This is a genomic window from Streptomyces aurantiaciflavus (assembly GCF_049808595.1).
Taxonomy (GTDB): Bacteria; Actinomycetota; Actinomycetes; order Streptomycetales; family Streptomycetaceae; genus Streptomyces.
In genome coordinates, this window is sequence record NZ_JBNCAQ010000008.1 from 141,604 (window position 1) to 255,629 (window position 114,026).

Here is a 114,026-nt window from a genome sequence, read left to right on the forward strand (position 1 = left end):
GCGGGCCCGTTCCGGTTCTGTGGGAGTTGTCCACAGGCTGGGGGCGAGTGGTGGCTGAAGCCGGGCAACGCGGTCAGAATTTGGGCATGGGGGATACGGACCGGGCTTCGCCCTGACGGGCGCGGCCGGCGCGACCGACAGCGGGAGGCAGCGGTGAGGACAGCGACACTGGGGCCGGCGCAGCGAGCCGAGTCACTGGCGGCCATGGCCGAGCGCGAGCTGGACGTGCTGGTCGTGGGAGGCGGGGTGGTCGGCGCGGGCACCGCCCTCGACGCCGCCACCCGCGGTCTGTCCACGGGCCTGGTCGAGGCACGCGACTGGGCGTCGGGCACGTCGAGCCGCTCCAGCAAACTGATCCACGGCGGCCTGCGCTACCTGGAGATGCTCGACTTCGCCCTCGTCCGCGAGGCGCTGAAGGAGCGTGGACTGCTGCTGGAGCGGCTGGCCCCGCACCTGGTGAAGCCGGTGCCGTTCCTGTACCCGCTCCAGCACAAGGGCTGGGAGCGGCTGTACGCCGGGTCGGGCGTCGCGCTCTACGACGCGATGTCCATGGCCCGCGGGCACGGCCGGGGCCTGCCGATGCACCGTCACCTGAGCCGTCGTCACGCCCTGCGCGTCGCCCCCGCCTTGAAGAAGGACGCGCTGGTCGGCGCGCTGCAGTACTACGACGCCCAGATGGACGACGCCCGCTTCGTCGCCACGCTGGTGCGCACGGCGGTGTCGTACGGCGCGAAGGCGGCCAACCGCGCGCGCGTGACGGGTTTCCTGCGCGAGGGCGAACGGGTCGTGGGCGCGCGCGTGCAGGACGTGGAGGCGGGCGGGGAGTACGAGGTCCGCGCCCGGCAGATCGTCAACGCCACCGGCGTGTGGACCGACGACACGCAGGCCATGGTGGGGGAGCGGGGGCAGTTCCACGTCCGCGCCTCCAAGGGCATCCACCTCGTCGTGCCCCGGGACCGGATCCACTCCTCGACCGGGCTGATTCTGCGCACCGAGAAGTCCGTGCTGTTCGTCATACCCTGGGGCCGGCACTGGATCGTCGGCACCACCGACACCGACTGGGACCTCGACAAGGCCCACCCGGCCGCCTCCAGCGCGGACATCGACTACCTCCTGGAGCACGTCAACTCCGTCCTCGCGGTGCCGCTCACCCGCGACGACGTCCAGGGCGTCTACGCCGGTCTGCGCCCGCTGCTCGCGGGCGAGTCGGACGCCACCAGCAAGCTGTCGCGTGAGCACACCGTGGCCCATCCCGTGCCCGGGCTGGTCGTCGTGGCGGGCGGCAAGTACACGACGTACCGGGTCATGGCCAAGGACGCCGTCGACGAGGCCGTGCACGGGCTCGACCTGCGGGTCGCCGAGTGCGTCACTGAAGACGTGCCGCTGCTGGGAGCGGAGGGCTACCGGGCGCTGTGGAACGCGCGGGCGCGGATCGCCGCCCGGACCGGTCTGCACGTGGTGCGGGTCGAGCACCTGCTGAATCGGTACGGCTCCATGGCGGAGGAGGTCCTCGACCTCATCGCCGCGGACGCGTCGCTCGGCGAGCCGCTCCAGGCGGCCGACGACTACCTGCGCGCCGAGATCGTCTACGCCGCCTCGCACGAAGGGGCGCGGCACCTCGACGACGCGTTGACCCGGCGCACCCGCATCTCCATCGAGACCTTCGACCGGGGCACGCGCAGTTCCCGCGAGGCGGCCGAACTGATGGCACCGGTCCTCGGCTGGGACAAGGACCAGATCGAGCGCGAGGTCGAGCACTACGACAAGCGGGTGGAGGCCGAACGGGAGTCGCAGCTGCAGCCCGACGATCTGACGGCGGACGCGGCGCGCTTGGGAGCGCCGGACATCGTGCCGCTGTGAGACCTGCCGGGTCCTCCTCGGGGACCGCCCGGTTTCCTTGGGTGAGACTGCCCGATTCCCTCGCGGGACCGCCTGGTGTGGTCTGCTCCCTCGCGGGACCGCCTGGTGTGGTCTGCGAGAACTGCCCGGTCCGGTTTGGTGAGCTCGCCCCGTCCGTTTGTGATGCTTGCTCCGTCCGGGCTGTGAGGATCCCTCGGTCCGGGCTGTGAGGATCGGGTCCGGGCTGTGAGGATCCCTCGGTCCGGGCTGTGGGGTTCGCTCGGTCCGGGCTGTGAGGCCGGCCCGTCCGCTTCACTCGAACGAGTGTCGCGAGCGGGGATCTTCGTTCGGAGGCGGGTCGTTGGGGAGAGTGCGAGGGCAGAACTCGGCGGCGAGCAGGGCCGGTTCGAGGCCGGGGTCCGCCATCGCCGTCGTGTTCACGCGGAAGGTGAGGACACGCCGGCCGTCGACGGTGGTTGCGGTGCGCACGTAGCTGCCGGAGATCCGGCCGTTGTGTCCCCACACGGTCACACCGCAGGCCAACGTCGTGGGAAACAGACCCATGCCGTACGAGCCGTGTGCGGTGCGGGTGTCGAGCATCTCGCGCAGCCAGTGCGGAGGAAGCAACTCACCGCCCAGGAGCGCCGCGTAGAAGCGGTCCAGGTCGGCGAGCGTGGTCACCAGCTCGCCCGCGGCCCCGGCCACCCGCGGGTCGAGCTCGGTGACGTCGGTTCCGTCCGTGCCGTAGGCGCGGCCGTGCGGGAAGGGCAGCGCAGTGCGGGCCCCGGGGAAGGAGGTGCCGGTCAGACCCAGCGGAGCGATGATGCGCCGCTCGGCCTCCGAGGCGTACGAGCGGCCGGTGACCTGCTCGACGACCATGCCGAGCACGACGTAGTTGGTGTTGGAGTAGGCGAAGCGGCCGCGGTCGGCCGGAGGGTGGGTGAGTGCGATACGGACGGCTTGAACAGCGGTGACCGGGACGATGCCCCCGGTGTCCCGGGTGAAGTCGTACAGGCCGCTGGTGTGGGTGAGCAGGGAACGAAGGGTCAGCGCGCGCCCGTCATTGCCGGCTCCGCGCACCAGGCCGGGCAGATACCGCTCCACCGGGTCGGAGAGCGACAGTCGGTGTTCGGCGGCCAGTTGGAGGACGACGGTGGCGAGAAAGGTCTTGGTGATGCTGCCGGCCCGGAAGTGGTCGGAGCGAGCGATGCCCCGGCCTGCCTCGGCATAACGGGTGCCGGTCTCCTCGCGGGCCAGGAGGGCTGCGGCGGGGGCCTTGCCCCGGGTGAGCAGGAGGGGGAGGAGGGTGTCCGTGGGATGAGTCGAGGTCGCTCGGGAGCCGACCGTGGTCAGGGCGAGGAGAACCAGGGCTACGGATACGGCAAGCAGGCCGCGTGACGCCGGCATTCCGGATCCTCCGTCCCTCGTCCCTGCAGTCCTCTTCTGCCCCTCCGCTTGAGTCCTCATCATGCCGGGCTGAGCCCATCATGCGGGGCGCGAGGGCGGGTGCGTCAGAGGGCCACGCCCGGTGGCTCGACCGTCCGGTCCGCCCGGTCCGCCCTCCGTCCGGTCCGCTCGGTCCGTCCGGTCCGCTCGGTCCGCTCGGTCCGCTCGGTCCGTCCGGTCCGCCCTCCGTCCGGTCCGTCCGGTCCGCTCGGTCCGCCCGGTCCGTCGGGTCCGCCCGGTCCGGCCGCAGGCCGAAGCGGGGTGGGCGCCCTGGGCGGGGGGCTGTTCCGGGCGCGGACGGGAGTTCCTCTCCGGGCCGTGGAGAGAGGCTGGTTTCGGGCGCGGACGGGAATATCTTTCCGGGCCTCGGACGGAGGCGGTTCCGTGCTTGGGCTGGAGGCCCTTCCGTGTCCTGGATGGGGGTTGCGGGTGTCGGCGGGGGTTTCTTTTCGTGCCCGGGCGGAGGCGGTTCCGAGAATGGGCTGGAAAGCCCCTCCATGTCCTTGGCGGGGGCTGTCTCGGTGCTGATCTGAGTCCTTTTCACGCCTGGGTGGAAGTCTGTTCCGAGGGACGGTCGGAGTTCTTTCCCGGGGCTGGGCGGCGCCTGTTTCGGGCATCGGGTGGGGCTTGTTGCGGGGGTTGGCCGGACTGTGCTGCACCTTCTGGCCGGAATGCGTCGGTGCTGTGGGGCGGTGAGGGGGCCCCTGGGCGTAGGGCACTTGTCGGGTGAGGGACAATGGAGGCTCTGTCAGGGCGGGTTGCATGAGGGGACGCATGTCGGAGGCGGAGCGGGCGGGGTCATCCCGTCAGGACAAGAGCGCACGTCTCCTCGCCGGGCGGTACCGGCTGGGAGACGTACTCGGCCGCGGCGGCATGGGGACGGTGTGGCGCGCCGAGGACGAGACGCTCGGGCGGACGGTCGCCGTCAAGGAGCTGCGGTTCCCGTCGAACATCGACGAGGAGGAGAAGCGCCGGCTCATCACGCGGACGCTGCGTGAGGCGAAGGCCATCGCGCGGATCCGTAACAACAGCGCGGTGACGGTCTTCGACGTGGTCGACGAGGACGACCGGCCGTGGATCGTGATGGAGCTCGTCGAAGGCAAGTCGCTCGCCGAGGTCATCCGTGAGGACGGCGTGCTGGAGCCCAGGCGGGCGGCGGAGGTCGGGCTGGCGATCCTCGACGTGCTGCGGTCGGCCCACCGCGAGGGGATCCTGCACCGTGACGTGAAGCCGTCGAACGTGCTGATCGCCGAGGACGGCCGGGTCGTGCTCACCGACTTCGGCATCGCCCAGGTAGAGGGCGACCCGTCCATCACCTCGACCGGCATGCTCGTCGGCGCGCCCTCCTACATCTCCCCGGAGCGGGCCCGCGGGCACAAGCCGGGACCGGCGGCCGACCTGTGGTCGCTCGGCGGTCTGCTGTACGCGTCGGTCGAGGGCACGCCCCCGTACGACAAGGGCTCCGCGATCGCGACGCTCACCGCGGTGATGACCGAGCCGTTGGAGGACCCGAAGAACGCGGGTCCGTTGAAGGACGTCATCTACGGCCTGCTCACCAAGGACCCGGAGCGGCGGCTCGACGACGCCGGGGCGCGGCAGATGCTCAACGCGGTGATCCACGCGCCCGAGCCCAAGGAGGCCGAGCCCGCGGACGCCACGAAACTCGTGCCGCTGCCGGTGCAGCCGGACGGCCCCGGTGACAAGGGGAGCTCGGGCGGGGAGGCGGGCGAGAAGCTGCGCGGGGCCCTGCGGTCCGTGCGGAAGGCCGCTGTCGCGGCGGGAGCGGCCACCTCGGCCGCGGCCCGTGCCAAGTCGGCGAGCGGTACGGCCGCTTCGGGGAGCGTGGGGACGGAGGAAACGGCGAGGGGCGGAGTGGGCGCCGGTGCCGCCGCCTCCACCGCGCCCGCTGTCCCGGCCGCCCGGTCTGCCACGTCGAAGACCGCGGCCACGACGGCGTCCGAGTCCGTCTCGGTCAACGGTTCCCGTCCTTCCGGTTCGGCTTCCGCTTCCGGTGCCGGGGTGAGCGGTGGCCGCGGGCAGGTCGCGTCGGGCGCGCAGGGTGCTCGTGGGGAGAACGGCGGGACGGCGGGCCGGAGCTCGGGGTGGCCCGTGATGACGCCGCCGGATCTGCCGCCCCGGCCCGTGCCCAGGGCGCCGATCACCGATGTGGTGCCGAAGCGGACGCTGGTGATCATCGCCGTGGTGGTGGTGCTCGCGGTGCTCGGTACGGTCCTGGCCCTCACGCTCGGCGGTGGTGACGACACGGCCGGCGGCTCGAAGAGCGGCGGTTCGAAGGTCGTCGCCAGTGAGAGCGCGAGCGCGGACACCAAGGAGGACCAGGCCGGCGGGACCCGGGCGGACGGCTCGGCGTCGAACTCCGCGACGGCCGGTTCCGCGTCCGGCAGCGGCAAGCCCGGCTCCGGGGCGTCCACGACCGGCGGTACCGGTTCCGACGTCTCCGCCACCGAGAACAGCACGGCGGCGACGACGCACACGGGTGAGCAGGGGTACTCGATCGGGCTGCCCAGCGGGTGGAAGTACCAGTCTTCCGACAACGCGGGTGACCGGTTCACCGGGCCCGACGGGCAGAAGCTGCTCGTCGCGTGGACGACCACCCCCAAGGACGACCCCGTCGCGGACTGGAAGAACCAGGAGCGCGGCATGGTGCGCTCCCAGTACAAGAAGATCAGCATAGAGAAGGTGAACTATCGCGGCTGGAACACGGCCGACTGGGAGTTCACCTATGTGGACAACGGCACCGCGTACCGCACGATCGACCGCGGATTCGTCGTCGACAGCAGTGCGGGGTACGCGCTGATGTACACGGCCAAGGCCGCCGCCTGGGACAGCGAACTGCGCAAGAGCACCTGGACGACGCTGACGCAGACGTTCATGCCCAAGAAGTAGGCCCTGGCGGGTCGTTCGCGTTCGGTGGGTGCGCGGTACGTGTTCGGGGCGTGAGATCGGGCATCCCCTCTCTGCGGGTTGCCTTCGGCACGTATCGTGAGTGCCTGCGGACCGTACGCATCCAGCTGCGCGGCTGGATACGGCCGGATGAGGCCGGAACGGGCCGCGGGGCGAACGGAACTGACCGACCGGGTGGCCGGGGGAGGCAATCGTGGACGACTATGCGGGGCGGGTGCTCGCCGACCGCTACCGCCTGCCGCTGCCGCCCTCCGACGAGTACGAACTCACCGAGACCCGGGCCTTCGACACCTACAGCGGGCAGGAAGTCCTCGTCCGGCAGGTGCCGTTGCCGGAGGTCGTCGAGGCGGAGGTGCTCGACGCCGAGGGACTGCCCGACGGGTTCACGGCACGGGAACGCGGGGCGCGGCGGCCGGCGGGACGCGCGGGCCTGGGCGCCAGTACGCGGCGGCCCGCCGATCCGGTCGTACGGCGGGCGGTGGAGGCGGCGCAGGCCGCGGCGAGCATTCCCGACCACCCGCGGCTCGACCAGGTCTTCGACGTGTTCGCCGAGGGCGGCTCGCTGTGGGTCGTGAGTGAGCTGGTGGCCGCGCGGCCGCTCGCGGCGCTGCTCGCCGAGAAGCCGCTGACGCCGTACCGGGCGGCCGAGGTCGCCTCCGATGTGCTCATGGCGCTGCGGGTGCTGCACGCGCACGGCTGGGTGCACCGCAACATCACCGCGCGCACGGTGCTCGTCTGCGACGACGGCCGGGTCATGCTGACCGGGCTGGCCGTCGGGGCTGCCGAAGAGGCGTTGTGCGGGTACGACCCGGTGCCGGCGGAGGAGGGCGAGGAGCCGCGGGGCCCCTCCGTCGAGGAGGGCGCGGGGCTTCGGGGCCCTGGAGGGCCGGGCTACGGTGGAGGCGGGTTCGGCGGTGCCGCCCTGCCAGGTGGCGTGGGCCCTGGTGGCATGGGCCCCGGGGCCGGTGGGTCTGCGGGGCGGCCGGGACCCGGTGGGCCCCGGCCGGGTGGGCTGGGAGCCGTCGGCGGAACCGGGGCCGTCGGTGGGGCCGGGACGGATCCCGAGGCCGCTCGTCGGGCGGCGATCGAGGCGCGGGCGGCCGGGGGGCTGCCGGCGGCGGGAGCCGAGTCGGCGCACGGGGCCTCCGGTGCGGTGGCCCGCAGAACCGTGGAGACCGGTGACGACATTCGCGCCGCGCGGGCCGGGGCGATCGCCGCGTACCGCGCGGGGGCCCGGGCGGCGGCCCGGGTGCAGGAGGCCCAGCAGAGCGGGCGAGCGGCGCTGCCGGGTGCCCGTACCTCGCCCGAGGGCGACACCGGAGCCGCGGGCGCGGCGCCGTCGCCGTACGCGATCGGGACCGGGCGCGAGCAGGGGGCCGGGAGTTCGCCTCCGGGGCAGATCGCCGACCCCTACGGGATGCGGGGGGCGCCCGGCGCCAGTGCGACGGGGCCTGTTCCGGTGCCTCCGCAAGGCGTGCAGCCCGGCGGGCTCATGTCTGCGCAGGGTGCTCAGCCGGGCGGTCCCGTGCCCCCGCAAGGCGTGCAGGCGGGTGTGCCCGCGCCGGGTGTCGGGGCGGGCGGTGAGACGCGGGCGGGCGCCCGTTGGGACGAGCCGGCGACCGGGGCCGGGGTGCGGAAGGGGCCGGCCACCGCGCTGGCCGCCGAGCGGGCGCGGCAGGCGCGGATGGCCGTCGTCGGGCCCGTCACCGAGCGGTGGGCGCCCGAACAGGCCGGACCCGTGCACGAGAACTGGCAGCTGGCGGCGCCCATCGGCCCCGCCACCGACCTGTGGGCACTCGGCGCGCTGCTCTTCCGGGCCGTCCAGGGGCATGCCCCGTACCCCGAGGAGTCCACGGCGGAGCTGGTGCAGATGGTGTGCGCCGAGCCGCCGGCCTTCGCCGAGGAGTGCGGCCCGCTCCGGCCGGTCGTGGAGTCGCTGCTGCGCCAGGACCCCACCGAGCGCCTCGACTTCGAGGAGCTGCGCGGCTGGCTGCGCTCGCTGGTGCGCTCGGCGCCCGAACCGGAGGCGGGCACCTACGTCGTCGCGGCACCGCCGACCGACCCGCGCCGGCTGCCGATCGTGCGCCGCAAGGGCGAGCTGGTGCGCCGACGGCGCGCCGGGCTGCCCGCGACCAGCGGACGGCACAAGCGGGCCCGGCAGGAGACGAGACGTTCGCCCCGCAGTCTGGGCCGCACCCTGCTTCTGCTGGTCCTGCTCGCGCTGGCCGCGGCGGTCGCGTACGCCGTGCTGTTCATGCCCAAGGCCGACGAGGACGGGGCGGGCGGCGCGAGCGGTACCGAGCGGACCGGGGCCGCCGGCCAGGCCGACCAGGCACCCGACGCGAGCAGCGAGCCCCGGCCCGACGACCAGAAGTCGCCGACGTCGGACAGCAGCGCCTCGGCGTCCTCCGGGGCTTCCGGATCGTCCGGTTCCGGCGCCACCGAGACGCAGTCGGGGGCCGACGTCCCCGACGGCTTCACCCTGCGCAAGGACGCCGAGGGCTTCCAGATCGCCGTCGCCGACGGCTGGGCCCGCACCCCCAAGAACGGGCGCGGACAGGTCGTCTACTCCCACAGCGGCTTCGATCTCATCGTCGTCCCGGGCCGCGACACCGCCTCCCGGTACGGCAACGACCCGATGGCGTACCAGCGGGAGAAGGAGAGCGAGCTGCAGCCCTACCGCGACTCCAGCTGGGCCACCGCCTCCGGGCTGCGGACGATCCAGGTGGGCGGACGGACCATGGCCGAGGGGCAGTTCACCTGGACCGGCGACGACGGTCGCGAACTGTTCGTGCGCAACCTCGCGCTCCTCCTCGACGGGCGGTACCACGTCGTCCAGTTGCGCGGCCCCGAGGCCGAGCGCGACGAGGTGACACGGCTGTTCGAGCAGGCGTCGGCCAGTTACCGGTACACGGGCTGAGCGCCCGGGCCCGCCGGCCGAGTGACTCGCCAGTAGCTCCTGCCGGGCGCCGTAGGCCTCGTCGGTTCCAGGGCCGCGCCGGAAAGCGACAACCGTCACAGTGGGGTTTCCTTGGCACCCCGCTGGTTCCGTGGATGGGGACCGGTCTTTACGCTGACCCCTGTCAAGAACATTGCGGGGCGACGTGAATCAGATGCAGGGCCTGCTCATCGCGGGCCGCTACCGGCTTGCCGACTCCATCGGCAGCGGCGGCATGGGCCGCGTGTGGCGCGCGCACGACGAGTTGCTGCACCGGGCCGTCGCCATCAAGGAACTGACCGCTGCCCTCTACGTCTCCGAGAGCGACCGGGAGCGACTGCTCGCCCGCACCCGTGCGGAGGCCCGCGCCGCCGCGCGGATCAACCACTCCGCCGTGGTCACCGTGCACGACGTGCTCGAACACGACGGCCGCCCCTGGATCGTGATGGAGCTGGTCGAGGGCCGCTCGCTCGCCGACGCGGTCAAGGAGGACGGGCGCGTCGAGCCCGCCGAGGCCGCCCGGATCGGCCTGTGGGTGCTGCGCGCCCTGCGCGCCGCGCACTCCGCCGGCGTCCTGCACCGTGACGTCAAACCCGGCAACGTGCTCCTCTCCTACGACGGCCGGGTCCTGCTCACCGACTTCGGCATCGCCCAGATCGAGGGCGACACCACCATCACCCGCACCGGGGAGGTCGTCGGATCCGTCGACTACCTCGCCCCCGAGCGCGTCCGCGGCCAGGACCCCGGCCCGTCCAGCGACCTGTGGGCGCTCGGCGCGACGCTGTACACGGCGGTGGAGGGCCGCTCGCCGTTCCGCCGCACCTCGCCGCTGAGCACCATGCAGGCGGTCGTCGAGGAGGAGGCCGCCGAGTCGCGCCACGCCGGTCCGCTCGGGCCCGTGATCACCGCCCTGCTGCGCAAGGAGCCGGCCACTCGGCCGGACACGGCCGAGGCCGAGTACCTGCTCGCCGAGGCGGCGGAGGGCCGCCGGCCGAGCGGGGCACAGGCGTACGTGCCGACGCAGTACGCGGGTCCCGGCCAGGGCACCCAGGGCAGCGGGACGCAGTACACGTCCGGACCCACGCAGGGCAGCGGGACGCAGTACGTGTCCGGCCCGACCCAGGGCGGGGCCCACTTCGCGTCCGGCACCCAGTACGTCCCCGCGCCGGAGGCATCGACGCCGGTCCCCTCCTCCGGAGCCCGGCACGCCATGACCGGCCCGGCCGCCACCGGCGCCGACGCCCCCGGCCCGGCGCAGCCACGGCCCCGGCGCCGCCGGCTCCGCACCCTCGCGCTCGTGGTCGCCGTAGCCGCGCTGGTCGGGGGCGCCACGGCGGTGGGGATCCAGGCGTTGAACGCGAGCCGGCAGCCGAGCGCCGCGCCCGGCGGCTCCGCGAGCCCCAGCCCCACGGTGACCGGCACCGGCGAGGCGGAGGGCACCGACCCCGCCTCCTGGAAGCCGGTGACCGACCCGCTGGGCTTCGGGCTCTCCCTGCCCGAGGGCTGGGAGCGGAAGGTGTACCAGGACGACGGCGACCTCCAGCAGATCGACTACTCACCCGACGGCGGCGAGCACTTCGTCCGTATCGCCATCGACGCCTCCCCGGACTTCGACGACCCCTACGCCCACCAGGTCGACCTCGAACAGCAGCTCAAGCGGCTGGTCGACTACAACAGGGTCACCCTGGAGCGGAACGAGTACCGCGACCGCGAGGGCGCCGAGTGGGAGTACACCTGGACCGCGCTGGCCAAGGACACGGAGTTCCCGGGGCCGCGGCGGGCGATCGAGGAGACGTACATCGCGCGGGACGGCACCGAGTACGCGATCTACATGTCGTCGCCCGCCGAGGACTGGGCGACGACCGTCAAGCAGTTCAGGTCCGTGCTGCAGAGCTGGCGGGAGCCGCAGAGCACCTCCTGAACCTCCCTTCCGTGCCCCTGGCCGCGTCCGCGACTTGGCCGGTCGGCGCCCCGGAGGCGAGGGGTCCGGTGGGGCATGATGGGGCTCATGGGGACCGAGGGGGACGCCGTCCGGGTCATCGCGGGCCGCTACCGGCTGGAGGCGAGACTCGGGCGTGGTGGCATGGGCGTCGTATGGCGGGCCACCGACCGGCTGCTGGAGCGGCAGGTGGCCGTCAAGGAACTGGTCCCCGACGACTCCCTCTCCGCCGAGGAGGCCCGTGGCCGCCGCGACCGGACGCTGCGCGAGGCCCGTGCGGTCGCCCAGTTGAGCCACCCGCACATCATCGTGGTGCACGACGTCGTCGAGGAGGACGAACGCCCGTACATCGTCATGGAGCTGATCGACGGCGGCTCGCTCGCCGACCGGATCGCCGGGCACGGGCCCGTCGAGGCGCGCGAGGCAGCCCGGATCGGCGCCGACCTGCTCGGTGCGCTGCGGGCCGCGCACGCGGCCGGGGTCCTGCACCGGGACATCAAACCCGCGAACGTCCTCGTCGAGTCCGGCACCGGGCGCGCCGTCCTCACCGACTTCGGCATCGCGCAGGTCGCGGGCGCGACCACGCTCACCGAGACCGGTTCGTTCGTCGGCTCGCCCGAGTACACCGCGCCCGAGCGCATGTCCGGCGAGCGGACCGGCCCCGCCTCCGACCTGTGGTCGCTGGGCGCGCTGCTGTGCACGGCCCTGAGCGGCGAATCCCCGTTCCGCCGCGACTCGTTGGGCGGCATCCTGCACGCCGTCGTCTTCGCCGACATCCGTACGCCTCCGCAGGCGGAACCGCTCCTGCCCGTCGTGCGGGGGCTGCTGGAGCGGGATCCGCAGCGGCGGTTGGAGGCGGCGGAGGCGGAGCGGATGCTGCGCGCCTTCCTGGACACCGGGCGTACGCCGCCGGCGCCGGTGCGCGCCGGATACACCCCGACGCAGGCCGACCTGCCCCGTCAGCCGTCCCCGTCCCCCTCGGGCCCGCCCGGCCGGGAGCGGTCCACGCGGGGCGTGCTGGTGGCCGCGCTGCTGGTCGCCGCGATGGCGGGCGCGGGGGTGTCGGCTGCGGCGCTGCTGGTGGAACGGGGCGGGAACGCGGGCGGGACACCGACGAGTTCGGTGCCGGGGCGTCCGACGGGCACCTCACCGACGTCCGGCTCCAGTCCCGGCACCGGTCTCACCGCCGGCCCCGGTGCCGGTCCCACGGCGATCGGCTCCCCGTCCCCGTCCGCCTCGGACCGCCCGGCCGCCCCCTCCGGCTACCGCGTCGCCGACGACCCGGCCGGGTTCGCGCTCGCCGTGCCGGACGGCTTCACGCGAGTACCACAGGGCGAGCGGGTCTTCTACATGTCCCCGGGGCAGACCTTCCGCATCGGCATCAAGGTCACCGACCCGCAACCCGGCGGCCCGCTCGGCGTGTTGCAGCGCTCGGCGGCCGAGGGCCCGGACACCAACCCCGGTTACCGCGACGGCCGGGTCACCGAGACCACCCGCGACGGACGGCCCGCCGCCCTCTGGGAGTTCACCTGGAACGGCTTCAGCGCGGCGGAGGGCCCCCGGCACACCTACGACCTGTGCTGGGAGGAGGGCGGGCGGCTGTACGACGTGTGGGTGTCGGCGCCGGCCGGGAAGACGCGGGAGGCGCGGGAGTACTTCGACGTGGCGGTCGACACCCTCGTACCGACATGAGGCGGTGCGAGGGGAGATGCGGAACGGGCTGGGTCACGGGTCTGTGACCGGTGTGTTCCCGCGGTGGATCCCGGCCTGCGTGGCGCGATATGGATGGAGCCATGAGCAGCAACGGGGGAGCCCCGCACGAGGCCGACGAGACGACGAGTTTCGTTCTGCGACCGCCGAACCAGCCCGCGGCCGCGCCGCATCCAGGCCATCCGTACGCGGTGCCCGCACAGGTGGCGCCCGTTCCGCAGGAGCCCGGCGCCGGACGGCTCATCGCAGGCCGCTACCGGCTCCTCGGCAAGCTCGGGCACGGCGGCATGGGCACGGTGTGGCGCGCCAAGGACGAGACGGTGGACCGCGAGGTCGCGGTCAAGGAACCCCGCGTCCCCGACCATCTTCCCGAACGGGAACGGGCCAACGCCTTCGAGCGGATGCGGCGCGAGGCACGGGCCGCGGCCCGGCTGGACCATCCGGCCGTCGTGAACGTCCACGACGTCGCCGTCGTCGACGGACAGCCGTGGATCGTGATGGAGCTCGTCCACGGGCGCTCCCTCGGCGGCGCACTGCAGGAGGGCACGCTGAGCGTGCGCGAGGCGGCCCGGATCGGCCTGGAGGTGCTCGGCGCGCTGGAGGCCGCGCACGCGGCGGGCATCCTGCACCGGGACGTGAAGCCGGACAACGTGCTGCTCGGCCGGCACGACCGGGTCGTCCTCACCGACTTCGGCATCGCCCAGATCGAGGGCGAGACGAAACTGACCGACACCGGCGGCTTCGTCGGCTCGCCCGAGTACATCGCGCCCGAGCGGGTGCTGGGCCAGCGCCCGGGTCCGGCGTCCGACCTGTGGTCGCTGGGTGTTGTGCTCTACGCGGCCACGGAGGGCGTCTCGCCGTTCCGCCGCAGCAACACCCCGGCCACCCTCCAGTCCGTCCTCAACGCCGTGCCCGCGCCGCCCGCCGCCGCGCAGGGCCCGCTCGCCGAGGCCATCAACGGCCTGCTGGAGAAGGACCCGGCCCGCCGCCCGCGCGCCGCGCAGGTGCGGGCCCTGCTGGAGCGCGCGGCGCAACCGCCGGCGCCCGCCCCCACACAGATGGTGACCGTCGGGCCGGACACGCGCCCGGGCGGCACCGGTCCGGGTGACAGCGACCCGGGCGGCTGGGGGCTGCGGATCACGACCGGGCGCCGGGGCTGGGGCGTCCGGTTCGGTGGCAAGATCCTCGCGACCGTGCTCGGCGTCGCGCTCGCCGTGGGCGCGGCGGCGTCGTACGTGGCGATCGCCGACCCGTTCGCCCCGGCTCTGCCGGACGGCTGGAAGACGGCCCACGAGAAGGACGTCACCGCGACCCTGGCGGTGCCCGACGGCTACGTGAGAGGCGTCCCCGACCGCACCTCCGACGACAGCCATTGGGTCAGCTTCACCGACCCGAGCGGCGCCCTGTCGATCACGCTGTCGGTGCAGCGCAGGGCGGAGGACACGGCCAAGGACATCAAGGAGTCCGCGGCCGCCGAGATGTACGCCGACAACGGGGAGTTCGCGCGCATCGGCAGCTACCCGCTCGACATGCCGAAGGGGCCCCGGACCCGGCCCGACGACAACGCGACCTTCCACGGGAGGAAGGCCGCCGGGAACACCGTCAGGTACACCACCGACGACACCCAGAACCGCCGTCCCCGTGAGGTGAGGATCTTCTACTACAAGTCCTCCGCCGGCGACATGTACCGGCTCACCGTCGCCTACCCGGGCCGGGGCGACCTCACGGAGCGCGGCCGCGAGGTGGCGAGGACGGCGATCGCGAACCTGGACGTCGACAAGCCCTGAGAGCGGGCGTGCGCACGGACGGACGGGCGTACGGACGGGCGTTCGGGCGTGCGGCCGCCGTGGAGGTGGGGCGGGAGGCCGGGCGGTTCACCGTGGAGCGGTGAGGGCGGCGGCCCGCTCGTGGTAGTCATGAGACATGACCATCGGCGGGGACACCGGAGGCGACAAGGGCCGGACAGTCGGCGGCCGTTACCGGCTGCTCGAACGCATCGGCTCGGGCGGCATGGGCACCGTCTGGCGGGCCCGCGACGAACTGGTCGACCGAGAAGTCGCCGTCAAGGTGCCCCGGTTGCCCGGCGACCCCGAGGACGAGGCGCACCGCCGGGCCGCCCACCGCCTCTACCGGGAGGCCCGCGCCGCCGCCCGCGTCGACCACCCCTCCGCCGTCTCCATACACGACGTCGTCGTGGACGAGGGGGACGAGGGCCTCCAGGACGGACTGCCCTGGATCGTCATGGAGCTGATCCGCGGCGAGTCCCTGCACGAGGTGCTGCGCCGGGGGCCCCTGGAGGCCGTCGAGGCCGCCCGCATCGGCCTCGCCGTCCTCGGCGCCCTGCGCGCCGCGCACGCCGTCGGCATCGTCCACCGCGACGTCAAGCCGGCCAACGTCCTGCTCGGCCCGCACGGCCGCGTCGTCCTCACCGATTTCGGCATCGCGCATGTCCAGGGCGAGGAATCCCTCACCGTCAGTGGTGAGTTCGTCGGCTCCCTGGAGTTCGTCGCCCCCGAGCGGATGTCCGGCCGCGGCGCCGGGCCCGCCTCCGACCTGTGGTCGCTGGGCGTCCTGCTCTACGCCGCCGTCGAGGGCTGGTCCCCCTTCCGCCGTACGACCCTGGAGTCCACGCTCGCCGCGATCCTCGCCGCCGAGCCGCCCGAGCCGAAACAGGCCGGCCCCCTCGGGCCGCTCGTCGTGCGGCTCCTGCAGAAGGACCCCGAGCGCCGCCCCGGCGCGGAGAAGGTCGCCGTGGTGCTGGAGGCGGTGGCCGAGGGGTGGCCCGTACCGCCCGTGTCCGGGGACGAGGTGGCGGTCGTTCAGGACGGCTCGCGGCTGCGGCAGTCCGCCGACGCCGACGCCGACCCCGGGACCGTACGGCTGAAACGGCAGGCCCCGGCCTCCGGTCCCGACCCTGATCCAGCCCCCGCACCGGCCCCCACCCCAGCCCACGGCGTCACCCCGGAAACGCCCCCGAGCCCTGACCACGGCCGCACCCCGGAAACGCCCCCGGGCCCCGGCCCCGAACCCGTCACCACCCGGACCCCGACCCCGGCTCCCGGCCGCCCTCTCCGCCGCCGCCCGGTCCTCCTCGGCGCCGGCCTCGCCGCCCTCCTCGCCGGCGGCGCCTGGCTGGCGACCTCCGGCGCCCTCGTCGAGATCGAGGGCGGCGCGGCCACCGAACGCACCCTTCCCGACGACCCGGCCGCCGTCGCCACGGCGACCGCCTCGCCCACGGCGACCGCCTCGCCCTCCAGCGGCGCCTGGATCGCCCACCGCGAGGAGGACCTGGACGCCGTCCTCACCCTCCCCGCCGAATACAAGGAGGCCGCCCGGGAAGGCGGCGCCGACGACCAACCCCGTCTCGTCGTCTACGACACCGGCCTGGTCCAGGTCCGCCTCACCCGGTGGGACAAGGCGCCCGGCACCCCGATGGCCCAGGCGGAGCGGTCGTACGAGACCTGGGACAGCTACAACAACGACGCGCGCAACCAGACGACGCGCACCACCTTCCAGGGCTACGACGCCGCCCTGTCGGACACCACCTACGACATGGACACGTCCCCGACCCGCGTCATGGAGCTGTTCGTCCTCACCGGCGACGGGCGCATGTACGCACTGCGCGTCGACATGCCCAAGGGCACACCCAGCGAGAAGAAGGGCACGGCGGTGTTCAAAGGGGCTCGCGACCGCCTGCGGATCGGAAGTCGGTAGAGCCGTTCGGCAGAGCCGGCCGCGGATCGGAAGTCCGCGAACCCTTTGCGGAGGGCAGGTCCGTGGCAGCGCGCAGATCGCGTTGAACGTGTGGAACACCACCGAACATCCCCGCCCAACGCCCTGATCAGCAGCTTTGTTGCCAGTGACCACTGGCGTCGTGTGTGCGGTCGGTGAATCCCCATTACCGACGGGTACCAAAAGCCTTTCGCACGTCATACCCTGCGCCTCATGACGGACTCGCAGGCCCCGGAAAAGACCGGTACCACGCCCACCGCCGGTACCAACCCCCTCGCCCCCGCACCCACCGGCGTCCGTACCGCCGCCGATGTGGTCACCCCCCAGCTCGTCGCCCACCTGACCAAGGGCGTCGTCGGGTCCGGGCGCACCGCCAACCACACGCCGTTCACCGGCGAGAAGCTCGCCGACCTGCCCGAGTCCACCCCCGAGGACGTGGAGAAGGCGTTCGCGGCGGCCCGTGCCGCGCAGCAGGTGTGGGCGCAGGTGCCCGTGCGGGAGCGTGGCGCGGTCCTGCTCCGCTTCCACGACCTGGTGCTGGAGCGCCAGGCCGAGGTCCTCGACCTGATCCAGCTGGAGACCGGCAAGGCCCGGCTCCACGCCCACGAAGAGGTGCAGGCGGTCGCCGTCGCCGCCCGCCACTACGGCCGCAAGGCCCCCGCCTACCTCAGGCCCAAGCGGCACGCGGGCGCCGTGCCGACCCTGACGAAGGTCACCGAGCTGCGCCACCCGCGCGGTGTCGTCGGCCAGATCGCCCCCTGGAACTACCCCCTGGAGCTCTCGGTCGGCGACGCGCTCCCCGCCTTCGTCGCGGGCAACGCGGTCGTGATGAAGCCCGACACGGAGACCTGCCTCACCGCTCTGTGGGCCCGCGACCTCCTCATCGAGGCCGGGCTGCCCGCCGAGGTCTTCCAGGTCGTCATCGGCGAGGGCCCGGTCGTCGGCCCCGAGGTCGTCAGGCACGCCGACTACGTCTCCTTCACCGGGTCCACCCGCACCGGCCGCGAGGTCGCCCAGGGCGCCGCCGCCCGCCTGGTCGGCGTCTCCCTGGAACTCGGCGGCAAGAACGCCATGCTGGTCCTCGAGGACGCCGACATCGAGAAGGCGGCCGCGGGCGCGATCCGCGCCTGCTTCTCCTCCGCCGGCCAGCTCTGCATCTCCATCGAGCGGCTGTACGTCCACGAGTCCATCGCGGACGCCTTCCTGGAGCGCTTCGCCGCCCGCACCAAGGGCATGCGCCTCGGCACCTCCCTCGCCTACGGCGCCGAGATGGGCTCCCTGGTCGGCGAACGCCAGCTGGAGACGGTGAAGCGGCATGTGGAGGAGGCCGTGGCGAAGGGCGCGAAGGTGGTGGCCGGCGGCGTCGCCCGCCCCGACATCGGCCCGTACTTCTTCGAGCCCACGATCCTCGACGGCGTGACCGAGCCCATGTCCGTCTGCGCGGAGGAGACCTTCGGCCCGGTCGTCTCGATCTACCGCTTCAAGACGGACGACGAGGCGATCGAGCTCGCCAACTCCACCCCGTACGGCCTGAACTCCTCGGTCTGGACGAAGGACGGCCGCCGCGGCCGCGAGGTCGCCGCCCGCCTGCGCACCGGCACGGTCAACGTCAACGAGGGCTACGCCCCCGCCTACGGCAGCGTCCAGTCGCCCATGGGCGGCATGAAGGACTCCGGTCTCGGCCGCCGCCACGGCTCCGAGGGCATCCTCAAGTACACGGAGGCCCAGACGGTGGCCCAGCAGCGACTGCTGCCGATGGCTCCCTCACTGGGGATGGACGACGAGAAGTACGCGGCTTTCATGAGCCGCAGCCTGAAGGTGATGAAGGCACTGAGGTTCAAGTAGCCGACCCGGAAGCGCGGGGCTGCTTCGATGTGCGGCCCCGCCGCTCGGGCGCGAGAAACCACAGACGGCCCGCACGCGCAACCCAACGAGGAGAACCCGTGCCCCAGGACGCTTACGACTACGACGTCATCGTCGTCGGATCGGGCTTCGGCGGCTCGGTGACCGCCCTGCGCCTGACGGAGAAGGGCTACCGCGTCGGCGTCCTGGAAGCCGGTCGCCGCTTCACCCGCGCCACCCTCCCCAAGAACTCCTGGGACCTGAAGAACTACCTCTGGGCCCCCAGACTCGGCCTGTACGGAATCCAGCGCATCCACCTGCTGGGCAACGTCATGGTCCTGGCCGGCGCGGGCGTCGGCGGCGGCTCCCTCAACTACGCCAACACCCTCTACGTCCCGCCGAAGGCCTTCTTCGAGGACCCGCAGTGGCGTGACATCACCGACTGGGAGGAGGAGCTGCGGCCGTACTACGACCAGGCGCGCCGCATGCTGGGCGTACGGCTCAACCCGACGACGACCCCCTCCGACGTGCACCTGAAGGCGGCGGCCGAGCGGATGGGTGTCGGGGACACCTTCCACATGGCGCCGGTCGGCGTGTTCTTCGGGGACGGGCAGGACGCCGACGGGTCGGTGCGGGTGAGGCCGGGGGAAGAGGTGCCGGACCCCTACTTCGGTGGCGCGGGCCCGTCCCGCAAGGCCTGCACCGAGTGCGGCGAGTGCATGACCGGCTGCCGCCACGGCGCGAAGAACACCCTCAACGAGAACTACCTCTATCTCGCCGAGAAGGCGGGCGCGGTCGTGCACCCGCTCACGACGGTCGTGTCGGTCACGGACGACTCACGGGGCGGGTACGCGGTGGCCACCCTCCCCACCGACGACCGCCGCAAGGCGAAGGGCCGCACCTTCACGGCCCGCAAGGTCGTCCTCGCCGCCGGCACCTACGGCACCCAGACCCTGCTGCACCGCATGAAGGCGAACAGCCAACTGCCCTACCTCTCCGACCGTCTGGGCGAGCTGACCCGCACCAACTCCGAGGCACTGGTCGGCGCCCAGACCGACGACCGCCGCTACCGCAAGGTCACGGGGCAGCCGAAAGCCGACTTCACCCGCGGAGTCGCCATCACGTCCTCCATCCACCCGGACGAGAACACCCACATCGAGCCGGTCCGCTACGGCAAGGGCTCCAACTCGATGGGCGGCCTGTCGATCCTCCAGGTCCCCTACGCCGAGGGCTCCTCCAGGGTCGGCGGCTGGCTGGTGAACGCGGCCCGCCACCCCCTCCTCGTCCTGCGCTCCCTCTCCAACCGCCGTTGGTCGGAGCGGACCATCATCGGCCTGGTGATGCAGTCGCTGGACAACTCGCTGACGACGTATCTGAAGCAGACGGGCGTGGGCAAGGGCCTCTTGACGGCACGCCAGGGCCACGGCAGCCCCAACCCCAAGCAGATCAAGGCCGCTTCGGAGGCCGCGTCCGCGATCGCCGCCGACATCAACGGCTTCGCCGGCTCCAACGTCGGCGAGCTGATGGGCACCCCGCTCACCGCCCACTTCCTCGGCGGCTGCCCCATCGGCACCTCCCGAGAGACCGGCGTCATCGACCCGTACCACCGCCTCTACGGCCACCCCGGCATCTCGGTCGTGGACGGCGCCGCGGTCTCGGCGAACCTGGGCGTGAACCCGTCCCTGACGATCACCGCCCAGGCCGAGCGGGCGATGTCGTACTGGCCCAACAAGGGCGAGGAGGACCCGCGCCCGGCCCAGGGCACGGCGTACGAACGCCTGAAGCCGGTGGAGCCGAAGGCACCGACGGTCCCGCCGGAGGCGTTCGCCGCGCTGCGGCTGCCGTTCCTGGGAATGCCGACGGTGCCGCCGAAGAAGTAGCCCCACCGGAGCAAGCGAAAGGGACCTGCGCCCCCCTCCGAGCACAGGTCCCTCTCCGTCGGCGGTCCGCTAGGACCCGTTCAGGCTTACGCCTCCGCCTTGCGACGGCGCACCGCGAACACCGCGCCCGCACCGGCCACGACGGCGACACCGCCGACCAGGCCGATCATCGGCAGGGCGGAGCTGGAGCCGGTCTCGGCGAGGCTGCCGGTGACCTCCGGGGTGTTGCTGCCCGGCTTGCTGTCCGAGACCGGGGCCTTGCCGCCTTCCTGCGGCTTGGTGCCGTCGGTGTCGGTGCCCGCGGCGACGATCTGGAACTTGTACGAGACGTCGCCGAAGCCGGTGCAGTTCGCGTCGTCGTCGCCGTAGATCGTCGCGCCCAGCGAGAAGCCGGCGCCGACCGGGGCGGACGCCTTCACGTTGATGCGCAGCGGGATGTTGACCTGGTAGTCGGGCTTCAGCTCGTCGGTGGAGCCGACGTAACCGACCGCGTAGCCCTCCTCGTCGAGGTTCTCCCAGACCTTGTCCTCGGGGTTCCAGGCCTGGAGCTGGACCTGCTTGCTCTCGAAGAGCTCCTCGCCGTCCTTGTCCGAGGAGGCCCCGGCCAGGAAGTCCAGGTCGTGGAGGGTGGAGTCCGAGTTGTTGGTCACGTCCAGCGAGAACTTGTGCCAGCCGCTGCCGGCCGCGATCTTGCCCGGCAGACCGGTGATGTCGACATCGACCTTGGTGTCCTCGCAGACCGACGGCTCCGGTTCCGGGGTCGTGGACGCGGAGGGGGAGGAGCTCGGCGAGCTGGAGCTCGACTGGGACGCGGAGGAGCTCGGCGAGCTGGAGGTCGACTCGGAGGTCGAGGCGCTCGGCGAGGTGGAGGTACCGGTCGACTCGGACTGGGAAGCCGAGGCGCTCGGAGAGGAGGAGCCGGACGCGGAGGCGCTCGCGGAGGGGGACGCGGATTCGGATGCGAACGCGGCCGGGGCAGCGAACAGCGCCACCGGCGCTATCGCGGCTGTCGCAGCAGCGGCTGCCATGGCACGGCGAAGCTTCATGAAGACCTCAAGGAGTCCAGTGTGGAGGGCTCCGCGTGTGGGGCGCGGGTGTGGCCCTTGGTTCGGGAGGTTTGATCCGTGAAAGCTGTGAATGGTTGCCCTGTCACTCACAGAATTTTTATGTTGCCTGGATCACACGCATGGCCCGGAGTGGGGGCGACGGAGAGGCCGACGCACAGGGACGACGAAGGGCCCCGCGGGACGGATCCGCGGGGCCCTTCTTTATCGTCAGCACCGGCGTCAGGGCAGCGCCGGTGCCGGGAAGCGGCGCCGGGGGGTTGCGCCGCTGGTCTGTCGAGCGTCGAGCGCCCTCGTTCGCGCCGGGTCGCCGCCGGGGCGCACGCGGGGCGCGCGACCGGTCTGGACCTTTGGCGGTCGTTCGGGGCAGAGCGCCTCATTGCAGTTCAAGAGGCTGCAATGGGGTGCAATGCGGTTGTCCACGGCGGGACTTGGGTCTTTCTACGCATCGTGCTGGATGAACGCGGCGCCCGCAACCGTTTGACCCAGCCCTTGTGCATTTTTGCCATTCCCGCCGGCCGGCCCCGGGCGTCCCCGAGGCCGGCCTTCTCTTGGGTGACCGGGCTGCTGTCCCCTGCCGTCCGGTCACTTCCCTGGAGCGAGGTCCCACGACGCACAGCACGATCCGTACGCCTCATCGCCCCAGCGAGCCACGCGTGGTTCTTCCGGGCCCGCCCCTGGCTGGAACGGACACCGGGACCAACGAAGCCGTCCGGGAGCCGGTCACGCGCCGGACGGGTGAGGCGCAGCCCGAACTCAGATACGACCCCGGCACAGCTCGAGCAGCGTCATCGCGAGAGCCGTACCCGGCTTGCCGAGCGCCTCCCTGTAGTGGCCGAGGACCTCCATCTCGCGGGAGAGGTTCACCCGGCGCCCACCGGAGGCGATCCGGGCGTCCTGGATCACGGCGGACACGGCCATGCGTTCCTGCACGAGACCGATGATCCGGTCGTCGAGCGCGTCGATGCGTTCCCGGGCGTCGGTGATCAACCCGGCGGCCTGGTCGGTACGGGCGCCGGTCTTGTCGTTGGCGGTGACGGTCATGTCGGGGCTCCTCGGAATCGAGTCGGATCGAAGGGTGCGGCGCCCCGGAACGGCAGGACCCGGAAAACGACAGGCGCCCCGGGCCTTGTCGGCCCGGGGCGCCTGGGAAGTCGCTTGGCGGTTCGCTCAAGCAGCACGACCATGGCAGCCGGCGGGCCGGGTGCCATAGGTAAAGAAGAAGGTCGTGGGCGTGAGCATGGGCCCAGTATGCCACGGAACCTTCCGGAGGCCGGTCCAGGTCATTCGGCGCGTCCGGTGTCGGAGGGCTGAGGACCGTATGAGCACTGAGGACGCGGTGAGCGCTGAGGACTCGGTGAGTACTGAGCATGTCTGTGAGTACTGAGGGCGCAGGTGAGTGCTCAGGGCGGGTTCATGCGGTGAGGACGAGGGAGCGAGCTTTTCGGCGCCGGTCCGGCCGACTCAGCCTGTCCGCGGCGCCCCCTCCGGGGAGTCCGAGGTCGAGGGCCGTTCAGGGCCGAAGCCGGGGTCTGGGGGCGGCAGTCCCAGCGGCGGGACCGTGCCGCGCCCACCTCGGTAGAATTGGCCAGCACAGAGACCCCGCCCAACCGCCGGAAGGCCCCCGTGTCATCAGCGACTCCCGCTGCCGCCGCCCCCGACACCGTCCTGGTCGTCGACTTCGGCGCGCAGTACGCCCAGCTCATCGCCCGTCGAGTCCGCGAGGCCCGGGTCTACAGCGAGATCGTCCCGAGCACCATGCCGGTCGCGGAGATGCTCGCCAAGAACCCGGCGGCGATCATCCTCTCCGGCGGCCCCTCGTCCGTGTACGAGGAGGGCGCTCCCCGCCTCGACCGCCAGATCTTCGAGGCCGGCGTCCCCGTCTTCGGCATGTGCTACGGCTTCCAGCTGATGGCGCAGTCGCTCGGCGGCACGGTGGACAACACCGGCGCCCGCGAGTACGGCCGCACGGACCTGCACGTCTCCAGGACGTCCTCCACCCTCTTCGAGGGCACCCCGGCCGAGCAGGCCGTGTGGATGTCGCACGGCGACGCCTGCTCCGCCGCCCCCGAGGGCTTCTCCGTCACGGCGTCCACGGACGTCGTCCCGGTCGCCGCCTTCGAGAACGACGAGAAGAAGCTGTACGGCGTCCAGTACCACCCCGAGGTCATGCACTCCACGCACGGCCAGCAGGTCCTGGAGCACTTCCTCTACCGCGGCGCCGGCCTCACCCCCTCCTGGACCACGGGCAACGTGATCGAGGAGCAGGTCGCCGCGATCCGCGAGCTGGTCGGCGACAAGCGCGCGATCTGCGGCCTGTCCGGCGGCGTGGACTCCGCCGTGGCCGCGGCCCTCGTCCAGAAGGCGATCGGCTCCCAGCTGACCTGCGTGTACGTCGACCACGGCCTGATGCGCAAGGGCGAGACCGAGCAGGTCGAGAAGGACTTCGTGGCGGCGACCGGCGTCCAGCTGAAGGTCGTGGACGCGGAGGAGCGTTTCCTCAAGGCGCTCGCCGGGGTCTCCGACCCCGAGGAGAAGCGGAAGATCATCGGCCGCGAGTTCATCCGCGTCTTCGAGCAGGCGCAGGCCGAGATCATCGCGGACGAGGGTCCGGCGGTGGAGTTCCTGGTCCAGGGCACGCTCTACCCGGACGTGGTCGAGTCCGGTGGCGGCACCGGCACCGCCAACATCAAGTCGCACCACAACGTCGGCGGCCTCCCCGAGGACCTCGAGTTCAAGCTCGTCGAGCCGCTGCGCAAGCTGTTCAAGGACGAGGTCCGCATGGTCGGCCAGGAGCTCGGCCTGCCGGAGGAGATCGTCCAGCGCCAGCCGTTCCCCGGCCCGGGCCTGGGCATCCGGATCGTCGGCGAGGTGACGAAGGAACGGCTCGACCTGCTCCGCGAGGCCGACGCCATCGCCCGTGAGGAGCTGACGGCGGCCGGCCTCGACCGCGACATCTGGCAGTGCCCGGTGGTCCTGCTCGCGGACGTCCGCAGCGTCGGCGTCCAGGGCGACGGCCGCACCTACGGCCACCCGATCGTCCTGCGCCCGGTCTCCTCCGAGGACGCCATGACGGCCGACTGGTCGCGTCTGCCGTACGACGTGCTGGCGAAGATCTCGACCCGGATCACGAACGAGGTGCGGGACGTCAACCGCGTCGTCCTCGACGTGACCTCGAAGCCGCCGGGCACGATCGAGTGGGAGTGAGCCTCCCTGGTCGAGGTCATGTCCGCTTGAGAGTCCGCACCGGCTCTCCGGGCTTCCAGACCTGGGCGACGAGATACGTGTCGTCCTCGACGTAGGTCCGTACGACCTCCGTCAGCTCGGTGCGGAAGAGGTGGAACGGCTCCGGCGGTTCCACCTCTTTCACGTATCCGGCCTTTGCCGCCTCCTCGTCCCCGACCTCGACGGCCCGCCCGCTGATCCGGACGTCGCCGCCGCCCATCCCGGTGCCCTCCCCCGGGTTGGCCTGGAGGCTGAAACGGGGGTCGCGGCGCAGGTCGAGGGCCTTGAGCGAGCCGGGCATCATGCCGAGCCACAGCTCGCCGTCGAGGAAACGCACCTCCAGGCCGCTGGTACGGGGAGAGCCGTCCTTGCGGACGGTCGCGAGGACGTGGTGCGTGAAGGCGCCGAAGCGATCCTCGACGGTCTTCGCGAGGTCGGGCTCGGCGTGCGCGAAAGCTGCCCAGTTCACAGTCATACGGGGAGTGTGACGCCAATACCCGACACCCTCTGTCCGGTATTCCTGGCCCTGGCCCTGGACGTGTCGGTCGGCGGGGCCTGTCGCGTGGCTGGGTGTCGGGCGGCCGGGTCTCGGGCGGCGGGGCCTGTCGGGGCGGCGCCGGCGGCGGAGGGGTGGCGCGGGCGGAGGGGCGGCGCGGGCGGAGGGGTGGCGCGGGCGGAGGATCAGGCCACGTGCGGTACCGGCCGCACATACCGCTCCCGGCCGTGCTCGTCCCGTACGAGCGTGCAGCCCCCCGCCGTGAGCCGCGCCGCGAGCTTCGCGCGCCGGGAGGCGTTGATGCGCAGGGCGCCCAACATGCCCAGCGGCATCGCGACGGCGAGCGGGAGCAGGACGGCGTACTTGCCGGTCAGGACGGCCATCAGCAGGAACAGCACCGCGGAGCCCCAGCCGATGGTCATCAGCTGGGCCCGGTTGGCGGCGGCCTCCAGGGCCTCGTAGCGGATGAGGCTGGTGAGGAGGTCGACATCCGCCTGCGCCTCGGGGACCGGGGTGAGCGAGCCCAGGTACATGCCCGGGACGGGGCGGTCGGGGCCGGGGTCGGGGAAGGCGGCCGTGTTGGCCGCGGCCCGCTGCCGGGCCACCGGGCTGGGATCGCGGACCAGCTGGACGTGCACCACTCGCTGCTTGCCGACGAGTCGGACGCTCTCATAGCGGAAGCCGTAGCACTCGGCCACGTACGCCAGCGCGCCGATCGTCTGCGGCTCCGCGAAGGGGTGGATGAGTTCGATGGCGTTGCGCGTCGCTGTCTGGCGCATGAGGGAGTCGAGGTGGCGATCGGCGGTACTCAAGACGTGCTCCATAGGTGACGGAAATCGTCATCTTTGCATAACGGCTCTGCCCTTTTGCCCTGACCGACGGTAACTTCCGCCCCGTAAAGCAACCCAGCGCTGGAGGACCGATGCACGGGCCCACGCCGCCTGCTCCGCTGCCCACCGACCGGCTGCAGTTCGCCATGCCGCCGATGCACGAGTCGGTCGAGGACGAGCGCCGGCACCGCAAGGAACGGCTGGCGGGCGCGGTGCGGATCTTCGGCCGGCTCGGCTTCGAGGACGGCGTCTCCGGACACATCACCGCGCGCGACCCCGAGTACAGCGACTGCTTCTGGGTCAATCCGTTCGGGATGCCGTTCAAGCACGTCACCGTGAGCGACCTCGTGCTCGCCAACCGGGACGGGCAGGTCGTCGAGGGTCGCTACCACGTCAACCAGGCCGCCTTCACCGTGCACGCCCAGGTGCACGCCGCCCGGCCCGACGTCGTCGCCGTCGCCCACTGCCACTCGGTGCACGGCCGCGCCCTCGCCGCCCTCGGCGAGCTGCTCGACCCGATCACCCAGGAGAGCTGCGCGTTCTACGAGGATCACGCCCTCTACGACGCCTATACCGGCGTCGCCGTCGACGCCGAGGAGGGCAGGCGCATCGCGTCCGCGCTCGGCACCCGCAAGGCGCTCGTCCTGCGCAACCACGGGCTGCTGACCGTCGGCGACTCGGTGGACGCCGCGGCCTGGTGGTTCCTGTCCATGGAACGCTCCAGCCAGGTCCAGCTGACCGCCCGCGCCGCCGGCCGCCCGGTCCTGATCGACCACCGCGCGGCGGTGGCGACCCGGGAACAGCTCGGCGGCGACCTGGTGGCGTGGATCAACTACCAGCCCCTGTGGCAGGACATCAGCAGGAGCGAACCGGATCTGCTGTCGTGACACGGTTTCGGGCCGACGGCTCGGCAGGGCTGACTTCGCGACGGCGGTTTCGTGACGCCGGGATTCAGAACCCCCGCAGCACGACTGCCTTCGTCCGGGCGAACTCCTCGTCCGTGAGCACCCCGTCCCGGTGCAGCTCCCCCAACTCCCGCAGCCTGCGCAGCAGGACGTCGTGGTGGTCGGCCTGCGGCGGTACGGCCGACGCGGGCGCGGACCGGTCCGGGTGACGGTCCGGCCAGTGGTCCGCGTACCCGTCGTGCCCGTCGGCGGTACGGGTGGACGGATGCGGCAGCCGGGCGGTGACCGCGGTCGCGACCAGCGCGGTCAGCAGGTCGCGTCGGGCGCTGCCCCACAGGTCCAGGGCGTACGGGTCCTTCTCCGGCGGGAGCTTCGCGAACACCGTCTCGCGGGTCACGAAGCGCAGGAGCCCGTCCTCGTGGCCGGTGTTGGGCAGCCACTCCACCTGCACGAGATCACCCACGTGGACGACGCGCGGGCCCGTCGCCCGCTTGATCCGGTCCGCGGTGTCGGCCCAGTCGATGCGCACCTGGGTGCCGTCGAAGGAGACCGTGCCGTCGGAGGAACGGACGGACACCGGGACCGGCGGGCCGGGCAGCAGATAGGCCTTGGTCGGCTCCTTGGGGATCTGGTCGAGCAGCAGCGCGTGCCGGATCTCCTCCGCGACGTACTCGGCGATCCCGGAGGTGTCCATGTCCACGACGAGCCGGTAGGGATCGGCCGTGTCGGGCAGCCGCCCGCCCGTCGCCTGCAACAGCGGGTCGGCCCCCTCCCGCAGCCGCAACCGCAGCCGGCCACGCTTGCGTTCGGGCTCGTAGACGATGCCGGCGACGGCCTCCAGGGGCACGGCGATCTCCCCGTACGTCTGCCGGAACAGCGGCACACTGCGGTGGAGTCCCGGCGTGATCCGGACCGTCGTGCCGTCGAAGGCCCAGGCCCCGTCACGCTGGATGATCTCGGCCATACGGAAATTCTCGCAGCCAGGTCAACACGGCGGGCCCCGCCTCACCCGCGCTGACCAGACCTGGCGAAGCCGGACGGTGTCCGGTAGGGCACAATTCGCTGTCATCGCAGGGGAGTTGTTCACAGGGCAGGTGGCCGGATTCGTCGGGGCCGCCGGTCGGGGAAGTCGCGGGGAAGGCGGGCGTCGGACGTGGCGGTGCAGGAAGCGAGACAGGGGCCGGACGCGGGCGCGCACGAGGGCGGCTGCACCTGCGGGGACTGCCCGCACGGAGCCCGCGAGGGGCACCGGCGCGCGGTGGCCGAGTTCCTGCTGAAGCGCGACGGGTTCGCCGCCGGGCAGGGCCTGCCGGCCGCCGTCGCCCACTCCGCCTCGGCCTCCCGCCAGTGGGTCTCGGAGGAACTGACCCAGTCCGCGGAACTCGTCGCCGAACGCGGCCGAGCCGAGGGCGGTGCCTGGCTGGCCCGCCTCTGGCTCCGCACCACGTGCACGGTGTGGGCGGCGGTGGTCCTCCTGCTGCTGGTGCAGTCCCTCACCGCGATCGGCGCGGGCTGGACCACGGCCCGCACGGCCGGACTCCTCGCCGCGTTCGTCGTCGCCGGGGCGCTGACCGCCGCCTCCTGGTTCCACCGGGCGCGCGGCGGCGCGCTGGCTCCCGTCATCGGCGAGGACAACCGCCTGTCCACCTCCCGTGCCGTCGCCGCCGCCTGGGTGCTGCTCGTGGCGTACGCGGTCCTGGTCCTGGTGGGCCGGCTGGCCGCCGCCTCCGGTCCCGCCGAACGCGACGCGCTGATCTCCGGCCTCGACCTCACCCGCGGGGCCGGCGTGGTCACCGTCCTCGCCGTGGTCTGCGCCATCGCCGTGCTGGTGCGCCGGGTGGTCGGGCTGCGTGTCCTGGCCCAGCGGCTGCAGAAGGTCCGCGCGCACCGGCCCCGGGCAGCCGACCTGCTGACCGACGATGCGGGCCGCGGCACCTTCGCCGACATCCAGTACGTCGTGATCAGCGCCGTCGCCCTGGCCTTCGCCGCCGTACGCCTCGCCCGCCGCCCCGACCAACTGCCCGATCTGCCCTGGGGGCTCGCCGTCGTGGTGCTGGTCTCGGCCGCGACCTACCTCGCCGGCAAATACGCGGAGGGCGGCCGCCCCGTGATCCTCTCTGTCGTCCGCTCCCGCGAGGCCGGTGACCTCGACGCCCCGATCCGCACCGGCGACGACATCGAGATCCGCGGCGCCGGCTTCGTCCCGCCCGGCGCCCAGGCCGCCGACCGGCTCTCCCGCATGGTCGTCCGTATCGGCACGGTCCACGTCCATGTGCCCCTCGTCCCCGTCGCGGGCGGCTTCAGCAACCCCACCGACGCGGTCCTGACCGTCCCGGTCCCGGCGGAGGTCGAGCCCGGCCGGGTGGAGGTGCAGGTGGTGACGGCCGCCGGAGTGGAGACGAACCGGTACGCGATCGATGTAACGGAGTAAGACGTCACGGACGGGCGACACGAGCACGGGCTTCGGGATCCTCCGTCCGTTCCGGTCAACCATTGAACGCACCTCCCATTTCGTACGTATGGTCTTGCGTATGGTCTGTTGAGGGGTCCCACCACGGCGGGCGAGAGGCGGCTACGAGCGATGACTCACAGCATGCGGACGGACACGCACCCCCCTTACCTCGACGGCGGCCGCGACTGGCGGGACTCCGCCACCCGGTACGCCCTCCTCCCACTCCGCATCTTCCTCGGCGTCACCTTCATCTACGCCGGCCTCGACAAGCTCACCGACGGCGCCTTCCTCAAGGCCGGCGGCGCCGGATCCATCGGCGACACCATGCGCGCCGTCCGTGACTCCTCGGCCATTCCGGCCCTGGTCGACCTGGCTCTGAAGAGCCCCACCGGCTTCGGCTACGCCATGGCCTTCGGCGAACTCGCCGTCGGTATCGGCGCTCTCATCGGCCTCCTCACTCGCCTCGCCGCACTCGGCGGCGCCCTGATCTCCCTCAGCCTGTGGCTGACGGTGAGCTGGGCCTCGGACCCCTACTACTACGGCAACGACCTCCCCTATCTCATGGCCTGGCTCCCTCTCGTCCTCGCAGGCGCCCCCGTCCTCTCGCTCGACGCGGCATGGCGCAATCGGAGGAGGCAGCGGGTGGGAGGCCTTTAGTCGGCTCTTCTGCGGTCTGCGGTCTGCGGCCTGCGGTCTGCGGTCTGCGGTGCTCGGTGTTCGGGTGTGGGTGCGTGGTGGGTGGTCTGCAGGCTGTGATCTGCCGCCTGTGCCTGTCCTGTTAGGGCGGGCGTGCCTGCCTCGGCCGTAGGGACGGGCGACATACCTGCGGGACGGGCGGTGCCCGCCCTGCCGTGGGGAGCCGCGCGCCTGGCCTGTCGTAGGAGCGGCGGCGGCATGGCTGCGGGAGCAGGCGGTGTCTGCCTCGGGCCGTCCGAGGGCGGCGTGCCCGTGAGGGCGGACTGCGGTGCCCTTGGACGGTGTAGGAACTGGGGTGCCTGAGCCGACGGCGGCGGCACCCTGCCTCGTGACCGTCCGTCGGCGCGGGCGGGCCCACTCCGCCGACCCGGTCGGCTGCCTGAGCGTCGGACTCTGCCTCAGCTCGCCGTTTCCCCACCCGCCTCCGCGGGAGTTCCCCGGTGTGCTCCCCGGCGTCTGCGTATGGACCGGGCCAGCACTCCGGTCGCGCCCGCCAGACAGAGGCCTGCCACCACCATCGGGATCACGGCGAACCACGGTGTCTCCCAGAGACCGCCCGCGTCACCCGCGTAGACGATGCCGGCGAGGGTGAAGGCGGCACCGGCCACCAGCCTGCCCGGACGGAACTCATGACGCAGCATGGACCACCTCCGCCTGTCCCGCCCCGACCTGTAGGTCGAGGTCGATCGTCCCGACGTCCTTGCCGCCCGAGATTGGCGACAGGGTGACCTCCTTGTGCTTGCCCGGCTCCACGTCCACGTCCTCCTGGTCCTCACCCGGCAACTGGATGTCGCCCAGGCCCACGTCGATGCTCATCTTCACGGTCACGTCCGGCGGCACGACCACCCGCAGCCGGCCGAGCCCCACCTCCGCGTTCGTCCTCACCGTCTGCCCCTTGGCCAGGTTTAGCCGGGACAGGTCCAGGGTGCCGTTGCCCGTGCCGAGGTCGTAGCCCTCCCGGACGTCGGCCACCGTCGCGGGCCGCCAGGTCCTGTCGGTCCAGTACGTGGTGATGTCCCTGGGCAGGGTGGCCGAGCCGGCGAGCAGGCCTGCCGTGACGATCGCCAAGAACACCGACCCCGCGCCCGTCCGCCCCAGGAACGAACTGACCGCGATGCCCACGCCCAGCACGATGAGCGCGGCGGCCAGACCGGCCTGGAGGCTGACGCCCAGCGGGTGCTCGTCCCAGGTGATCCGGGTGGCGACACCGCCCGCGAGTACCGCGAGCAGGAACAGCCAGCCGCCGATCCAGCGGGGGCCGCGCGGCCTGGAGGACCGGCCGAGCGGGGTGCGTATGTCCTCGCGGGCGCTCGTGTGCCCGGTGAGACGGACGTCGATGATCGAGGTGATGTCCGGGGTGCGGGAGTCCCGAGGGCCCCACAGATACCCCGTGCCGCCGTAGTGCGTGCCGTCCTTGACGATGGGGTCGCGCCACCAGGAGGGGTAGGCGGCCGGCACCGGCGGCGCCTGGGCCTCCGGCGGGGCGTCGGCGACGGCCTGAGCGGCGAGCGGGTCGGCGTCGGAGGCGTCCCGGTGCCGTGACCAGTACCCGGCGCCGGCCAGGAGGAGAGAGAGGACGACGGCGAAGGTCAGGACACTGCCGTTGTTCAGCATCGACAGGAACACTCCGCAGCCGACCAGTGCGAACAGCACCGCCGCGAGCGCCTGTCCGTCGACGCGGCCGGTCAGCAGCTTGCGCACCTCGTTCTGGCCGTCGTCGGCGTACGGGACGAAGAGCCAGGCGAAGCCGTAGAAGATGAGGCCGATGCCGCCGGTCGCGGAGAGCACCGCGAGCGTGATCCGGAAGATCACAGGGTCCATGTCGCACTGCCGCCCGAGGCCCGCGCACACGCCGGCGAGCATCTTGTGTTCACGGTCGCGGCGGAACCTGTGCAAGGGGGCGTCGGTCAGGCGCGAGCCGTCGGCCGGACCGGGGTCGTCGGCCGGACCGGGCTCAGCGGGCGAGGCGGGTGCCTCGGGCGCCCCCGGCGGACCGGGCGGTCCGGTCCCCGACCCGGTTCCGGTGTTGGTGCCCGTGCCCCTGCCCGTGCCGGTGTCGGCCGTCGCTGTCTCCTCGTTCACGTCTGCCTCTCCGGCCCTGCCCGGTTCTTCGGGCGCACCCCGTTCTTCACGTGTGCGCGCCCGCTCGTGCGCGCGCGGTTCCTCACCTGCGGCGCCGGGAGCGCCGGTGGACGGGGCGGCCGCGTCGGGCGCGGTGCCCCCGTCGGGCACGGCGTCCGCGGCGTGCTGGTGATCTGCCATGCGTCCATGGTGGCGGGCGAGCCGCCCCGGCGGCAGTCGGAATGACCCTGGTCGGACCCTGATATCGGCCCTGAGCCGACGCCCGGGAGGCGTTCGACCTGCGAGGGCGGCGAAGATCAGGGGCGTCTCGGGGGCAAACCCTGATGCCCGGGCGCGGCCGCCGTGTGAACATCGATGGCATGCCGGAAGCCGCAGCAGCGCCACTCGTCGAACCGCGGCCGCCGCGCAAGCTCTACCGCAGCAGTGACGGACGCTGGCTGGGTGGCGTGGCGCGGGGGCTCGCCGGGCATCTCGGGCTGCCCGTGATCTGGGTGCGGCTCGTCTTCGTCGGCCTGTTCCTGGCAGACGGCCTCGGCGCCCTGCTCTACGCGGCCTTCTGGTTCTTCGTGCCGCTCGGGGTCGGTGGCGTCGGCGACCAGAAGCCCCCCTCCCTCGTCGCCACCGAGACCGCGCCCGACGGCCGCCGCAGACTCGTCGCCCGCAAACCGGACAGGGGCCAGATCGTCGCCCTGCTCCTCATGGTCGTCGTGGCCATGGTCTTCGTGGGCAACGTGAATCTGGGCAGCGGCGCCAAGGCCTATCTCCTGCCCGCCGTCCTCGTCGGCGCGGGCGTCGCCCTCGTCTGGCGTCAGGCGGACAACGCCCGCCGGGCCCGCTGGGTCGAGGTGGGCCGCAGACGTCGTACGCTCACGCTGCTGCGCGCGGGCGCCGGTGTCCTCCTGGTCACCGCCGGCGTCTCCGGCATCTTCGTCCTGCAGGGCTCCGCCGCCCACCTCGATTCGGTCCTCCAGGCTGCCCTCGCCGTCCTGGTCGGCATCACACTGCTCGCCGGGCCGTATCTCGTGCGCATGACGCAGGACCTCTCCGAGGAGCGCCTGATGCGCATCCGGGCCCAGGAGCGCGCGGAGGTCGCCGCACACGTCCACGACTCGGTGCTGCACACGCTCACCCTGATCCAGCGCAACGCGGAGAACGCGAACGAGGTGCGCCGCCTCGCCCGCGCTCAGGAGCGCGACCTGCGGACCTGGCTGTACAAGCCCGAGGGCACCGGCAAGGACGAGGCCGACGAACCGACCACGCTCGCCGACGCGGTCCGGCGCAACGCCGCGGAGGTGGAGGACAAGCACGGCGTCCCCCTCGAGGTCGTGGTCGTCGGCGACTGCCCGCTCGACGAACGGACAGCGGCGCAGATGCAGGCCGCGCGCGAGGCGATGGTGAACGCCGCCAAGTACGGTGGCGAGGGCGGCGCCGTGCAGGTCTACGCCGAAGTCGAAGGAAGGACGGTCTTCGTGTCGGTCCGGGACCGCGGCCCCGGCTTCGACCTCGACTCGATACCCGCCGACCGCATGGGCGTCAGAGAATCGATCATCGGCCGCATGGAGCGCAACGGCGGCACCGCGCGACTGCGGGCGGTGCCGGGCGGTGGCACGGAGGTCGAGCTGGAGATGGAGAGGGCGGAGAAGACGTCATGAGCGACCCGACCGAGACGAACGGAACGGCGGGAGCGGCCGAGCCGGCCGAGACCTTGGGCGGCGGCACGGGCGGGCGCCATGTGCGCGTGGTCCTGGTCGACGACCACCGAATGTTCCGTACGGGCGTCCAGGCCGAGATCGGCCGGACCGAGGAGACCGGCGTCGAGGTCGTCGGCGAGGCCGCGGACGTCGACCAGGCGGTCACGGTGATCACCGCGACCCGGCCGGAGGTCGTCCTCCTCGATGTGCACCTGCCGGGCGGCGGCGGGGTCGAGGTGCTGCGCCGCTGCGCCGCGCTGATGGCCGACGCCGAGCAGCCCGTGCGTTTCCTCGCCCTGTCCGTGTCGGACGCGGCGGAGGACGTGATCGGGGTGATCCGCGGCGGCGCCCGGGGATACGTCACCAAGACGATCACCGGCACCGATCTGGTCGACTCCATCTTCCGTGTGCAGGAGGGCGACGCCGTCTTCTCGCCGCGGCTCGCCGGCTTCGTCCTCGACGCCTTCGCCTCCACCGACGCCCCGCCGGTCGACGAGGACCTCGACCGTCTCACCCAGCGCGAGCGCGAGGTCCTGCGCCTCATCGCCCGCGGCTACGCCTACAAGGAGATCGCCAAGCAGCTCTACATCTCCGTGAAGACGGTCGAGTCCCATGTGTCGGCGGTTCTGCGCAAGCTCCAGCTGTCCAACCGGCACGAGCTGACGCGGTGGGCGACGGCACGGCGGCTGGTGTGACACCCGGCGCGGGTCGCTGATCGCCGTATCGCAGAGCCGGGGTCGCAAAGCCGCTCGCGGGTGGCGGTCGCTACCGGTGCCCCGCCGCCGGCGCCGGTCCCAACGCCCGTAGCGCCCACCGGTAGTGCCGTACCGCCTTCGCCGCGCCGATCAGGCCCGTCAGCCACAGGATCGTGCCGATGCCCATGCCGAGGGCGACCTCCGCGTACGTCGAACGGCCGGGTCGTGCGCCGGCCGCGGTCGCGAAGGACGCCCACAGGCCGGTCGTGGCGACGGCGAGGGAGGACAGCAGCCAGAAGAGGCTGAGGCCGGGGGAGCGCAGGCGGGCGTCGGACAGGGGGTGGCTGTCCAGGGCGAGCCAGGCGTCCAGGAGCTGCCGTATCTGGTGGTCACGGCGGACGGCGAGGACGACGGCCACGACGGACGGGGCGAGCGCGGCGAGGCCGAGGAGCGCGAAGACCGGGCCGAGGAGGAACGCGGTGGGGTCCTTCTCCTCGAACTGCTGCACCGGCAGGACCAGCAGCGACCATCCGATGATCGCCGCGAGCGCCAGCAGCCACAGCAGCAGCACCCGGTGGACACCGAGGCTGCGCCGGTGCAGTTCCTCCAACGCCCGCTGACGGTCGGCCAGCAGCGTGGAACGGTCCGGCCAGGTGCGGAGGTACGGCGGAGGTGGGGGAGGGGGAAGCGTGGCGCGGGACATCGGGGCTCTTTCGGGCGGACGGGGAGGAAGAGACGACGTACGACGGCGTGCCGTTGCCGCGCGCCGAACCTACCGCGTCGCATGTCCATGCCCGGGTCGCCCCCCGCCACGGGTTCACACCACCCGGGTCGCCCCCGCGTACGGCATCTCGTCGAGTGGTGCCACGCGCACCGGGGCCGACGGGTTCGGGGCGTGGATCATCCTGCCGTCACCGATGTAGATCCCTACATGGGTGATGCCGGAGTAGAAGAACACCAGGTCGCCCGGGCGGAGTTCGGAGCGGGAGACACGGCGGCCGGCGTCGATCTGGGCGTATGTCGTGCGGGGCAGGGAGACGCCCGCGGAGCGGTAGGCGGCCAGGACCAGGCCCGAGCAGTCGAAGGCGTTCGGGCCGGTCGCGCCCCACACATAGGGGCTGCCGAGCTTGGAGTAGGCGTAGGAAAGGGCGGCCGCGGCACGGGAGTTGGTGGTGGTGGCGGAGCCGGGGGCCTGGAGGGTGTCGCGGGCGCCCGTCGAGGCCCGCGAGGCGCGGGTGGCGCCCGTCGCGCCGTCCGCTCCTTGCTCGAGCCGGGCGCGTTCCTGAGCCGTCAGCCGGGACAGCAGCCGGCGAGCCGCGTCCAGCTTTCCGGTGATCGTCTTCTTGTGCCGCTTCAGTTCCGTCTGACGCGTCTGGAGGGAGGTCAGTTCGACGCGGGCGGCACCGCGCAGTTGCTCGATCTCGCGCAGCTGTCTGCGGACGCGGGCGACGGCGGCGGACTGGCGGTCGCCGGCGCGTTCGGCGAAGGCGGCGCCGTCGAGGTACTGGTCGGGGTCGTCGGAGAGCGCCAACTGCATCGCGGGGTCGAGTCCACCACTGCGGTACTGCGCCGCCGCCATCGATCCCAGCGCCTCCCGCGCCGAGTTGAGCCGCGCCTCCTTGCGTGCGGCCTCGTCGCGCAGGGCCTTCAACCGCTCCTCGGCCGCCGTCGCCTTCTCCTGCGCGCCGTTGTACTTCTCGGTGGCGGCCTCCGCCTCCTGGTACAGCTTGTCCACCTTGGCCTTCACCTGCGCCGGTGTGGGGCTCGGCTCGGCGTGTCCGGTGCCGTCGAAGACCGTCGTGCCCGCCGCGCCGGCGAGGGCGATCGTGGCCGCCGTGCGGACGCTATGGCCGCCGAGCGAGCGCTGTCGGGGCTTGCGGTGCGCTGCCACGTGGGACTGCACGTCCTTTCGTACGACCGCCTCGTCGGGTACGGCCATCAGGGGCCCGGGCGGGACCCACTGCCCGCCGGGAGCGGACGGACGTACGGCCGCGGGGAGCGGCTGACGCGCCCGGCGGCGGCCCGCACAGGGGAGCGGGGCGCCGCCGGACTTTCTCGGCGGTGGTGGCCGACTGCCGCCCCTGGCCCGGGCGGCGGTGGGGAGCCGGTCACCTGGGGGAGGACGCTAGGCCCGTCCGTGTCGAGTCGGTAACGGGATGTGCGGAAGTGACGCGAGCGCAGTGACAGGTGACCGGGTGTGGTCGTCGATCCGGTCCAGGAGCGTCGACTTCGGGCGGCGCGCTGACCGATACGGCGGAAACCGGACACGTCGGAGCGGCGGAGTGCTATGGGGCGCATATGCAGGTGCCGTCACAGGAGGTGGGCCGGTGTCGGGTGGCCTCCGCGCGGCTGATTAGCATCCGGCTTCATGGACGTACTCATCCATCTCTTCGTCGGCCTGCACATCATCGGCATCGCCGCGCTCCTCGGCGGCTTCCTCACGCAGATGAAGGCGATGGGCCAGGGCACGGCCCGCTTCGTCCCCGCGATGCTGCACGGCGCGGCGACGATGCTGGTCACCGGCGTGATCCTGGTCGGCCTCAACCAGGCGGACGACCAGGAGGTCAACAACATCAAGATCGGCGTGAAGCTGGTACTGCTGATCGTGATCCTCGGCCTGGTCTACGTGAAGCGCGACGACGAGAAGGTGGACAAGCCCCTGTTCGGTCTGGTCGGGCTGCTGACCGTGGCCAACGTCTTCATCGCGGTCCTCTGGACCTGACGGCCGCGCGGGCCGCCGCGACCGATCCCGCGGCGACGGCCGTCCACGCCGCCACCGCGATCCACAGCAGCACCCGCCCGGGCCACTCCAGCCACGGGACGCCGACGGCGGCGGCGACGGACAGCGTCCCCGCCGCCGTCATCCCCATCGCGAACACCGTCGCCCAGCGCCGCGTGTCGTAGCGCGCCCGCGGCCACCGCGCCTCGGCCACGAGCAGTACGGCGTACCAGCTCAGGTCCAGAATCAGCAGCCCCACGGTCATCGTGCGCAGCGCGCTGGTGTCGTCCTCGTTCCACAGGTACAGGCCGCCGTCGTCGGCCGTGAGGAGCCTCGACCCCGCCAGCGCCGAGATGGCGAGCGCGCCGCCCGCCACCCAGTGGTCCCCGGCGCCCCCGGCCACCTGCCGCAGGTCGAAACGGGCCAGCGCGAAGCCGTACAGCACCAGGCCGAGCCAGAACAGCACGAGCGCGGTGTGCGCGAGCCAGGCCGCTTCCTCGGCCCGGGCAAGAGTCGCACCGAGTACGGCCAGCCCCTGTGTGGCCACACAACACAGGAACACCGCCCCGGACATGCGCCGCCTCCAACGCCGCATGACGTTCACCAGCAGCACGGGCCACAGCACCGCCGCGAGCGCCAGCAGCGACTCGGCGAGCTGCTGCCGTCCGAGCGCGGAGAACCGCGTGCCGAGCACGGTGGTCGCCGCGACGGCCGTGAGCGCCTCCGGCGCACCTGCCTCCGCCCGCCACCGCTCGCGCTCGCCCAGAAGCCGTACGACGAAGCCCACTGCCAGCGCCACCCAGACGGCGCCCGCCGTCGCCAGTGCGATCCGGGACAGCACCGCGTACCCCGCCAGATCCAGACCGACCGACAGGATGCCGCTTGCCAGCACAACGGCCCCGGCCGCCGGCGTACGCCGCGCCCACCAGGAGCGAAAGGGGGAAGAGCCGGGCATGCGGCCGATGCTAAGCAGCACGGGACGGCTTGCGAGGGGGCACGCGCGCGGGGACGAGGAATTACGCGCGGGCACAGGACAGCGGAGACGGCGTGGGGTGAGGGGTGTCAGACGGGGTGGGGCGGAGTGCGCCGGCGCGGAGAGGGGGCTCCAGGGGCGCCGGTCGCGCAGTGCGGGCGCCGGGCGGAGGTGAGGGGCGCGCGGACGGGGCGCCGCGCTCCCTGACGCACTGGAGCCACCCGCTCACGCGCGCGTGCCCCCACTCACAGGCACGCGACGACCGCCCGGCGACGCCCCCGGCGACGACCGCCGGGCACCGGCTGCCCTCAGGCCGGGCGCACCACGCTGTGGATCGACGACTCGCCGTCGTAGTACACCGACTCCTCGCGCACGTACGCGCCCGGCTTCGGGGCGTGGATCATCATGCCGTTGCCGATGTAGATGCCGACGTGGGTGACGTCGTCGTAGAAGAAGATCAGGTCACCCGGGAGGGCGTTGGCGAGGGGGACGGTGGTACCGGCGTTCACCTGGTCGTAGGTGGTGCGCGGGAGGGTGACGCCGGCGGCCTTCCAGGCGGCCTGGGTGAGGCCGGAGCAGTCGTAGGACTCGGGACCGGTGGCGCCCCAGACGTACGGCTTGCCGATCTGCGCGCGGGCGAAGGCGAGCGCCTTCTCGGCCTTCGTGGTGTACGAGGCGTCCGCGGCGGGAGCGGACGAGGACGGCGACGACGACGAGGACGTGTCCGAGCTCGAGGAGGTGCTGCTCTCCTGCTGCGCGGCCGCCGCCTCGGCCGCCTGCTGTTCCGCCAGTTCCGCCGCCTTGCGGGCGGCCTCCTCCTGCTTCTGCTTCTCGATCGCGGCGAGCCGCGCCTTCTCCTCCGCCGTCAGCTGCGACAGCAGCGTGCGTGCGGTGCTGAGCTTCTTCTGGACGGTGGCCTTGGCGGTCTTCAGGTCGTTCTGCGAGTCGGTGAGCGTCTCGAGGCTCTTCGTGGCCTCCTGACGCTTCTTCATCGTCTCCGACTGCTCGGTGAAGTAGTCGTCGACCGCGCCCTTCTGGCGTTCGGTCAGGCGCCCCATCAGCTGGGTCTGGTCGAAGTAGTCCTGCGGGGAGTCCGCGAGCAGGAAGGTCGCCGTGTCGGGCGCGGAGGCACCGGTGCGGTACTGGGCGGCGGCGAAGGAACCGAGCCGCTCCCGTGCTTCGTTGAGCTTCTGGGCGCGCTGCGCGACGTTGTCGAGGAGGGAGTCGACGCGCTTGCGCTGCTTGGTCGTCTTCTCCTTGGCGGCGTTGTACTTCTCGGTCGCCGTCTCCGCCTGGCGATAGAGGTCGTCGACCTTCTTCTCGACCTCCTCCAGACTCGGCTTGTCGTCCGCGGAGGGCGCGGCGTTGGCCGTCTGGGAGAGCAGGGCCATCGAGGTGAGGGCGGCGGTGGCGAGAGCGGGCGTGCGTATGCCTGCTACGCGCGTACCCGAGGGGCGTGGCTTGCGGTGCTGCGACGCCAAGGGAGGCGACTCCTTCCATGTTCCGCCTACCGGGTTAGCTGTCGGGTTCGGGCGGGTGGTTCGGAAGGGTTGCCCTACGGCCTTGTCTCCGGAGGGGAGTCGGGCCGATTCACCCCAAGGTCTCGGTGGGTCCCCGGCTCCGGCTGCCGCGAGGGGGCGCGCCGGACTCGGCGGAGGCCGCGCGGCCCGGCGAGGTTCGCCGGTGGGGGTCGTACGGCCTGCCCGGCACGGTAGCCAACTGGTGTGGCCCCTGTGAAGGTTGATGGGTGATATGCCCGATACATTTTCGTGACCTTGGGTCAGGGCTTCACGCGGCGCCGCCAATCCGGAGTGATGTGAGCTCATTCGCTCACTTCATGCCGCAATGGCACTGTCCGACCGGTTTCATGGTTGTCGACCGAATAATCCCGACCGCGCCAAGCGCAAGTACGTGCCGAGCCCTCCGGTCACGGTCCGTGACGCGTTGATTCGGCAGGGCGAGGACTCAGGGCGCCCGGTCCCGCAAGATCGCCGGATTCTTGATCGGCCACTGAATTCGCGGATGTTCTGGGGACGGCGGCGGGTTGTCAGTGAGGGCCCCTAGACTCGGAGAGCGATGAGCAGCCTCTTTGACGACAGCTTCCTGGCGGACCTCCAGGCCCCTCGTGGCCACGAGGAGGAGCCCCCGCCGCCGCCCGAGGACGATCACGCTCCGGAGCCGCTTCCGGACGATCTGTTCGGCGGGAAGTTCGACGTGCCTCCGGATCGGGACGCCTACTACCGCGACGGCGCCCCGCGCCCGGCGATCGACGCGGCGGCGCTCCTGGAAGGGCTCAACGACAACCAGCGCGCCGCCGTCGTCCACTCCGGCACCCCCCTGCTCATCGTCGCCGGCGCCGGATCCGGCAAGACGCGCGTGCTCACCCACCGCATCGCCCACCTCCTCGCCGAGCGCCATGTCCATCCCGGACAGATCCTCGCGATCACCTTCACCAACAAGGCCGCGGGCGAGATGAAGGAACGCGTCGAGCAGCTCGTCGGCCCGCGTGCGAACGCGATGTGGGTGATGACCTTCCACAGCGCGTGCGTGCGCATCCTGCGGCGCGAGAGCAAGAAGCTCGGTTTCACGTCGTCGTTCTCGATCTACGACGCCGCCGACAGCAAGCGCCTCATGGCCCTGGTCTGCCGCGACCTGGACCTCGACCCGAAGCGCTTCCCGCCGAAGTCCTTCAGCGCCAAGATCAGCAACCTCAAGAACGAGCTGATCGACGAGGAGGACTTCGCCGCCCAGGCCACCGACGGCTTCGAGAAGACCCTCGCCCAGGCCTACGCCCTCTACCAGTCGCGGCTGCGCGAGGCGAACGCCCTCGACTTCGACGACCTGATCATGACCACGGTCAACCTGCTGCGCGCGTTCCCCGACGTCGCCGAGCACTACCGCCGCCGCTTCCGGCACGTCCTGGTCGACGAGTACCAGGACACCAACCACGCCCAGTACGCCCTCGTCCGCGAGCTCGTCGGCACCAGCGAGCACCCCGTCGACGTACCGCCCGGCGAGGACGACATCCCGCCGGCCGAGCTGTGCGTCGTGGGTGACGCCGACCAGTCGATCTACGCCTTCCGCGGCGCGACGATCCGCAACATCCTCCAGTTCGAGGAGGACTACCCGGACGCGACGACGATCCTGCTGGAGCAGAACTACCGCTCCACGCAGACGATCCTGTCCGCCGCCAACGCCGTCATCGAGCGCAACGAGTCCCGCCGCCCCAAGAACCTGTGGACCAACGCCGGCGCGGGCGCGCGCATCACCGGATACGTCGCCGACACCGAGCACGACGAGGCGCAGTTCGTCGCCGACGAGATAGACCGCCTCACGGACGCGGGCGAGGGGAAGGCCGGCGATGTCGCCGTCTTCTACCGCACCAACGCCCAGTCCCGTGTCTTCGAAGAGGTCTTCATCCGCGTCGGCCTGCCCTACAAGGTCGTCGGCGGTGTCCGCTTCTACGAGCGCAAGGAGGTCCGGGACGTCCTGGCCTACCTGCGTGTCCTCGCCAACCCGGAGGACTCGGTCCCGCTGCGCCGCATCCTCAACGTGCCCAAGCGGGGCATCGGCGAGCGCGCCGAAGCCATGATCGACGCCCTCTCCCAGCGCGAGAAGATCAGCTTCCCGCAGGCGCTGAAGCGCGTGGACGAGGCCTACGGCATGGCCGCGCGGTCGACGAACGCCGTGAAGCGGTTCAACGTGCTGATGGAGGAGCTCCGTACGATCGTCGAGTCCGGTGCGGGCCCGGCGACGGTCCTGGAGGCGGTGCTCGAACGCACCGGCTACCTCGCCGAGCTGCAGGCCTCCACCGACCCGCAGGACGAGACCCGTATCGAGAACCTCCAGGAACTCGCCGCCGTGGCCCTGGAGTTCGAGCAGGAGTCCGGTGAGGGCGAGACGTCCGGTTCGCTCTCCGACTTCCTGGAGCGGGTCGCGCTCGTCGCCGACTCCGACCAGATCCCCGACGAGGAGGAGGACGGCTCGGGCGTCATCACGCTCATGACCCTCCACACCGCCAAGGGCCTCGAGTTCCCGGTCGTGTTCCTGACCGGCATGGAGGACGGCGTCTTCCCGCACATGCGCTCCCTCGGTCAGACCAAGGAGCTGGAGGAGGAGCGCCGCCTGGCCTACGTCGGCATCACCCGCGCGCGGGAGCGGCTGTATCTGACGCGGTCCGCGATGCGCAGCGCGTGGGGGCAGCCGTCGTACAACCCGCCCTCCCGGTTCCTGGAGGAGATCCCGGCCACCCATGTCGACTGGAAGCGGACGGGGGCGACCTCGCCCGTGTCGTCCGGTCCGGCGTCCGGGGTGGCGGCCTCGCTGTCCTCCTCGCGCTCGCGCTCGTCGGCGTCCGGCGCGTCCGGCTTCGCCACACGGCGGACCTCGGAGAAGCCGGTCGTCTCGCTGGCCGTGGGCGACCGCGTCACCCACGACCAGTTCGGGCTCGGCACGGTCGTCGCGGTGAAGGGCACGGGCGCCAACGCGGAGGCGACGATCGACTTCGGCGACACCAAGCCGAAGCGGCTGCTGCTGCGGTACGCGCCGGTGGAGAAACTGTAGGCCCGGGCCGGGGGCCCATGAAGGGCGCATGACATGAAGCGAGCCCCCGCTCAACTGCGGGGGCTCGTCAAGGGATCGAGGTCTACGTCGGGTCGAGACCGTGGCTGCGCAGCCACGGCAGCGGGTCGATCGACGAGTCTCCGCCCGGCCGGACCTCGAAGTGCAGGTGCGGGCCGGTCGAGTTGCCGGAGTTGCCGGAGTACGCGATCGGGTCGCCGGCCTTCACCGTCGTGCCGGAGGCGACGCGGTAACTGGAGAGGTGGCAGTACCAGGTCTCCGTGCCGTCCTTCGCCGTCACGATCATCATGTTGCCGTAGGCGCTGTTCCACTGCGTGCGCACGGTGCCGTCGGTCGCGGCCATCACCGTGGTGCCGTAGGAGACCGGGAAGTCGATGCCGGTGTGCGTGGACATCCAGTTGATGCCGGCCTGGCCGTAGTAGGCGCTGAGTCCGTGCTGGGCGACCGGGAGGGCGTACTTGGGGCGCAGCCGCTCCTTGCGGGCCGCCTCCGCCGCCGCCTTCTTCCTCTCGGCTTCCTGCTGAGCCTTGAGGTCGATACGTTCCTGCGTACGGCTGGCCCGGTCGGCGAAGGCGTCGGCCTCGGCGGTCAGGGTCTGCAGCTGGGCGTCCAGCTTGTTGTTGGCCGCGGACGGTTTCACCGCCTGCGCGTCCGAGGCGGTGGTCGAGACGTCCTTGTCGTCGCTGGTCAGCGTGGAGACGGAGGCGGCGGCGATCCCGGCGACGCCCATGACACAGGCCGAGGGCACGGCCACCGTCAGCAGCGCGGAGCGCTTGGCGGGCGTGCGGCGCCGGGAGCGGTTCGCGTTGCGGGCGGCCACGCGCGAGGTGGGGGCCGGGGCGGCTTCCTCCTGGTCGTCGAGGAGGGGGAGCGGGGAGGCGGCGGACGGCTCACCGGCGTCGGCCGACTCGCTCTCGTCCGCGGAGTGTTCCTCGTACGCGGCGGGCTCGTCGTAGCCGGCCTGGTCGAACGTGGCCTGGTCGAAGACGACTTGCTCGAAGGTGGCGGTGGCCTGCTGGTCGAAGGGCAGCTCGGTCTGCTGCTGGGCGTACTCGTCCGGGCCGGATGTGCCGGCGTCGCCGCCGTCGGAGTTCCACTGCGTGGCGTCGTAGGCCCCGGTGTCGAAGGCCTGCGTGCCCCATTCCCACTGCTGGGTCTGGTCGGCGGCGCCGCTGGACTGGTCGGGCTGCAGCCAGGCACTCGCGTCCCACTGCCCACTGGTGTCCGTCACCGTGTTCTGCTGCGGGATGGCCGACAGCTGCTGGTGCTCCGCGGTCCAGGCGGTCGTGTCGTACGCGCCCGTGTCGTAGGCGGCGTGGTGCTGGGCCGCGTACGGGTCGTAGTTCAGGGTCTGATGGCTGTCCGTGGACCACTGCCCGGTGCCGTACGCACCCGTCGGCGTGCCGTCGCCCGGGAGGTCGCCGAAGAGGGGGTCGGCCGCGAAGTGGCCGGTGGTGTGGCTGACGGAGTCGTAGGGCGGGTACGTGGTGGAGTCGCCGTACGGGGCTTCCTGGGAGCCGTACGACGCGTAGTGCGCCGGTTCGGCGTCGGAAGCCGAGGTCGGGGTGGTCAGGGTCCCCGACGGGTGACGGTCGTTCACCAACTTCTCTCTCGCCTCGACAACAGGGGCTGCCAGAGCAGTGCGGCGACTGTACCCGGCGGTACGCGGGCACGACAATCTTCCGCAGGTTTCGTGCCCGCGGGAAAGGGGCATTCGGCCCTGTTTCGGGGGAGGGCGGGCGCGGGTTTTGGCCCTATGTTCGAAGGTTGTTCGATGGTGGAGGGCTGTCAGGGCCCTGTCGGGCCGCTGTGGAGGCGATACGAGTGCCCCTGCGGGGCGGTATGTCGGGTCCGGTCGGGGCTCAGGCCACCGTCAGGTCGTCGGTGTGCTGGGCGGTGCCCGTCCACTCGGCGTCGAGGGCCTGCCGTATGCCGGTTGCGACGGCCGGGTGCACGGGCAGGGCCAGGTGGCCGATCCCGCTCACCTGCACGCTCTGTGACAACAGGTCGGGGTGGTCCAAACGGGCGGTCTCCAGGGGGTCCATCAGGTGGTCGAGGTCGCTCCAGAAGCTGACGAAGTGCGTGCGGCAGCCGGGCGCGGGCCGGGACAGTTCTTTGATGACCTCCGAGTCGGGGCGCATCTGGCGCACGATGGGGTGCGCGTTCGCCAGGGGGGCCACCCGGGTGCCCGCGTGCGGGGTGCCGAGCGTGACCAGTGTCCGTACGCGGGCGTCACCGCCGAGCCGCTGGACGTAGTACCGGGCGATGAGGCCGCCCAGGCTGTGTCCGACGACGTCGACCCGGGTGCTGCCGGTGCGCTCGCAGATCTCCTCGATGTGCCGGCCCAGCAGTTCGGCCGCCACGCGAATGTCGCAGATCAGAGGGGAGTAGTTGAGTGACTCCACTCGGTGCCGGCCGTGCTGGGAGAGGCTGCGGCGGAGCAGGACGAAGACGGAACGGTTGTCGATGAAGCCGTGCAGCAGGACGACGGGGGGCGGGGACTGAGCGGGGAGCCTGGCCGGATCCCCGGTGCCGTCCGTGGCGGGGAGCACGGGAACAGCCGGGCCGCGGCGCTCCGGGGCGATACCGGAGGGGTACAGGAGCAGGTGCCACGCGAGGATCGCGATGTCCAGGGCCGTCGCTTTGAGGAGGTTCACGGAGAGGCCGGTCAGCTTGGTCGGCAGCAGACGCTGACAGAACGGGTAGAAAGGCTGCAACATCCGCGTGACCTGCATGGCCGACCTCCTGTCGGCACGCCGGGGACGCCTCTGTCCCCCGTGTGCCCTCGTGGAAGTCGCGGCTGAGGAGGCCGGCTGCCTGTGCCGATGCGCCGCACCACCACGGCGCGCGGCCTGCGACGCGGTGGTGCGGCGACCTCGTTGCGGCTCCCGTTTGCGCGAGCTCCCCCCGAGTACCCCCTGTGGGGAGAAGGAACCGCGCGTGGTGAATGTGTCCCACTGTGTGATTTCCCCCTCGGTCCGCACCGTAAAACTGCCGGTTGCGGGATGCTGGCGATAACGTTCGTTCACTTCCCCCGGCCGGTGTGGTGGTACCTCTCGGTACGCAGGGAATCGGTACGGATGGATGTAGTCGCTTCATGGAGGCAGTGATGGGTGTGGCAGCCGGTCCGATCCGCGTGGTGGTGGCCAAGCCGGGGCTCGACGGCCACGATCGTGGGGCCAAGGTGATCGCGCGGGCGCTGCGCGACGCCGGTATGGAGGTCATCTACACCGGGCTTCACCAGACCCCCGAGCAGATCGTCGACACCGCGATCCAGGAGGACGCCGACGCCATCGGTCTGTCCATCCTCTCCGGCGCGCACAACACGCTCTTCGCCGCCGTGATCGAGCTCCTCAAGGAGCGCGACGCGGCGGACATCCTCGTCTTCGGCGGCGGGATCATCCCCGAGGCGGACATTCCGCCGCTGAAGGAGAAGGGGGTCGCGGAGATCTTCACCCCGGGGGCGACGACCGCTTCGATCGTGGACTGGGTTCGGGCGAACGTGCGGCAGCCCGCGGAAGCCTGAGCTGCGGGATGTTGTACGGGCGGTCTGGGCGGCCGGCCCCCTGAGGGCCGCCGCCCCCAGGCCCCCGCTTCGGCCCTGAACGGGCCTCGTCCTCAAGCGCCGGACGGGCCGGGCGGGAAGCCTGGTCTACGGAGCCCCCAGCTCCTCGCTCATCACCGCCCGCAACCGCAGCGTCGTGCCCAATCGCTGGAACGCCTCCGCCCAGTAGCCGCCGGCTCCGGGGGACGCGTCCTCCGGTTCGTCCGGTATCGCCAGCAGGGCGTCGAGGCGGCCCGCCTCGGCGGGGTCGAGGCAGCGTTCGGCCAGGCCCATCACTCCGCTGAAGCTCCACGGATAACTTCCCGCGTCCCGCGCGATGTTGAGCGCGTCGACCACGGACCGGCCGAGCGGCGGGGCCCACGGCACCGCGCACACCCCGAGCAGTTGGAACGCCTCCGACAGGCCGTGGGCGGCGATGAACCCGGCCACCCACTCGGCCCGTTCGCCCGCCGGAAGCGTGCCGAGCAGCTTCGCCCGCTCGGCGAGGGAGACCGCGCCCGGGCCGCCCGCCTCGGGCGCCGACGGCACCCCCAGCAGCGCCCGCGACCAGTCGGCGTCCCGCTGTCGTACGGCGGCCCGGCACCAGGCCGCGTGCAGTTCGCTCAGCCAGTCGTCGGCCACCGGCAACGCGACGATCTCCCGTGGTGTACGGCCGCCCAGGCGCGCCGGCCAGGTGGCGAGCGGGGCCGCCTCCACCAACTGGCCGAACCACCACGACCGTTCGCCTCGACCGGACGGCGCCTTGGGCACCACGCCGTCGCGCTCCATGGCCGCGTCGCACTCGTGCGGCGCCTCCACGACGAGCGTCGGCGTGTCCCGTGTGTGGTCGACGGCCACGCACGCGGCGGCCCGCACCGCCATCCGCGCGGCGAGCGCCGAGTCCGGCAGCGCCGACAGCAACTCCGCGGCCGTGGCCCGGACGTTGCGGCTGCGGTCGGCCAGGGCCTGTTCCAGGAACGGCTCGTCACGGGGGCCGAGGCCGGTGCGCAGCGAGTCGAGGAACATCAGCCGGTCCTCGGCGCGCTCCGTCGGCCAGGTCGCCGCGAGCAACGCGCGGGCGGCGTCGGGATCGCGGGCCCTCACCGCCGCGAGCAGGGCGACCCGCTCGGCGAACAGACCCTCCTGCCAGAGCCGGTCGATCCGGTCGGTCTCCTCCGGGCCCGGCAGGGACGCGCCTCCGCCCGGGGTGGCGCGCAGGGCGAAACGCCAGTCCGGGTTGAGCCTGGCCAGCCACAGGGCGCGCGGGCCGGCGAACTCCAGCGCCGCCGGGCGCAGGTCCGTCCGCCCACGGGCCGCGTCGAGCAGCGCGGGCAGGGCCTCGGCGGGCGCGGCGAAACCGCGGGCGTTCGCCGCCGCCAGCCACTGCGGCAGCAACTCCATGAGGTCCGGTGCGGTGCCCCTGCGGCCGCCTCCGCCGGAGCCGGAGCGGTCGGCCAGCAGCAGCCAGAGTCTGCGGGCCGCGGCGGCGGGCAGCGCCGGGCGCGGGTCCTCGGGCGCCGGTTCCGGCCGGGGCGCCGCCCGCCCGGGGCGCAGTCCGGCCCGACGCCGTACGGTCTCGGCGGCCGCCGCGTCCAGGAGGGCCGCCGGTGCGTTCCGGCCGGGGATCGCTCCCGGGGGAGTACGCCGGTCCGTGCCGAGGAGGGCCGCGGTGACCAGGTCCTCCCAGGTGGACGCCGGGGCCGTGGGGGTCGGAGTGCCGGTCATGGGGTTCCCTTCCGTCCCGTCGGGGTGTCTTCCGTCGGGTGTGCCGGGGTGGGCGAGATGTCGGTCGGGGCGGGTGCGGGGGTGGGCGGGCAGGGCGCCGTGCTGTCGAGGCGGTCGGCCGAGGGGTCGGCCGGGCCGGCGCAGTCGTGTCGGGGCGTGTTCTGCGGGGTGGGTGAGCCGTCGCCGGCCGGCACGGCCGACGGGGAGAAAGCGCGTCCGGTCAGCACAGTCGTACCGCCTCTCCCGGGCCTGTGGGCCAGGCCGTGAGAGGGGTGAAGCCTCGGTGGCCGTGCTCGCCGAAGACCTTGACCGGGGTGCCGCCGGAGAGGGCGATCAGGCGCCACAGACCGGGGCGGGAGGTGGCGGCCGGGGTGAGGGGGAGCGCGGTGTCCTCGCCGGCGTCCGCCAACTGCCAGGTTCTGCCGTCCGGGGTCGGTATGACGGCGTCCAGGGTGATCGGGACGGAGTCCAGCCAGGGGTCGCTGCGGAGGGCGGCGCCGTAACGGGCGGCCGCCTCGGTCGTCGTGACGCCCGGGGGACGGATGCCCGTGGGGGTGGGCGGGGCGAACTGCTCGCCGAGGGAAACCCGCTGCTGCCCGGAGCCCGGGTAGGCGGTCACCTCCGCGTCCAGGGTCAGGCCGACCGGCAGGGCGAGCTCGGGGGCGCGGCCGGCGGCGCCGTAGGAGAGGAGGAGGGCCGTGCGGCCGGAAGCCGTGCCGTGGAGCCAGATCCGGCGGGTCGTCAGTTTCGGGTCCGCCGTGTCGTACTGGGCGAGGACGAGCCAGTCGTCGCGCAGGGGCGGACCGGCCGGTGACGCGGGCAGGCCGATGCGGGCGCGGACCGTCTCCGCCAGGGCGGCCGGCAGGTGCTCGCGGTGCAGCCAGCCCTGGTCGAGGAGGTGAAGCAGCGCGCACTCCTCCAGCAGACGCACCGGCCAGCCGGGCCCGGAGGACGGGATCGCCCCCAGCTCCCGGACGCGGGCCGCCAGTCCGGGCGCCTGGGCGTCGACCATGCGGGCCGCCGTCTCCTCCCACAGCCCGTACCCCGCCTGTTCGGCCGTGGCCAGGCCGGAGCGCAGCAGGTCGGCGAGGCGCTGCTCCAGCTCCGTCGCTCCGGCGGTGACCCGCTCGGCACGGCGCTCCGCTCTTCTGCGCGCCGCCTCCGGGTCGGCGGACCCGGCACCCTGAGAGCCGGTCTCCCGTTTCTCCTGCGTCCGCCCGCGCCGGGCCGCGATCCACTGCTCGGCCCAGTCCGGTGCCTGCCCGGTCGGCACCGCCACCTCCCCGCCCGACCAGAGAAGCAGCAGCCCGAGCGCGTGCTTGCACGGGAACTTGCGGCTCGGACAACTGCACCTGTACGCCGGGCCCGAAGCGTCCGCGACGTCGACGACCGTCTGGTACGGCTTGCTGCCGCTGCCCTTGCACAGCCCCCACACCGTCCCCTCGTCGGAACTCCCCGTCTCGGACCACGGACCGGCCGTGCCGAGTTTGCTTCCCGCTTTGCGTGACACGGCGTCCGGCGCCAGTGCCAGCACCTGGTCCGTGGTCCAGCGCACCCCCTGCTGAGTCATGCCCTCGAAGGTAGATCCCCCCACTGACAATCGACCCCACGACCGCCGCCGCGAGCATGTTTCCGCAGGTCAGAGCGGATTGTCAGTGGGGTGGTGCAAGGTGGACACCAGATCCGAACCGGCCGAGCTGGAGGGGGCCTCAGCCATGTCCGTCACCGCTGAACCGACGTCCGCCGAACCGAGCCAGAACAAGTCCGCGCCCGCGAACGCGACGCCTGTGACCGAGGCGTCCGCGCAGCAGGCGCTGCGGCCCCACGCCGAGGACGCCTTCGCCGACGAACTTGCCGCGCTGGCCGCCCAGGACGACCGCCCGCGCCCCGCCCGCTGGAAGCTGTCGCCGTGGGCGGTCGCCACTTACCTCCTCGGCGGCACCCTCCCGGACGGCGCCGTGATCACGCCGAAGTACGTCGGCCCGCGCCGCATCGTGGAGGTCGCCGTCACCACGCTCGCCACCGACCGCGCCCTGCTTCTGCTCGGTGTGCCCGGCACCGCCAAGACCTGGGTCTCCGAGCACCTGGCCGCGGCCGTCAGCGGTGACTCCACCCTGCTGGTGCAGGGCACGGCGGGCACCCCGGAGGAGGCGATCCGCTACGGCTGGAACTACGCGCAGCTGCTCGCGCACGGGCCGAGCCGCGACGCGCTGGTGCCCAGCCCCGTCATGCGGGCCATGGCGGAGGGGATGACGGCGCGCGTCGAGGAGCTGACCCGTATCCCGGCCGATGTGCAGGACACCCTCATCACCATCCTGTCGGAGAAGACGCTGCCGATACCGGAGTTGGGGCAGGAGGTGCAGGCCGTCCGCGGCTTCAACCTGATCGCCACGGCCAACGACCGCGACCGCGGGGTCAACGAGCTGTCCAGCGCGCTGCGCCGCCGCTTCAACACGGTGGTGCTGCCACTGCCGGAGAGCGTCGAGGCCGAGGTCGACATCGTCGCGCGGCGCGTCGACCAGATCGGCCGCTCCCTCGACCTGCCGGCCGGAACCGACGGCATCGACGAGATCCGCCGCGTCGTGACCGTCTTCCGCGAGCTGCGGGACGGGATCACCTCCGACGGCCGGACGAAGGTGAAGTCGCCGAGCGGCACCCTGTCGACGGCGGAGGCGATCTCCGTCGTCACCAACGGGCTCGCGCTGGCGGCGCACTTCGGCGACGGCGTGCTGCGGCCGGGCGACGTCGCGGCCGGGATCCTCGGTGCCGTCGTCCGGGACCCCGCCGCCGACCGGGTCGTGTGGCAGGAGTACCTGGAGGCGGTGGTCCGCGAGCGGGACGGCTGGACGGACTTCTACCGGGCCTGCCGGGAGGTGAGCGCGTGACCGACGTCGACGGCGACCGCGGGCAGTACGTGACGGTGGGCTGTGGGGCGCGGTACGCGCCGGGGGACGACGACACGACGTGGACCCGCAGGCGAGGGGGGACGGGATGACCGACGGGGAGGTGAGGGGGGAGGTGATTGACGGCATGGGCCCCGCCGTGGAGCGGCCGCTGCTGCTCGGCGTACGGCATCACGGGCCGGGGTCGGCGCGGGCGGTCCGGGCGGCGTTGGAGGCGGCGCGGCCCCGGATCGTGCTGATCGAGGGGCCGCCGGAGGCCGACGCGCTCGTTCCGCTGGCCGCCGACGAGGACATGCGGCCGCCGGTCGCGCTCCTCGCCCACGCCGTGGACGAGCCGGGGCGGTCGGCGTTCTGGCCGATGGCCGAGTTCTCGCCGGAGTGGGTCGCCATCCGGTGGGCCCTGGAGCACGGGGTTCCGGCCCGCTTCGTCGATCTGCCGGCCGCCCACACGCTGGCCTGGGAAAAGGGCGAGAGCCCGGGCACTGGGCAAGGGCCGGAGGATGAGCCGATGGCCGACGATCTCCGTGTCGATCCCCTCGCCGCGCTCGCCGAAGCCGCCGGTCACGACGATCCCGAACGCTGGTGGGAGGACGTCGTCGAGCACCGGGGTGCGGGGCGGCGGGACCCGTTCGCGCCCTTCGCCGCGCTGGAGGAGGCGATGGGCGTCCTGCGGGAGACGAACGGCGACGCGGGCAGCGACCGGGACCCGGTGCGGGAGGCGTACATGCGGCTCCGGATGCGGGAGGCGCAGCGGGAGTTCGGGGACGCCGGCGTGGCCGTGGTGTGCGGCGCCTGGCATGTGCCCGCGCTGCGGCGAAGGACCGCTGTCGCCGCCGACCGGGCGCTGCTGAAGGGGCTGCCGAAGGTCAAGGCCGACCTGACGTGGGTGCCGTGGACGTACCGCAGGCTGGCCCGAGCCGGGGGGTACGGCGCCGGGATCGAGTCGCCGGGCTGGTACGGGCACCTGTTCGCCGCGCCGGACCGGCCGGTCGAGCGGTGGCTGACCAGGGTGGCGGGCCTGCTGCGCGAGGAGGACCGCATCGTGTCCTCGGCCCACGTCATCGAGGCGGTACGGCTGGCCGAGTCGCTCGCCGCGTTGCGCGGGCGGCCACTGCCCGGCCTGAGGGAGACGACGGACGCCGTGCGGGCGGTGCTGTGCGAGGGCTCGGACGTGCCGCTGGCGCTGGTGCACGACCGGCTGGTCGTCGGAGAGGTGCTGGGAGAGGTGCCGGCCACCGCGCCCGCGGTGCCGTTGCAGCGCGACCTCGACCGGCTGCAGCGCCGGCTGCGGCTCAAACCGGAGGCGGCGGAGCGGGAGGCCGAGCTCGACCTGCGCAAGGAGAACGACTCCGAGCGCAGCAGGCTGTTGCACCGGTTGCGGCTGCTGCACGTCGAGTGGGGCGAGCCGGTCGCCTCGCGCGGCAGCACGGGAACCTTCCGGGAGACCTGGCGGCTGCGCTGGGAACCGGAGCTGTCGGTGCGGGTGGCGGAGGCCGGTGTGTGGGGGACGACCGTGCTCGCCGCAGCGACCGCCAAGGCGCAGGCCGACGCCGTCGCCGCGAGCGGTCTCGCCGAGGTGACCGCGCTCGCCGAACGCTGCCTCCTGGCCGGCCTGCCGGACGCGCTGCCGACGGTCATGCGGGTCCTGGCCGACCGGGCGGCCCTCGACACGGACGTCGGCCACCTCGCCCAAGCCCTGCCCGCCCTGGTCCGCTCCCTGCGCTACGGCGATGTGCGGGGCACCGACACCGGCGCCCTCGCCGACGTCGCCGCGGGCCTCGCCGAGCGGGTCTTCGTCGGCCTGCCCCCGGCCTGCGCCGCGCTGGACGCCGACGCGGCCCAGGAGATGCACGGCCATGTGGACGCGGTGCACGGGGCGGTGGGGCTGCTGGAGGAGGCGGTCGGGCTGGCGGAGGAGCCGCGGGGCGCGGGGGACGCCTTCGGAGAGGGGAGTGGGGGCCCGGAAAGGGAGCGCGGGGACTCGGGGGAAAGAGGCGGAGGTTCGGCTGACGGCACCCCGGTCGCGCATCAGGCGCAGGAGAGGGTCGGCGAGCCGGGCGACGGCACCCCCCTCGCGCATCACGCGGGGCGCGGGGGTCCGGGCGAGGGTGCCTCCGTCGCGCGGCACGGTGATCTGAGGGGGCGTTGGCGGGGCGTGCTGCGGGTGCTGTCCGTGCGGGACGCCGTGTCGGGGGTCATCCGGGGGCGGGCTGTGCGGTTGCTGCTGGACGAGGGGGAGTTGGACGGGGACGAGGCGGCGCGGCTCATGGGCCTCGCCTTGTCGCCGGGGACGCCGCCGGGGGACGCGGCCGCCTGGATCGAGGGCTTCGTCGGCGGCGGCGCCGGGGGCGGCCTGCTCCTCGTACACGACGAACGGCTGCTCGGCTTGGTCGACGGGTGGCTGACGGGGGTGCCGGCGGAGGCGTTCACGGACGTACTGCCGCTGCTGCGGCGGACGTTCTCGGCGTATGAGACGGGAGTGCGCAGAACGCTCGGGGAACTGGTGCGACGGGGACCCGGGGAGCGGGGGGGTGCGGCGGGAGCCGATGCCGCGAGGGCCGGGTTCGCGGACGAGCTGGACGCGGGGCGCGCGGACGCGGTTCTGCCCGTGGTGCGGCTGCTGCTGGGGCTGGATCCGGGAGGGGGGCAGCGGACCGACGAACAGCGGCCCGACGACGACCGGCAGGACGACAGCGAGCGGCGGCTCGACGTGGACCGGCGGCCCGACGACGACCGGCAGGACGACAGCGAGCGGCGGCCCGACGCGGACCGGCGGCGCGACGCGGACCGGTGGGACAACAACGATTGTGCGGGGGTGGGGAGATGACGGCCGGTCCGGCTGTGGGTACCGATCCGGCTGGGGGTACCGGTCCGGCGGTGGCGACGGACCCGGTGCAGGAGCGGTTGCGGCGATGGCGGCTCGTGCTCGGGGGCGACGAGGCGGACGGCACCGGGTGTGCGCTGTCCGGGCGGGACGCCGCCATGGACGGGACGCTCGCCGCGCTCTACGGGAAGGGGGACAGAGCGCGGACGGGACGGGACCGTTCGGCGGGGCTCGGGGCGTCGGCGCCGTCGGTGGCGCGATGGCTCGGGGACATCCGGACGTACTTCCCCTCCTCCGTCGTGCAGGTCATGCAGCGGGACGCCATCGACCGGCTCGGGCTGTCCACACTGCTGCTGGAGCCGGAGATGCTGGAGGCGGTCGAGGCCGATGTGCACCTCGTCGGCACGTTGCTCTCGCTCAACAAGGCGATGCCGGAGACGACGAAGGAGACGGCACGAGCGGTGGTGCGCAAGGTCGTCGAGGGCCTGGAGAAACGGCTGGCGACCCGCACCCGGGCCACTCTCACCGGCGCCCTCGACCGCAGTGCGCGCGTCTCCCGCCCCCGCCACCACGACATCGACTGGAACCGCACCATCGCCGCCAACCTCAAGCACTACCTGCCCGAGTATGGGACGGTCGTGCCGGAGCGGCTCGTCGGGTACGGGCGGGCGTCGCAGTCGGTGAAGAAGGAGGTGATCCTCTGCATCGACCAGTCGGGGTCGATGGCGGCGTCGGTGGTGTATGCCTCCGTGTTCGGGGCGGTGCTGGCGTCGATGCGGTCGATCAGCACCCGCCTCGTCGTCTTCGACACGGCGGTCGTCGACCTCACCGACCAGCTCGACGACCCGGTGGACGTCCTGTTCGGCACCCAACTCGGCGGCGGCACCGACATCAACCGGGCGCTGGCGTACTGCCAGTCGCAGATCACCCGGCCCGCCGAGACGGTGGTCGTGCTGATCAGCGACCTGTACGAGGGCGGCATACGGAACGAGATGCTGAAGCGGGTCGCGGCGATGAAGGCGTCGGGAGTGCAGTTCGTCACGCTGCTCGCGCTCTCGGACGAAGGAGCGCCCGCCTACGACCGGGAGCACGCGGCCGCGCTCGCGGCGCTGGGCGCACCGGCGTTCGCCTGCACTCCCGATCTCTTTCCGGAGGTGATGGCGGCGGCGATCGAGAAACGCCCGCTTCCCCAACCGGCACCAGTGCGGTAACGGGACATGACGGGCCATCGGTAGGGGGCTTGCGCAACCTCGGGACTCGCGTGCAAGGATCGACGCGCCTCGACTCGTCTTGTTCGCCGCACGGAGGTTTCTCCCTCTTGGCCCGGCCCGCCGCTCTTTCCAGTGCCGCTCTGCGCGTCCTGCGCACGGCGGCCGGGCGGCGTACGCTCCAAGGCGCGCTGCTCATGGGCGGATTGTTCGCACTCGGAGTCCTCTTCGGGGGACAGGCGCAGGCGGCGGACGGTGTGTCGGCGTCTACGGCGACTCTTCTGTCCGCACCGGCGACGGCGCCGACGTCGGCGACGGCGTCGACGGCCGCACCGGCAACGGAAGCGACCTCCGCGCCCGCACCGACCTCGCAGTCGCTCGCCGTCCCGGCAAAGTCGGCTCCCTCCCTTCCGCCGGCCTCGAAGGCCCCCACGACGCCCGTGGGTGACAAGGTGGTGCGGTCGGCCGGTGAACTCGTGGAGGCGGTGACCGAGGAGCTGGCGGAGGCGCAGGTGGCTGTGCCGCCCGCGTCGTCGTTGCCGAGCCTCCCGAAGCCGCCGTCGTCGCTCTCGCTGCCGGCCCTCCCGGGGCTGCCCGACGTTCCGTCCCTGCCGTCGCCGCCGGTGCTCCCCGGGGACCAGCCGGCCAGGACGCTGCCGGCGCTCGTGGCGTCGGTGCCCCAGGCGGGCTCCGCCGTCACGCCGTCGTCGGACCGGCACGGGCCCGCCGGGCCGGCGGTGCCCATGTCGTCGTACGGGCCGTGGGGTGCCGGGAGGCAGACCGGGGCGGGCGTGGCGGCGGACGGCGTGGGGCACCGGGCCGTCGCGCAGGTCCGTCAGGCGCCCGCGCACCGGGCGCCCGCCGGTGACCCGGACGGTGTGCTGGGCAACGCGCCGGTGGTGGACAGCGGAACCTCGCGGCACGGTGACGCGCACGCCGTGACGCCGTATCACCGGGTGCCGCTGTCGCTGGTGCCCGGTAGTGGCGTGCGTACCGACGCGGCCGAGACCCAGGACAGGTACCGGGACATCCCCGTCTTCCCCGGCTAGGGCAGGCCTTCCCCCCGCCAAGACCTGCCGCGCGGGGGCGGAGACAGGTCTGCCCGCCCGCCCCGGAGCCCTTCCCCTGCTCCGGCGCCGGGATGTCCCCAAGCCTTCCGAAGTCTCGGAACCTCAGGATCTGAAGGATCTGACGTACGCATGAACAAGAACATCCGTCGTTCCATCGTCATAGCCGCCGGCGTCACGGGCGCGTGGGCGCTCGGTTCGGCCGCGGCCTCCGCCGACGAACTGTCCGCCTCGTCCCTCTCCCTGCCGGACGCGACCGCCGGGGTCGACGACACGCTCGGCACGGTCACGGACACCGTCACCGTCTCCGACACCCTTGGGACCGCCACCCAGGCCGCCAAGGCCACCGCGACCACGGGCACCACCCAGGTCGCCGGCAAGGCGGCGGGCACCGCGGGCCAGGCCCGCGGCGCGGCCGACGCCGAGAGCGCTGTCCCGCAGGCCGCCTCCAAGATCCGCGGCGGGCAGGCCATCCAGGGTGCCCGGGCGGCGCGGGCCGCCACCGCCGAGGTCACGGCGACGGCCCACTCCGAGACCGCGTCCACCGCCGGGGCCGTCGCCGCGAAGGCCGACCGGACCACGGACACGGTGGCCACCGCCGTCTCCGGCGCCACCACCCCGTCGGTCCCGACGGACGGTACCGCCGTCGACTACCTCTTCGGCCCTCTCTCCGCCTTCGCCCCGGAGCTGGAGCAGGCGCTCGCCGCCGCGCAGACGAAGCTCGCGGGCGTCCAGTCGGCGGCGCGTGCGCAGGCGCAGGGCGTCGACGGCGTCGTACGGACGAAGGCCCGGCACGTGGTCGCGGGCGCGGGCCGTACGGCCGAGGGTGTGCGGGGCGCGGTGTCCGGCGTGGAGGGCCGGGTGGCCGGCGCGGGTGCCACCGCCGTGGGCGTGGCCGGTGCAGGCGTGAGCGCGGCCGGCGCCGGCGTCTCCGCCGTGCCCAGCCATGTCCTCGGCACCGTCGCCGCCGTCCCCGGGACGGTCGCGCCGGTCGTGGACGAGACGGCCGCCGCGGTCGTCCCGCCGGTGGCCGGCTCCGCCGTGGACGGGGCGCTCCCGGTAGCCACCGGCGCGGTGCACGGGGTCACCCCGGTCGCCGGGCAGGCGGTGGCCGGTGTCACCCCCGCCGCCGAGCACGCCGTGGGCGCGGCGACCGCGCTGGCCCAGGGGGCCGTCGCCGACGTCCGGACGGTCGCGGACGGGGCCGTGCAGGGCCTGCGGCCGGTCGTCGGGGGCGTCGTGGCGGACGTACCGCCGTACGCCACCGGACTGGCCGGCGAGGCCGCCCACGACACGGCGGCGGCCGTCCTGCCGCCCGCCGCCCACACGGCCGTGCGGGGAGTCGTGCCGGTCGCCGGGCAGGCGGTGGCGGACGCCGGGGCACTGGCGTACGGCGTCGGCGGCGACGCCGGTTCCTTCGCGCAGGAGGCGACCGCTCCCGTCGGTCCCTTCGCGCACGGGGTGACCGGCCCGGTCGGCGGCCTCGCCCAGGACCTGACCGGCACGGTCGACGGTCTCGGCCACGACGCGAGCGGCACCGCCGGCCACCTCGCCCAGGACCTCACCGGCACCGCCGGCGGCTTCGCCCAGGACCTGACCGCCCCGGTCGCCCCCTTCGCGCAGGCGGTCGGGGCTCCCGTCGCCCCCTTCGCACAGGAGGTCGTTGCCCCGGTCGCCCCCTTCGTCCAGGAGGTGGCGGCCCCCGTCGTCTCCCTCGCCCAGGACGTGACGGCTCCCGTGGGGCCCTTCGCCGCGCACGTGACCGGCACCGTGGCGCCCTTCGCCCAGGACGTGACCGGCACCGTGGCGCCCTTCGCCCACGGTGTGACCGGCACGGTTGACGGTCTCGGCCACGACGTGAGCGGCGTCGCCGGCGGCCTCACCCACGACGTGGCGGGCACCGCCGGTGGCTTCGCCCAGGGACTGACCGCCCCCGTCACGCCGTTCGCCCAGGACCTGACCGGCTCGGCGGCGGGCTTCGCCCACGACCTCACCGGCACCGTCGGAGCCACCGCGCAGCCGCTGGCCGGGCACGCCGTCACCGGAGTGGCGGGCGTCGCCGAGGGGGTCACCCCCGCCTACGCCCAGGACGCGGCGGGCGCGGCCGCGGCCACGACGACCGCGACGGCCACCGCGTACCGCATCTGAAGCCGTCCCTGCCCCCGGCCCGGCCGGAAACCCGTCCCTGTCCGAAACCCGTCTCTGTCCGAAACCCGTCTCTTCTCAGCAACCTGTCCCTGTCCGAAACCCGTCCCTTCCCTTCGCCCGCGTACGTACTGACTGCGCGGGACCATGCCTCCGCGGGGCCCGAACGACCCGGACGGCCGAAAGCCGTCGGCAGCGTCCGGTCGTACGCCCCGCGGATGGGGCCGGGTCGTCCTCATTGGGGTGAGGACGACCCGGCCCGAGCCCCTGTGGGGCTGTTCACGGGGTCTCACCGGGTCAACCCCAGCCCGGTGAGGCCCCTCACCCGCGGCACGCCGTGCCAGTGATCCCGGCATCATGTGACAGGTATCACCGCTCAGGTGTGACCCGCGATTTAGAGGGCCCCCGGAAGCAGCGATAACCTGCGAGACGGACATGCCGCGCGCTCGGACACCGTGTGCGCTTCCCTTGTGACACATGCGGTCGTCACGTTGCCCTTCGCGGCACGCCCACGCATCCAACGAACCGCGAGATCACTGATAGGGACGGAAGCGCGTGGACCTGTTCGAGTACCAGGCGAGGGACCTCTTCGCCAAGCACGATGTACCGGTGCTGGCCGGTGAAGTCATCGACACGCCTGAGGCGGCGCGCGAGATCACCGAGCGGCTCGGCGGCAAGTCCGTCGTCAAGGCGCAGGTGAAGGTCGGTGGTCGCGGCAAGGCCGGTGGCGTCAAGCTGGCCGCCACCCCGGACGAGGCCGTCGCCCGCGCGACGGACATCCTCGGCATGGACATCAAGGGCCACACGGTCCACAAGGTCATGATCGCCGAGACCGCTCCGGAGATCGTCGAGGAGTACTACGTCTCCTTCCTCCTCGACCGTGCGAACCGCACCTTCCTCTCCATCGCGTCCGTCGAGGGCGGCATGGAGATCGAGGAGGTGGCGGCCACCCGTCCGGAGGCCGTCGCCAAGACGCCGATCGACGCCAACGAGGGTGTCACCGAGGAGAAGGCCCGCGAGATCGTCGCGGCCGCCAAGTTCCCGGCCGAGGTCGCCGACCAGATCGTGAACGTCCTCGTCAAGCTGTGGGACACCTTCGTCAAGGAGGACGCCCTCCTCGTCGAGGTCAACCCGCTGGCGAAGGTCGCCTCCGGTGACGTCATCGCCCTCGACGGCAAGGTGACCCTGGACGACAACGCCGAGTTCCGTCACCCCGACTTCGAGGAGCTCCACGACAAGGCCGCGGCCAACCCGCTGGAGGCCGCCGCCAAGGAGAAGAACCTCAACTACGTCAAGCTCGACGGCGAGGTCGGCATCATCGGCAACGGCGCGGGTCTCGTCATGAGCACCCTGGACGTCGTCGCCTACGCCGGTGAGAACCACGGCGGCGTCAAGCCCGCCAACTTCCTCGACATCGGTGGCGGCGCCTCCGCCGCCGTCATGGCGAACGGCCTGGAGATCATCCTCGGCGACCCGGACGTCAAGTCCGTCTTCGTCAACGTCTTCGGCGGCATCACCGCGTGCGACGAGGTCGCCAACGGCATCGTGCAGGCGCTGAAGCTCCTCGAGGACCGCGGTGAGGACGTCACCAAGCCGCTGGTCGTGCGTCTGGACGGCAACAACGCCGAGCTGGGTCGTCAGATCCTCTCCGACGCCAACCACCCGCTGGTGCAGCGCGTGGACACCATGGACGGCGCGGCCGACAAGGCCGCCGAGCTCGCGGCTGCGAAGTAAGGAAGAGGGACTCAGACAGCCATGGCTATCTTCCTCAACAAGGACTCCAAGGTCATCGTCCAGGGCATGACCGGCGCCACGGGCATGAAGCACACCAAGCTCATGCTGGCCGACGGCACGAACATCGTCGGTGGCGTGAACCCCCGCAAGGCCGGCACGTCCGTCGACATCGACGGCACCGAGATCCCGGTCTTCGGCACGGTCGCCGAGGCGATCGAGAAGACGGGCGCCAACGTGTCCGTCCTCTTCGTGCCGCCGGCCTTCGCGAAGGCCGCCGTCGTCGAGGCGATCGACGCGGAGATTCCGCTCGCGGTCGTCATCACCGAGGGCATCGCCGTCCACGACTCCGCCGCGTTCTACGCGTACGCGGTCGAGAAGGGCAACAAGACCCGGATCATCGGCCCGAACTGCCCCGGTCTCATCACCCCGGGTCAGTCGAACGCCGGCATCATCCCGGGCGACATCACCAAGCCGGGCCGTATCGGCCTGGTGTCGAAGTCCGGCACGCTGACGTACCAGATGATGTACGAGCTGCGTGACATCGGCTTCTCCTCCGCCGTCGGCATCGGTGGCGACCCGGTCATCGGTACGACCCACATCGACGCGCTCGCCGCGTTCGAGGCCGACCCCGACACCGACCTGATCGTGATGATCGGTGAGATCGGTGGCGACGCCGAGGAGCGGGCCGCGGCCTTCATCAAGGAGAACGTGAAGAAGCCGGTCGTCGGCTACGTCGCGGGCTTCACCGCGCCCGAGGGCAAGACGATGGGCCACGCCGGTGCCATCGTCTCCGGTTCGTCCGGCACCGCCCAGGCGAAGAAGGAGGCCCTCGAGGCCGCGGGCGTCAAGGTCGGCAAGACGCCGACCGAGACGGCGAAGCTGGCCCGCGAGATCCTGGCCGGCTGACCTGCTGGTCAGCGGCTCGGCTGAGCAGCCGGGTTGAGCAGCTCGCTGAGCTGCCGTGTTGAGCGTTGGTGGGCCCGTTCCCTTGCCGGGGGCGGGCCCACCGGCGTTTCCGGGGGGCCTGTGCCCACGTCCCGTGGTTACCGCGGCTCCGGGAGCAGTCGCTCCGGGCCGTGGGCCGTTGCCGAGCGGAGTTTGGCCCGTAGGGAGAGTTCCGCGGCCGACAGCGGGCCGGGGGCGGGTCGCGGGGGTACCCCCCGTACCGTTTCGCCGGGCGGGACAGGGGGCTCGTACCGGGTGGGGGCCGTGCACAGGGTCAGGGAGGTCGCGCTGATGAGGGCGACCGTGAAGGCGACGGCCGCGCGGGTCCAGAAGCGGGCGCGACGTTCGCTGTCCATGCGGACGGCGGGGGGCCTGGCGGCGTGGAGGCGTTCCGCGGAGGCCAGTTCCGCCAGACGGCGGTGGAGTTCGGCGGGGTCGGCCAGGTGGGGGAGGCGGGTGGCGACGGCCTCGCGGGCGTACAGCAGACGGTTCGCCGCCGCCGGCGTGCTCGCCTCCGTCTCCGCCGCGGTCTCCGGGAGGCCGAGGCCCACCCCGTCGTGCAGGAGCAGCGTGCGGCGGTGGGGCGGCGGGAGCGTCAGGAGGGCGTCCAGCAGCGCCCGGCCGGCGGCGTCGGCGGGCGGGGGCTCGGGATGCTGGAAACGGGGGCGGAACCGGTGCCAGGGGGAGAGGGCGTACTCGTACGCCACCGCCCGCACCCAGCCCGCCGGCTCGGGGTCGACGGCCACCTCGGGCCAGCGCTGCCAGGCGATCTGAAAGGCCCGTTCGACGGACTCGCGGGCGAGTTCGCGACGGCCGGTGAGGAGGTAGGTCTGGCGTACGAGGGCCGGGGCGCAGAAGGCGTAGAGCGCGTCGAAGGCCTGAGCGGGGGTCAGGAACGGGGAGTGATGGGGGCGGGTGGGGGCTGCGGGGTCGGTTGGGGGCGTGGAGGTGGTCGGGAGCGTGGGTTTCCGTGTGCGCTTTTCCGGACGGGCTGTCAGCTCGGGCTCGTCTGTCTCCGGAGGGGCTGTCGGCTTGGGCTCGCCTGTCTCCAGAAGGGCCGTCAGCTCGGGCTCGCCTGTCTCCGGACGGGCCGTCAGCCTCGGTTCGGCCGTCTCCGGACGGGCCGTCACCTGCCGTTCTCCCGCCGCAGGGCAGGCCAGTGAGGTCAGCAGTTGCGCGTACGCCTCCCGTCGGCGGCCGCGTGGATTCGTGCGGCCGGTCTCCCACGCGCGTACCGTCTCCCGGCTGACTCCCAGCCGTTCGGCGAGCTGAGCCTGCGTCAGCGAGCTCGTCTCGCGCAGGCGGCGGCGCTCCTCGGGCGGGGGGAGCGGGGTGTCAGGGGGGTGAGTCACCGGACGCCCCTCCGTACGAAAATGTACATAAGCGTATATTGAGCGACACGGCGGAAGTTCGCCTGTTACGGCGGAAAGGCGCGTGTCGTTGGGAGCATGACGGGCGTGATCCACATGACCGTTCGACGACCGTCGCTGTCGCCCCTGCTGACTCGGATGCGCGACCGTTCGCCCGGCCTCGGTGGCGGCCTCCTCGGCGGGGTGCTGGCGGCCGGCCTGGGGCTCGGTTCGTTCGCCGCGCTGGTCATGGTGCTGTGGATCAGCTCGCCGTATCCCGACAGCGGGATGGGTGGGGCGCTGCACGTCGCCGCCGGGCTGTGGCTGCTGGCCCATGGGGCGGAACTGGTGCGCACCGACACGTTGTCCGGGGTGCCGGCGCCGGTCGGCGTCACTCCGTTGCTGCTGCTCGTGCTGCCGGTGTGGCTGGTGCATCGGGCCGGACGGGACGCGGTGTACGGGGACGGGGAGGAGGACGCTCCGCTGGTGGCGGCGCGGACGGCGTGGGCGGGGGTGGTCGTCGGCTATCTCGCCGTCGGAGTGGGTGCGGCGGTCTATGCGGCGGGCGGGGTGTTGCGGCCCTCCTGGATGTGGACGGCCGTGTGTCTGCCGGTCGTCGCCGTGGGGGCCGCGGGGACGGGCGTCTGGACGGCGTACGGGCGTCCGCGTGGGCCTGTGGAGCGTGCGTTGCCGACGCTGCCCCGGTGGGTGCGGCGTCTTGTGACCGGAGTGCGGGGGCGGGAGCGGATGGGAGTGGCGGTGCGGGCGGCGGTCGCCGGAGTGGCCGCGCTGGTCGGGGGAGGGGCGATGCTCGTGGCGCTGTCGTCCGTGTGGCATTTCGGGGCCACGCGGGCGGCGTTTCTGCAGCTGACCGAGGGGTGGTCGGGGCGGTTCGCGGTGCTGTTGCTGTGTGTGGCGCTGGTGCCCAACGCGGCGGTGTGGGCGGCGGCGTACGCGGTCGGGCCCGGGTTCGTGCTGGGGGCGGGGCATGCGGTGGGGCCGTGGGCGTCGGATCCGGCGCCGTTGTTGCCGCCGTTTCCGTTGCTTGCGGCGGTGCCGGAGGCGGGGGCCGGCGGGCCGTGGAACTGGGCGGCCGGGGTGGTGCCGGTGATCGCCGGCGTGACGATGGCGGTGTTCGTGGGGCGGGCCGGTGCGGGGTGGTCGCTGGGGGCGGCTGTCGGGGTGGTGGTGTTGGCGGGGGTGGGGTGCGGGGCGTTGGCCGGGGTGCTCGGAGGGATGGCCGGTGGGCCGTTGGGGGTGGCGGCGTTGGCTCGGTTCGGGCCGGTGGGGTGGGAGGTGGCGGTGGCTGTGACGGGGTGGATGGTGGCATTGGGGGTGCCGGTGGTTTTGGGGGTGCGGGGGTGCTTGAGGCTGAAGAGGAAGGGGACCGGCGTCGGCGGGGCGGTGGCGGCATCGGTGCCGGCGGTGGCGTCGGGGTCCGCCTCGGCGTCGGCATCGGTGGCTCTCGAGGTCGGGGGAGGAGGCGTGGACTTCGACCTTGGGGATGAGCCGTATGACTTTGAGCGGGTTGAGGCTGCTGAGGGGGTGCAGGGGGAGTGGTACGGCGAGGAGGCGCGGGAAGTGCGGTGGGCGGCTTTGCGGGAGGCGAGGGAGGGTTCTGAGGGTTCTGAAGGGGGTGACGGTGGGGGGTCGGAGTCGCCGTGACCGGCAAGGGTGTGTTCGCCCCCGCCGCCCCTACCCTTCCCGTCCCCAGGGGCTCCGCCCCTTCGACCCCGCCGGGGGCTGCGCCCCCTGGACCCCTGCGGGGCTGCGCCCCTGCTCCCCACGCGGTCTCCGCCACCCTGCATCCCCTGCGGGCTGCGCCCTGCACCCCCTGCGGGGCTGCCGCCCCGCACCCCGCTTCGGCCCTGAACGGGCCTCGTCCTCAAGCGCCGGACGGGCTGGATTGTCCCGACCGGGGCTTGCCTGGCACCGCCGGGTGGGCTGGATTGTCCCGGCCGGGCCTCGTCCTCAAGCGCCGGGCGGGCTGGATTGTCCCGACCGGGGCTTGCCTGGCACCGTCCGACGGGCTGGATTGTCCCGGCCGGGGCTCGGCAGGCACCGCTGGACGGACCTTTCGGCGGCGCGGCTCACAAGGGGCGCCGGGAAGCCGATACTCGTCGGTCCCGTTCCAAGGCCACGGTAGTCAGCCCCGTCGGTCAGCCCCCGATCCGGCTCAGCCGCCCACCCAGTTCAGCTGACCCCCAGAATCCCCCGCAGTTCCTTCGGCAGAAGGTCGGTGCAGGACTGTTTTGCCTCGTTGGTCAGGGCGTCGTTGGTGCAGGTGTAGTAGTCGCTGTAGACCAGTTGGGCGGTGAAGGTGACCGCCACCAGGGCGAGGGCCAGGGAGGCCGTGACCAGGCCGCTGATGGCGGCGGTGGTCTGGGGGCGGCCGGTTTCGGGGGTGGGCGGGGTGTTCGGGTCGGGGGTGCGGGGCTTGGCGCGGAGGGCGCTGATGCCCCAGTGGAGGGCGAGGGCGCCGAGCAGCAGGGCCACGTACGGCCAGCCGAAGAGGGCGAAGAAGAAGGCCCACATGCCGCACAGCAGTGCGTACCGGGCGCGGCGCTGGGAGGGGTCGGTCGGGTCCCAGCGAGGGGTGGGGGGCGGGCTGCCTTGGCCGCCGCGCTCGGGGCGGTCGCCGAAGCCGCCGGGGGAGCGGCCGGGCTGGCGGTCGCTCCACTGGCTGCCCCACGGCGAGCCGGTGCCCTGGCCTTCGCCCTGGTGTCCGGCGGAACCGCCGTCGCCCGGGGCCGGGTGGCGGGGCTGCCACGGGCGGTCGGGGGTGCCCTCCGGCGGCGGGGCGAAGGGGTTGTCGTCCTGCTGCTTGTCGTTCTTCTGGTCGCCCGTGGTGCCCTCGTCGCCGTTCCCGCGGCCCGAGGGCGCGTCGGGCGGGGACGTTGGGCGCTCCCGCAGCAGCACGGCGCCGCGCTCCCCTCCCTGCGGTGACTGCGGGGGGAGCGTGAGGAGTCGCAGACTGCGGTCCGGCATCAAGAGAGCGTCTTCCCCTAGGTGATACGGCTGTCTGGCGTGTGTCTGGCGTGAGCTGTCACTCCGGGAACGTGCCGCGCGACGGCCGCGTTCCCGTGTCCACTCCTCCCAGACGCTACCTTCCGGCCACGCCCCCGTCCCGCCTGGGCCGTCCGGAGTGCCGGTATCGTTGCTGACGGTCGGCCGCTTCGTAGACTTCCCCGTATCCCGGGGCGCGAAGCATTCGTACGACCGTACAAACGCACCCCCGAGAAAGGGCCCCGCCGTGGCCGCCAAGCCCGTGGCCAAGCGCCTCGTCGTGCTGGTCTCCGGATCCGGTACGAATCTCCAGGCGCTGCTCGACGAGATCACCGCCTCCGGAGCCGAGGCGTACGGCGCCGAGATCGTGGCCGTCGGCGCCGACCGTGAGGGCATCGAAGGGCTCGCGCGGGCCGAGCGGGCCGGGATCCCCACCTTCGTGCGGAAGGTCAAGGACTTCGGGACGCGGGAGGAGTGGGACGCCGCGCTCGCCGAGGCCGTCGCCTCCTACGAGCCCGACCTCGTCGTCTCCGCCGGGTTCATGAAGATCGTGGGGAAGGAGTTCCTGGCGCGGTTCGGCGGGCGGTTCGTCAACACGCACCCCGCCCTGCTGCCCAGCTTCCCGGGAGCCCACGGTGTCCGTGACGCCCTCGCGTACGGCGCCAAGGTCACCGGCTGCACCGTCCACTTCGTCGACGACGGCGTCGACACCGGGCCGATCATCGCGCAGGGCGTGGTCGAGGTCCGGGACGAGGACGACGAGAGCGCGCTGCACGAGCGCATCAAGGAAGTCGAGCGAAGGCTGCTCGTCGAGGTCGTGGGGCGGATCGCCCGCAACGGCTATCGCATTGAGGGACGAAAGGTAGTTATCCAGTGACCGCCCAGAGCACGGACAGCGGTAAGCGGGCCATCCGGCGCGCGCTCGTCAGCGTCTATGACAAGACCGGGCTCGAGGAGCTCGCCCGCGGGCTGCACGAGGCCGGTGTCGCACTCGTCTCCACCGGGTCCACCGCCTCCCGCATCGCCGCCGCCGGCGTCCCCGTCACCAAGGTCGAGGAGCTCACCGGCTTCCCCGAGTGCCTGGACGGCCGCGTCAAGACCCTGCACCCCAAGGTCCACGCCGGCATCCTCGCCGACCTGCGGCTCCCCGAGCACCAGCGCCAGCTGGAGGAGCTGGGCGTCGAGCCGTTCGACCTCGTCGTCGTCAACCTCTACCCGTTCCGCGAGACGGTCGCCTCCGGCGCCTCGCCCGACGAGTGCGTCGAGCAGATCGACATCGGCGGCCCCTCCATGGTCCGCGCCGCCGCGAAGAACCACCCGTCGGTCGCCGTGGTCACCAGCCCGGCGCGGTACGCCGACGTCCTCGCGGCGGTCGGCCACGGCGGCTTCGACCTCGAGACCCGCAAGCGGCTGGCCGCCGAGGCCTTCCGGCACACGGCCGAGTACGACATCGCGGTCTCCTCCTGGTTCGCCTCCGTCTACGCTCCGGCCGACGACTCGCAGTTCCCGAGCTTCCTCGCCACCAGCCTGGAGCGCGCGCACACCCTGCGCTACGGCGAGAACCCCCACCAGCCCGCCGCCCTCTACACCGCGGGCACCGGCGGCCTGGCGGAGGCCGAGCAGCTGCACGGCAAGGAGATGTCGTACAACAACTACACGGACACGGACGCCGCCCGCCGTGCCGCGTACGACCACGACGAGCCGGCTGTGGCGATCATCAAGCACGCCAACCCGTGCGGCATCGCCACGGGCGCGGACGTCGCCGAGGCGCACCGCAAGGCGCACGCCTGCGACCCGCTGTCCGCGTTCGGTGGTGTGATCGCGGTGAACCGCCCGGTCAGCAAGGAGATGGCCGAGCAGGTCGCGGAGATCTTCACCGAGGTCATCGTCGCGCCGGACTACGAGGAGGGGGCCCTGGAGGCCCTCACCAAGAAGAAGAACATCCGTGTGCTGCGCTGCCCCGACAGCCCCGCCCACCCCGTCGACGTCAAGCCGATCGACGGCGGCGCCCTGCTCCAGGTCGCCGACCGCCTCCAGGCCGACGGCGACGACCCCGCCAACTGGACCCTGGCGACCGGCGAGGCGCTCGCCGCCGACGAACTGCAGCAGCTCGCCTTCGCCTGGAAGGCCTGCCGGGCCGTGAAGTCCAACGCCATCCTGCTCGCCAAGGACGGCGCCTCCGTCGGCGTCGGCATGGGCCAGGTCAACCGGGTCGACTCCGCGAAGCTGGCGGTCGAGCGGGCCGGCGCCGAGCGCGCGCAGGGGTCGTACGCGGCCTCCGACGCGTTCTTCCCCTTCCCTGACGGGCTGCAGATCCTGATCGACGCCGGGGTGAAGGCCGTGGTCCAGCCCGGCGGGTCCGTCCGGGACGAGCTGGTCGTCGAGGCCGCCCAGAAGGCCGGTGTCACGATGTACTTCACTGGGACTCGGCACTTCTTCCACTGAGTCTTCCGCTGAGCCGATACGTCGTCTGCTGAGCCGACGCCGGACAGCACCGGGGCCGGGTCCCTCCCCTACGGGTGGGACCCGGCCCCGGGCCGTGGTTTCGGGGGTCAGTAGCGCGGGCGGCGGAACCAGTCCGCCGTGGCGCGCTTCGCCGAGAAGACGATCAGCAGGACTGCGACGGCGATGACGATCAGGCCGAGCCCCCAGGCCGCGATCATGAAGATGCCGGTGATGATCGCGAACGAGCCGTAGACGATCGAGCACACGCGCACGCTGTTGCCGCCCTTGGCGTACTGGAGCAGCAGCACCACGCCGAGGATCGTGAACACGGTGGCCAGGCCCAGGAAGAAGATGACGACGCCCTTGCCGAGGTCGGCGAACTGCTCCGCGTCCGGGTCGCCGGTCACCCCCGCCTCGCGCATCTCCTGGTCCCATCGGGACAGCACCCACAGGTACGAGCCCGCGATGACCGCGTGGGCCAGGGCGATGACGCCCAGCAGGATCCGTGCGGCGCGGGTGATGCCCGGCATCGTCAGCGGACCGGCCGGGTAACCGCCCTGGAACTGCGGGTCGCCCGGGTACTGCGGATACGGCTGCTGCCCGTACTGCTGCTGCGGGTAGGGCGGCGGGGCCTGCGGGACGCCGTAGCCCTGCTGCGGAGCGCCGGGCGGCGGGCCCTGCTGCGGGTAGCCGTATCCGGGGCCCGCCGGGGGTTGCTGAGGGGCCGGGGGCTGCTGGGACGGCGGCCCGTAGGGGTTGTTCGGCTCGCCGAAACTCATGGCGGTCCTTCCTCGGTGTGCACTCGAGTGCGGGGACGACGCGCGGCACGGTGCGGAGGAAGTTCTTACAGATGCGGTCCGTCCCCCCGGTACTGCCCGCGGCACTGTGCGTCAATCGTTCTTCAGTGGCCGGTTTGTTGTCCAGCCGCATTCCGCAGGAAGTTGTGCAAGTGCAACCTCGTCGATCATGTCCGGAAACGATCACCGGGCCGGGGAGCGCCAGGGGTCCTCGCTGCCGGGTCACCCGGATTGGAACCGGGAGGCCGTCATCCGGGAGGATGGGACCATGACCGCCCAGATTCTCGATGGCAAGGCCACCGCAGCCGAGATCAAGTCGGATCTGACCGCCCGCGTGGCGGCGCTGAAGGAGAAGGGCGTCACGCCCGGCCTCGGCACGATCCTCGTCGGGGACGACCCCGGCAGCCAGAAGTACGTCGCCGGCAAGCACCGCGACTGCGCCGAGGTCGGCATCGCCTCCATCCAGCGGGAACTGCCGGCCACGGCCACGCAGGAGGAGATCGAGGCGGTCGTACGGGAGCTGAACGAGGATCCGGCCTGCACCGGTTACATCGTCCAGCTGCCGCTTCCCAAGGGCATCGACGAGAACCGGATCCTGGAGCTGATGGACCCGGCCAAGGACGCCGACGGGCTGCACCCGACGAACCTCGGCCGCCTCGTCCTCAACGAGCCCGCGCCCCTGCCCTGCACGCCGAACGGCGTGCTCACGCTCCTGCGCCGCCACGGCGTCGAGACCAAGGGCGCCGAGGTCGTGGTCGTCGGCCGTGGCGTGACGATCGGGCGCCCGATGCCGCTGCTGCTGACCCGGCGCAGCGAGAACGCCACGGTGACCCAGTGCCACACGGGCACCCGGGACCTGTCCGCGCACCTGAAGCGGGCGGACATCATCATCGCCGCCGCCGGTTCGGCCCACCTGGTCCGGGCCGAGGACGTCAAGCCGGGCGCGGCCGTCCTCGACGTCGGCGTCTCCCGCAACGCCGAGGGCAGGATCGTGGGCGACGTCCACCCGGACGTCCGCGAGGTCGCCGGCTGGATCTCCCCCAACCCGGGCGGGGTCGGCCCGATGACCCGGGCGCAGCTGCTCGTCAACGTGGTCGAGGCGGCGGAGCGCAGTGTCGGTTGAGCCCCGGGACACCCCCGGCGAGACCGAGGACGTCGACGACATCGAGGTGCGCGACCCCGTCAGCGCGCCCGACGCCGACGGCGTGCCGCGCCGCACCACGCGCCGCTTCCCGCTGTTCACCCGGGACACCGCGCGCCCCGAGGGCGGCGGCCGCGCCGCGCCCGGCGACGCCCCGGCGCCCGCCCGGCAGTGGCCGATCATCGCGGTCCTGGGCCTGGTCGCGCTCGGCCTGCTGCTGACCGCGTTCGACCAGTTCCGGATCGGCACGATCCTCATCGGTGTGGCCCTGCTCGGCGGCGCGGTGCTGCGCTGGATGCTGCCCGGCGTCGGCATGCTCGCCGTCCGCTCCCGCTTCACCGACATCGCGACCTACGGCGTGCTGGGCGCGGCGATCGTCCTGCTGGCGTTGATGGCCCAGCCCCATCCGTGGCTGCAGATCCCGTTCCTGAAGGACACCCTGCACTTCACGGTCGACAGCTGACCCGGAAACGAAGCACACACGTACGGCGGCCCGTCCTCTCCCCCGAGCCAGGACGGGCCGCCGACGCGTTCCACGCTCCCGCACGGCCGGCGGGCTGTTCAACGGCTGTCCGTGCGCTGTGGCACAGCGGTGACCGTTCCGCCATCGTGTGCGCGCCCCGCCACAGTCGCCGCCGGCCCGGGAACCGTCCGCCCTTCGGACGTCGTCCCTTGAGCGGACCGAAGGCGAGGAGCCGAGGACCGAAGGGGAGCTGGGCGATGAGCACGTGGCAGCCGCTGCCGGACGATCTGCCGTCGGAGGTACGGCACTTCGTGGAGCAGTTGCGGCAGCTGAAGGACGGCACCGGCCTCAGCCTGGCCGCGCTCGGCGCCCGCACCGCCTACAGCAAGTCCTCGTGGCAGCGCTACCTCAACGCTGTGCAGCCACCGCCCCGGCAGGCCGTCGCCGCGCTGTGCCGGGTCGCGGGCCTCGCGGGCGCGGACGCCGAACGCCACGGCGTGCGCTGGGAGCTGGCCGTCGAGGCCTGGCCCCGGCCGACGCCGCCGCCGACGGACGCGGATGCCGCGGGGACGCCGGGGGACACCGCCGACTACGAGGACGACCCCACGCTCCCGTGGTGGGAGCGCCTGGAGGAACCACCGTCCCGGCCCGCCGCCGGACGACGCCTCCTCCTCTCCGCGGTCCTGCTCCTGTTCGTCCTGCTGGTCGCCGCGGTGGGGGGAGCCATGGTGTTCGGCTGAGCGCTAACGTGGCCAAAAGGGGACACGGCGGAGGAAGGGGGGATCGATGCCTCGCTGGAAGGACCTGCCCGACGAACTCGACCCGCAGGTCAAGGAGTTCGCCCGTCAGCTGCGCCAGGTCGTGGACCGCAGCGGCCTGAACCTCACACAGCTCGCCGACCGCACGCACTACGGAAGGGCGTCCTGGGAGCGCTACCTCGACGGCCGGCTCCTCGCCCCCAAGGGCGCGGTCGTCGCCCTCGCCGAGGTCACCGGCGCCGACCCGGCCCAGCTGATCACCCTGTGGGAACTGGCCGAGCGCGCCTGGAGCCGCGCGGAGCTGCGGGACGACCTGGGGTCCGAGGCCGTACGTCTCTCCCGCGCACGCACGGTGACGACCTCGGCCACCGGCCCGGCGGGCCCCGCGGGCGGATCCCGGACGTCGCGGCCGCCGGTGCGGCAGGGTCCCGGCGGGACATCCCCCAAGGTTTCCGGCGGGACAGCCCCCAAGGGCCCCGGCGCGACGTCCCCCGCGGGCCCCCCGTCCCCCGAGGACGCCGGCCCCGCCACCCCGGGGCGCCGCGTCCGGCGCCCCGCCCTCTTCCTCGCCGGTGTCGTCGGCGTCGCGATCGTCACCGCGGGCGCCTTCTTCCTCGACGACGGCGCGCCCCAGAAGGCCGGGACCACCGCCGCGTCTTCCTCCCCGTCGGCCAGCCCCCACCCCTCTCTTCCGCCCGGTGTGCACTGCTTCGGCGCCGACTGCACCGGCAAGGACGCGGAGCGGATGGGGTGCAGCGGCAACCTCGTCACCACCGCGAAGAGCGTGACCGTCGGCTCGACCCTCGTCGAGGTCCGTTACAGCAGGACCTGCGGGGCGGCGTGGGGACGGATCACCCAGGCCGGTGTGGGGGACGTGGTGCGGGTGACGGTGGGTTCCGTCCGCCTGACCGGCGACATCACCACGGCCGGCGACACCATCGCCTACACCCCGATGGCGGCGGTGAAGGAGCCGGGCGAGGCACGGGCGTGCGCGGTGCTGGCGTCGGGGCAGGAGGGGTGCACGCCGTAGGGGGCGTCGGGGACGGCCGTGTGCCGTGGGAGGCGTCTGGGCGGAAGGCCGTACGCCGTGGCAGGGCAGGGCCGCGCGTCGTAGGAGGCGTACGAAAACGGCGGCCGCCGGTCCGGGAGAGGTGGAACCGACGGCCGCCGGGTGGGGGTAACCGGGGGGCCGGACTCCCGTGGGGGTACGGTTCGCGTGCCCCGGTTGGGGCGCGGTATTCCTGTGGGCCCCGTTTTTTTGTGGGCCCGGCACGACAAGGGGGCGCTTAGGCTGTGGGACGGGCCACACAGCCCCGGACGTCCGGGATCCCGGATGCGCGATAGCCTGACCGCTGGATGGATCTCTTGATACCAAGAGATCGATCAAACGTCCGGGGCAGGGACGCCCCACCGCCAGCTGTCATACGGAGAACGCCATGACCCGCACTCCCGTGAACGTCACCGTCACCGGCGCGGCCGGCCAGATCGGTTACGCCCTGCTCTTCCGCATCGCCTCCGGCCAGCTGCTCGGCGCGGACGTGCCGGTCAAGCTGCGCCTGCTGGAGATCACGCCGGCTCTGAAGGCCGCCGAGGGCACGGCCATGGAGCTGGACGACTGCGCGTTCCCGCTGCTTCAGGGCATCGACATCAGCGACGACCCGAACGTCGCCTTCGACGGCGCCAATGTCGCCCTCCTGGTGGGCGCCCGCCCGCGCACCAAGGGTATGGAGCGCGGTGACCTGCTGGAGGCCAACGGCGGCATCTTCAAGCCGCAGGGCAAGGCCATCAACGACCACGCCGCGGACGACATCCGGGTGCTGGTCGTGGGCAACCCGGCCAACACCAACGCGCTGATCGCCCAGGCCGCCGCCCCGGACGTACCGGCCGAGCGCTTCACCGCGATGACCCGCCTCGACCACAACCGCGCGCTGACCCAGCTCGCGAAGAAGACGGGCTCCACGGTCGCCGACATCAAGCGTCTGACCATCTGGGGCAACCACTCCGCCACCCAGTACCCCGACATCTTCCACGCCACGGTCGCCGGCAAGAACGCCGCCGAGGTCGTGAACGACGAGAAGTGGCTGGCCGAGGACTTCATCCCGACCGTCGCCAAGCGTGGCGCCGCGATCATCGAGGCCCGCGGCGCCTCGTCGGCCGCCTCCGCCGCCAACGCCGCCATCGACCACGTCTTCACCTGGACCAACGGCACCGCCGAGGGCGACTGGACCTCCGCGGGCATCCCGTCGGACGGCTCCTACGGCGTGCCGGAGGGCCTCATCTCCTCCTTCCCGGTCACCGCGAAGGACGGCAGGTTCGAGATCGTCCAGGGTCTGGACATCAACGAGTTCTCGCGTGCGCGGATCGACGCGTCCGTGAAGGAGCTGGAGGAGGAGCGCGAGGCCGTGCGCTCGCTCGGCCTCATCTGAGTCGGCCGGCTCACCGGTTTCCGGTCTGATCCCCGGGTGGCATCGGCTGCCCGGGGATCAGTGCGTTCCCGGTCCACCGGGGACTGCGCGGCGCGAGCCGCCCCTTTTCACAGCCCGCATCCGTGCGGTTGCCGTTCCGGTCCGTCGCCGGGTTCATCGACGTCCGCCACGTGCCCCGTTTGTGCATGTTCAGTGAGACAGCGCACTTTCAGTCATCGATCGCGCATGCAACGGGAGGTCGGGGGCAGGTGCTCACGGTCCCGGTGAGTGACATACGTGTCGCGCAGGGTCACTGAACAGGAACGGAAGGCACACCCGATCATGGCGGACACACCAGAACTCCAGGCGCGGAAGACCATCCACGTGGAGGGGGAATGGCGCGAAGCCGTCTCCGGTGCCACGCGCGAGATCCTCGACCCGGCGGACGCCGTACCGTTCGCCGTGGTCGCCGAGGGGGACGAGAAGGACACCGACCTGGCGGTCGCGGCCGCCCGCCGGGCCTTCGACCACGGCCCATGGCCGCGGACCCCCGCTGCCGAGCGGGCCGCGCTGCTGCGTCGCGTGGCCGACCTCCTCATACGCGACCGCGAAGAACTCGGCCTGCTGGAGAGCCGGGACGCGGGCAAGACCGTCGAGGAGGGCCGCGTCGACATCGACTGTGTCGCCGACGCCTTCCGCTACTTCGCGAACCTCGTCGCCGCCGAGGCCCCCGGCCGGGTCGTCGACGCGGGCTCGCCCGACATCCACAGCGTTGTCGTCCACGAGCCCGTAGGCGTGTGCGCGCTGATCACGCCCTGGAACTACCCCCTCCTCCAGGCCAGTTGGAAGATCGCGCCCGCCCTCGCCGCCGGCGACACCTTCGTCGTCAAGCCGAGCGAGATCACCCCCCTGACGACCGTCGCGCTCATCGACCTGCTGGCCGAGGCCGGGCTCCCCGCCGGGGTCGCGAACATCGTCACCGGGCCCGGCCACTCGGTCGGCGCCCGCCTCGCCGAGCACCCCGACGTCGACCTCGTCTCCTTCACCGGCGGCCTGGTCAGCGGCACCAAGGTCGCCCAGGCCGCCGCCCCCACCGTCAAGAAGGTCGCCCTCGAACTCGGCGGCAAGAACCCCAACGTCGTCTTCGCCGACGCCTGCGCCACCGAGGAGGGCTTCGACACCGCCGTCGACCAGGCCCTCAACGCCGCCTTCATCCACAGCGGCCAGGTCTGTTCGGCGGGCGCCCGCCTGATCGTCGAGGAGTCGGTCCGCGACCGCTTCGTCGCCGAACTCGCCCGCCGGGCCGACCGGATCCGCCTGGGCCGTGGCACCGAGGGCGGCGTCGAGTGCGGCCCGCTCGTCTCCGAGCAGCAGCGCGCCAAGGTGGAGGCGTACGTCGAGTCCGCCCTCAAGGAGGGCGCGGTGCTGCGCTCCGGCGGCAAGCGGCCCGAGCCGTCCGCCGAGCGGCCCTCCGCCGGCTACTTCTACGAGCCGACCGTCCTCGACCACTGCCACCGCGAGATGAAGGTCGTCCGGGAGGAGGTCTTCGGGCCCGTCCTCACCGTCGAGACCTTCCGCACGGAGGACGAGGCCGTCGCCCTGGCCAACGACACCGAGTACGGCCTCGCGGGCGCCGTCTGGACCGCCGACGCGGGCCGGGCGCGCAGGGTGGCGGCCCGGCTGCGCCACGGCACCGTCTGGATCAACGACTTCCACCCCTACCTCCCGCAGGCGGAGTGGGGTGGCTTCGGCAGGAGCGGAGTGGGCCGCGAACTCGGCCCCGCCGGACTCGCCGAGTACCGCGAAACCAAGCACGTGTACCAGAACCTCGCGCCGAAGCCGGTGCGTTGGTTCGCGGGCTGAGCCCCCAGCCCCTTCGCCCCCCGACCGGCATCGACCAGCCCTCACCGGCATCGAACCAGTCCTCCCGACCGGCATCGACGAGCCTCCCGCCCGGCGTCGACAGCCGACAGCAGACAGCCGAAGGTCCCCGACTTCCCCCAGCTCCCCCCAACTCCCCTTCAAGCACCCCCACTTGGAGACCCCCCATGCCCCAGACCCCCCATGTCTACGACTATGTCGTGATCGGCGGCGGCACCGCCGGTTCCGTCATGGCCTCCCGCCTCACCGAGAACCCCGACGTCACGGTCGCCGTCATCGAGGGCGGCCCCAGTGACGTCGGCCGCGACGACGTCCTCACCCTGCGCCGCTGGATGGGCCTGCTCGGCGGCGAGCTCGACTACGACTACCCGACCACCGAGCAGCCCCGCGGCAACTCCCACATCCGGCACAGCCGCGCCCGCGTCCTCGGCGGCTGTTCCTCCCACAACACGCTCATCGCCTTCAAGCCGCTCCCGTCCGACTGGGACGAGTGGGAGGCGGCCGGCGCGCAGGGCTGGGGCGCGGTCCCCATGGAGGCGTACTACGCGCGGCTCCTGAACAACATCGTCCCGGTCGACGAGCAGGACCGGAACGCCATCGCCCGTGACTTCGTCGACGCGGCGCAGGCGGCACTCGGCGTGCCCCGCGTCGAGGGCTTCAACAAGAAGCCGTTCGACGACGGCGTCGGCTTCTTCGACCTCGCCTACCACCCGGAGACCAACAAGCGGTCGTCGGCCTCGGTGGCGTATCTGCACCCGGTCATGGACGAGCGCCCGAACCTCCACCTCCTCCTGGAGACCTGGGCGTACCGGCTGGAGCTGGAGGGCACGCGGGCGCGGGGGGTGCACGTCCGCGCCAAGGACGGCGAGGAGTTCCTCGTCCGGGCCCGGGGCGAGGTCCTGCTCTGCGCGGGCGCCGTCGACTCGCCCCGGCTGCTCCTGCACTCCGGCATCGGTCCCAAGGCCGACCTGGACGCGCTCGGCATCCCCGTCGTCCACGACCTGCCCGGCGTCGGCGAGAACCTCCTCGACCACCCCGAGTCGGTGATCGTCTGGGAGACCAACGGCCCGATCCCCGAGAACTCCGCGATGGACTCCGACGCGGGCCTGTTCGTCCGCCGCGACCCCGAACACCCGGGCCCCGACCTGATGTTCCACTTCTACCAGATCCCCTTCACGGACAATCCGGAGCGACTGGGCTACGAACGGCCCCCCTACGGAGTCTCCATGACGCCCAACATCCCCAAGCCGCGCAGCCGCGGCCGCCTGTACCTGACCAGCGCCGACCCGGCCGTCAAGCCCGCCCTCGACTTCCGCTACTTCACCGACGAGGACGACTACGACGCCCGCACCCTCGTCGACGGGATCAGGATCGCCCGTGAGATAGCGAGCACCGAGCCGCTGGCAGGGTGGCTGAAACGGGAGGTGGCCCCCGGCCCGGACGTCACCGGCGACGAGGAGCTGAGCGAGTACGCCCGCAAGGTCGCGCACACCGTGTACCACCCGGCGGGCACCTGCCGTATGGGCGCGGCCGACGACGAACTGGCCGTCGTCGACCCGCAGTTGCGCGTGCGTGGCCTGGACGGTCTCCGGATCGCCGACGCCTCGGTCTTCCCGACGATGACCGCCGTGAACCCGATGATCGCGGTGCTGATGGTCGGGGAGAGGGCGGCCGACCTGGTGGGAGGTGACGTGCGATGACCACGGTCCCCAACACCCCGGTGTTCTCCGTCGAAGGCCTGTGGAAGGTCTTCGGCCCGAAACCCGAACGCGTCCCGGTCGACCCGGAGCTGGCGTCCCTCCCCGCCGCCGAACTGCGGTCCCGCACCGGCTGCACGGCCGCCGTCCGGGACGTCTCCTTCGACGTGCGCAAGGGCGAGGTCTTCGTCGTCATGGGCCTGTCCGGCTCCGGCAAGTCCACGCTGGTGCGCTGTCTGACCCGGCTGATCGAGCCGACGGCCGGCACGATCGCCGTCGACGGCGAGGACGTCCGCGCCATGGACCGCACCCGCCTGCGAGAGCTGCGCCGCCACCGCGCCGCGATGGTCTTCCAGCACTTCGGCCTCCTCCCGCACCGCACCGTCCTCGACAACGTGGCCTACGGCCTGGAGATCCAGGGCGTCGGCAGGTCCGAACGCCGCAGCCGCGCCCGCGAGGTCGTCACCAAGGTCGGCCTGGAGGGCATGGAGCAGCGCAGGCCGGGCCAGCTGTCGGGTGGTCAGCGACAGCGGGTGGGTCTGGCCAGGGCGTTGGCGGTGGACCCCGAGGTCCTCCTGTTCGACGAGCCGTTCAGCGCGCTCGACCCGCTGATCCGGCGGGACATGCAGGAGGAGGTGGTCCGCCTGCACCGTGAGGAGGGCCGCACGATGGTCTTCATCACGCACGACCTCAACGAGGCGCTCAAGCTCGGCGACCGTATCGCCCTGATGCGCGACGGCCGCGTCGTCCAGCTCGGCACCCCGGAGGAGATCGTCGGTTCCCCCGCCGACGACTACGTCCGCGAGTTCGTCCGCGACGTACCCCGCGAACAGGTCATGACGGTCCGCACGGCCATGCGCACCGCGTCGACGGAGGAGGCCGGCAACGGCCCTGCCGTCTCCCCGAACGCCACGGTCTCCCAGGCCATCGAGGCAGTGGCGAGGGCGGGCACCCCGGCCCGTGTGGTGGACAAGGGCCGCTGCCTGGGAGTGGTGGACTCCGACGCCCTCCTGGGCGTGGTGGCCGGCACGACCCCCGTGGCCACGGACGCCCGCACCGACGCAACGGCCAGCGACCCTGCCGCCGCACCCCTGGGCGGCGAGCCCGCAGCGGGCGGCCACGCAGCCGCGGCCGCCCGTGCCGCCGGGGTGGCACGGGCGGGCGACGCGGTTCCCCCCGCCCGAGCGAAGCCGAGGGTGGGGGAGGCACCCCGCACGCGCGGGCGAGCGCCCCAACCCCCCAGCACGGACACGGAGGCGGTCTGATGGCAACGATCACCGCGCCCGCCCCCCGTGTCACCGTCCCCGGCTTCCTGAAACACCGAGCCGTCCAAAAGCTCCTGCTGCTCGCGGTCGTCGCCGCGATCCTCGTACCGCTCGCCCACGCCCGCTGGTCCAGCGGCACCTGGCCGAGCGCCCTCACCGTCGACCTGTCCGCCCCCCTCACGCACGTCAGCGACTGGATCATCGACAACCGGGACAGCCACCCCCTGTTCCTCTACTTCTTCGGCCACGTCAGCAACGCCGTGGTCCTCTCGGTCCGCGCCGTCTACCTGGTCCTCCTCGGCATGGGCTGGGCCGGCACGACAGCGCTGGGCGCACTCGTGGCCTGGCGAGCGGCGGGACCGAGGCTCGCCCTCGGCACCGCCGCAGCCTTCCTCACCTGCGGCCTGCTCGGCATGTGGGTGCCGACCATGCAGACGCTCGCCCTCATGGTCGTCGCCGTCCTCGCCTCCGTCGCCGTGGGCGCGCTCCTCGGTCTCGCCGCCGGGCTCTCCGACCGTATGGACCGAGCCCTGCGCCCGGTCCTGGACACCATGCAGGTCCTGCCGGCCTTCGCCTACCTGCTCCCCGTCGTCCTGGTCTTCGGCATCGGCGTCCCCGCGGCCGTCCTGGCCACCGTCGTCTACGCCGCCCCGCCCATGGCCCGCCTGACCGCGCTGGGCCTGCGCGGTGCGGACAAGGAGGTCCTGGAGGCGGTGGAGTCGCTGGGCGCCACCGCACGCCAACGCCTGCTGACCGCCCGTATCCCGCTGGCCCGCAAGGAACTCCTCCTCGGCCTCAACCAGACGATCATGATGGCGCTGTCCATGGCGGTCATCGCGTCGGTGATCGGCGGCGGCGGCCTCGGTGACCGCGTCTACCAGGCGCTGGCCTCGGTCGACGTGGGCGCGGCCCTCGCGGCCGGCATCCCGATCGTGCTGCTGGCGGTCGTCCTGGACCGTGTGACGGCGGCGGCGGGCCACGGCACCGGCGAGTCCCGCCGCACCCGGGGGACGTACGCGCTGCTGGCCGTCACCGTCGCCGCGGCCGTCCTCGGCCGGCTCACCGACCGCCTCGACTGGCCCGAGACCTGGACCCTCGGCATCGCCGAGCCGGTCAACCGCGCCGTCGACTGGATGACCGAGCACCTCTACTCCGGCGTCCCCGTCGTGGGCGGCACCGCCGACTGGGCGGGCCACTTCACCACCTGGGTCCTGGACCCCCTCCGCGACGGCCTGCAGTGGCTGCCCTGGTGGTCGGTCCTGCTCCTCGTCGCCGCGCTCGCGTGGCTGATCGGCACCTGGCGCACCGCGCTCACCGCCGTCCTCGCGATGGCCGCGATCGGGGTGCTCGGCGTGTGGCAGCCGTCGCTCGACACCCTGTCCCAGGTCCTCGCGGCCGTGGCCGTCACCCTCGTCCTGGGCTTCGCGACCGGCGTCGCGGCGGCGCGCAACGACCGCTTCGAGCGGCTGCTCCGCCCCGTCCTCGACGTCTTCCAGACGATGCCCCAGTTCGTGTACCTGATCCCCGTCGTCGCGCTGTTCGGCGTGGGCCGCGCCCCGGCGGTCGCCGCGGCCGTCGTCTACGCCCTGCCCGCCGTCGTCCGCATCACCACCCAGGGCCTGCGTCAGGTCGACCAGGCCGCCCTGGAGTCGGCGCGCTCGCTCGGCGCGACCGGCGGCCAGCAGCTGCGCCAGGTCCAGCTCCCGCTGGCCCGCCCCGCGCTGCTGCTCGCCCTGAACCAGGGTGTGGTGCTCGTCCTCGCCGTCGTCATCATCGGCGGCCTGGTCGGCGGTGGCGCCCTCGGCTACGACGTCGTGTTCGGGCTCGCCCAGGGCGACCTCGCGACCGGTCTGGTGGCCGGCGCCGCCATCGTCTGCCTCGGCCTGATGCTCGACCGGGTGACCCAGCCGGCCGACCGGCGCACGACGAAGGGAGCGTGACATGCCCGTCCGCACGCGCAGCCGTCAGCGTGTCCGTACGACCGCCCTGGCCGCCGCCGGCTCGGCGCTCCTGCTGCTCACGGGCTGTGGTGCCGCCGACATGACCAAGCAGGCCTCGCCCTTCGCCAACGCGCAGGGCGCCAGGACGGTGACCCTGTCCGTGCAGTCCTGGGTGGGCGCGCAGGCGAACGTCGCCGTCGCGCAGTACCTGCTGGAGCACGAGCTGGGCTACCGCGTCGACACCGTCCAGGTCGACGAGGTCCCCGCCTGGGACGCGCTCAGCCAGGGCCGCGTCGACGCGATCCTGGAGGACTGGGGGCACCCCGAGCAGGAGCAGCGCTACGTCGACGACAAGAAGACCATCGCGCGCGGCGGCGACCTCGGGGTCACCGGGCACATCGGCTGGTTCGTCCCGACGTACTTCGCCGAGCAGCACCCCGACATCACCGACTGGAAGAACCTCGACAAGTACGCCCGGCTGTTCCGGACCGCCGAGAGCGGCGGCAAGGGCCAGCTGATGGACGGCTCCCCGTCGTACGTCACCAACGACAAGGCTCTGGTGAAGAACCTGAAGCTGGACTTCCAGGTGGTGTTCGCCGGTTCGGAGGCGGCGCAGATCACGCAGATCAGGCAGTTCGCCAAGGAGAAGAAGCCCTTCCTGACGTACTGGTACGCCCCGCAGTGGCTGTTCAAGAAGGTCCCGATGACGGAGGTGAAGCTGCCCGCCTACAAGGAGGGCTGCGACGCCGACCCGGAGAAGGTGGCCTGCGGCTATCCGCACACCCCGCTGGAGAAGTACCTCAACGCGGACTTCGCGAGGACGGGCGGCAGGGCGGCGGCCTTCCTGAAGAAGTTCAAGTGGTCCATGGAGGACCAGAACGAGGTCTCCCTGATGATCGCCGACCAGAAGCTCACCCCCGAGGAGGCGGCGAAGAAGTGGGTGGACGGCCACGAGTCGACATGGCGCGCGTGGCTGCCGTGACTCCCCCGGGGATCCCACCGTCCCTGTCCTTGTCCCTGCCCTTGTCCCTGTCCTCGCCCGTGCCCCGATCCCTGTCCCTACCGCTGCCTCAGGTGAGCGGCGATCTCCTTGACCGCCGCCGTCGCCCGCCGTTGCAGCCCCGGCCCGAAGGTGACGCGGGTGGCCCCGAGTCCGCCGAGCTCGGCGGGCGTCGGGCCCTCGCCGACCTTCGCGGAGACGTTGACGGGTCCCTGGATCCCGGACCGCAGCAACGGCAGTACGGCGACCGGGGCGCCGATGGGGTACACGCAGTCGGCGCCGGCGGCGACGTACAACGCGGCCCGCTCGATGGCCCGTAGGGGGTCGGTGACGCCCCGGGCGAAGGTGTCGATGCGCGCGTTGACGAAGAGCTGGTCGGCGGCCGCGGACCGCACCTCGGCGAGCCAGTCGGCGTGGGCCCGCGGGTCCTTGAGGACACCCCCGTTGGAGTCCTCAAGGTTGCAGCCCACGGCCCCCGCCTCCAGCAGCCGCTCGACCAGCTCCTTCGGCGGCAGGCCGTAGCCGTCCTCGATGTCCGCGGACACCGGCACGTCCACGGCCCGCGCGATCCGGGCGACCGCCGCGAACATCTCCTCGGCCGGGGTCCGGCCGTCCGCGTATCCGAGGGCGGCCGCGACTGCGGCGCTCGGCGTGGCCAGCGCCGGGAACCCGGCGTCGGCGAAGGCACGGGCGCTGGCCGCGTCCCAGGGGCCGGGCAGGACGAGGGGCTCCTCCGGGGAGGGCCGGCGGTGCAGGGCGCTGAACGTCTGGACCCCGCTCACTTGTACTGGCCCACCTCGTAGTGCCCCGGCACCAGCCGGCAGGTCACCCCGAACCGGTTCCAGGCGTTGATCACCGTGATCGCGGCGATCAGCTGGGCCAGCTCGGCCTCCTCGAAGTGCTTCGCGGCCCTCTCGTACACCGCGTCCGGCACGAACCCTCCCCCAGTGCCGAAAGCCTGGGAGGTGCCCCCGGTCAGGACGGTCACCGCCTCCGTCAGCGCCAGCGCCGCCAGCTCCTTCTCCGTGTAGAAGTGCTCCGACTCCTCCCAGGCGCTGAGCTGGATGATCCGCTCGACGCTCTCGCCCGCCGCGAGCGCGTCCTTGCTGTGCATGTCGACGCAGAGCGCGCAGCGGTTGATCTGCGAGGCGCGGATCTTCACCAGCTCCAGCAGCTTGGGGTCGAGGCCCTTCCGGGCGGCGGCGTCCAGCCGGAGCATCGCCTTGAAGACCTCGGGGGCCAGCTCGGCCCAGGCCAGTCGGGGGGTGTGTTCGGGGGCGTACTCCACGGTGTCCACGGTCTCCGCGGTCGTCTCGGTCGTCTCGGTCGGCACGGTGGGCACGGTGGGCACGGTCGTCTCGGCGGTCTCGGTGATTGCGGTCGTCTCGGGCGTCACGGTCGTCGTGCGGGCGTCGCCGTTCGTCATGTCCTCGACCCTAGGAGGAGGGCAGCCCACGGGTATGGTCCATTTCCATGGCGGAAACCTGGGCCACTTTCGGCGTCGACCTGCATGTGGAACCGACCGGTCCCGGCCTGCGCCGCGGGCTGACCGACGCCCTGCGCGAGGCCGTCCGCACCGGCCGCCTGGCCCCCGGCACCCGGCTGCCCTCGTCCCGCTCCCTCGCCGCCGACCTGGGCATCGCCCGCAACACGGTCGCCGACGCCTACGCCGACCTCGTCGCCGAGGGCTGGCTCACCGCCCGTCAGGGCTCCGGCACACGGGTCGCCGACCGGACGGTGGTGCCGCCGACGGGCGCGCCTCCCGGCCCCCGCGAGCACGACCAGCCCGCCTACGATCTGCGGCCCGGCATGCCCGACCTCGCCTCCTTCCCGCGCACCGAGTGGCTCAGGGCCGCCCGCCGTGCCCTGAGCTCGGCCCCGTACCACGCCTTCGGCTACGGCGACCCCCGCGGCCGTGGCGAACTGCGCACCGCGCTCGCCGGCTACCTCTCCCGGGCGCGGGGCGTGCGCACCGACCCCGGCCGTGTCCTGGTGTGCGGGGGCATCTCCCACGGCCTGAAGATCCTCGGCGCGGTCCTGCGGGCGCGCGGGGTGCGCACGGTCGCCGTCGAGTCGTACGGGCTCGACGTGCACCGCAGGCTGCTGGGGGCGGCGGGCCTGCGCACCGCACCCCTGCCGTTCGACGCACTGGGCACCGACCCCGGGGCGCTGGGGGACGTGGGCGCCGTGCTGCTCACCCCCGCCCACCAGTTCCCGATGGGCGTGCCGCTGCACCGCGACCGGCGGGCGGCCGTCGTGGAGTGGGCGCGGCGCACCGGCGGCCTGGTCCTGGAGGACGACTACGACGGCGAGTTCCGCTACGACCGCCAGCCCGTCGGCGCCCTCCAGGGCCTGGACCCCGACCACGTCGTCCATCTGGGCACCGCGAGCAAGTCCCTGGCCCCGGGCCTGCGGCTGGGCTGGACGGTGCTGCCGCCCACCCTCGTGCGGGAGGCCGCGGCGGCGAAGGGCGGCATCGACACCTGCGGCGTGCTGGACCAGCTGACGCTGGCGGAGTTCATCACCTCGGGCGCCTACGACCGCCACATCCGCGCGGCCCGCCTGCGCTACCGGCGCCGCCGGGACGCCCTGGTGGCCGAGCTGGCCCGGCGGGCCCCGTCGGTCCGGGCCACCGGCATCGCGGCCGGCCTGCACGTGGTCCTGCGGCTGCCGCCGGGCACCGAGCGGGCGGCGCTGCGGGCGGCGGCCTGGCAGGGGCTGGCCGTGGACGGGCTGCACCGCCACCGGCACCCCGACGCGACCGTCGAGCCGTGCGACGCGCTGGTGGTGGGGTACGCGACCCCGCCGGACCACGCCTGGGCGGGGGCGCTGGACGCGTTGTGCGCGGTGCTGCCCGAATAATCGGGCCGTGCATCACCGTGAATCGGGGAGTTCTCGTTTCCAGGAATCCCGTAATGCGGTTAGAGTCACCCCATGAGCACTAGCGATTCCATATCCCGCGTCGCCCTCAAGAAAATCACCCCCGACGTGTCGGCGGCGATGGGTTCCCTGCACGGCGCCGCCGTTTCCGCCGCCCAGGACGCCAAGGTCGAACCGGAAATCCTGGAACTGATCAGGATCCGCGCCTCGCAGATCAACGGCTGCGCGTTCTGCCTCGACATGCACACCAAGGACGCCCGCGCCCAGGGCGAGACCGAGCAGCGCGTCTACGCCCTGAACGCCTGGCGGGAGACCCCCTTCTTCACCGAACGGGAGCGCGCCGCACTGGCGTTGACCGAGGCCGTCACCCTGGTGCACGACGGGCACGTCCCGGACGCGGTGTACGCGCAGGCCGCGGAGGTCTTCGACGAGGAGCAGATCGCGGCACTGATCTGGGCGGCCACCGTCATCAACGCCTACAACCGGATCGCCATCGCGACCCGCATGGTTCCGGGGGCCTATCAGCCCGCCCAGAAGTAAAACAGAATTCAGGCAGCGAAAATTGTGCCGGGTCGAATCTCATTCGATCCGGCGCAATTTTCCGTATGGAACTCGACGGGGTTCTGTGCGGAAATTCAGTGGGTCGGCAGCGGCTCCGTCGCGTCGTCCAGCCATCGCCGCCATTCCGGGGCGCGCACCGCCGGCCCGGCCGTCATCGGCCGTCCCGTCCACTCGGTCACCGGCCGGATGCCGTGCAGGGCGTTGACCAGCCACACCTCACGGCCGTCCAGCTCGGCCACCGTCCGCTCCCGGTGGGCGACGCGCAGGCCCAGGCGCCAGGCCCGCTCCTGGAGGAGGCCGAGGGTCACACTGGGCAGGACGGGCAGCCGCGGCGAGGGCAGGCACAGGGTGTCCTCCTCCCACCACAGCACGCCGGCGGTGGTCGCCTCCAGCACCGCGCCGGAGGCCCCGATCAGCACCGCCTCCTCCGCGCCCGCACCGGACGCCCGCCGCCGGACCCGGGCCAGCGCCTCCAGATCCGGTCCCTTGCGGCGCGGGACGGTACGCGGATCGGGCTGTCCCGCCGCCCAGACCCGGATTCCGGTGCCGAGCGGGGGAGCGGGTCGCAGCAGCAGCCGCAACTCCAGGGAACCGGCCGCCAGTTCGACCCGCGGGAACCACTCGCCCGTGCGCGGCAGCGCGTCCGTCATGTCCCGCCAGAACTCCACGAGCCGGCGCGGCGACGGCCCGCCGCACTCGCCGCAGGACCGCGCGAAGCGCTCCCGGTGCCGGTCGAGACCGCGCACCCGGCCGTCGCGCACCAGCCACGAGTCCGCCACGAGCAACCGCCCGCCGGCCGCCGCGCCGGACGCCAGGCCCCGGCCGGGCGTCCACGCCAACAGCTCCTCCACCGTCCCCGGTTGTGCCACCGACGCTCCTTCCTCAGTACTTGCGGCCCGCGAGGACCGGCGCCCCGTGCCGTGGCCCGTACGGCGCGTGCTCCAGCCACGACCCGCACCACGGCAGGACCGGCGCGAGAGCCGCCGCCGCGCGCTGCTTGACCCGCACGATCCGGCGCCGCGGCCGCAGGTGGTCCAGCGCGGCCGCGGCGGCCGAGCTGTTGAACAGGGCCGCCGCACGCCGGGACGCGTCGAAGTAGGCGACCGCCTCCGCCGACCCCGCGGCGATCGCCTCCGCGGCCGCCGCCGCGTCCGCGATGCCGCTGTTCATGCCGCGCGCGCCGAACGGCGGGAAGAGATGCGCCGCCTCCCCGACGAGGAGCACCCGCCGGTGCGGATCCGTGAACGAGGCCGCCACCTTGTGCAGGAAGCGGTACGTCGACACCCACAGGATCCGCTCCGCGTACCCTTCTCCGACCACCGAGGGCAGCCAGGCCCGTACGGCCTCCTCGGTGCCGTACGCCTCCCGGGTGTCGTCGTCGCGGCACTGCAGGTCGACCTGGAAGCCCCCGGTGAACGGCACCCGCATCACACTGCGTCCGCCGACACCGGGATGCTCGTAGTGGAAGACCCGCTCCAGCGGCAGCTCGGCGCCCGGGACGTCGGCCACGTCGACGACGACGTGGAACCCCTCGGCGTGACTGCCCTCCATGGCGATGCCCAGGGCGTGCCGGAGGGTGGAGCGGGCGCCGTCGGCGGCGACCGCGTAGCCGGCCCTCCACTCCCGCCCGTCCTCGCCCGTCAGCACGACATCCGTCGGCGAGACCCTCACGTCCGTCACCCGGGCGTCCCACACGGACTCCACCCCCGCCCGCTCGCAGGCGGCCCGCAGGAAGCGCTCGGTGTCGAGCTGGCGCAGGCTGGTGAACGGCGGCCGTCCCGAGGGCGGCGGGAAGGTCCGGGAGTACACCTCACGCCCCCGGTAGAGGGTGCGCCTGGTCTGCCAGGTCCGCCCGTACGAGGCGATCTCGGCGGCGAGCCCCGGCTGCATCCCGTCGAGCAGGCCGAGGGTCTCCCGGTGCACGAACAGGGCCCGGCTGCCCGGCCGTTCGCGGTCTTTCGGGTCGGCTTCCAGCAGGACGACGTCCAGCCCGCGGGCCCGCAGCGCGAGCGCCGCCGACAGGCCCACGGGACCGGCGCCGACCACCACCACCTCGTTCACGCGCGCGCACCCTCGGCCAGCATGCGGGTGATCTCCACCCGCTTCACCTTCCACGTGGCGGTCATCGGCAGCTCCTCGAACCGCCACTGCCGCGGCTCGGCCATCGTGGGCAGGTCGGCCGTGGCCTCCCGCCAGCGGTCCGGGTCCAGCGGCCGTTCGCCCCGGACGCACACCACCGGCACCGGCTCCCGGTCCGCGCCGGGCACGATGACGACCTCGCGCAGCTCCTCCAAGCGGGACATCAGCGTGTCCTCGACCTCCAGGTTGCTGTGCACCGCGTCGATCTGGTCGACCTCACGGTCGATGAGGTGCAGGGCGCCCAGCCGGCTGCGGTAGCCCATGTCGCCCATCTGCCACCACTGGCCGTCGAGTTGGCGCTCGTACTGCTCCCGGGCGCCGAGGTAGGTGAGGATGCGGCCCCTCGTGCGGGCCTCGATCCGGCCGGGCGTGCCGGGCGCGGCCCGCCTGCCGTGGTCGTCGGTGACCCGGACCCGGGTGAAGCCGGGTATCCCGATCCCGACGCGGCGGCCGTCCGCGCGGGCGGCACTGCGCCGGGTGAACCACTGGAACGCCACCGGCCCCGTCTCGCTCTGCCCGTACAGCTGGATCAGCCAGGGCGTACGCCGCTTCGAGGCGTCCAGCAGCCGTCGTACGGTGCGCGGATGGATCGCGTCGAACGTGGAGCCGTAGGACCGCACCCGGGACAGCGGCGCTCCGGGGGCGTCGGCCAGTTCCTCCCACAGCACGAACGTGTTGGGGTGGGTCTCGACGATGCCGGGCCGGTGCCGGGTCAGCAGCGGTCCCACCGTGGCCGGCTCCGGGTCGGTGATCAGCACGAGCGGGCTGCCGAAGTGCAGCAGGACGCCGAGCAGATGGTAGAAGCGCGAGTGCACGAAGGACATGTGCAGGGCGGCGGTCTCGCCGCGGGTGGGCCAGCCCATCGCCTGCTGCGGCACGAGCCGGTTCCACATGGTGTTCGCGCAGTGCACGGCCAGCTTGGGGACACCGGTGGTGCCCGAGCTGTGGGTGATCAGGGAAGGCTCGCGGGGGTGGAGCCGGACGGGCGCCGGCGGTTCGGCGCCGGCGTACTTCTCCAGCCGGACGGCGCCGGGCGCGTCGTCCACGGACAGCGTCCCCCGGACGAGCGCGGCGACGTCGACGTCCTTCAGCGGGCCCTCCAGCCGGGTCCGGTCGGTGATCAGCCAGGGCCGGCGCAGCCGACCGAGCAGCTGCCCGACGACCGGGCCGGCCAGGGCGGGCGACAGCAGCACCGGCACGGCGCCGATCCGGGACACGGCACAGGCCAGCAGCACGATGTCGACGTTGTCCGTCTTGTGGACGACCACCTGTTCCGAGGGCCGTACCCCGGCCTCCCACAGGCGGCCCGACAGGTCCTCGACCAGGTCCGCGAGCACGGGGTAACCCAGATCCACACCGAGCTCGGGGGCGACGTCCAGCGGGCGGTCCAGGGTGACCGGGACGGCGCCGTGACGGTCGGCCGCACGGCGGAACACCGGGCCGAGATAGAACGCGCGGTCGCTGAAGAGGGGCTGCTGGGGCATGGGACCGCTCCTTTCTGTTGGGCTCACCACGCGGCCTGGCGGACCAGGTGGCGGCGGAGCTTTCCGGTGGGGGTCCGCGGCAGTGACGTCACGAAACTGACGCTGCGGGGGACCTTGAAGGCGGCGAGACGGTCGCGGGCGAGGCCGAGGAGGTCGTCCTGCAGCCCGGCCGCCGGCCCTGCCACGGGGACGACGAAGGCACGCAGCCGGCTGACGCCGCGCCCGTCGGTCACCGCCGCGACCGCGACCTCCTTGACCGCCGGGTGGGTGCGCAGCACGGCCTCCACCTCCAGCGGGGAGACGGTGATACCGCCGACCATCTCCATGTCGTCGCTGCGGCCCAGGTGCCGGTAGGTGCCGTCCGGTTCGCGGCGGGCCCGGTCGTGGGTGGCCAGCCAGCCGCCGACCAGGGTGCGGGCCGTCTCCTCGGGCCGGTTCAGGTAGCCGGGCGTCACCGTCGGCCCGCGCACCCACAGTTCGCCCTCCGCGCCGTCCGGCACCGGGCGCCCGGCACGGTCGCGCAGTTCCACCTCGAAGCCGGGTACGGGGCGGCCGACGGTGCCCGGGTGGTTGTGGTCGACGCCGTTGGCGCAGAAGGCGTGCCCGGCCTCGGTGGAGCCGATCTGTTCGAGGACCGGCGCGCCGAGCAGCTCGCTCACCTGCCGCCCGAGCTCGACCGGCAGCCCTTCGCCGGCCGACACCGCCGCGCGCACCGAGGCGAAGCAGGCCTCGTGCCCGCTGCCCCGGTCGGCGACCAGCGCGGCGTAGGCGGACGGCACGGAGTAGAGCAGGGTCACCCGGTGCCGGGCGACGAGCTCGTCGACGGCGGCCGGGGTCGGCCGGCGGTCCACCAGCACGGCGGAGGAGCCGGAGAACAGCGGGAAGACGAAGGCGTTGCCGAAGCCGTAGGCGAAGTACAGCTTCGAGACCGACAGGGTCACGTCGTCGGGGGTGATCCGCAGCAGCCGCCGGCCGATCAGGTCGTGGTACGCCTTCGGGTCGGCGTGCGTGTGGACGACGCCTTTGGGGCGGCCCGTGGTGCCGGAGGTGTACTGGATGTACAGGGGAGCGTGGGCGTCGACCTGATGGGCGTCGGCCGGCTCGGCGGTGGCGCTGAGCGCGAGCAGCTGGTCGGCGCCGAGGCCCGCCAGGCCGGCGAACCCGTCCTCCAGGCCCGGCCCCGTCACACACAGCACGGCTTCGCTGTCCTGCGCCAGGAACGCGTGCTCGGCGGCGGGGAGTTCCGGGTTGACCAGCACCGCCACGGCCCCGAGCCGGGCGACGCCGAGGAAGGCCGTCACCCAGGCGACCCCGTCGGGCAGCGCGAGCACCACCCGGTCACCGGGACGCACCCCCTGATCCCGCAGCACGGAGGCCGCCCGAGCCGCGAGCGCGTGCACCTCCCCGTGCGTCCAGACCCGATGCCCCTGACGGAACGCGGCCCGCTCCGTCCACCCCCGCAGCTCGGCCAACGCGGCGAGCCCGGCGGCGAGATTGCCGGGGGCGGCAGCCGCGGGAGCGGCGGGGCACGCGGCCTTGCCGGCCGACGGAGCGACACCGACGTTCCGAGCCGTCGCGGCTCGCGCGGTGTCGGTGTTACGAGCCGACGGTGTGGCCGCGCGCCGTGCGGCCGTCGTCGTACGCGGGCTCTTCATCGGGCGGCCTCCTCGGCGGTGGCCGGGCGCGAAGCCTTGGCGGCCAGGGGAACGACCGTGAAGGTCCGAGTCGTCGCGGCTCGTGGGGTGTCGGTGTCCCGCGGAGGCGGTGCGTCCGTGGGCCGTGCGGCGGTGGTGCGATCCGGGGTGTTCATCGGGCGGCCTCCTCCGGTGTGGCGGGGACGGGCGACCGGTCGCCGGGCGTGCGCAGCCGACGTGTGCCCGCCGGAACCGCCCCCTCGGACGTCTCCCGCTCCCGCACGGCTCGCAGGGCCCGCATCTGGGCCGCTGTCTTCAGCAGCATCTCGTCGTACTCCGCGGCCGGATCCGAGTCGAGGACGATCGCGCCGCCGGCGCCCAGGTGCAGCAGACCGTCGGCGAGGACGGCCGTGCGGATCACGACGGCCAGGTCGGCGCCGCCGCTGCACCCCAGGTAGCCGAGGGCGCCGGAGTAGACACCGCGGGCCTCGGTCTCGAGGGAGTCGATGATCTCCAGGGTGCGCAGCTTCGGCGCGCCGGTCATCGACCCGGCGGGGAAGCAGGCGCGGACGCAGTCCACCGCGTCCGTGCCCTCGCGCAGCCGGCCCTCGACGGTGGAGACCAGCTGGTGCACGGTGGCGTACGACTCGGTGGCCATGAGCCGGGAGACCCGCACCGTCCCGGTCCGGCAGACCCGGCCCAGGTCGTTGCGGAGCAGATCGACGATCATCAGGTTCTCCGCACGCGTCTTGGCGTCGGCCGCCAGCGCGTCCCGCAGCCGGGCGTCCTCCTCCGGGGTGTCGCCGCGTGGCGCGGTGCCCTTGATGGGCTTGGCCTCGGCGACGCCGTCCCGGGTGATCCGCAGGAAGCGCTCGGGGGAGGAACCGGCCACGTCGAGCTCCCCGAAGCGCAGGAAGGCCGCGTACGGCGCGGGGTTGGCGCGGCGCAGCTCCCGGTAGAAGCCGTACGGGTCGGACGGGGCGGGTAAACGCGCGGCGTCGGTCAGGCAGATCTCGTAGCTGGTGCCCGCCCGCAGTTCCCGCTTGCAGGCCTCGATGTCCGCGAGGTACGTCGCCCGGTCGCGGACCAGCCACGGCTCGGCGGCACCGAGGTCGGGCTCGGCCGGTCCGGGCGGCGGCGCCTGGTCCGGGTCCGGGGACACGAAGGTGAGCTGGGCCACCGCGCTCTCCAGCCAGTCGGCAGCCTCCCGCGCGGCCTGCGGGGTGTCCTCCGCCAGGCAGACCGCGTAGGTGAAGCCCTCCTCGTGGTCCACCGCGATCAGCCGGTCGGCGAACAGCCAGCACGCGTCCGGCGTCGTGGACCGGTGGCGGTTCGGGGAGCCGCAGTCGGCCTTCGTCTCGTAGCCGAAGTAGCCGACGTATCCGCCGGTGAAGTCGAAGGGCAGCCCGGTGGCGTCCACCCGGCGGTTGCTCAGCTGCCGCTTGAGGTAGTCGAAGACGCTCGCCGCGACCTTGCGCGGGGGCCGCCCGGCCCGCTCGATCTCACAGCGGCCGGCCTCGACGTCGTACCGGACGAACTCGGCGAGGGGGCCGCTGTCGTCACCGAAGAAGGAGAAGCGGGAGAGCCCCTGCTCGACCCGGGAGCTGTCCAGCCAGAACGCGCGTGGCGAGGAGCCGTACATGCGGGTGAAGGCGGCCTCCGCGTCGACCGCGGTGGCGATGCGGCGGGTGTGCAGGCGGTAGACCGGGAGTTCGGCGCGCCGGGGCCGCGGGACGGTCACACTCGGCGGGACGTCCGCGGAGCGGGCGGCCACGGGACGGGGGACCGCGGGGCGGGGGATCGCCGCCGCGGACGGGGTGACGGCGGTGTTCTTCGTACGTGGCTTGCGGGCCAGCTCGGCCGTGAGGTTGCGGAAGTTCACGAGCATGCGGTGGCCGTGGTCGGTGAGGACCGACTCCGGATGGAACTGCAGTCCCCACAGCGGCCGGCTGCGGTGCCGCAGCCCCATCAGGACGCCGTCCTCGGACCACGCGGTGGCCTCCAGCGTCGCGGGCAGCGGCTCGCGCACGGCGAGGGAGTGGTAGCGGACCGCGGTGAAGCCCTGGGGCAGTCCCTGGAACAGGTCCCGCTCGTCGTGCCGGACCGTGGACAGATGCCCGTGCCGCGGCTCCGGCGCCGGCCCCACCTGGGCCCCCTCGCCCAGGGCGACGCCCTGGTGGCCCAGGCAGACGCCGAGCACGGGGATCGTGGCGGCCGCGAGCACCCGCGCGCTGATCCCGAAGTCCCGTGCCTCGGCCGGGTGCCCCGGGCCCGGTGAGACCACCACGTTGTCGAACCGCGCGAGATCGGGAATCGCGTCGGCCGGGGTGTCATTGAGGATCACCACCGGCTCCTCGCCGTTGACCTCGGCGATCAGCTGGAACAGGTTGTACGTGTACGAATCATAATTGTCGATGAGCAGGGTCTTCACCCGCCCACCTCCCTTTGGTCGTTCTCGGGCCTATGCGGTCCGTCGTCTGTGACGTCCGCGCAGCGCCTGGAGCGGCGGATACAGCCATTTCTTGAAGAAACGCTGGAGCCGCGGCATGAGAATCCAGGTGACAAGAGCTGTCACACACAGACACAAGAGCAGCGTACGGACGAACGGATTGAGGCCGCCGAGATAGGGGAGCACGATCAGATTGAACAGGAGCACCGGCGGGAACACGGCGCTCATATTCACGAACCACAGCTTCCATTTCTTCGGCGGTGCGGGCGCGGCGGGTTGGGCGGTCTGGGACTCGAACCAGGTCTGGGAGCCCCGCACGCTCCTGCGCCCCGTCCGCCGGGCGAACCGCTCGACCCGGCTGTCCCACTCCGTTCGGGCGGTCGAGTCCTCCCAGGCCCGAGCCGTGCCTTCGCTGGCGAAGCGATAGACCACATGCCACTCCGCCTCTCGGTCGACGAGGACACCACCCCCCATGAAGCCCGGTTGCCGCGCGCTCGCGCCCAGCATGGCCCACCCCCAGGAGTGGAAGTCGGCCTCGTGGCCCGGCGCCACCTGAAAGGCCAGGGTGACGGTGACGGGATTACTGGTCACGGTCTTGAGTACGCAAGGGAACGGCCCCGCGTTCACAGTTCGTTCAAACTTCTACGACTGTCCGGATCGTGACCCTTGACGGCTTTTTCGACGGACTTGGCATCTTCTGTCGATTGGTACTGCGGGTAACTTTCCCGGAATTCCTGGAAGCGGTTGCCGGTGAGTTGGAAGAGGTGCACGATCGGCGTTCCGGATCGAAGGAGATTCATGTCCAGGTACGACTGGAATCTGACCCACGATGGAATCGAACGGGCGCGTTCCGAGATCGAAACGGTGCGGAAAGAAGTCACCGCCCACCCCATTTACCAGCGAATAGACACCCGGGAACGCATGGCCACGTTCATGGCCCACCACGTCTTCGCGGTGTGGGACTTCATGTCCCTCCTCAAGTCGCTGCAGCGGGACCTGACCTGCGTCGACGTCCCCTGGGTGCCGCGCGGCTCCGCGGTCGGCCGGCGGCTGATCAACGACATCGTGCTGGTCGAGGAGAGCGACGAGCTGAACGGCGGCTTCACCAGCCACTTCGAGCTGTATCGCGCGGGCATGGCCGAGGCGGGCGCCGACACCACCCGGATCGACACGTTCCTCGCGCTGCTCGAGGAGGGCCACGAGGTGTCACCGGCGCTGCGCGTCGCCCAGGTCCCCGAGCCGGCGGCCGAGTTCGTGCGCACGACGTTCGGCATCATCACCGACGCACCACTGCACTGCCGGGCGGCCGCCTTCGCCTTCTCCCGGGAGGACCTCATCCCGGACATGTTCGACCAGGTGATCAAGAAGGAGGGGACAAACCGGTTCCCCCTCTTCTGCGACTACCTCGCCCGCCACATCGAGGTCGACGGCGAGGAGCACACCCCCATGGCCATGCAGATGGTGGCCGACCTCTGCGGCACCGACGACACACGCTGGCAGGAAGCCGTCGACACGGCGACCCTCGCCCTGCGGGCCAGGGCCCGCCTGTGGGACGGCATCACGGAAGCCATGACCTGACGGGCGCAGGCCTCTCGGCCGCCAAGGCCCCACCCCGAGAGCACGCCCCCCTCGACCGCGTCGAGCCGGCGGCTTCAGCCCCTCGCGGGGAACGCACCCGTCCCAAACGGTGCAAAAAGGTTGCAGGCGGGCGGCGGACCCAGGGGCCCGTGGCCCCCGCTCTCCCACCGACTCTCTAGGCTGACCGCCGGAAACTGCGACAACCTGCGGCACACAACGGGGAGACGGGACATGGCGGACACACGTCGGCAACTTCGCTCGGGCACGGTCGTACTCGGAGGCGTGGGCCTGCTCGCCGCGGCCCTCACCGCCTGCTCCTCCGACCCCGACAAGCGCTGCGTCGACCGCGACAGCTACACCCTCGCCAAGGGATACAAGGTCGTCTCCGACAAGAACTGCAAGTCCACGAAGACCTCGTCCGGCGGCGTCTGGTACTACGGCGGCAAGAAGAGCGGCTCCTGGGTCGACGGCGGTTCCTTCAGCAAGCCCGGCAAGGGATCCGGCGGTTCGAGCAGCAGCGGCGGCAGCAGCGGCGGCGGTGTCGACCGCGGCGGCTTCGGCGGCGGCGACGGCGGCAGCTCCGGCGGCTGACCCCAACCCACAGGACACGCCGCATGGAACGCCTCACCATCGAGCCCCGCCCCGGCTGGCAGCAGACCGTCGAGGAACAGGGGCTCGTCTACCCGCTCACCCGCCACCCCGACGGCGTTCTGCGCCCCTACTGGGACGAGAGCGCCTACTACTCCTTCACGCTCACCGAGGTCGAGGCGCTGGAGGAGGTGGTCGAGGAACTCCACCGCATGTGCCTGGCCGCGGCCGAGCACCTCGTCTCCGAGAACCGCCTCGCCGACCTCGGCATCACCGACCCACGCGTCGCCGAGGCGGTCACCGAGGCGTGGCACCGCCGCGCCGAACTCCCGTCGGTCTACGGCCGCTTCGACCTCCACTACGACGGCACCGGCCCGGCCAAGCTGCTGGAGTACAACGCCGACACCCCCACCTCCCTGGTCGAGGCGGCGAGCCCCCAGTGGTTCTGGATGGAGGAACGCTTCCCCGGCGCCGACCAGTGGAACTCCCTCCACGAACGCCTCGTCGACGCCTGGCGGAAACAGGCCCCGCTCCTCCCGCCCGGCAGCCCCCTCTACTTCGCGCACTCCATCGCCGACGAACTCGGCGAGGACCTCATGACGGTCGCCTACCTCAAGGAGACCGCCGAGCAGGCCGGTCTGGACACCGCCTGGATCCCCATGGAGGACATCGGCTGGGACCGCCTCTCCGGCCGCTTCGTCGACCACCAGCTCCGCTTCATCCGCAGCTGCTTCAAGCTCTATCCCTGGGAGTGGCTCACCACCGACCGCTTCGCCGGCCAGGTCCTCGACACCCTCGACAACGGCGGCGGCACCGGCAGCACCCTGTGGATCGAGCCCGCCTGGAAGATGCTCCTCAGCAACAAGGCGCTGCTGGCCATCCTCTGGGAGCTGTACCCCGGCCACCCCAACCTCCTCCCCGCCCATCTCGACGGCCCGCGCGAACTGGCGAGCACCACGGGCTACGTCGCCAAGCCGCTCCTCGGCCGCGAGGGCGCCGGCGTGACCGTCCACGAACCGGGCGCCGCCCCCGTCGTGCGTGAAGAACCCTGCTGCTACCAGGAGCTGGCCCCCCTGCCCGCCTTCGACGGCAACCACGTCGTCCTGGGCGCCTGGGTCGTCGACAACGAGTCCGCCGGCCTCGGCATCCGCGAGTCCTCCGGCCTGATCACCGACGAGTACGCCCGCTTCCTTCCCCACGTGATCCTTTAGGGGGGAAGCGCCGAGGGGGGCCGGAGCGGCCGAGCGGGGGGTCGGCCGCCGCCAAGGCGGGAGCCGGGAGACGAGTGCTGGGAGTCGGTTGGGGGGTGCCGAGGGGGGAGCCGGGAGCCGTCGAGTCGGGAGGCGGGAGCCGGGAGACGAGTGCTGGGAGTCGGTTGGGGGTGCCGAGGGGGAGGCCGGGAGCCGTCGAGTCGGGAGGCGGGAGCTGGGAGCCGGTTGCCGACGGGGGAGCCGGGAGCCGCCGAACGGGGGTCCGGAGCGGCCGAGGCGGGAGATGAGTGCGGGGAGTCTGTTGCCGCCGAGCGGGGGAGGCGGGAGCCGCTGAGTCGGGAGGCGGGAGCAGCGAGCGGGACCGAGCGCCAGGAGTCGGGAGGCGGGAGCACGGAGCGGGATCGAGCGCCGGGAGTCGGGAGGCGGGGGGAGCAGCGAGCGGGACCGAGCGCCAGGAGTCGGGAGGCGGGAGCACGGAGCGGGACCGAGAGCCGGGAGCACGGAGCGGCACCAAGAGCCAGGAGTCGGAGCTGAGGGTTTAGAGGCCCAGCACCGCCCGCAGTTGGTCCAGTCCCCAGTCCAGGTCCTCCCTGCTGATCACCAGCGGCGGAGCGATCCGGATCGTCGGCCCATGGGTGTCCTTCACCAGCACACCCCGGTCCATGAGCTTCTCGGCGATCTCGCGCCCGGTCCCGTACCGGGGCGCCAGGTCGACGCCCGCCCACAGCCCGCGCCCGCGCACCTCGGTCACCCTTCCGGTGCCGGTCAGGGCCCCCAACTCCCGGAGCAGATGCTCCCCGAGCTCCGCCGCCCGCGCCTGGAACTCACCCGACCGCAGCATCGCGATCACCTCCAGCGCCACCGCACAGGCCAGCGGGCTCCCGCCGAACGTCGACCCGTGGTCCCCGGGCCGGAAGACACCGAGGACCGCCTCACTGGACACCACCGCCGACACCGGCACGATCCCGCCCCCCAGCGCCTTCCCCAGCACATACACGTCCGGCACCACCCCCTCGTGCTCACACGCGAAGGTCCGCCCGGTCCGGCCCAGCCCCGACTGGACCTCGTCGGCGACGAACAGCACGTTCCGCTCCCGCGTCACCTCCCGCACCGCCGCCAGATAACCCGCCGGCGGCACCACCACCCCCGCCTCGCCCTGGATCGGCTCCAGCAGTACCGCGACCGTGTTCTCACTCACCGCCGCGCGCAGCGCCGTCACATCCCCGTACGGCACGATCTCGAAGCCCGGCGTGTACGGCCCGTAGTCCGCCCGCGCCTCCGGGTCCGTGGAGAAGCTGATGAGCGTCGTCGTCCGGCCGTGGAAGTTGTTGCCCGCGACGACGATCTTCGCCATCTCCCCCGGCACGCCCTTCACCCGGTACCCCCACTTCCGGGCCGTCTTCACCGCCGTCTCCACGGCCTCCGCACCGGTGTTCATCGGCAGCACCATCTCCATCCCGCACAGCTCCGCCAGCTGAGCGCAGAACGCCGCGAACCGGTCGTGATGGAACGCCCGCGAGGTCAGCGTCACCCGCTCCAGCTGCGCCTTCGCCGCCTCGATCAGCCGCCGGTTGCCGTGTCCGAAGTTCAGCGCCGAGTAGCCCGCCAGCAGATCCAGATACCGCCGCCCCTCCACGTCCGTCATCCACGCCCCGTCGGCGGTTGCGACGACCACCGGCAAGGGGCGGTAGGTGTGCGCGCTGTGCGCGTCGGCGGCGGCGATGAGGGTTTCCGTCGTGCTCACGGGACCTCCAGAGGTCGGCCTGCGGTGCGGCTGCCCTCCCTTCCTATAGTCGCTCGCATGGTGGACGTCGGACCTTCGGCCTGCGACGCGCCCGGTAGGCTGGCGAACGGGCCGTGACTGGCGCGCTGGGATGGGACGGACCATCGGGGAGCGGCCCTTGTGTGACCGAGTGCCGTGCGCCTGGGCCAGACCGAGAACCGTGACCGCTTGCACGCCACGCCACCCGGAGGCCGACGACATGTCAGAGCAGCAGCCCCTCTCCACCGAGTCCACCGCCTTCCGCGCCGCCCTCGACGTGATCCGCGCCGTCGAGCCGCGTGTCGCCGACGCGATCGGCCAGGAGGTCCACGACCAGCGCGAGATGCTCAAGCTGATCGCCTCCGAGAACTACGCCTCCCCGGCCACCCTCCTGGCGATGGGCAACTGGTTCAGCGACAAGTACGCCGAGGGCACCGTCGGCCGCCGCTTCTACGCCGGCTGTCGCAACGTCGACACCGTCGAGTCCCTCGCCGCCGAGCACGCCAGGGAACTCTTCGGCGCCCGCCACGCCTACGTCCAGCCGCACTCCGGCATCGACGCCAACCTCGTCGCCTTCTGGGCCGTCCTCGCCCAGCGCGTCGAGGCCCCCGCCCTGGAGAAGGCCGGCGTCCGCCAGGTCAACGACCTCTCCGAGGCCGACTGGGCCGAGCTGCGCCAGGCCTTCGGCAACCAGCGCATGCTCGGCATGTCCCTCGACGCCGGCGGCCACCTCACCCACGGCTTCCGCCCGAACATCTCCGGCAAGATGTTCGACCAGCGCTCCTACGGCACCGACCCGGCGACCGGCCTCATCGACTACGACGCCCTGCGTGTGTCGGCCCGCGAGTTCAAGCCGCTGATCATCGTCGCGGGCTACTCCGCGTACCCCCGTCTGGTGAACTTCCGGATCATGCGGGAGATCGCCGACGAGGTGGGCGCGACCCTGATGGTCGACATGGCGCACTTCGCGGGCCTGGTCGCCGGCAAGGTCCTGACCGGTGACTTCGACCCGGTCCCGCACGCCCAGATCGTCACCACCACCACCCACAAGTCCCTGCGCGGCCCGCGCGGCGGCATGGTCCTGTGCGACGACTCCCTCAAGGACCAGGTCGACCGCGGCTGCCCGATGGTCCTCGGCGGCCCCCTCCCGCATGTCATGGCAGCGAAGGCGGTGGCCCTGGCGGAGGCCCGGCAGCCCGCCTTCCAGGACTACGCCCAGCGGATCGTGGACAACTCCCGTGCCCTGGCCGAGGGCCTGATGCGCCGCGGCGCGACCCTGGTGACCGGCGGCACCGACAACCACCTGAACCTGATCGACGTCGCCACCTCCTACGGCCTCACCGGCCGCCAGGCCGAGGCCGCCCTCCTCGAGTCGGGCATCGTCACCAACCGCAACGCCATCCCCGCCGACCCGAACGGCGCCTGGTACACCTCGGGCATCCGCATCGGCACCCCCGCCCTGACCACCCGAGGCCTGGGCACGGCCGAGATGGACGAGGTCGCGGGCCTGATCGACCGCGTGCTCACGACGGCCGAGCCCGGCACGACCAAGTCGGGTGCCCCCTCCAAGGCCGCCCACGTCCTCGACCCCAAGATCGCGGACGAGATCTCCCGCCGGGCCACCGACCTCGTGGCCGGCTTCCCGCTGTACCCGGAGATCGACCTCGGCTGAACCGGCCCCACCACCCTTCCCGGGCCCGGGCTGAACAATCCCCCTCATGCTCCCCTCCGCATGTCTCCGTCAGCGGGGGGGCGGGGTCAACCCCGGCCCCCCCGGGGGGGGTGTGCCCCGGGGGGGGGGGCCCCGGCGGGGGGGGGGGGCCCCCGGCGGCCCCCCCCCGGGGGGGGGGGGGGCCCGGAACGTCACCCGGGGAAGTCCACCCAGTTGAGGCAGACCGTGGAGGACTTGGCCTCGTTCGTCACCCCGTTGACGGTGAACCGCACGGTGCCGCCGTAGGGGCCGCCGGTGGCTCCGGCTCCCCAGTCGTAGCAGTCGGGGACGACCGCGGTGGGTCCGTAGCAGGCCCGCTGGGTGCCGGTGCTCAGCGTCATCTGCTCGCAGGAGGCGTCGCCGAAAGCGCTGTCGATGGCGCCGGAGACGGAGACGGCCCGGCCGGAATGATTGTTCACGACCAGGACGACCTGGGCCTTGCCCAGGTCGCTCACGACGAGACAGCCCTGGAAGTTCACCCCGGCGACCGCGGTGTGCGCCACGCTCCTCTCGCAGTCGGTGACCTTGCCGACCGCCTGCCACTGCGGCGCGGCCACGGCCGTGCCGGAGCCCAGGATCACGCTGCCGAGCACGGCGGCTCCCGCCGAGATCGTCTTCACCGTGTGACGCATGGCGTCCCCCCTCTGTGATGCCGACACGAGATTCGAACGCTAGATCAATTCAGAGGGGGGCGCTCTTCCTTTTGGCGGGTCACCGCCCTTTTTCGGACAACGGGCCGGGGCGGAGCCGTGAGCGGGCGAGGGTGCCGATCAGCCCTGCTTCGGCGCCGTGGAAGCCACTCGGCGCAGGGTGAAGGAGTGGCCGGCGGGGTCGGCGTAGCCGCGTTCCTCGTACGGGCCGGGGGCGCCCTTGGCTTCGAGGGGGCGGCCGCCCAGGCCCACGACCCTGCGCTCCGCCTCGTCCAGGTCGTCGACGAGGAAGTCCAGGTGGGCCTGGAGGGAGTTCTCGGGGCGGGGCCAGCTGGGCGGTGTCGCGTTGACGTCGCGGCGGAAGGCCAGCCGGGTTCCGCCGGCGCCCTCGACCTCCACGCGGTTGGCGGTGACGTCGGTCTCCCGGGCGTCCAGCAGCCCCTTGTAGAACTCGGCGAGCTTCTCGGGCTCGGCGCAGTCGAGCACCACGACGCCCGCTTTCACCAGTGCCATGTCTCCTCCGCAGGTCCTTGTGCGGGGACGGACCGGCACCGCCCCCGAACCTTGCGGATACCCCGGTTTCAGTCGCCCACCAGCCATTCCCCGTCCCGCATCAGCTCCCGCCCGACCAGTTCGTCGGCCTCGCGCCAGGCCTGGATCCGGCGGGGCAGGACCCGGAAGTACAGGTAGGGCGCGGCCAGTCGGCGCGGGTCGAAGCCGGTCTTGCCCGCGAAGATCTCGGCGTCCTCCTCCGGCAGGTCGGCGGGCTCCACGGCCACGGCGGTGCCCTCGACGAGCACGACGTCCCGGGTGGGGCCGATGCCGACGCGGGCGACGCCCGTGTTCAGCAGGTTCCGGCCGGTGGGACTGGTGGCCGGGGTGGCGAACAGGAGGGTGGCGCCGTCCCACACGAAGGAGAGCGGGACCAGGTACGGGGTTCCGCCGTCCGGCGCGGCCGTGGCGACCCAGGCGTCGACGTCGTGTTCCAGCCGGTGCAGGGTGTCGCGCTTGCGCTGCTCTGCGGGGCGTGCGGGTGCTGAGGTCATGTCTCCAGTGTGGCCGCCGGCACCCGTGTGCGCGGGAGCTTCGCGATCAACGACCGAGATCGGGCGGTCCGACGGCGAGCGAGGTTCGCCGCCCAGGAACTTCCTGGACACCTGTCCAGCTATAGTGGACACCTGTCCAAGAGAAGAAGACTTGAGGAAGAGGGAGAACACCCATGGAAGCCGTCGCGAACGTGCTGGTGACGCTGATCGCCGCGCTGCATCTCTACATCCTGGTGCTGGAGATGTTCCTCTGGCAGAAGAAGCCGGGGCGGTCGTTCCACGGCTTCGACGCGGAGATGGCGCGGGCGACCGCCGCGATGGCCGCCAACCAGGGCCTGTACAACGGGTTCCTCGCGGCGGGCCTGGTGTGGGGGCTGATCGCCGCGGATCCGACCGGCTTCCGCGTCCAGGTCTTCTTCCTGTCCTGTGTGATCGTCGCGGGCGTCTACGGCGCGGTCACCGCGAACCGCCGCATCCTGGTCGCGCAGGCCCTCCCCGGCGCCCTGGCCCTGGCCGCCGTCCTCGTCGCACAGTGAGCCGCGGCGCGCCCGAGGACCCGCGGGCGGCCCGGACCCGGGCGAGGCTGCGGGCGGCCCTGCTCGAGGAGTGCGCCGAGCGGCCGCTGGAGGAGGTCGGCGTGGCCGCGCTGGTGCGGCGGGCGGGCGTGGGCCGGGCCACCTTCTACGTCCACTACGCGGACCTGGAGGCCCTCGCGGTCGACGCCTGCGCGGACGTCGTACGCGAGGCCGTGGAGGCGCTGCACGCCTGGCGGGGGCGGCCCGATCCGGTGCGCGCGCCGGCCGCGCTCGCGGAGTTCTTCGCCTCCCTGACCCCGCACGCGGCGCTGTACCGCACCCTGCTCGCCCCGGGCGGCGGCGGGCCGCTCGGCCGGGTGCTGCACCGGGACCTGCGGGCGTACAGCCTGCGGGAGCGCGAGCGGGCGGGGGCGGCGGACGCGCCGCTGGTCGCCTCCGCCGTCGCCGCCACCTTCGCCGGGGTGCTGGCCGACTGGCTGCACGGCATGCTCGACGCCACGCCCGCCGAGATCGCCGACCAGGTGTGGCAGTTGCTGGTCGCCCTGCACGCGAGCCGGTGACGCGTCACTTGCAGGCGATCACGTCCTTCGCCGAGGGCCAGGCCTCGACGCCGTCGGGCGTGCGGACGTACGCCGTCGCCCGGTCGTCCGTGAGCCACAACTGCCGGTCCTCGTAGCGGTATCCGGTGTCGTGCGCGTCGGCGGGCATGCGGACGTCCCCGTCGTACGGGGCGTTCAGCAGGCCGGGTTCGAGGACGCCGTCGGGGTCGCGGACGTACGTCCTGGCGTCCGCGCCCCGGCCCAGTGCCAGGAAGCGTGCCCGCTGCCAGCCGCAGTGCTCCGCGCCGACGAACGTGTGGATCCGTGTGACCGGCTGCCGTTCGCCGTGCTCGTCCGTCCAGATCTCGTGCCAGGAGGAGTCGGTGAAGTCCGCCGGGAGTTCGGCCGGGTCGCAGGAGGCGCTGGTCTCCGGGCCCCAGCCGGGCCGGTCCTGCTGGTCGCGGGCGACCACGACCGCCACCTTCGTCCGGCCGCCGACGTCGAAGGAGTACAGCACCCGGTCGGCGTCCCCGCGCTCCGCGCGATAGCCCGACCGGGGCACTTGCGGGCCGAACATGTCGAAGTAGAGCCTCAGTCCGTCCTCCGGTGTGTCACCGCCGTCGCCCTTGCTCCATCCGTCGGGCCCGCCGCCGTCGTACATCTCGCCGTCGCACTCCAGCGCCCGGCCCGCCGCGCCGGACGCGGCGAGCAGGGCCTGTGGGGTGTCCCCGTCCAGTTCCCTGGTGGGGATGTTCAGCGGGCCGCTGTACGGCGTCGCCGGGGGTGTTCCCTCGACCACGACGTCCCGCCCTTTTCCGCCCCCGCACGCCACCGCCGTCACGGCCGCCAGCACCGTCACCGTCACGAGCCCTCTGCGCATTCCCGCCCCTGTTCCACCGGCTGTCCCTGCGCTTCTGCGACGCCGCGGCGGTCCGGAACGTTCAGTGGGCGGCCTGAAAGGTCCGCGTCCCGCCCGCGCCGCGACCTCGGTCGTCAAGTCCCCGTCGGCGCACGCCGGTCGACCGCCGACGGCGCCCGTCGGCGGTGCCTGGTGGCGGCCGTCCGCCACGCCGAGGACGTGGCCGTCGCCGGCGTGCGGGCCCTGGCAGGCTGTGGCCTCATGAGCACTGAGCGCACGATGCGCGTCATCCGACAGGACGTCCTCGGCGGTCCCGAGGTACTGCGGGAAGTAGAGGTGGAGCGGCCCGAGCCGCGTCCCAACGAGGTGCTGGTGCGGGTGCGCGCCGCCGGAGTGAACCCCACCGACTGGAAGCACCGCGCGTCGGGCGGCTTCCTGGGCAAGCCGCCGTTCGTGCTGGGCTGGGACGTCTCCGGCACGGTCGCGGAGGTGGGCATCGGCGTCGCCGCCTTCCGGCCCGGGGACGAGGTCTTCGGCATGCTGCCCTACCCGCACGGCCACGGCTCGCACGCCGAGTACGTCATCGCGCCGGTCCGCGCCCTGTGGCACAAGCCGGCCTCGATCGACCACGTCCAGGCGGCCGCGCTCCCGCTGGTCTCGCTGACCGCCCTGCAGGCGCTGGGCGAGGTCGCCGGACTGCGGGCCGGACAGCGGATCCTGATCCACGCGGCGGCCGGCGGTGTCGGGCATGTGGCCGTGCAGATCGCCAAGGAGCGCGGCGCGCACGTGACCGGCACCGCGAGCGCCGCCAAACACGGCTTCCTGCGGGAACTGGGCGCCGACGAGGTGATCGACTACCGGGAGACGGACTTCACCGAGGCCGTGAAGGACGTCGACGTGGTGCTGGACACCATCGGCGGGAGCACCGCGACGGGCTCCCTGCGCGTCCTGCGGCCGGGCGGCGTCGTGGTGTCGATCCTGCCGGTCGGGTCGCGCGGGTTCTTCGAGGAGGCCGAGGCGCTCGGTGTCCGCGCGGTGCGCATGCTCGTCGACGCCGACCGGGCCGGGATGCGGACGATCGCCGAGATGGTCGAGGCGGGCACACTGCGGGCCACGATCGCCGGGACGTTCCCGCTGGCCGATGCCGCCGAGGCACACAGGCTCGGCGACACCGGCCGGACCACCGGGAAGCTGGTCCTGACCGTCGGCTGACGGTCCGTCGACGCAGAACGTGGCTCAGAACGTGAGCACGGGCTTGATGGTCTTGCCCGCGGTCATGTCCCGCACCGCCTGGTCGATGTCCTCGAACGCGTAGGTGCCGATCAGGCGGTGCAGCGGGAGCCGTCCCTCCTTGACCAGCCGGACGAGGGCCGGGATGAAGGTCTGCGTCTCGCTGTCGCCGAGGGTGAGACCGACGACCTGCTTGCCGCCGAGCAACCCGTTGACGTCCAGGGCGACCTCGCTGCCGAAGGGCGGGGCCCCTACGACGACCAGGGTGCCGCGAGCGGCGAGCGCGTCGACGCCCTGGCGCAGGACACCGACGTTGCCGGTCGTCTCGACGACGCCGTCGGCGCCCTGGCCGGCGGTGATCTCGGCGATCGCCTCACCGAGGACGGCGGAACCGGCGTCCACGGTGTGCGTGGCACCCAGTTCCCTGGCCAGTTCGAGGCGTTCGGCGACGCGGTCGACGGCGACGATCGTGGTGGCCGGGGTGAGCGCGGCCGCCATGACCGCCGAGAGGCCGACGGCTCCGGCGCCGAGGACGACGACCGTGCTGCCGGTCACCGGCTTCAGCACGTTCCAGACGGCACCCACGCCGGTCTGCACACCGCAGCCCAGCGGGGCGATCGAGGCCAGCGGTACCTCCGGGTCCACCTTGACGAGGCTGCGTTCGTCGACCAGTGCCCGCTCGGCGAAGGAGGACTGGCCGAAGAAGTGGCCGCCGAGGGGCTCGCCGTCCCGGCTGACGGTGCTGGTGCCGTCGGCGCGGCGACCGCCGATGAGGTTCAGCGGCAGCCAGGTGGAGCAGTAGGCCGGGTGGCCGCCGTGGCAGTTGCGGCAGTCGCCGCAGGAGGTGAAGGACAGCACGACGTGGTCGCCGGGGGCCACGCCGGTGACGGCCGAGCCGACCGCCTCCACGACTCCGGCGCCCTCGTGGCCGAGGACCCCGGGCAGCGGGAAGGGCAGTCCGCCGCTCGCCACACCCAGGTCGGTGTGGCACAGTCCGGTCGCCACCAGGCGGACGACCGCCTCGTGCGGTCCGGGGTCGTCCAGGACGACGTCGGAGAGGGTGAAGGGCGCTCCGGCGCTCTCGACGACGGCGGCGCGTGTGGTGATGGGCATCGCGGGAACTCCTGGGGGACGGCGCTCAGTCGAGCGAGACGACGACGGACTTGACCTTGGTGTAGGAGGCGAGCGCCTCGGGGCCGTACTCGCGCCCGAAGCCCGAGTCCTTGACGCCGCCGAACGGGACGGCGGGGTCGAGCATCGCCCAGTCGTTGACCCACACGATGCCGGCCTGGAGCCGGTCGGCGACCCGGTGGGCCCGGGCGAGGTTGCCGGTCTGCACACCCGAGGCCAGGCCGTACGGCGTGGAGTTGGCGAGGGCGACCGCCTCCTCCTCGCTGTCGAAGGGCTGGACGGTGAGGACCGGGCCGAAGATCTCCTCCTGGATCACGCGGGAGTCGTTGGCCAGGTCGGCGATCACGGTGGGCTTGTAGTAGTAGCCGCCGTCCAGGTCGAGGCGCTCACCGCCGCAGACGATCCGTGCGCCCTCCTTGCGGGCGAGCTCGACGTACTCCTCGACCTTGCGCAGGTGCCGCTCCCCCGCCATCGGGCCGACGACGGTCTCCGGCCGGCGCGGGTCGCCGACGGGGACGCCGGGGACGGCCTCGGCGAGGATGTTGAGCAGGGTGCTGTGGACCGGGCGGGCCACCAGCAGACGCGGGCCGCCCATGCAGAACTGGCCGGTGTTGAAGACGAAACCCTTGATGATCGCGCCGACGGCCTTCTCCAGGTCGGCGTCCTCGAACACGATGTGTGCGGCGTTGCCGCCGAGTTCCATGGTGACCGGCTTGAGGGACTCGCCGGCGACGCTCGCGGCGTGCCGGCCGATCGCGGTGGAGCCGGTGAAGGCGATCTTGTCGACGCCGGGGTGGCGCAGCAGCGCCTCGCCGGCGACCGGGCCGGTGCCGGTGACCACGTTGACGACACCGTCGGGGACGCCGGCCCGCTGGAGCAGCCCCGCCATGTACAGGGCGCTGAGCGGGGTCTCGTCGGCGGGCTTGTGCACGACCGTGTTGCCGGCGGCGAGGGCCGGGGCGATCTTGGACCCGGCCAGGATCAGCGGGAAGTTGAACGGGGTGATCGCGGCGACCACACCGATCGGGCCGCGCTTGGTGTACGCGTGGGCGTTCATGGGGACGTCGCGGGTGGCGCCGTCGAGGGAGTACGCCAGGGACGCGTAGAACTCGTAGTCGTTCGCCGCGTTCGTCACGTCGACGGCGTGGGCCAGGGTGATCGGCTTGCCGACGTCGAGGCTCTCCAGCCGGGCGATCTCGTCGGCCTCCTCGCGGATCAGCTCGGCGACCCGGTACAGGACGCGGCCACGCTCCCGGCCGCTCAGCCCGGACCACTGGCCGGCGTCGAAGGCCTCGCGGGCGGCCCGCACCGCGGCGTCCACGTCGGCGGCGCCCGCCTCCGCGACGGTGGTGACGACCGCGCCCCGGGACGGGTCGACCACCTCGGTGCGCGCTCCGTCGGCGGCCTCGCGCCACTGTCCCCCGATGAAGAGCCGACCGGGGTCGATCTCGAAGGTGGTCATCGCCACTCCTCAGCTTCGTCGCCAAGATTTCAACCAACAGGATTCCTGTTGGTCCGCAGTCTCATTACAGACAGGTTTCCTGTCAATGCTCTAGGCTCGCCCTCATGGCCGGCACCCAGACAACCAAGGCACCCCCGTCCCTGCTCTACATGGTGAAGCAGGTGGAGCTCGTCGTGCGCTCCCATCTGGACGAGCTGGTCAAGCCGTCCGGGATCACGGCGCTGCAGTACACGGCGCTCACCGTGCTGGAGCGGCACGACGGACTGTCGGCCGCACAGCTCGCCCGGGACTCCTTCGTCACCGCCCAGTCCATCGCCGACCTGGTGCGCTCCCTGGAGGGCCGTGGCCTGATCCGCCGCGAACGCAATCCGCGCAACCGCCGCGAGCTGCTGATCCTGCTCACCGAGGAGGGGCGCGAGCTGCTCGCACGGCACGCGTGTTCGGTCCGGGAGCTGGAGGAGCGGATGGTGCGGGACCTCACGGACCGCCAGGCCGACCAGTTCCGGCTGGCCCTGTCCAAGGCGTGGCAGGCCCTGTCGTAGAGACGCGACAGGCACTGCCGCGGAAGCACGGCAGGCCCGGCCGCACGGGCCCGGCCCGTGCCGCCGTACGACCTCCCTCACCTCTTCGTTCACGACGCGAAAAAACTCGGTCGAGACACGACGTCATTTCGAAGACATATGTCAATCGAACATGCTGGAATTCACCCCATCGGGGGTAACTTGCTGAGGCGGGGAACTGCTGTGCGCTCCCCCGCCGTTGGAGGCTCCCGACCGGTGGAGCTGTGTGGGAGGCGATGTCGTCGTGCAGCAGGAACCCGCCGCGGGCGCCCCGCATCTGCGTGTCCGGCAGGACCGCGGATTCACGGTGCTGGAGTTCCGCGGCGAGATCGACATCGTTGCCGCGACGGAGATCGCCCCGCGCCTCGACGAGGCCACGGCGGGCCCCGCCCCCCGGGTCGTGCTCGACCTGAGCCGGATCGACTTCTTCGACTGCTCCGGGCTGCGCCTGCTCTACCGCGCCCGCGGCCGCGTACTGGAACACGGCGGGCAGCTGCACCTCGTCTGCGCCCACCCGCTGACCCTGCGCATCCTGCGCGCCACCGGACTGTCCCGGCTGCTGCCGCCCGCGCCGACGCTGGACGCGGCCCTGGAGAAACCCGAGGCCACGTCCGGCTCGTTATGACCGCGCCCCCGCGCGCCACGTGACGACCTTCGTGACCCGGCCGGCGCCCACCGTCCGCCCGCCCTCACGAACGGCGAACCTCAGCCCCACCTCCATGGCGCCCGTCGGCGCCGAAGCCGCTCCTCTCCGCCCCCGGCTCACGCGTTCCGGGGCGCGTCGAACAGGGCGCTCACGGACTCACCGTTGTGAATGCGGCGCACGGCCTCGGCGAGGGCGGGGGCGACGGTCAGGATCCGCAGCTTGTCGGTGTGCTCCTCGACGGGTACGGGCACGGTGTTGGTGCACACGATCTCCAGCACGTCGTCCTGTTCGCTGAGCCGTTTCAGGGCACCGGCCGCGAACAGGCCGTGCGTACAGGCCACCCTTATCGATCTCGGACCCAACTCCCGCAGCCGGTCGAGGAGTTCGAGGACAGTGCTGCCCTTGGCGATCTCGTCGTCGAGGACGATCAGGTCCCGGCCGGTGATCTCGCCGATCACCGAGCTGATGCTGACCCGGTCGTCGGCGTACCGCTGTTTGGCGCCGGCCGCCACCTGGGCGCCGATCATCCGGGCGAAGGCGGCGGCCTCCTTGGCGTTGCCGAGGTCGGGTGAGACGACGGTGGTGCGGGTGAGGTCGTACCGGCGGAAGTGGGCGGCCAGTTCACGGCGGGCGTGCAGATGGTCGACGGGGACCGAGAAGAAGCCGTGCACCTGCGGCGAGTGCAGGGTCATGGCGAGGACACGGTGCACACCGGCCGCCGCGATCAGGTCGGCGACCAGGCGCCCGCCCAGCGAGATACGGGGCGCGTCCTTCTTGTCGGAGCGGGCGTAGGAGTAGTGGGGCATGACGACGGTGATGCGGCCCGCGGACGCCCCCCGGGCCGCGTCGCACATCAGCAGCAGCTCCACCAGGTGCTCCTGCACGGGCCGCACCAGCGGCTGCACCAGGAAGACGTCGCGTTCCCGGCAGTTGGCCTGGAGCTGGACCTCCAGGCAGTCGTTGGCGAACCGGCTGACCCGGGTGGGGCTGAGGGGGACGCCGAGATGGGCGCAGACCTCGGCGGCCAGGTCGGGGTGGGCGCTGCCGCTGAACACGGAGATGTCTCGCACGATCGGCTCCTCGGATGACGATGGTCCGGCGGGCTCTCTCCTGCTCTGGATCCCTCATGCTGACGGATCTCTCCCGCCCCGTCACCCTCACGGGTCCGGGAAGCGGACGCCCGCCCGCCGGTACACCCCGGGCGACGACCGGCACCGGCACCCGGGCGGGGCGCGGGTGGGGGACGGGGGGCCGGCCGGCGGTGCTGAGCCGGTCGGCGTAGCAGCCGGGCGGGGAGGCCGCGAGGCCGCTGAGAGGGCTCGACCGGGCGGGCCGTGACCCGCCGTACCACGGGCGCACTGTCACAGGTCCTCAACAACCCGGTCTGCCAAGGAGCTTGGTGGGAATCCGGTCAGTAGGAAGGAGGACCGTCGACATGACGACTTCCATCAAGCGCCTCCCCAGGCGCATGCCCGGCTGGGCCAAGGTGCTCACCGCCGTAGTGGTCGTACTCGTCGTGATGTTCGCCGGGATCCGGCTCAGCCTGCTGCCGGGTCTGCGCGACTTCTTCGGCACCGAGACCCGCGACCGCTCCGGACCCGCCCTGCTCAAGTCGATCCAGGACATGAGCCGTTACGACGCCGCCTCCGGCAACTTCCAGGTCGTCGTGGACCTGGAGAAGGACGCCAAGTACCTCCCCGACGCGATCCGCGGCACCCGCACCCTGTACGTGGGCGCCGGCACCGTGGACGCCTATGTCGACCTCGGCAAGGTCGGCGACAAGGACGTGACGGTCGACGAGGACCGCACGTCGGCCACCCTCAGGCTGCCCCACGCCCAGCTGGGCACCCCGGCCCTCGACCCCGACCGCTCCTACGCGGTCTCCAAGCAGCGCGGTCTCCTCGACCGCCTCGGCGACCTCTTCTCGGACAACCCCAACGGCGAGCAGGCGGTACAGAAGCTCGCCGTGCGGCACATCGGCGACGCGGCGAAGGACAGCGAGCTGACCGCGCGCGCCGAGTCCAACACCACCGACATGCTCCAGGGACTGCTGCGCTCCCTCGGCTTCAAGGAGGTGCGGGTGACCTACGGTGCCTGACGCCCCCGTCTGATCAGGCACCCAGCACGCCCGGCAGGGTGAGCGCGCCCAGCAGGGCCGTGCCGACCAGCAGCCAGGCCACGTAGTCCCCGACGTGCCCGGACTGCAGGCGGCGCAACGGCAGGGCCCAGGCCGGGGCGGCGAGCAGCCGCGGGCGGGTGACCGCGACGGCCGCCAGCCCGACGGCCGCCAGGGTCGAGGCCAGGCCCAGCAGGGCGCCGCTCCAGGTCCAGTGGACGGAGGTGAGCGCGCCTCCCGACCCGGCCTCGTTCACGGCGTGCGCGACGACGCGGGCGAGGCCGGGGGCCACGCCGGCGGCGACCGAGGCCGCGAGGAGCAGCGCGGGGACGACCGTCATGGTGTCGGGGACGCGGGTCAGCCGGCCCCGCGTCTCCGGCCGTTCGCCGGCGCCGGTCGTCTCGTACCCCGCGTGTTCCTCGGGGCGGGGGCCGAGGCCGAGGAAGACACGGGCGGTGACCCGCAGCACCGCACCGGCCGTGACCGCCGAGACGGCGACGTACACCACGGTGAGGGCGTGCCCCACGGCGTGCTCCGTGACGGACTTGCCGAGCGCCGTGCCGAACGGCGGCAGGCCCGCGAGCCCGAGCGCCCCGGCGGCGAACATCGCGGCGACGCCCTTCAGCCTGCGTGCCCGGCCGTGCAGGGCGCGTTCGTCGACGCTGCCGTAGCGGTCGAGGAGGATGCCCGCGCAGGCGAACAGGGCGGCCTTCACGCCCGCGTGCCCGAGGACGTACAGGGCGACGCCGTCGTCGGCCTCGGGCTTCAGGACGCCGACCCCGATGAGGAACAGCCCCGTGTGGGCGATCGTCGAGTAGGCCAGCAGGCGTTTGATGTGCCGCTGGTACCAGCACATGACGGCGCCGACCACCGCCGTCAGCGTGCCCAGCACCACCAGGGCGCGTTGCAGATCGGCGGCCGGGACGCCTCCGGGTCCGTCGAACACGGTCCCGTACACGCGCCACACGCCGAACACGCCGAGTTCGACCATGACGCCGGACAGCAGCATGCACACGGGGGTGGGCGCCACGGCGTGGGCGTCCGGCAGCCAGAAGTGGAAGGGCACGACGGCCGCCTTGACGAGCAGGCCGGTCAGGACGAGGACGAAGGCGGCGAGGACCAGCGCGTCGGGTCCGCCGTGCGCGTCCAGGCCTCGCCCGATCTGTGACATGGCCAGCTCGCCGGTGCGTCCGTACAGCAGCCCGATGCCCATCAGCATGGCGTAGGCACCGAGCGAGTTGACGACGGCGAAGGTCAACGCGCCCTGGACGGCCCGGGGTTCGTCGATGCGGTAGCCGGTGAGCGCGTAGGCGACGACGCTCATCAGCTCGAAGAACACGAACGCGTTGAAGAGGTCCCCCGCGATCGAGAAGCCGCACATGCCGGCCTGGAACACCAGCATCAGCGCCGGGAAGGACCCCGCGTGCCGGCGCGGCGGCTCGTCGAAGTAGTGCCAGGAGTACGCCAGCGCGGCGAGCGTGAGCAGGGAGGCGAGCGCGGCCATGCCGAGGCCCGGCCCGTCGCCGACCACGACGATGCCGACGCTGTGGCCGTTCACCGGTGTCCAGGCGCCGACCCACTCGACCCGGGGCGGCGAGGAGTTCAGCAGCAGGACGAGGGCGAGGGCGGCCGTGCCGGCGGAGACGGCGCAGCCGGCCGTCTCGGCGGCGGCCCGGGGCAGCCGGCGGCCGGCCGCGACCAGCAGGGCGGCCCCGAGCAGCGGCCCGGCGACCAGCAGCGGCAGCAGGTGGCCCATCAGCCGCGCAGCTCGGAGAGTTCGTCGGGGTCGACCGTGCCGTGCCGCTTGGAGATCTGCACGACGAGCGCGAGCAGCAGCGCGGTGACGGTGGCGCCGACGACGACGTCGGTGAGGGCGAGGGCCTGCACGACCGGGTCGACGACCGGCCGGGAGCCGGGTTCCACGTCGGAGAAGACGGGCGCGGTGGCGCCGTCGCGGTAGCCGACGGCCAGCAGCAGGACGTAGGTCGCGGACTGGCAGACGGCGAGGCAGCCCACGGCGTGGATCAGGTTGCGGCTCGTGGCGAGGCCGTAGCAGCCGGCCAGGAAGATCCAGACGGCGACCAGGTACGGCAGGACGCTCACAGCGGCCTCATCTCCCTCGGTCCTCCTCGATCTCGACGGCCTGGTCCAGGAAGCGGGCGAGCAGTACGACGACCGCGCAGGCGACCTCCATGCCGATCGCCGCGTTCAGCAGCGGGACCGTGCCACCGGAGGACAGCGTGTTGAACGTGCCGTAGGGCAGCAGGGTGTTGGCGAGGAAGGCGGCGCCGGCGAGGAGGCCCGCGCATCCGGTGACGACGTAGGCGGAGGCGGCCAGGGCGTCGCCGGACTCGTACACGCCGACGGGCCGTACGCGTTCCAGGGCGCGGTAGTCGGCGCCGATGTAGAGCAGGTGCAGGGAGGTCGCGGCGACCACCCCGCCCTGGAAGCCGCCGCCGGGGCTGAGCTGGCCGTGCGCGATCACATAGAGGCCGGTGAGCAGGGCGACGGGCAGGACGAGGAGCGCGTAGCGGCGTACGGGCCGGTCCACGTGGGCGGGTTCGGGGCGGGCGCGGTGTTCGTCGCGGGCCTGGCGCAGCAGGACCACGCAGCCGAGGATCGCCGCGAACAGGATGCTCATCTCGCCGAGGGTGTCGAAGGCGCGCTGGTCGAAGTTGACGGAGGCGATGGCGTTGGCGGTGCGCCGGGCGAGGGAGGCGTCCACCGCGCGGTCGCCGTAGGGGTGCCGGTCGCCGCCGAAGCGGGGCAGGTCCAGACAGGCGGCGGCGAGCAGCGTGGCGAGGCCGGCGCCGGCGGCGCACACGAGCCACAGCCGCAGGCGGGGGCTCACCTCTCGCCGTCCCGGTCCTGGGCCCGTCGGCGCACCTTGCGGACCGTCAGCAGCAGCAGGAGCGGGGTGAGCGCGGAGCCCACCGCCAGTTGTGACAGGCCGACGTCGGGGGCCTGCAGGACGGTGAAGAGCACGGCGAGGACGATGCCGAGGACGGCCAGGACCAGGGCCTGACGCACCGGGTCGCGGGTGGCGACGGCCACCGTGGCCGAGACGGCGACCAGCAGCAGCGCGACGGCGATCAGCGCGTCAGCCACGGCGCACCCCGCGGAACCCGCCGGCCAGCGCCCGTGAGGCGACGACGTTGCCGCCGATCAGCAGAGCACCCGTCAGCAGCAGCTTCCCGGTGGCCCGGCCGGGCGCCGTGGCCGCGCACAGGACGAGGACGACGACCGCCCCGACGCCCGCGGCCGCCCAGGTCGCGCCCCAGGCGCGCGGCGGGTCCCCGGCGAGTTCGTCGGCGAGCAGACGGGCGAAGACGAGGGTTCCGACCGGGCCCAGCAGTGCGAGAACGAGGGCCAGGTCGACGTAGGAGGGGCGGTCGTAGCCCTCGGAGAGCAGGAGCAGGGTGGGGCAGGCGAGGGCGGAGGAGAGGTTCTGGGCCACGACGCGGCGGCGCAGCGGGCCGGTGGCGACGCCCCACAGCGTCGCCCCCACTCCCCCGGCCAGGACGACGGCCGCCGCGAGCAGCCAGCCGTTCACCGGCCCGTCACCGCCCGCCGCGCCGCCCGGGCGGCGAGTGCGGCGAGAGCCGCGGCCCCGGCGCCGACCGCGACTTCGAGGAGGTCGACGGTGCTGACGAGGACCAGCCAGAGGAGGGCGAGCGCGGTCCACCAGGCCAGGAGCTCGCCCAGCGCCGGAAGCGCCGTACGCGGTCTCATGCGCCGCCTCCCGGGTCGTCCGTGATCACTGGTCACCGCATCCAAACACCGCCCCCTGCCGTGCGGGGGGCGGCACGCTCTGCCCACAGCGCGGAGTGCCCCGAGCGCAGGAACGGAAACCCGGGGCTTTGCGGGGACATGGGGCGGCCGACCGCATCCTCCGGCCGTTCGCGGGTAACCGCCTTACTACGCAGGGAAGTTGAAGACTGGAGGACCGCATGGCCCGTGCAGCCTTGCTTCCGCGTGCCGTCCATCGGGCGCGGACCGTGTTTCGCCTGCGCACCACCAAGCCGGAAAAACCGGCTCCGGCCGAGCCCGCCAAGGGCCCGAAGGCCAAGGGGGCGAAGACCAAGGGGGCGAGGACCAAGGGGGCGAGGACCGGCGCGGGGGCGAAGGGTTCGCAGCCCGCCGAGGGGGCGAAGGGTTCGCAGCCCGCCGAGGGGGCGAAGCGGCCCGAGCAGCGGCCGATGCCGTTCCCGCTGCGTCTGCTGGCGATGCTGTGCGCCTTCGCGTTCATGGTGGCGTTCGCCGTGGTGCTCGCCCGGATCACCCTGGCGCCGTCTCCCGCCTCGGAGGCGCTGGTCCACTCCAACCTGCGCCCGGGCCGCTCGCTGCGGGCC

Annotated in this window: 93 protein-coding genes, 1 pseudogene and 2 riboswitches (1 of these 96 running past the window's edge); of the genes and pseudogenes, 51 read left to right on the top strand and 43 right to left on the bottom strand. The window is 72.7% G+C overall.

The window, feature by feature from the left end; genetic code table 11:
- Nucleotides 1-153: 153 nt before the first annotated feature.
- The gene (locus tag ACPT94_RS11390) at nt 154-1,860 is read left to right on the top strand and encodes a glycerol-3-phosphate dehydrogenase/oxidase (protein WP_360332269.1); all 1,707 of its coding nucleotides are present in this window, start codon (nt 154-156) and stop codon (nt 1,858-1,860) included.
- A 291-nt stretch (nt 1,861-2,151) separates the two neighbouring features.
- Here ACPT94_RS11390 and ACPT94_RS11395 read toward each other — a convergent pair whose 3' ends face one another.
- Nucleotides 2,152-3,246, bottom strand: coding sequence for a serine hydrolase domain-containing protein (locus ACPT94_RS11395; protein WP_360332272.1), 1,095 nt, complete (start codon nt 3,244-3,246; stop codon nt 2,152-2,154).
- Nucleotides 3,247-4,059: 813 nt separating this feature from the next.
- Between ACPT94_RS11395 and ACPT94_RS11400 the strand changes: the two genes are divergently transcribed.
- The 8 genes from ACPT94_RS11400 to ACPT94_RS11435 all read left to right on the top strand — a co-directional run bounded on the left by ACPT94_RS11400 (nt 4,060) and on the right by ACPT94_RS11435 (nt 20,251).
- Nucleotides 4,060-6,192 (top strand): serine/threonine-protein kinase, encoded by a 2,133-nt coding sequence (locus tag ACPT94_RS11400; protein WP_425245745.1) that lies wholly within the window; start codon nt 4,060-4,062, stop codon nt 6,190-6,192.
- Nucleotides 6,193-6,403: 211 nt separating this feature from the next.
- On the top strand, nt 6,404-9,130 hold the full coding sequence (locus ACPT94_RS11405) for a protein kinase (RefSeq protein WP_425245746.1): 2,727 nt from the start codon (nt 6,404-6,406) through the stop codon (nt 9,128-9,130).
- A 193-nt stretch (nt 9,131-9,323) separates the two neighbouring features.
- Entirely contained in the window at nt 9,324-11,069 is a 1,746-nt protein-coding gene (locus ACPT94_RS11410) for a serine/threonine-protein kinase (RefSeq protein WP_425245801.1), read from the top strand.
- Nucleotides 11,070-11,156: 87 nt separating this feature from the next.
- Nucleotides 11,157-12,779, top strand: a complete 1,623-nt coding sequence (locus ACPT94_RS11415; RefSeq protein WP_425245747.1) for a serine/threonine-protein kinase — start codon at nt 11,157-11,159, stop codon at nt 12,777-12,779.
- Nucleotides 12,780-12,880: 101 nt separating this feature from the next.
- Complete coding sequence (locus tag ACPT94_RS11420; protein WP_425245748.1) at nt 12,881-14,584, top strand: serine/threonine-protein kinase; 1,704 nt, start codon at nt 12,881-12,883, stop codon at nt 14,582-14,584.
- A 136-nt stretch (nt 14,585-14,720) separates the two neighbouring features.
- Nucleotides 14,721-16,511: a serine/threonine-protein kinase gene (locus ACPT94_RS11425; protein ID WP_425245749.1), complete on the top strand. Its 1,791-nt coding sequence runs from the start codon at nt 14,721-14,723 to the stop codon at nt 16,509-16,511.
- A 231-nt stretch (nt 16,512-16,742) separates the two neighbouring features.
- A complete protein-coding gene (locus tag ACPT94_RS11430; RefSeq protein WP_360332290.1) occupies nt 16,743-18,374 on the top strand; it encodes a succinic semialdehyde dehydrogenase in 1,632 nt (543 codons plus the stop codon).
- Between the two features lie 98 nt (nt 18,375-18,472).
- Nucleotides 18,473-20,251 carry a GMC family oxidoreductase N-terminal domain-containing protein gene (locus ACPT94_RS11435; protein ID WP_360332293.1) on the top strand — a complete coding sequence of 593 codons (1,779 nt, stop codon included), beginning with the start codon at nt 18,473-18,475 and terminating at the stop codon, nt 20,249-20,251.
- An 86-nt stretch (nt 20,252-20,337) separates the two neighbouring features.
- Here ACPT94_RS11435 and ACPT94_RS11440 read toward each other — a convergent pair whose 3' ends face one another.
- Nucleotides 20,338-21,279 (bottom strand): LAETG motif-containing sortase-dependent surface protein, encoded by a 942-nt coding sequence (locus ACPT94_RS11440; RefSeq protein ID WP_425245750.1) that lies wholly within the window; start codon nt 21,277-21,279, stop codon nt 20,338-20,340.
- Between the two features lie 792 nt (nt 21,280-22,071).
- Nucleotides 22,072-22,359 carry a chorismate mutase gene (locus tag ACPT94_RS11445; RefSeq protein ID WP_425245751.1) on the bottom strand — a complete coding sequence of 96 codons (288 nt, stop codon included), beginning with the start codon at nt 22,357-22,359 and terminating at the stop codon, nt 22,072-22,074.
- A gap of 582 nt (nt 22,360-22,941) precedes the next feature.
- Here ACPT94_RS11445 and guaA point away from each other — a divergent pair.
- Nucleotides 22,942-24,522 carry a glutamine-hydrolyzing GMP synthase gene (gene guaA / locus ACPT94_RS11450; protein WP_360332302.1) on the top strand — a complete coding sequence of 527 codons (1,581 nt, stop codon included), beginning with the start codon at nt 22,942-22,944 and terminating at the stop codon, nt 24,520-24,522.
- Nucleotides 24,523-24,538: 16 nt separating this feature from the next.
- On the opposite strand, the gene ACPT94_RS11455 is transcribed toward guaA, so the two are convergent.
- Nucleotides 24,539-25,015 (bottom strand): pyridoxamine 5'-phosphate oxidase family protein, encoded by a 477-nt coding sequence (locus ACPT94_RS11455; RefSeq protein ID WP_360332305.1) that lies wholly within the window; start codon nt 25,013-25,015, stop codon nt 24,539-24,541.
- A 206-nt stretch (nt 25,016-25,221) separates the two neighbouring features.
- Nucleotides 25,222-25,848, bottom strand: coding sequence for a hypothetical protein (locus ACPT94_RS11460; protein ID WP_425245752.1), 627 nt, complete (start codon nt 25,846-25,848; stop codon nt 25,222-25,224).
- Nucleotides 25,849-25,958: 110 nt separating this feature from the next.
- On the opposite strand from ACPT94_RS11460, the gene ACPT94_RS11465 reads away from it, so the two are divergent.
- Nucleotides 25,959-26,753 carry a class II aldolase/adducin family protein gene (locus ACPT94_RS11465; RefSeq protein WP_360332311.1) on the top strand — a complete coding sequence of 265 codons (795 nt, stop codon included), beginning with the start codon at nt 25,959-25,961 and terminating at the stop codon, nt 26,751-26,753.
- A 64-nt stretch (nt 26,754-26,817) separates the two neighbouring features.
- Here ACPT94_RS11465 and ACPT94_RS11470 read toward each other — a convergent pair whose 3' ends face one another.
- Nucleotides 26,818-27,735: a DUF4429 domain-containing protein gene (locus ACPT94_RS11470; RefSeq protein WP_425245753.1), complete on the bottom strand. Its 918-nt coding sequence runs from the start codon at nt 27,733-27,735 to the stop codon at nt 26,818-26,820.
- 189 nt (nt 27,736-27,924) lie between these two features.
- Here ACPT94_RS11470 and ACPT94_RS11475 point away from each other — a divergent pair, with 189 nt between their 5' ends.
- The gene (locus ACPT94_RS11475) at nt 27,925-29,202 is read left to right on the top strand and encodes a hypothetical protein (RefSeq protein ID WP_360332317.1); all 1,278 of its coding nucleotides are present in this window, start codon (nt 27,925-27,927) and stop codon (nt 29,200-29,202) included.
- A gap of 150 nt (nt 29,203-29,352) precedes the next feature.
- On the top strand, nt 29,353-29,880 hold the full coding sequence (locus ACPT94_RS11480; protein ID WP_360332320.1) for a DoxX family protein: 528 nt from the start codon (nt 29,353-29,355) through the stop codon (nt 29,878-29,880).
- 437 nt (nt 29,881-30,317) lie between these two features.
- Here the strand turns inward: ACPT94_RS11480 and ACPT94_RS11485 are convergent, their stop codons facing one another.
- Entirely contained in the window at nt 30,318-30,560 is a 243-nt protein-coding gene (locus ACPT94_RS11485) for a hypothetical protein (protein WP_360332323.1), read from the bottom strand.
- Nucleotides 30,547-32,181 carry a PspC domain-containing protein gene (locus ACPT94_RS11490; RefSeq protein WP_425245754.1) on the bottom strand — a complete coding sequence of 545 codons (1,635 nt, stop codon included), beginning with the start codon at nt 32,179-32,181 and terminating at the stop codon, nt 30,547-30,549. Before ACPT94_RS11490 ends, ACPT94_RS11485 begins: the two co-directional genes overlap by 14 nt.
- A gap of 179 nt (nt 32,182-32,360) precedes the next feature.
- Between ACPT94_RS11490 and ACPT94_RS11495 the strand changes: the two genes are divergently transcribed.
- Nucleotides 32,361-33,653 (top strand): ATP-binding protein, encoded by a 1,293-nt coding sequence (locus ACPT94_RS11495; RefSeq protein WP_360332329.1) that lies wholly within the window; start codon nt 32,361-32,363, stop codon nt 33,651-33,653.
- Complete coding sequence (locus ACPT94_RS11500; RefSeq protein ID WP_360332332.1) at nt 33,650-34,387, top strand: LuxR C-terminal-related transcriptional regulator; 738 nt, start codon at nt 33,650-33,652, stop codon at nt 34,385-34,387. Before ACPT94_RS11495 ends, ACPT94_RS11500 begins: the two co-directional genes overlap by 4 nt.
- Before the next feature lie 70 nt (nt 34,388-34,457).
- On the opposite strand, the gene ACPT94_RS11505 is transcribed toward ACPT94_RS11500, so the two are convergent.
- Together ACPT94_RS11505 and ACPT94_RS11510 are read right to left on the bottom strand one after the other, a co-directional pair.
- A complete protein-coding gene (locus ACPT94_RS11505) occupies nt 34,458-35,090 on the bottom strand; it encodes a hypothetical protein (protein ID WP_360332335.1) in 633 nt (210 codons plus the stop codon).
- A gap of 114 nt (nt 35,091-35,204) precedes the next feature.
- Nucleotides 35,205-36,278 (bottom strand): C40 family peptidase, encoded by a 1,074-nt coding sequence (locus tag ACPT94_RS11510; RefSeq protein ID WP_425245802.1) that lies wholly within the window; start codon nt 36,276-36,278, stop codon nt 35,205-35,207.
- Between the two features lie 477 nt (nt 36,279-36,755).
- Here ACPT94_RS11510 and ACPT94_RS11515 point away from each other — a divergent pair, with 477 nt between their 5' ends.
- Nucleotides 36,756-37,109, top strand: a complete 354-nt coding sequence (locus tag ACPT94_RS11515) for a hypothetical protein (protein WP_360332338.1) — start codon at nt 36,756-36,758, stop codon at nt 37,107-37,109.
- Here ACPT94_RS11515 and ACPT94_RS11520 read toward each other — a convergent pair.
- Both ACPT94_RS11520 and ACPT94_RS11525 read right to left on the bottom strand, forming a co-directional pair.
- A complete protein-coding gene (locus ACPT94_RS11520) occupies nt 37,087-38,061 on the bottom strand; it encodes a tellurite resistance/C4-dicarboxylate transporter family protein (protein ID WP_360332341.1) in 975 nt (324 codons plus the stop codon). The genes ACPT94_RS11515 and ACPT94_RS11520 overlap by 23 nt on opposite strands.
- 326 nt (nt 38,062-38,387) lie before the next feature.
- Nucleotides 38,388-39,560, bottom strand: coding sequence for a C40 family peptidase (locus tag ACPT94_RS11525; RefSeq protein WP_425245755.1), 1,173 nt, complete (start codon nt 39,558-39,560; stop codon nt 38,388-38,390).
- Nucleotides 39,561-39,568: 8 nt separating this feature from the next.
- Nucleotides 39,569-39,729: riboswitch (cyclic di-AMP (ydaO/yuaA leader) on the bottom strand.
- A 426-nt stretch (nt 39,730-40,155) separates the two neighbouring features.
- Between ACPT94_RS11525 and pcrA the strand changes: the two genes are divergently transcribed.
- Nucleotides 40,156-42,642: a DNA helicase PcrA gene (pcrA, locus tag ACPT94_RS11530; RefSeq protein ID WP_425245756.1), complete on the top strand. Its 2,487-nt coding sequence runs from the start codon at nt 40,156-40,158 to the stop codon at nt 42,640-42,642.
- Nucleotides 42,643-42,724: 82 nt separating this feature from the next.
- Here pcrA and ACPT94_RS11535 read toward each other — a convergent pair whose 3' ends face one another.
- Together ACPT94_RS11535 and ACPT94_RS11540 are read right to left on the bottom strand one after the other, a co-directional pair.
- Nucleotides 42,725-44,260, bottom strand: coding sequence for a M23 family metallopeptidase (locus ACPT94_RS11535; protein ID WP_425245757.1), 1,536 nt, complete (start codon nt 44,258-44,260; stop codon nt 42,725-42,727).
- Nucleotides 44,261-44,522: 262 nt separating this feature from the next.
- Nucleotides 44,523-45,395, bottom strand: coding sequence for an esterase/lipase family protein (locus tag ACPT94_RS11540; RefSeq protein WP_360332353.1), 873 nt, complete (start codon nt 45,393-45,395; stop codon nt 44,523-44,525).
- A 374-nt stretch (nt 45,396-45,769) separates the two neighbouring features.
- Here ACPT94_RS11540 and icmB point away from each other — a divergent pair, with 374 nt between their 5' ends.
- Nucleotides 45,770-46,186: a coenzyme B12-dependent isobutyryl CoA mutase small subunit gene (gene icmB, locus ACPT94_RS11545; protein WP_360332356.1), complete on the top strand. Its 417-nt coding sequence runs from the start codon at nt 45,770-45,772 to the stop codon at nt 46,184-46,186.
- Between the two features lie 126 nt (nt 46,187-46,312).
- On the opposite strand, the gene ACPT94_RS11550 is transcribed toward icmB, so the two are convergent.
- Together ACPT94_RS11550 and ACPT94_RS11555 are read right to left on the bottom strand one after the other, a co-directional pair.
- Nucleotides 46,313-47,929, bottom strand: a complete 1,617-nt coding sequence (locus tag ACPT94_RS11550) for a DUF5691 domain-containing protein (RefSeq protein WP_360332359.1) — start codon at nt 47,927-47,929, stop codon at nt 46,313-46,315.
- 220 nt (nt 47,930-48,149) lie between these two features.
- Nucleotides 48,150-49,499: an SWIM zinc finger family protein gene (locus tag ACPT94_RS11555; protein ID WP_425245758.1), complete on the bottom strand. Its 1,350-nt coding sequence runs from the start codon at nt 49,497-49,499 to the stop codon at nt 48,150-48,152.
- A 145-nt stretch (nt 49,500-49,644) separates the two neighbouring features.
- Here ACPT94_RS11555 and ACPT94_RS11560 point away from each other — a divergent pair, with 145 nt between their 5' ends.
- From ACPT94_RS11560 to sucD, 7 genes are all read left to right on the top strand, one after another.
- Nucleotides 49,645-50,814 carry an ATP-binding protein gene (locus ACPT94_RS11560; RefSeq protein WP_360332695.1) on the top strand — a complete coding sequence of 390 codons (1,170 nt, stop codon included), beginning with the start codon at nt 49,645-49,647 and terminating at the stop codon, nt 50,812-50,814.
- A gap of 106 nt (nt 50,815-50,920) precedes the next feature.
- Complete coding sequence (locus tag ACPT94_RS11565) at nt 50,921-53,659, top strand: DUF5682 family protein (protein ID WP_425245759.1); 2,739 nt, start codon at nt 50,921-50,923, stop codon at nt 53,657-53,659.
- Nucleotides 53,656-54,867, top strand: a complete 1,212-nt coding sequence (locus ACPT94_RS11570) for a VWA domain-containing protein (protein WP_425245760.1) — start codon at nt 53,656-53,658, stop codon at nt 54,865-54,867. The genes ACPT94_RS11565 and ACPT94_RS11570 overlap by 4 nt, the downstream gene beginning before the upstream one ends.
- Before the next feature lie 107 nt (nt 54,868-54,974).
- Complete coding sequence (locus tag ACPT94_RS11575) at nt 54,975-55,913, top strand: hypothetical protein (RefSeq protein WP_425245761.1); 939 nt, start codon at nt 54,975-54,977, stop codon at nt 55,911-55,913.
- A gap of 150 nt (nt 55,914-56,063) precedes the next feature.
- Nucleotides 56,064-58,079 (top strand): hypothetical protein, encoded by a 2,016-nt coding sequence (locus ACPT94_RS11580; RefSeq protein ID WP_425245762.1) that lies wholly within the window; start codon nt 56,064-56,066, stop codon nt 58,077-58,079.
- A gap of 552 nt (nt 58,080-58,631) precedes the next feature.
- Entirely contained in the window at nt 58,632-59,810 is a 1,179-nt protein-coding gene (gene sucC / locus ACPT94_RS11585; protein ID WP_360332377.1) for an ADP-forming succinate--CoA ligase subunit beta, read from the top strand.
- Between the two features lie 21 nt (nt 59,811-59,831).
- On the top strand, nt 59,832-60,716 hold the full coding sequence (gene sucD, locus ACPT94_RS11590) for a succinate--CoA ligase subunit alpha (protein WP_360332380.1): 885 nt from the start codon (nt 59,832-59,834) through the stop codon (nt 60,714-60,716).
- A 137-nt stretch (nt 60,717-60,853) separates the two neighbouring features.
- On the opposite strand, the gene ACPT94_RS11595 is transcribed toward sucD, so the two are convergent.
- Entirely contained in the window at nt 60,854-62,107 is a 1,254-nt protein-coding gene (locus ACPT94_RS11595; protein WP_360332383.1) for a helix-turn-helix domain-containing protein, read from the bottom strand.
- Nucleotides 62,108-62,203: 96 nt separating this feature from the next.
- Here ACPT94_RS11595 and ACPT94_RS11600 point away from each other — a divergent pair, with 96 nt between their 5' ends.
- Entirely contained in the window at nt 62,204-63,769 is a 1,566-nt protein-coding gene (locus ACPT94_RS11600; RefSeq protein WP_425245763.1) for a cell division protein PerM, read from the top strand.
- A 528-nt stretch (nt 63,770-64,297) separates the two neighbouring features.
- Here the strand turns inward: ACPT94_RS11600 and ACPT94_RS11605 are convergent.
- Nucleotides 64,298-65,092, bottom strand: coding sequence for a hypothetical protein (locus ACPT94_RS11605; RefSeq protein ID WP_360332389.1), 795 nt, complete (start codon nt 65,090-65,092; stop codon nt 64,298-64,300).
- 265 nt (nt 65,093-65,357) lie between these two features.
- Between ACPT94_RS11605 and purN the strand changes: the two genes are divergently transcribed.
- Nucleotides 65,358-65,987, top strand: coding sequence for a phosphoribosylglycinamide formyltransferase (gene purN / locus ACPT94_RS11610; RefSeq protein ID WP_360332392.1), 630 nt, complete (start codon nt 65,358-65,360; stop codon nt 65,985-65,987).
- Complete coding sequence (purH, locus tag ACPT94_RS11615; protein ID WP_425245764.1) at nt 65,984-67,555, top strand: bifunctional phosphoribosylaminoimidazolecarboxamide formyltransferase/IMP cyclohydrolase; 1,572 nt, start codon at nt 65,984-65,986, stop codon at nt 67,553-67,555. The genes purN and purH overlap by 4 nt, the downstream gene beginning before the upstream one ends.
- Before the next feature lie 107 nt (nt 67,556-67,662).
- On the opposite strand, the gene ACPT94_RS11620 is transcribed toward purH, so the two are convergent.
- Nucleotides 67,663-68,334, bottom strand: a complete 672-nt coding sequence (locus tag ACPT94_RS11620) for a hypothetical protein (RefSeq protein WP_425245765.1) — start codon at nt 68,332-68,334, stop codon at nt 67,663-67,665.
- A gap of 286 nt (nt 68,335-68,620) precedes the next feature.
- On the opposite strand from ACPT94_RS11620, the gene ACPT94_RS11625 reads away from it, so the two are divergent.
- From ACPT94_RS11625 to ACPT94_RS11670, 10 genes are all read left to right on the top strand, one after another.
- Nucleotides 68,621-69,475 (top strand): bifunctional methylenetetrahydrofolate dehydrogenase/methenyltetrahydrofolate cyclohydrolase, encoded by an 855-nt coding sequence (locus tag ACPT94_RS11625; RefSeq protein WP_360332401.1) that lies wholly within the window; start codon nt 68,621-68,623, stop codon nt 69,473-69,475.
- Nucleotides 69,465-69,956, top strand: coding sequence for a DUF3017 domain-containing protein (locus tag ACPT94_RS11630; RefSeq protein ID WP_360332404.1), 492 nt, complete (start codon nt 69,465-69,467; stop codon nt 69,954-69,956). Before ACPT94_RS11625 ends, ACPT94_RS11630 begins: the two co-directional genes overlap by 11 nt.
- Nucleotides 69,957-70,213: 257 nt before the next feature.
- Nucleotides 70,214-70,696 carry a helix-turn-helix domain-containing protein gene (locus tag ACPT94_RS11635; protein ID WP_360332407.1) on the top strand — a complete coding sequence of 161 codons (483 nt, stop codon included), beginning with the start codon at nt 70,214-70,216 and terminating at the stop codon, nt 70,694-70,696.
- Nucleotides 70,697-70,742: 46 nt separating this feature from the next.
- Nucleotides 70,743-71,744 carry a helix-turn-helix domain-containing protein gene (locus tag ACPT94_RS11640; protein WP_425245766.1) on the top strand — a complete coding sequence of 334 codons (1,002 nt, stop codon included), beginning with the start codon at nt 70,743-70,745 and terminating at the stop codon, nt 71,742-71,744.
- A gap of 406 nt (nt 71,745-72,150) precedes the next feature.
- Nucleotides 72,151-73,140: a malate dehydrogenase gene (locus ACPT94_RS11645; protein ID WP_360332413.1), complete on the top strand. Its 990-nt coding sequence runs from the start codon at nt 72,151-72,153 to the stop codon at nt 73,138-73,140.
- 321 nt (nt 73,141-73,461) lie between these two features.
- Nucleotides 73,462-74,982 carry an aldehyde dehydrogenase family protein gene (locus ACPT94_RS11650; protein ID WP_425245767.1) on the top strand — a complete coding sequence of 507 codons (1,521 nt, stop codon included), beginning with the start codon at nt 73,462-73,464 and terminating at the stop codon, nt 74,980-74,982.
- A gap of 185 nt (nt 74,983-75,167) precedes the next feature.
- The gene (locus tag ACPT94_RS11655) at nt 75,168-76,700 is read left to right on the top strand and encodes a GMC family oxidoreductase (protein ID WP_360332419.1); all 1,533 of its coding nucleotides are present in this window, start codon (nt 75,168-75,170) and stop codon (nt 76,698-76,700) included.
- Complete coding sequence (locus tag ACPT94_RS11660) at nt 76,697-77,962, top strand: quaternary amine ABC transporter ATP-binding protein (RefSeq protein ID WP_360332422.1); 1,266 nt, start codon at nt 76,697-76,699, stop codon at nt 77,960-77,962. The genes ACPT94_RS11655 and ACPT94_RS11660 overlap by 4 nt, the downstream gene beginning before the upstream one ends.
- On the top strand, nt 77,962-79,902 hold the full coding sequence (locus tag ACPT94_RS11665; RefSeq protein WP_425245768.1) for an ABC transporter permease: 1,941 nt from the start codon (nt 77,962-77,964) through the stop codon (nt 79,900-79,902). Before ACPT94_RS11660 ends, ACPT94_RS11665 begins: the two co-directional genes overlap by 1 nt.
- A gap of 1 nt (nt 79,903) precedes the next feature.
- Nucleotides 79,904-80,884 carry an ABC transporter substrate-binding protein gene (locus ACPT94_RS11670; RefSeq protein WP_360335011.1) on the top strand — a complete coding sequence of 327 codons (981 nt, stop codon included), beginning with the start codon at nt 79,904-79,906 and terminating at the stop codon, nt 80,882-80,884.
- Nucleotides 80,885-80,961: 77 nt separating this feature from the next.
- Here ACPT94_RS11670 and ACPT94_RS11675 read toward each other — a convergent pair whose 3' ends face one another.
- Both ACPT94_RS11675 and ACPT94_RS11680 read right to left on the bottom strand, forming a co-directional pair.
- Nucleotides 80,962-81,684, bottom strand: a complete 723-nt coding sequence (locus ACPT94_RS11675) for an isocitrate lyase/PEP mutase family protein (protein WP_360335009.1) — start codon at nt 81,682-81,684, stop codon at nt 80,962-80,964.
- A complete protein-coding gene (locus ACPT94_RS11680) occupies nt 81,681-82,328 on the bottom strand; it encodes a carboxymuconolactone decarboxylase family protein (RefSeq protein WP_425245769.1) in 648 nt (215 codons plus the stop codon). The genes ACPT94_RS11675 and ACPT94_RS11680 overlap by 4 nt, the downstream gene beginning before the upstream one ends.
- 47 nt (nt 82,329-82,375) lie before the next feature.
- On the opposite strand from ACPT94_RS11680, the gene pdxR reads away from it, so the two are divergent.
- The gene (pdxR, locus tag ACPT94_RS11685) at nt 82,376-83,764 is read left to right on the top strand and encodes a MocR-like pyridoxine biosynthesis transcription factor PdxR (RefSeq protein WP_360335005.1); all 1,389 of its coding nucleotides are present in this window, start codon (nt 82,376-82,378) and stop codon (nt 83,762-83,764) included.
- Nucleotides 83,765-83,836: 72 nt separating this feature from the next.
- Nucleotides 83,837-84,322 (top strand): carboxymuconolactone decarboxylase family protein, encoded by a 486-nt coding sequence (locus ACPT94_RS11690; protein ID WP_360335003.1) that lies wholly within the window; start codon nt 83,837-83,839, stop codon nt 84,320-84,322.
- Nucleotides 84,323-84,417: 95 nt separating this feature from the next.
- On the opposite strand, the gene ACPT94_RS11695 is transcribed toward ACPT94_RS11690, so the two are convergent.
- Genes ACPT94_RS11695 through ACPT94_RS11725 form a run of 7 tightly spaced genes read right to left on the bottom strand, consistent with a single transcriptional unit; the run spans nt 84,418 to nt 92,640 of the window.
- Nucleotides 84,418-85,212, bottom strand: coding sequence for an aminotransferase class IV (locus tag ACPT94_RS11695; RefSeq protein ID WP_425245770.1), 795 nt, complete (start codon nt 85,210-85,212; stop codon nt 84,418-84,420).
- A 13-nt stretch (nt 85,213-85,225) separates the two neighbouring features.
- The gene (locus ACPT94_RS11700; RefSeq protein ID WP_425245771.1) at nt 85,226-86,404 is read right to left on the bottom strand and encodes an FAD-dependent oxidoreductase; all 1,179 of its coding nucleotides are present in this window, start codon (nt 86,402-86,404) and stop codon (nt 85,226-85,228) included.
- The gene (locus ACPT94_RS11705) at nt 86,401-87,966 is read right to left on the bottom strand and encodes a class I adenylate-forming enzyme family protein (protein WP_425245772.1); all 1,566 of its coding nucleotides are present in this window, start codon (nt 87,964-87,966) and stop codon (nt 86,401-86,403) included. Before ACPT94_RS11705 ends, ACPT94_RS11700 begins: the two co-directional genes overlap by 4 nt.
- A gap of 23 nt (nt 87,967-87,989) precedes the next feature.
- On the bottom strand, nt 87,990-89,621 hold the full coding sequence (locus tag ACPT94_RS11710; protein WP_360334997.1) for a benzoate-CoA ligase family protein: 1,632 nt from the start codon (nt 89,619-89,621) through the stop codon (nt 87,990-87,992).
- Nucleotides 89,618-89,776, bottom strand: coding sequence for a hypothetical protein (locus tag ACPT94_RS11715; protein ID WP_425245773.1), 159 nt, complete (start codon nt 89,774-89,776; stop codon nt 89,618-89,620). Before ACPT94_RS11715 ends, ACPT94_RS11710 begins: the two co-directional genes overlap by 4 nt.
- Nucleotides 89,773-92,031 (bottom strand): aminodeoxychorismate synthase component I, encoded by a 2,259-nt coding sequence (gene pabB / locus ACPT94_RS11720; protein WP_425245774.1) that lies wholly within the window; start codon nt 92,029-92,031, stop codon nt 89,773-89,775. Before pabB ends, ACPT94_RS11715 begins: the two co-directional genes overlap by 4 nt.
- A gap of 30 nt (nt 92,032-92,061) precedes the next feature.
- On the bottom strand, nt 92,062-92,640 hold the full coding sequence (locus ACPT94_RS11725; RefSeq protein ID WP_360334991.1) for a putative antibiotic biosynthesis monooxygenase: 579 nt from the start codon (nt 92,638-92,640) through the stop codon (nt 92,062-92,064).
- 207 nt (nt 92,641-92,847) lie between these two features.
- On the opposite strand from ACPT94_RS11725, the gene ACPT94_RS11730 reads away from it, so the two are divergent.
- The 3 genes from ACPT94_RS11730 (at nt 92,848) to ACPT94_RS11740 (ending at nt 95,426) form a co-directional block, all read left to right on the top strand.
- Nucleotides 92,848-93,627: a DUF3050 domain-containing protein gene (locus tag ACPT94_RS11730; RefSeq protein ID WP_425245775.1), complete on the top strand. Its 780-nt coding sequence runs from the start codon at nt 92,848-92,850 to the stop codon at nt 93,625-93,627.
- Nucleotides 93,628-93,858: 231 nt separating this feature from the next.
- Nucleotides 93,859-94,218 carry a hypothetical protein gene (locus ACPT94_RS11735; protein ID WP_360334987.1) on the top strand — a complete coding sequence of 120 codons (360 nt, stop codon included), beginning with the start codon at nt 93,859-93,861 and terminating at the stop codon, nt 94,216-94,218.
- A gap of 23 nt (nt 94,219-94,241) precedes the next feature.
- On the top strand, nt 94,242-95,426 hold the full coding sequence (locus ACPT94_RS11740; RefSeq protein ID WP_425245776.1) for a glutathionylspermidine synthase family protein: 1,185 nt from the start codon (nt 94,242-94,244) through the stop codon (nt 95,424-95,426).
- Nucleotides 95,427-95,964: 538 nt separating this feature from the next.
- Here ACPT94_RS11740 and rocD read toward each other — a convergent pair.
- Nucleotides 95,965-97,170 carry an ornithine--oxo-acid transaminase gene (rocD, locus tag ACPT94_RS11745; protein ID WP_360334983.1) on the bottom strand — a complete coding sequence of 402 codons (1,206 nt, stop codon included), beginning with the start codon at nt 97,168-97,170 and terminating at the stop codon, nt 95,965-95,967.
- Nucleotides 97,171-97,273: 103 nt separating this feature from the next.
- A riboswitch (ZMP/ZTP riboswitch) is annotated at nt 97,274-97,363 on the top strand.
- 45 nt (nt 97,364-97,408) lie between these two features.
- Here rocD and ACPT94_RS11750 point away from each other — a divergent pair.
- Nucleotides 97,409-98,860, top strand: a complete 1,452-nt coding sequence (locus tag ACPT94_RS11750) for a glycine hydroxymethyltransferase (RefSeq protein WP_360334981.1) — start codon at nt 97,409-97,411, stop codon at nt 98,858-98,860.
- Between the two features lie 191 nt (nt 98,861-99,051).
- Here ACPT94_RS11750 and ACPT94_RS11755 read toward each other — a convergent pair whose 3' ends face one another.
- The 3 genes from ACPT94_RS11755 to ACPT94_RS11765 form a co-directional block, all read right to left on the bottom strand.
- Complete coding sequence (locus tag ACPT94_RS11755; RefSeq protein WP_425245777.1) at nt 99,052-99,531, bottom strand: hypothetical protein; 480 nt, start codon at nt 99,529-99,531, stop codon at nt 99,052-99,054.
- A gap of 138 nt (nt 99,532-99,669) precedes the next feature.
- Nucleotides 99,670-100,062: a VOC family protein gene (locus ACPT94_RS11760; protein ID WP_425245778.1), complete on the bottom strand. Its 393-nt coding sequence runs from the start codon at nt 100,060-100,062 to the stop codon at nt 99,670-99,672.
- A gap of 68 nt (nt 100,063-100,130) precedes the next feature.
- Nucleotides 100,131-100,595 carry a pyridoxamine 5'-phosphate oxidase family protein gene (locus ACPT94_RS11765; protein ID WP_360337008.1) on the bottom strand — a complete coding sequence of 155 codons (465 nt, stop codon included), beginning with the start codon at nt 100,593-100,595 and terminating at the stop codon, nt 100,131-100,133.
- 173 nt (nt 100,596-100,768) lie between these two features.
- Here ACPT94_RS11765 and ACPT94_RS11770 point away from each other — a divergent pair, with 173 nt between their 5' ends.
- Nucleotides 100,769-101,131, top strand: coding sequence for a DUF1304 domain-containing protein (locus tag ACPT94_RS11770; protein ID WP_425245779.1), 363 nt, complete (start codon nt 100,769-100,771; stop codon nt 101,129-101,131).
- Nucleotides 101,128-101,691 (top strand): TetR/AcrR family transcriptional regulator, encoded by a 564-nt coding sequence (locus ACPT94_RS11775; RefSeq protein ID WP_360337010.1) that lies wholly within the window; start codon nt 101,128-101,130, stop codon nt 101,689-101,691. Before ACPT94_RS11770 ends, ACPT94_RS11775 begins: the two co-directional genes overlap by 4 nt.
- A gap of 4 nt (nt 101,692-101,695) precedes the next feature.
- On the opposite strand, the gene ACPT94_RS11780 is transcribed toward ACPT94_RS11775, so the two are convergent.
- The gene (locus tag ACPT94_RS11780; RefSeq protein ID WP_425245780.1) at nt 101,696-102,550 is read right to left on the bottom strand and encodes a hypothetical protein; all 855 of its coding nucleotides are present in this window, start codon (nt 102,548-102,550) and stop codon (nt 101,696-101,698) included.
- Nucleotides 102,551-102,790: 240 nt separating this feature from the next.
- On the opposite strand from ACPT94_RS11780, the gene ACPT94_RS11785 reads away from it, so the two are divergent.
- A complete protein-coding gene (locus ACPT94_RS11785; protein ID WP_425245781.1) occupies nt 102,791-103,741 on the top strand; it encodes an NADP-dependent oxidoreductase in 951 nt (316 codons plus the stop codon).
- Nucleotides 103,742-103,765: 24 nt separating this feature from the next.
- Here ACPT94_RS11785 and ACPT94_RS11790 read toward each other — a convergent pair whose 3' ends face one another.
- Nucleotides 103,766-104,872 carry an NAD(P)-dependent alcohol dehydrogenase gene (locus tag ACPT94_RS11790; protein WP_360337016.1) on the bottom strand — a complete coding sequence of 369 codons (1,107 nt, stop codon included), beginning with the start codon at nt 104,870-104,872 and terminating at the stop codon, nt 103,766-103,768.
- 25 nt (nt 104,873-104,897) lie between these two features.
- Nucleotides 104,898-106,352: an aldehyde dehydrogenase family protein gene (locus ACPT94_RS11795; protein WP_360337018.1), complete on the bottom strand. Its 1,455-nt coding sequence runs from the start codon at nt 106,350-106,352 to the stop codon at nt 104,898-104,900.
- A 104-nt stretch (nt 106,353-106,456) separates the two neighbouring features.
- Between ACPT94_RS11795 and ACPT94_RS11800 the strand changes: the two genes are divergently transcribed.
- Together ACPT94_RS11800 and ACPT94_RS11805 are read left to right on the top strand one after the other, a co-directional pair.
- The gene (locus tag ACPT94_RS11800) at nt 106,457-106,894 is read left to right on the top strand and encodes a MarR family winged helix-turn-helix transcriptional regulator (protein WP_360337020.1); all 438 of its coding nucleotides are present in this window, start codon (nt 106,457-106,459) and stop codon (nt 106,892-106,894) included.
- A gap of 262 nt (nt 106,895-107,156) precedes the next feature.
- A complete protein-coding gene (locus ACPT94_RS11805) occupies nt 107,157-107,537 on the top strand; it encodes an anti-sigma factor antagonist (RefSeq protein ID WP_360337022.1) in 381 nt (126 codons plus the stop codon).
- Here ACPT94_RS11805 and ACPT94_RS11810 read toward each other — a convergent pair.
- Together ACPT94_RS11810 and ACPT94_RS11815 are read right to left on the bottom strand one after the other, a co-directional pair.
- A pseudogene (locus ACPT94_RS11810) lies at nt 107,532-107,636 on the bottom strand (EF-Tu C-terminal domain-related protein); the annotation flags it as partial. The gene ACPT94_RS11805 and the pseudogene ACPT94_RS11810 sit on opposite strands and share 6 nt — an antisense overlap.
- 38 nt (nt 107,637-107,674) lie before the next feature.
- Complete coding sequence (locus ACPT94_RS11815; protein ID WP_360337024.1) at nt 107,675-108,628, bottom strand: ribose-phosphate diphosphokinase; 954 nt, start codon at nt 108,626-108,628, stop codon at nt 107,675-107,677.
- 365 nt (nt 108,629-108,993) lie between these two features.
- Here ACPT94_RS11815 and ACPT94_RS11820 point away from each other — a divergent pair, with 365 nt between their 5' ends.
- The gene (locus ACPT94_RS11820) at nt 108,994-109,656 is read left to right on the top strand and encodes a DUF4230 domain-containing protein (protein ID WP_360337026.1); all 663 of its coding nucleotides are present in this window, start codon (nt 108,994-108,996) and stop codon (nt 109,654-109,656) included.
- Between the two features lie 13 nt (nt 109,657-109,669).
- On the opposite strand, the gene ACPT94_RS11825 is transcribed toward ACPT94_RS11820, so the two are convergent.
- The 6 genes from ACPT94_RS11825 to ACPT94_RS11850 are packed head-to-tail and all read right to left on the bottom strand — an operon-like array spanning nt 109,670 to nt 113,406.
- Nucleotides 109,670-111,430, bottom strand: a complete 1,761-nt coding sequence (locus ACPT94_RS11825) for a complex I subunit 5 family protein (RefSeq protein ID WP_425245782.1) — start codon at nt 111,428-111,430, stop codon at nt 109,670-109,672.
- Complete coding sequence (locus ACPT94_RS11830) at nt 111,430-111,777, bottom strand: sodium:proton antiporter (RefSeq protein WP_360337030.1); 348 nt, start codon at nt 111,775-111,777, stop codon at nt 111,430-111,432. Before ACPT94_RS11830 ends, ACPT94_RS11825 begins: the two co-directional genes overlap by 1 nt.
- Before the next feature lie 7 nt (nt 111,778-111,784).
- Entirely contained in the window at nt 111,785-112,525 is a 741-nt protein-coding gene (locus tag ACPT94_RS11835) for an MnhB domain-containing protein (RefSeq protein WP_425245783.1), read from the bottom strand.
- Nucleotides 112,522-112,782, bottom strand: a complete 261-nt coding sequence (locus ACPT94_RS11840) for a Na(+)/H(+) antiporter subunit B (protein WP_360337034.1) — start codon at nt 112,780-112,782, stop codon at nt 112,522-112,524. The genes ACPT94_RS11835 and ACPT94_RS11840 overlap by 4 nt, the downstream gene beginning before the upstream one ends.
- Complete coding sequence (locus ACPT94_RS11845; RefSeq protein ID WP_425245784.1) at nt 112,775-113,227, bottom strand: MrpF/PhaF family protein; 453 nt, start codon at nt 113,225-113,227, stop codon at nt 112,775-112,777. Before ACPT94_RS11845 ends, ACPT94_RS11840 begins: the two co-directional genes overlap by 8 nt.
- Nucleotides 113,224-113,406, bottom strand: a complete 183-nt coding sequence (locus ACPT94_RS11850; protein WP_360337038.1) for a hypothetical protein — start codon at nt 113,404-113,406, stop codon at nt 113,224-113,226. The genes ACPT94_RS11845 and ACPT94_RS11850 overlap by 4 nt, the downstream gene beginning before the upstream one ends.
- 218 nt (nt 113,407-113,624) lie before the next feature.
- On the opposite strand from ACPT94_RS11850, the gene ACPT94_RS11855 reads away from it, so the two are divergent.
- A protein-coding gene (locus ACPT94_RS11855) for a VanZ family protein (RefSeq protein ID WP_425245785.1) crosses the window boundary here: on the top strand, nt 113,625-114,026 show its 5' portion. 300 nt of this gene lie beyond the right edge of the window; only the first 402 of its 702 coding nucleotides appear in the window; its start codon is at nt 113,625-113,627; its stop codon lies beyond the right edge, outside the window.

Coding starts and splice junctions, on each gene's coding strand:
- ACPT94_RS11395 (WP_360332272.1), bottom strand. CDS start 3,246: ATGCCGGCGTCACGCGGCCTGCTTGCCGTATCCGTAGCCCTGGTTCTC.
- ACPT94_RS11400 (WP_425245745.1), top strand. CDS start 4,060: ATGTCGGAGGCGGAGCGGGCGGGGTCATCCCGTCAGGACAAGAGCGCA.
- ACPT94_RS11410 (WP_425245801.1), top strand. CDS start 9,324: ATGCAGGGCCTGCTCATCGCGGGCCGCTACCGGCTTGCCGACTCCATC.
- ACPT94_RS11415 (WP_425245747.1), top strand. CDS start 11,157: ATGGGGACCGAGGGGGACGCCGTCCGGGTCATCGCGGGCCGCTACCGG.
- ACPT94_RS11420 (WP_425245748.1), top strand. CDS start 12,881: ATGAGCAGCAACGGGGGAGCCCCGCACGAGGCCGACGAGACGACGAGT.
- ACPT94_RS11425 (WP_425245749.1), top strand. CDS start 14,721: ATGACCATCGGCGGGGACACCGGAGGCGACAAGGGCCGGACAGTCGGC.
- ACPT94_RS11430 (WP_360332290.1), top strand. CDS start 16,743: ATGACGGACTCGCAGGCCCCGGAAAAGACCGGTACCACGCCCACCGCC.
- ACPT94_RS11440 (WP_425245750.1), bottom strand. CDS start 21,279: ATGGCAGCCGCTGCTGCGACAGCCGCGATAGCGCCGGTGGCGCTGTTC.
- ACPT94_RS11445 (WP_425245751.1), bottom strand. CDS start 22,359: ATGACCGTCACCGCCAACGACAAGACCGGCGCCCGTACCGACCAGGCC.
- ACPT94_RS11455 (WP_360332305.1), bottom strand. CDS start 25,015: ATGACTGTGAACTGGGCAGCTTTCGCGCACGCCGAGCCCGACCTCGCG.
- ACPT94_RS11465 (WP_360332311.1), top strand. CDS start 25,959: ATGCACGGGCCCACGCCGCCTGCTCCGCTGCCCACCGACCGGCTGCAG.
- ACPT94_RS11470 (WP_425245753.1), bottom strand. CDS start 27,735: ATGGCCGAGATCATCCAGCGTGACGGGGCCTGGGCCTTCGACGGCACG.
- ACPT94_RS11480 (WP_360332320.1), top strand. CDS start 29,353: ATGACTCACAGCATGCGGACGGACACGCACCCCCCTTACCTCGACGGC.
- ACPT94_RS11485 (WP_360332323.1), bottom strand. CDS start 30,560: ATGCTGCGTCATGAGTTCCGTCCGGGCAGGCTGGTGGCCGGTGCCGCC.
- ACPT94_RS11490 (WP_425245754.1), bottom strand. CDS start 32,181: ATGGCAGATCACCAGCACGCCGCGGACGCCGTGCCCGACGGGGGCACC.
- ACPT94_RS11495 (WP_360332329.1), top strand. CDS start 32,361: ATGCCGGAAGCCGCAGCAGCGCCACTCGTCGAACCGCGGCCGCCGCGC.
- ACPT94_RS11500 (WP_360332332.1), top strand. CDS start 33,650: ATGAGCGACCCGACCGAGACGAACGGAACGGCGGGAGCGGCCGAGCCG.
- ACPT94_RS11505 (WP_360332335.1), bottom strand. CDS start 35,090: ATGTCCCGCGCCACGCTTCCCCCTCCCCCACCTCCGCCGTACCTCCGC.
- ACPT94_RS11515 (WP_360332338.1), top strand. CDS start 36,756: ATGGACGTACTCATCCATCTCTTCGTCGGCCTGCACATCATCGGCATC.
- ACPT94_RS11520 (WP_360332341.1), bottom strand. CDS start 38,061: ATGCCCGGCTCTTCCCCCTTTCGCTCCTGGTGGGCGCGGCGTACGCCG.
- pcrA (WP_425245756.1), top strand. CDS start 40,156: ATGAGCAGCCTCTTTGACGACAGCTTCCTGGCGGACCTCCAGGCCCCT.
- ACPT94_RS11540 (WP_360332353.1), bottom strand. CDS start 45,395: ATGCAGGTCACGCGGATGTTGCAGCCTTTCTACCCGTTCTGTCAGCGT.
- icmB (WP_360332356.1), top strand. CDS start 45,770: ATGGGTGTGGCAGCCGGTCCGATCCGCGTGGTGGTGGCCAAGCCGGGG.
- ACPT94_RS11550 (WP_360332359.1), bottom strand. CDS start 47,929: ATGACCGGCACTCCGACCCCCACGGCCCCGGCGTCCACCTGGGAGGAC.
- ACPT94_RS11555 (WP_425245758.1), bottom strand. CDS start 49,499: ATGACTCAGCAGGGGGTGCGCTGGACCACGGACCAGGTGCTGGCACTG.
- ACPT94_RS11560 (WP_360332695.1), top strand. CDS start 49,645: ATGTCCGTCACCGCTGAACCGACGTCCGCCGAACCGAGCCAGAACAAG.
- ACPT94_RS11565 (WP_425245759.1), top strand. CDS start 50,921: ATGACCGACGGGGAGGTGAGGGGGGAGGTGATTGACGGCATGGGCCCC.
- ACPT94_RS11570 (WP_425245760.1), top strand. CDS start 53,656: ATGACGGCCGGTCCGGCTGTGGGTACCGATCCGGCTGGGGGTACCGGT.
- ACPT94_RS11580 (WP_425245762.1), top strand. CDS start 56,064: ATGAACAAGAACATCCGTCGTTCCATCGTCATAGCCGCCGGCGTCACG.
- sucD (WP_360332380.1), top strand. CDS start 59,832: ATGGCTATCTTCCTCAACAAGGACTCCAAGGTCATCGTCCAGGGCATG.
- ACPT94_RS11600 (WP_425245763.1), top strand. CDS start 62,204: ATGACGGGCGTGATCCACATGACCGTTCGACGACCGTCGCTGTCGCCC.
- ACPT94_RS11605 (WP_360332389.1), bottom strand. CDS start 65,092: ATGCCGGACCGCAGTCTGCGACTCCTCACGCTCCCCCCGCAGTCACCG.
- ACPT94_RS11620 (WP_425245765.1), bottom strand. CDS start 68,334: ATGAGTTTCGGCGAGCCGAACAACCCCTACGGGCCGCCGTCCCAGCAG.
- ACPT94_RS11625 (WP_360332401.1), top strand. CDS start 68,621: ATGACCGCCCAGATTCTCGATGGCAAGGCCACCGCAGCCGAGATCAAG.
- ACPT94_RS11635 (WP_360332407.1), top strand. CDS start 70,214: ATGAGCACGTGGCAGCCGCTGCCGGACGATCTGCCGTCGGAGGTACGG.
- ACPT94_RS11640 (WP_425245766.1), top strand. CDS start 70,743: ATGCCTCGCTGGAAGGACCTGCCCGACGAACTCGACCCGCAGGTCAAG.
- ACPT94_RS11645 (WP_360332413.1), top strand. CDS start 72,151: ATGACCCGCACTCCCGTGAACGTCACCGTCACCGGCGCGGCCGGCCAG.
- ACPT94_RS11650 (WP_425245767.1), top strand. CDS start 73,462: ATGGCGGACACACCAGAACTCCAGGCGCGGAAGACCATCCACGTGGAG.
- ACPT94_RS11655 (WP_360332419.1), top strand. CDS start 75,168: ATGCCCCAGACCCCCCATGTCTACGACTATGTCGTGATCGGCGGCGGC.
- ACPT94_RS11660 (WP_360332422.1), top strand. CDS start 76,697: ATGACCACGGTCCCCAACACCCCGGTGTTCTCCGTCGAAGGCCTGTGG.
- ACPT94_RS11665 (WP_425245768.1), top strand. CDS start 77,962: ATGGCAACGATCACCGCGCCCGCCCCCCGTGTCACCGTCCCCGGCTTC.
- ACPT94_RS11670 (WP_360335011.1), top strand. CDS start 79,904: ATGCCCGTCCGCACGCGCAGCCGTCAGCGTGTCCGTACGACCGCCCTG.
- ACPT94_RS11680 (WP_425245769.1), bottom strand. CDS start 82,328: ATGACGAACGGCGACGCCCGCACGACGACCGTGACGCCCGAGACGACC.
- pdxR (WP_360335005.1), top strand. CDS start 82,376: ATGGCGGAAACCTGGGCCACTTTCGGCGTCGACCTGCATGTGGAACCG.
- ACPT94_RS11690 (WP_360335003.1), top strand. CDS start 83,837: ATGAGCACTAGCGATTCCATATCCCGCGTCGCCCTCAAGAAAATCACC.
- ACPT94_RS11705 (WP_425245772.1), bottom strand. CDS start 87,966: ATGCCCCAGCAGCCCCTCTTCAGCGACCGCGCGTTCTATCTCGGCCCG.
- ACPT94_RS11710 (WP_360334997.1), bottom strand. CDS start 89,621: ATGAAGAGCCCGCGTACGACGACGGCCGCACGGCGCGCGGCCACACCG.
- ACPT94_RS11715 (WP_425245773.1), bottom strand. CDS start 89,776: ATGAACACCCCGGATCGCACCACCGCCGCACGGCCCACGGACGCACCG.
- ACPT94_RS11730 (WP_425245775.1), top strand. CDS start 92,848: ATGTCCAGGTACGACTGGAATCTGACCCACGATGGAATCGAACGGGCG.
- ACPT94_RS11735 (WP_360334987.1), top strand. CDS start 93,859: ATGGCGGACACACGTCGGCAACTTCGCTCGGGCACGGTCGTACTCGGA.
- ACPT94_RS11740 (WP_425245776.1), top strand. CDS start 94,242: ATGGAACGCCTCACCATCGAGCCCCGCCCCGGCTGGCAGCAGACCGTC.
- ACPT94_RS11750 (WP_360334981.1), top strand. CDS start 97,409: ATGTCAGAGCAGCAGCCCCTCTCCACCGAGTCCACCGCCTTCCGCGCC.
- ACPT94_RS11755 (WP_425245777.1), bottom strand. CDS start 99,531: ATGCGTCACACGGTGAAGACGATCTCGGCGGGAGCCGCCGTGCTCGGC.
- ACPT94_RS11760 (WP_425245778.1), bottom strand. CDS start 100,062: ATGGCACTGGTGAAAGCGGGCGTCGTGGTGCTCGACTGCGCCGAGCCC.
- ACPT94_RS11765 (WP_360337008.1), bottom strand. CDS start 100,595: ATGACCTCAGCACCCGCACGCCCCGCAGAGCAGCGCAAGCGCGACACC.
- ACPT94_RS11770 (WP_425245779.1), top strand. CDS start 100,769: ATGGAAGCCGTCGCGAACGTGCTGGTGACGCTGATCGCCGCGCTGCAT.
- ACPT94_RS11780 (WP_425245780.1), bottom strand. CDS start 102,550: ATGCGCAGAGGGCTCGTGACGGTGACGGTGCTGGCGGCCGTGACGGCG.
- ACPT94_RS11785 (WP_425245781.1), top strand. CDS start 102,791: ATGAGCACTGAGCGCACGATGCGCGTCATCCGACAGGACGTCCTCGGC.
- ACPT94_RS11790 (WP_360337016.1), bottom strand. CDS start 104,872: ATGCCCATCACCACACGCGCCGCCGTCGTCGAGAGCGCCGGAGCGCCC.
- ACPT94_RS11795 (WP_360337018.1), bottom strand. CDS start 106,352: ATGACCACCTTCGAGATCGACCCCGGTCGGCTCTTCATCGGGGGACAG.
- ACPT94_RS11800 (WP_360337020.1), top strand. CDS start 106,457: ATGGCCGGCACCCAGACAACCAAGGCACCCCCGTCCCTGCTCTACATG.
- ACPT94_RS11820 (WP_360337026.1), top strand. CDS start 108,994: ATGACGACTTCCATCAAGCGCCTCCCCAGGCGCATGCCCGGCTGGGCC.
- ACPT94_RS11825 (WP_425245782.1), bottom strand. CDS start 111,430: ATGGGCCACCTGCTGCCGCTGCTGGTCGCCGGGCCGCTGCTCGGGGCC.
- ACPT94_RS11850 (WP_360337038.1), bottom strand. CDS start 113,406: ATGAGACCGCGTACGGCGCTTCCGGCGCTGGGCGAGCTCCTGGCCTGG.